This is a genomic window from Bacteroidota bacterium (assembly GCA_018816945.1).
Taxonomy (GTDB): domain Bacteria; phylum Bacteroidota; class Bacteroidia; order Bacteroidales.
The window spans coordinates 57,672-173,014 of the sequence record JAHIVC010000099.1; the positions used below are offsets into that span (position 1 = coordinate 57,672).

Consider the following 115,343-nt stretch of genomic DNA (forward strand, 5'->3'; position numbering starts at 1 on the left):
GCATATAACCAATAATATTGCGGATTTTTTTGTAATCTTTAACTACATCAAATCCTTCTACGGTAGCATAACCGGAGTTGGGGATCAAGAGCGTTGTCAGTATTCGAAATAAGGAAGTTTTGCCTGCCCCATCGGGTCCGATAAATCCAAACAATTCACCCTTTTTTACCGAGACATTTATTCCTTCGAGTGCGACTACTTTATCATACTTCCGAACTAAATTTTCTACAACTACTGACAACGCGCTCATTTAATCAATCAATATTTTGGTAATGTTATTTTACCCTCGTCCAATAGGTCGTTTTTCCTAAAAGAGTTACACCTATAAATCCCCTGATTTTTAATTTATCTTTTTCGACAAATTTCATATAACAGCTGTATGTTTTACCGGTTTTTGGATCGTAAATTTTACCATCTTCCCAACTCTCTTTACCATCAAAAACAAAATTTGTCAGTATTTCCAGTCCTAAACGTGGTCTGCTTCTCAGGCTTTCATCAGGGTTAAGTTTATCCAACTTCTCCATACCGGTTTCAGGATCAATATTGTCTTTGATCCAAATAACTTTGCCGAAAAATTTATTATCCACTTTTGTAACTTCAATATGTGCATCTTCATCTTCATTAAGCCAAGTTCCAATTACTGCATCAGCACTTACATTTTGAGCAACAACATTTGATATTGCAAACAAAACAGTTGCAAATAACATTAAGATAATTCTCGTTTTTTTCATGATTAGGTTTTTATTGATTAATAATAGTTTTAAACCTGATTTCTCCAGGCATCCCAATTTTTAAAGTGCCGTCGTTTGCGACGTTCACCTTCATTGCATACACTAAATTAACTCTTTCTTCTTTAGTTTGAATGGTTTTGGGTGTAAACTCAGCTTTTGATGAAATCCAGCTCACCTTTCCATTCAATTGTTTGTAATCATTACCATCGTCGATAAGTACCAGGACCTCTTGTCCTAATTTAACTTCTGCTAATTGGTTACCACTAATATAAACTTTTAATTGCAATTCATTCAAATCAGCAATTTTATATAATGGTTTTCCGAAGGAAGTAATTTCTCCCTCTTCAGCAATTTTAGTCAATACCGTTCCACTTATTGGATTAATTATTTGACAATTGGAAATACTCTCCGAAACCTGGTCGCGTTGCTTTTTCAATGATTCAATTTCGCTCATCACACTTTTACGTTGTGATCGAATGGACAGTATTTGCTTGTCCAAAACTTTCAGGTTTCCGTTAATATCATCCAATTGCTTTTGAGTAGCTGCCGATTCTTTGAACATTTGTTCAATTCTGACCTGATCCTTAAGTGCATTTAGTTTTAATTGCTCCTGAACATTAATTTGAGCATCAAAATTATTAAGCTTTGAGGCCACGGTATTTATTGTTTCGTCAATTTGTTCTTTCTTTAGTACCAAACCTATTGAATCAATAAATCCAACAACAGTATTGGAAATAATCGATTGTCCTTCCTCTAAATTTAATTGCAAGAGCCTGCCATTGGCCTGAGCGGATATGATCACCTCAGTAACTTCAAAATTACCGAAAGCATCTGATTGATCCTTATCTGTAGCGCAGGAAATGAGGAATGAGAGTGTGGCGATAATTATTAATTTATTTTTCATGTGTTTATTTTTTATAATATTAAATCGGTCACATAGCTTGTCCCGATTAATCGGGAGAATACGCCATGAAATAAACATTCACGTTTTATGTGCAATTTTATTTCTCATGGCTATTTCATCCTTAATTATTTTATATTCTGATAAGAAATATATTTTAAGCTAATTGAGTTTACCCATTGTGTATTCATAATCGATTTTCGCATAACTTAATTGAACCTGATGTAGCTGAAGGCTCATGATTGCTTTGGTTTCAGCATTTTTTTCCAATAAATATTCGGTTGATGTTATTAAACCATTGTCAAATTGCGATGACGATGCTCTGGCAACATTTCTTTTCAAATTTACAATTTGATTGTCTTTCAATATCAAGCTTTCCAATCGTTGTATTTCACTTTGCTTTTTGATCAACAACAATTCCAGATTGGTATCAAAAACTTCTTTATTACTGTTAACCATTTGCGACTGGATATCCAGTGTTTTAAGCTCATTTTTTGTTTTTCCCCAATCCAATATTTTCCAGCTCAATTTAGCACCCACAACAAAATAGGGCTCAAAATCATTTGATAACATATTCAAAGCCGGACGCCCAAATCCTGCTTGCCCAAACCCTAAAACCATTGGTTTTCTTCTTAAACTTGTCATTTCTTTAAGCAGACTGATTTTTGATATTTGCAGGTCGAAAAGTGCCAATTCCGGGCGTATTTTATCCTCATCTGAAACAATTTTGGTTTCAGGAATTATAAATTCGTCATTTACCGTTAACTGAAGTCCGGTTAAAATATTCAGGTTTTTTATTGACGACTCAATACCCAAGTCCAGCTCAAAAATATTTTGTTCAATTTTAAGCAACTCTGCCATTAAATTATCCCTGTTTGAAGCCAACATTACCCCATTCTCGACAGCAGATATGATGGTGTTTAATTTCTCTCCCAATTCGTTTTGCAGCAGCAAAATGGCCTTTTTGTTTTCGTTAAGCAGAATGATATTAAAATAGGCAGTTTGAACCAGCTCCTTAACCTTATACAATGCTATTTCGATGTTTTGAACTTCAATGTCAGTATTGGCTTGTTCAAATTCTTTTTGTTTGTTTAAAGCACCGCCATCATAGATTAGTTGCGAAATATCAACATTTAATTTATACCAATCTTTACTTGTTTCAGGGATATTCATACCCGGTATACTAATTGGTAAGCTGGTTACATCTGATTGATATGAAACCTGCCCGTTTAGCATAAATTGCGGCAAAAATCCTGTTTTAATATTTTGAAGTTTAAGATTGTTAGCCGCGATCAATAATTGCTTTTGATTCGCTAAAGGATAATTTACTGAAGCATTGGTTAAACATTGATTCAGGTTCACACTTGGCGTATTCTGAGATAACAAAAATCCTGGCCAAATTACGATGAACCATATCATTATTTTCTTTATCATACTGATATTGCATTAATTATAAACTGACTAACTGCACTTTTTCTTTCCTCAATAAACGCTTTATATTTTATTTCGTTATTTTCCAGCAATATTCCTTTAATTATTGGTTTGGCAACAAAGGGAAAAATACATAATGCAAGAATATTTACGATCAATTGCCTGGCGTCAATTGAAATGATTTTACCTTTTTCCACTTCTACTTGTATTTGCCTGTTTAATTCATCAAACATCAGGTCAACCTCCAAATTATTTTCCTGAAAAATAGATTTAAATACTTCTGTTACATTCGCAGAGTTTCGATTTAATTCATGGATCACAAAGGCAGGAATGTATGGATTCTTTTGAAGGATGGTGTAATAAGTTTCTACAAAGATTTTAATTTTCTCAAATAAAGGAATATCGGCTATTATATTTGCCTGGACGATGGGAAAGAAGTGTTTAAATGCTGCCTTAAATACCTTCTCAAATAATTTTTGCTTTGTTCTGTAATAGTAATGTAAAAGGGATTTATTTATTCCAGCTTCATCAGCAATCTCTTGCATCCTTGTTCCATCTAATCCTTTTTTTAAAAAGACCTCGTGAGCCACATTAAGAATATGGCTTTCTGTTGTTTCATTGATATCTTTTTCCATAAACAATACTTAACCAAGTAATTTAACCATGTTGTTTAACCATGTGGTCAAATTTACAATAATATTTTGAAAAAACAAATTTTAAGCAATTTTTAAGTAATAAAAAAACCCCCTCGCTTTTGGCGAGGGGGTTTTTACTTGTAAATTCAATTAACTTTAGTTAGTAAAACCAACGTTTTGAACCATATTGGAGTTAGCTAACATTTCTGCTTGTGGAATAGGGAATGCATATTTATAACTTCCGTATGCAGGTCCGCCATGTTTTTGAAGAGTACTAATCAAAGGAATGCTTGAATGAGTACGAGCAAGATCATCGAATCTAAATCCTTCGAAAACAAATTCTCTTTTTCTCTCAAGCAAAATATTTGCTTTATTTGCTACAGTAAAAGCATTTGCATTTCTCCTTGAAGTCAACATATTTAGGTAAGTTAACGCAGTACCTGCATCACCTGTTTCAAGAGCTGCTTCAGCATAAATTAAAATTACCTCTTCGTAGCGAATTAAAGGAATATTATCTGAATAATCAGCTGATGGATATTTACCCATGTTCCTTAATTTGAAAGCTTTTGTTGGATCCGGATCCCAGTCGATCATGGCTTTTCCGCCAACTCTGCCACCTCTAACATCATTGTCATCAAAAATGTCAAGGAGTTCAGGTAAAGCACGGATGTCACCATAAGCATTACCACGGAAAATTTGTGATAAACCATTGATGTTATTGTTATCTGTACCACTGTAAGCTAATTCAAAAATTGAATTAACACCACCATCTGTTCTCCAGAAAGCAGCATATTGATTTGCCGGGCAAATTGAATAGGCACCAGAAGTAATAACTTCGTTGGCTAGGGTTTTTGCAGTTGCCCAATCTTCAAAATATAATGCTACTCGGGCTGCCAAAGCTTTGGCTCCATAAGTTGTCATATATTGTTTTGAAGGATTGTTTAAACTATTAGTCATCATAGATGCGGCAGTAGCCAAATCCTCCATAATAAACTGTTTACATTCTACTACAGTATTTCTGGTTGGAAGTAAAGATTCAGGGCCTCCTTTATAGGTTTTGATATAAGGAATACCTACGCCATTACCACCTGTAACATGCTGCTGACCATAAATCCTCAAAAGATCAAAATGACCTAGTGCCCTTAAGGCATAAGCTTGTCCGATGATGTGGTTGATTTTGGCTGCATCGCCTGTAATATTAGCTACGTCTATACCAATTATAATATTTGCGGATGCAATTACCCTATAAATTTGCGCCCATGTATCACCAACAGTTGCGCTTGTAATAAGCATATCCATTTCGGTTTCAGGTTGAAATCTACCGGAGTTTGCATCAGAGAATGATTCGTCTGCACGAATTGTACCAATAATAATCACATCTCTGCCATAGTAAGCAGTAGTGGTGATTCGGTTATATGCACCAAGTAAAATACCCTGTAAATCATCAGCAGTATTTATACTGGTAGCAACGTCTTTTTCCTGTGCTAAAGTAGGATCAAGTGCATCTTTGCCACAAGATGACAGACTGCCCAGAAAGGCAATCGCTATTATTGTATATATAAATTTTTTCATCATCTTTTAAAATTTTACGTTTAAACCAAAAACAATAGATTTAATAGGAGGAGTGGTCAATCCTGTGAAACCAGAAGCCTGAACTTCAGGGTCATATTTTAAATCTTTATCTTTTACCCAGGTCCATAAATTGGTTCCTCTAACATAGGCCCTCAATCCTGAAATCTTGAACTTAGAGATTATTGTTTCCGGGAAATCATACCCAAAAACGATATCTTTTAACCTCATATAATCTCCATCATATAAGAATCGGGTTGATGTATTTGAAGCAAGTTTTCCGTTATCCCACGACATTCTTGGAACATTAGTGATGTCACCTGGTTTTTGCCATCTTTCCATCAAATCCTGAACACCATTATAATTGTAGGTAACTAAAGTTCCTGCATTGTGCATATAACGTGACCAGTCTTCAAAAACCTGGTTTCCTCCCGAGAATGACATATTTGCATCTAAGAAGAATCCTTTATAATCAACATGGGCACCAAAACCTCCTGAATGAGTTGGAATTGCACTCTTACCTTGCCATGTAGCCAGAGCCTCTGCGTAAACACTGGTAGTAGCACCGTCAACACCATTCAGGTACCAAAGCGGAAAACCATTAGCAGGATCAACTCCGGCCCATTTTTTCATGTACCATTCGTTCATAACATGACCCGTAGCAATTCTTCGGGTAGCAGTTGAAATATTAATTTCTTCACCATTTCCATCCAAAGCCAACTCAGTAACCTCATTATCAACGGTACCAATATTAAAGGTAGCACTAACATTTAAATCAGTTGAACGAACAAGTTCCACATTAACAATGAATTCGACTCCTTTGTTAATCATGGCACCAATATTTTGTGTTATTGAATTGTGACCGGTTGTACGCGACAATGGTACATTTTGCAATAAGTCATAAGTTTTCTTGTGGAAGTAAGCAAAAGATCCATTAACCTTATTATCGAAGAATCCAAAATCAATACCTAAATCATAGTTTTTATTTTTCTCCCATGTTAGATTAATGTTTCCGTACTGGCTCGGGTAAACGGCTCCATTATCATCATAGTTAGCATCATACGCTAATAAAGCCTGGTATCCGTTAATTCCAATCGCAGAACTACCGCTTACACCATAAGATGCCCTAATTCTTAAATTGCTGATCCAATCCATATCAGAAAGGAAGTTTTCCTGACTCATATTCCATGCGGCACCTGCTGACCAGAAACTACCAAAACGTAAATCCGGAGAAAATCTTGATGAACCCTCACGTCTGAATGTAAAGTCGGCAATATATCGGCCTAAATAGTTATAGTTAACCATGCCTAAATAAGATAAGTTCATCCAGTCGTCAAAACTAGATCCGGCATCTTTGTTGGCACTGGTATTGTCGATATTGGTCAATCCATCGGTAGGTACGTTTTCACCGTATCCCCACAACCAATGGCTTTTATTCTTTTGATACTCCATTAACGCTTTAAATGAAAAGCGATGGTTGTCCTTATATATCCATTGATAATCGAATGAATTTTGTATTACCGAATTAAAGTTTCTTTCGATAGAAGCATAAGAGGTACCATTTTCCGGCTCTGAATCTCCATAGTTTTTGTTTTGATAGTTTTTATGATGAGCAAGGTTATAGTCCATGCTGACTCGGGAAGAGAATTTCAAATCTTTGATGATTTCCCATTCAAGAGTTGTGTTTGAAATCGCACGTGTTAAATCATTATAGGTTACGTCATGTTCTGCTAAATACAGAAAATTATAGTTTGAACCGGCTGTATTTAAGTTGGGTTCACCGTTTTCATCATAAGGCTGAATCCATGGTGAAAAGAAGAATGCTCCGGCACGAGGATTGGCAAAATATGCACTACCTTCAAGGAATCCGGTTTGATGTGTGTTTGAAACATTCACATTTGTAGAGAATTTAACGTTTTTTCTGAAGTTTCTGTTAAAATTTAAAGTACCGGTCATTCTTTCAAATTCCTGATTGATAACAGTTGCTTCTTGTTTCAAATAACTAAAAGAAGTGTAGAAAGACGATACATCATCTCCACCTGTTGCAGATAATGAAAGGTTCAATACCGGTGCATCTTTATTATCGGTTACGTCGTTCCAATTAGCTACAGGTCTCCCTGCATCGATCCATGCTTTTAGTTTACCATTATCCCTGCCGGTATTGGCCAGGTAATAATTAAGCGCACCATCTCTGGTAAAACCGGCAGTTGGGCCGTAAGTATTAAAAAGTGCATCCAGCATTAATTCTTCACGCTGAGCACCTGTTAAAGCCAACCTACCATCAACTGCTTCATTTTGAAAACCGTAAGTAGAATTAAAAGCAAATTGTGTTTTACCTGACTTACCTCTTTTGGTGGTAATTACAATTACCCCATTAGATCCACGGGCTCCATAAGCTGAAGTTGCAGAAGCATCTTTCAAAACGGTTAAAGATTCAATATCTGAACTGTTCAAAGAAGCAAGCGCACTTAATGAAGTTCTTGCAGATGATCCGGAAAAGTTATCATTTACAACAGGAACCCCATCAATAACAAATAAAGGTTCATTACCTGCCGTAAGTGAACCAACCCCCCTGATCCGGATATCCTGGGTAGATCCGGGAGTACCTGAAGTAGTAGAAATGGTTAAACCGGCCACTTTACCTTGTAGGGCTTGGTCAACTGAAGTTACAGGAATTTGCGCAAGTTGATCTCCGGCAATCTGAACGGTTGAACCGGTGATTTCGTTTTTACCTTTGGTTCCATAACCAACTACAATAACTTCACCCAGAAGAAACAAATCATCCTCCATTACAACATTAATTGTTGTTTGATTGCCGATGGTTATTTCTCGTTTTACCATCCCAATGAATGAAAATTCAAGAATGGTTGCAGATTGGGGAACATTTAAGCTATATGTTCCGTTTATGTCGGTTGTTACACCAATGGTGGTTCCTTTAACAACGACCTGAACACCAGGTATTGTAGAACCATCCGCTGCACTAGTCACCTTACCGGTGATAGTTCTACCCTGAGCAAATGCGAAATGCATACCCAGGAACAGGAATAATACAATAATTGTAAATCGTTTCATAAATATAAATTTTTATTAATTAAAAGGTTTCGTAGTTAAACATTCTTTTAAAGAGTTCTCGAAAAGAATTCAACTTCTTAAACTTAAGAAATTGATTATTCGAAATGGGTTTCATCATAGGCATTAATTTTTGTTATTAATTGATTTGTGTTAAATATATCTTAGCAAATATGGCATAAATATACGAGAATTTTGCACGTACAAATAACTGCAAAATTTTCCAATTTTCTTTATACTCTAATCGAAATATGCTTATGTTCAGAATTGACGGGAAATTAGCAAGTATCTAATACTTGGGAAACCTTATTTATTACTAATTGTCACCCTTATAAATAATGATTGTTACAACATATCCCGAATTTTTGTTAATAATCCATCATTATTTTAAGCCAAAACCAAATAAGGTTTCAATTATTAAATAACAAAAAAAATTTATTTGCCCATAAATATATAAAAATATGCGAAACAAAAACAAAAAGGGATAAAATGACTGAAAAAAAGCGATGAACTGTCTGACAGCAAGCTATCGAGGTGTCAATTTGGAAATTCTTTTTATTGATGACGCAAGCATCGGAGTACCTACCTACGGCAGGCAGATTTCGCCAACTTTATTTCAGCAAAAAGCTGAAAACAGAATTTTCATTATTTCACCCCTCTGTCAGTCATTCGACTGACATCCCTTCCTGCGGCAAGCTACCGTGTACCCACAAGTTTTGAGTTGTACATTTAATAAGATTATGGAGCGTAGGCCTGAAAAAACGGCGGGCGTGGGGTGGCATCGTGGGGAGATAGCATCGTTTTTTCTGTCTTTTTCTTTTGTTCGTCCCGACTAGTCGGGATGAACAAAATGAAATTTTAACAGCATGGAAAAAGGGATATGATTCACAAGAATAGACTTGGAGTCATAGTATTAAAGCTGGGATTAGAAAGATTAAGTTATATAATAAAAGGAGCCGAACTTATAAAAGATGTGTCCACACAGTAGCTGCGGCAAGGCAGGTCCCCTATAAATAGGGGAGAAAATTTGCAAACCCCGAAGCAAGCATCAAAGCACCTAACTGCGCAAGCAGGCGTTCATCTTAAAGATTTCAAGGCACTATCCCCCCATAAAATGCTTTTTCTTGTTTTATTGCCAATAAGTTTAAAATTCTCATAATTCATTTCGTTATACGATGGCCATTATAAAAAAAGGCTGCCTTTTGAGGGGCAGCCTTTACAAAATTAAATTCTAATGTTACTAATTGTCAACCATTAACTTATTAATATTCAGTTCGGTTTCGGGAATAGGCCAAATATAGGTTGGGCTTGTTGAAGCCACGGCTGCCACACCGGTTTTTGCAGGAATGGTAGATAGTGTTCTTAACAAATCCATATTGCGTATTCCTTCACCCAAAAATTCCATACTTCGTTCGAGCATTATTGCATTCTGGAATGCCTGTGCATTCGCAAAACTAGCTAATGTATAAGCACCTCCCGGATAAGAGCGGGTTCGAACGGCATTTAGCAGGTCAACTGCTTTTTGCGATACGGCATTATTTCCTCTTACAATAGCTTCGGCATAGTTCAACAAAACCTCTGCATATCTGATAACAGGGGCATAATCTGATTTAGTTGTAAAGTCTAACCATTTTCCGGGGAAATAACGAAGTGTTCCACTTACAGTAGCTGTTTGAAATATCGCTTTACGGGCATCATTTGCATTTGCGGCTAAGGCAGTATATGCTTCTCCGGTCACTTCTAAATAATGCGATTCACTGGATGACGGATGATAATAATGCCCTAATGCGTTTTGGGTACCGGGTTGATTCGTTGCAGTAAAGGGCATTGAAAAAATGGATTCCTTAGTTGTATAAGGACTTGCCCAGATTCCGGCAAAAGTTGGGTTCAGCCCATTGGCTACTCCTGCAGATGCAACAAACGGAGCACTTGCGGAAACCATTTTTGCAGCTTCGGTTTGAACCTTGGCAAAATCGTTCATATGTAAATAAACTCGGGTTTTATAGGCTATGATGGTATTTTTATGAACCCGTGTAGTATTCAATAGCGGTGTTGAATAATTGGCGACAGCAGAAGCTTCAGCAGCATTAAGATCAGCCAAAATTTGAGTATACACTTCAGCTACAGAACTACGTGCCATATCATTACCATCACCGGTTTTATAAGCAGTGATTCGTAATGGAAGCCCAAGACTGCTACCAGCGTTTTTATTGTATGGCTGAGCATACAACTGTAACATCGAGAAGTAGGAAATTGCTCTTAAAGTCAATGCTTCAGCTTTATATCCTTTATACTCAGCCTCGGTAATGATCCCGGTAAGTTTTCCTGAATCCCAATTTGCATCTAAACCTTCAATGAAAATATTAATGGCATTTACGGCAGCATATACTGCACCCCATAAATTTTGAACTTCATTGGTCGAGTTTACTACGGTATGACTAAAAGTTGCAAAACCTGTAACCCCATTTGTACTTTTAGGAATAAAATTATCGGCCCTGATATCATTGTAAACAAAATATCGTCCGCCCATAAAGTTTCCTACTTTCATCATTGCATACATCCCGTTCACCTGGCCAACAATGCGGTCCTTTGTATCAAAAGCCTGCAATTCGCCTAAGGCTGTTTTTGGTGCCGGATCGAGCCTGTCTTTTGAACAACTCACAACCAGAACCATAATCAATAATATAATTGATCCTTTCAATATATTTTTCATAATTTCTATCGTTTAATAGTGACTAAAATGAAACATTTACACCAAATGAGTAAGTTCTGGCCTGAGGTACCGTATTTCTGTCGATACCTGGTGTAAGGTTGCTATTTCCGTTGGCTGAAACTTCGGGATCTGAACCTGTATAACCGGATATTACCAAGGCGTTGAAAACCTGTGCATAGAACCTTACTCTTTCAATTCCCCATGAACTAGGAATATTCTTTAATGTATAGCCAACAGTTATATTGCGAACTTTTAAGTAATCACCTTTTTCAACGTTTTCAGATAGTACCATTGTAGAACCATTTGAGGTGTTATCGTTAAAAATTGGTTTCGGTATATTGGTGATGTCGCCCGGTTGTGACCAAGCTGTTTCATATACCTCAACCGTGTTGTTCCACCATCTTTGATCTCTCAAACCTGCCTTTGAACCGTTGTATAATTCGAAACCAAGCGCATAAGTTAAATTTAAAGAGAAATCAAAATTCTTATAGGTAAGGGTATTGTCTAAACCACCATAAACTGTTGGAAGAGGAGAGCCCAATATTTTCCCATCTGCATTAAGGGAAATTGCAGGGGCATTTCCACTACCATCCCTGTATTGCCATTGGGTAGCTGCGGAATTTTCACGATAAAAAAGAACTTCTTTACCGGCTGCGTTAACAAAAACCCTTCTACCTGTTGCAGGATCAACCCCTCTTGTTTCGATACCAAAAATATTTCCTACAGGAGATCCGATCATTGTACGGCTGGTTGTTTCCAAACCTGACGTCCTCCCGACAATTTCAGTTACACCGGGTGCCAATTCGGTAACTTCATTTTTAAGGGTACTGATATTAAAATTGGTTGTCCAGGTGAAATCTTTTTTAGCCACATTATAACTTGTTAGCGAAAGTTCGAGACCTGTATTGTACATAGCTCCTATATTCATTGGAATAGTATTGCCAGGTACCCCTTTTGAAGGAGACTGGGGAACATTGAGTATAAGGTCGTTCACATCATTATAGTACCAGTTCAGATCAACCTGAATTTTATCTTTAAGCAAGCCAAAGCTTAGGCCTATGTCATATTTATCACTCTTTTCCCATTTTAAATCAGGGTTACCTGCTTGATTGAATATCCATGTTGGTGCAGCACCATAAACACCTGAACCATATAGGAATAAAGATGCGTATGAATCGATACCCGACATATTACCAACTTGTCCGTAACTGGCTTTAAATCGTAAATCAGAAAATAACTCGCCTAATTTTCCGTCTTTCACAAAACTTTCATTTGAAAGGTTCCACATTAAAGATGCACCACCGAAAAGTCCATATTTATTATCTTTTGCTAAACCTGAATATCCATCCTGACGCACACTGGCTTCGAAAAAATATCTTTTATCGTAGTTGGCATTAAAACGTCCGAAATAGGAAATGAAATAATTTTCATATTGGGCTCCACCGCCCATTCCTGCAGTAACCCACGAACCCTGATAGGTTTCAAAAAATGGGTCAGCCACATTTGTTTTGTTGCCACTCCATCTATTTCCGGCAGTATATTGCTCCTCTGTACCGGCAAGAATACTTAAATTTGTTTTTTCTTTGAGGGTATACGAATAATTCACGGTATTGGTCCAGGTCCATCGGTTCAAACGTTCGAAATTGTTTGTAGCATTCCCATTTGCAGAATAACCGTCACCGGTGATTCCGGATTGGAATGTAATGGATTCAACAGAAAGGTTATCGATACCATAAACGGTTTTAAACACCAAATCTTTAATTGGTTCATAAGAAACTGAGAAATTGGCCAATACCCTGTCGGTTTGTGCTGTAAATGTATTGAGTTCGAATGCAGCAACAGGATTATAATAGCCATAATTTGCTACAGGTTGTCCCATATTTCCGATTGCCGAACCATTGATGTTATAGGTTCCATCGTTTTTAAAAGGTGCTATGTTTGGAGGAAGCACAAAAGCCAATCGGCCTGCACCTGCAGTATTAAATCCCTGACCAGGCAATGATCCTGTATTTGGCGCTTCATTCATTGAATTGGTAACCGTAATATTAGCACCTAAATTAATATACTTGTTCAATTTATGATCAAGATTGAACCTGACATTTTTTCTTGAATAAGTATTATTAATAACCATACCTTCCTGATCGGTAAAGCCGGCTGAAAGATAATAAGTTGTTGAAGGAGAGGCTCCGGAAATGGTCACTGCATGATTATGTTGGAACCCAGTTCGATATACCAGGTCTGCCCAATCCGTGTCGATAGGTTTGCCATCTGCATCGGTTGGAATAAAGAATTGGAATGCCAGTTGAGAAGGAAAATTTGCCAGTGCTTTGTTTTTATGCTCAACATATTGTGTGGCATTCATCATGTCAAAAATATTAAACGGTTGGGTATAACCAAAAGATCCATCGTAAGTAACTTTTGTTTTAGCAGTATTTCCACGTCGTGTAGAAATTAAAATTACACCATTGGCAGCTCTGGATCCATAAATGGCTGTTGCTGATGCATCTTTTAAAATTTCCATTGATTGGATATCTGAGGGGTTAATATCGCCAAGGGGGTTTGATGCGGCACTATTTTGTGATACATCACCAGTAAAAACAGGTACTCCATCTACGACGATAAGTGGATAAGAAGAGGATGAAATTGAGTTAAAACCCCTAACCCTGATTACAGGAGGGTTATTCAATACCCCATTGGGCATGGTGATCATTACACCGGCAGCTTTCCCTTGTAATGCCTGGTCGAAACTTTGAACAGGAACTAATTTAAGGTCATCGCCCTTTACGGATGATATGGCACCGGCAACATCTCGCTTCTTTTGTACACCATAACCAACAACCACTACTTCATCAAGTGAGGTTGAAGACATGTTCATTTGAACATTAATTACGGATTGGCTTCCTATCTCAATCTCTTGAGTAACCATACCAATATAAGTAAAGCGAAGAATTTGAGCAGATGCAGGTAATGTAAAAGCATACTTGCCATCTATGTCAGTTGTTGTACCTATAGTAGTTCCTTTAACAACCACCTGTACACCAGGTATTGTAGAACCGTCTGAAGCACTTGTCACTGTACCAGTGATAGTTCTTCCTTGGGCAAAGGCAAAACTAATGCCCAGAAACATGAATAATACAATAATTGCAATTCGTTTCATAAAATAATTTTTAGATTAAATAATGGTTTAGATTGTAGGCTGTTCACTAAGAGAGTCAAATCCCTTTAACTTCTCATTCAAGGAAGGATTTTTTGTCACTTTATTTCATAGGCATTAATTTTTGTTATTAATAGATTTTGGTTAAAATTTTTATTGCTAAATTTTCTTTAAAGTCTAATCTATATATGCTTATGTTCAGAATTGTCGGGAAATTAGCAAGTATCTAATACTTGGGAAACCTTATTTGTTACCAATTATCACCCTTATAAATGATGATTGTTACAATATATCCCGACTTTTGTTAATAATCCATCATTATTTTAAGCCAAAACCAAATAATGTATAAATTATTAAATAACAAAAAAATTTAATTTGCGATAAATATATAAAAATAAGCGAAACAAAACAAAAAAATTAAGTGGCTGAAAAACAGCACTTAAATTATTAACTTATTTACTATAGAAATAATGAAAATTCTTATATAGAAATAATGAAAATTCTTAAAGCTGACTATCACTTTGGCAAGTTATTACCCAAATAATCCTTCGACATACTCAAGATTCCCAGCCTACATCTGGCAGGAGTTCGACTAAATAATTTTGCTTTTCAAAATTATTGTCTTACTGATTTATTTTTTGAAATCAATCCCTACGATCTTATAACTCAATTCGGAGAAGTTTTTTGAATCTGTCTTTAGTAAAATGTTCTGGCGGTGTGAATCTATCGTAGCCTTACTAATAAATAGAAGGTTTGCTATTTCGCGGCTTGTTTGGCCTTTCATTGCTAAAATCAGTACTTCTTTTTCCCGATCGCTTAAAGATGCACAAATTGGATTTTGATTTAAATCGATCGATTTTGCAAATGAATGCCTTGATTTAAAATGATCAATGGCAACTTTCAATTCTTCAATATCAATAGGTTTAAGCAAATAATCAAGCGCTTCCTGCTTTATTGCCTTAATCGCATACTGATCGTAAGCAGTAATAAAAATAAAGCCCGGAAAAAATCCGGCGTCGTGAACATCACTTAAAACATTAAACCCATTTTTTACAGGCATTTCAACATCTACAAATACCAAGGAAGGGCGTTCCTCAATAATAAGCTGAACGGCTTTCACCGGATCCCTGGTATATTGAATTACTTCAATTTCAGGAAACATAGAAAGAACATATTGCATTCTTTCAAGTGACGCGGGTTCGTCGTCAATAACAACTGTGCGGATTTTTTCGATTTCTTCCATAATAAAACTAAATTGTAAATATATTAAAGTAAATTTCAGTGTACAAATTTTAAATGTCTGAAAAATTCATTCCTTTAAATTTTGAATAATTTAGGATGAACCGTTATTGTAACCCTTGTGCCTGCCGGATCTTCACTGTTCGTTAATTCATTCAACTTAAACAAATCTTCAATCTTATAGCTCACCTTTACATTTCGAAGTTGCTGATAAAGTTGGCAAATACTATTAGATATACCAACACCTTTGCCACTACTTAATGATCTATCTTGTGATGCAGCCTTTCGACCAACTCCATTATCTTCAATAATTATAAATATATGTTTGTCTTTTTCATTCATGGTTATTTTTAAGAATCCACCTTCCTTTTTTAGTCTTAATCCATGCTTAATTGCATTTTCAGTAAATGTATGAATGAGCATACGCGGTATTTCTCTTTCACCAAGCCGTTTTTCATCCCAATAAATTTTATAATCAAATACATCCTTAAACCGAATCATTTGCAACTCGATGTAATTTTTTATCATTTCGACTTCGGCCCTGAGTGTTGAACTAATTTGATCCGATTCATTCAACACCAGTAACATCAAACGCGATAACTTAGTCATGTATTTATAAGCCTCTTGATTTTCTCCCTTGCCATAAAGAGAGCTTATTGAGTTAAGGGTGTTTAAAGTAAAGTGTGGATCAATTTGGTTTTTAATTGCCAATAACTGAAGTCTGGCCAATTCTTTTTCTTTCAGTGTATTATTTTGAGTTTTTATTCGTTGAGCCCATTGCATAATAGCAATAAAAAAAACAATTAGAGCATAAGTAAATATCCAAACCAAATACTTAAACTTATAGTTTGGATTTCCAGAATAAGAACATAGGTAGGCATCTTCGTTGCTCAACTGAAGAACGAATGATTTATTATCTTTCAACTCACTTCGATGGGTTATTGAAAATCCCGAAACCCCAAAAACCTTTCCCTCAAGCTTAATGTTGACAGGACATGACAAATCGTTCTGTATAATTACAAATTCATTTGAGAAGATTGAATTGGGAACCTGCTTGAAGAAAAATTCATTCTGCCCATCATTGTCCAAATCAATCGGTCTAATGGGAAATCCTTCAATGGGTTTTATTTGCAACGATTGTATTAGGTTTAAACTTGCATCATAGCATTCAACTAATCCTTTTACATGTGCAATATATAACAAATCATCAATGCTGTTGTTTTTCGTAAATATCCAATCATTGGAATATCCGTAATCATTTGCAATACTTTTAGTTTTAAACAATTTGCCATTCAAATCATAAAGTTGAATTTTTTGTTCAACCCTACCTTCTTTTTCTGTTCCAATGATTGCAGCTATTTTTACACCATTCTCTGTTTTCAGTGGAGCAATATAAGAATGCTGACAGGATACCGGAATGGGATCGAAACGTAAGCTCAAATCATGATTCAAAACCATAATATAACTTGAAGAGTCCGGGTATTGTAAATCTTTATTTGAATTATCCCGACTATTGTAAAAAGTATTAGTGTAGGTACTTAGCAATATCTCATCGAACCCATCCTGATCAATATCGCACAGATAATGTTGAACTAGATCCAAAGAAATCCCAAATGGCGCAGATCGTATAACACTATTTTTTTGGAGATCCCATGCAAAAATACCTTTAGGTTGTTGACCATAGCCGGTCATGATCATAAAAACAAAATCTTTAAATCCATCTCCGTTTAAATCGGAATTTCCAATATGATTGATCCATAGGTCGTAGTTAATATCCAAATTATTCAAAGCTTCAACTTGAACTGATTGGGAAATTATTGAGTCGGAAGAATAATGTTCAAACATATTCAAATAAATTGAATCCGCACTTCTGGTAAAAACAAAAAGCTCATTTTTTTTATTGCCATTAAGATCAGCCGAATACAAATTGTTTCCCTTAACCCATGGGTGATCAAGAAGTATATCATATTTCGGGGCATCGGTAGCACTATAAATTGATATATGTGGTAATGTAGGAATTGGTTTTGAAATAGAATGTAAAATTACCTTTTCACTAAGGCCATCTCCATCAAGTTCAATAAATTTTTGAATAAACTTGTCAGTAGAATTATAGCTTTGATCAATATTAAACTCATATTTTTGATAAATATCGGGTAAAAAATATATTGCAAGAATAGCAAAGGGCAATGCCAGTACAAATGGATTGAATAATGAACCTTGGTCGTTAAATATGCGATACATGACAATAAAAGCTATAACTTATTACCTACTAATTATAATTTACTACACTTAGTGCAATAATGTTAGTCAATAATATGGTTTCGTGAGGAGTTTATTATATGATCATAAAAATCATATATCCTCGGTTAAGTTCCTTTGTTAATCCGCCATTTTAAATGAATATAAAATTGCTTCTAATTGTTTTAACAAATCTCGCTTATTTTGGCTTGGTGCATATACATATGAGTCGAGTGTAATCACTCTGTTATTTGCTTCATCAACCAAGGTATAACTCAAGAATGGGCCTCCCATATAATCGCCTTCAGTTTCCCAAAGTCCCCTGGTTTCGATAGCATACAAATTATTAAAATTTACTGTTTTTGTTATAGGAAAAATGACCTGATCGGCAACTTTCATAAATGATCCATCTGCCGGACCTGGAATATAGCGCTTGGTCATCATATTTCTTACATTGATGATGATGTCTTTTTCAAATGCATTTTCGTGTAAATAGGGATAGGAATAAATTATAATCCCCTGGCTATCTTCTAAAGTTTCCTTTCTGATCCACATAAAATTACTGTCTTGCTTTGCAATTTTATAGGCACTTGGAAGAATCAGGCTAAAATTAAATTTTTCTGATAAAGCATTTGATATGCCTACATTCTGAGCAGTTTTAAACGCATTAATCATTCTTTCCCTTTCTACCTGATTAAATAATTCCAGTATTCCCTCTTTATTTTCATCAAATATTTTAAAGAATGATTCGTTGTTAGGGGCAGAAATTTTTATAACCCTTTGTGGGCTTGCCCAGAAGTCTTTTTTGTTTTCAATCTGAGCATTTGTTATTTTTTCGCTGATGTCAATGATGAGTATATCGCGATTTGATTGGTACATTTTAATGAAGGCTTCTTCCGGTAAATTAACCATAGAATAAAGTGCCTCAGATTGAGGCAGTCCGATTTGCTCTTGTCCAAAAAATGATTTAATGGCTTGCCCAACACTGCTGTTCCATTGTTCTTTATTATTTGTAACTACAATCATTTCTAATGTTTTTCCTGTTGAATGAGGAAGTCCATTTGGTTTTGAACATGATTGAAATAGAAATGCACTAAGACATAAAATGAAGACTGACCATAAAATGTTTTTCATGCTTGTAGATTTAATGATACATTCTAATCGTTGATTAACCAATAATTGCAATCTTAATTTTCTTTCCCGGTTCTAAGCGTTTGGTGTTTTGAATATTATTAAGTGCTTTTATTTTTTCAACAGTTACGCCATCATACATTTTAGCAATATCCCACAAAGTATCTCCTGATTTTATGGTATGATATAGATATTTTCCGGAAGTATTTGCAGCTATTGCATTCCCCGCTTCTGGTTTGAATACAATTAGTTTTTGCTTTGGCTGAATAGTAGAACTTTTTAGGTTATTCCATTCTTTCAAATCAGTAATGCTGCATTTATATTTCGTGGCAATTAGTCCAAGGTTCTCTCCGGATTTCACTTCATGAACTGATTGCTCATTTGAGCGAACAACGGTTTGCTTATTACTGGCCAATACAGCTCCACTTCCGTAAAGAATAAGTTTTTGTCCGGGGAAAATATTACTATTTTTTAGACTATTCCATTGCATAAGCTGATTTACGTTGCAACGATATTGTTTAGCAATGGAGCCTAAGTTTTCGCCACTGCGAACGATGTGAATATTTCTATCCGCGACAGATGCTATTTGGGTCATGAGTTTTTCACGCTCGACCCCTTTTTCAGTTTTAAAATTATAAAGTGAATCTTCATTTTCCAAATAAGTATAGATATAATCTTTGGGCAAACGAAGAACATATTTTTCGCCATTTGTTGCCGGGATAATGCCCAATTTAAACTGTGGGTTTAAAAATTGAATGTCTTCCATTGGGACCTTTAAAAACTCCGATATCTGGTCGAATGATAAAACATCTTTAACTGTGACCGTATCAATCCCTTGATATAAGATTCCGGGATCAATCGGATAAAGATTGTGTTCGGCAGCAAAATTCATGATATAATTAACTGCTATAAAAGCGGGGACATAATCCCTGGTTTCCCTAGGCAAAAATGGCCATATGGCCCAATAATTTTTAATCCCCCCAGCTCTGCGAATAGCTCTGTTAACATTTCCTGCTCCGGAATTATAAGCAGCCAATACCAGCGACCAATCTCCATAAATATCATAAAGATCTTCCAGGTGCTCACAAGCAGCAATAGTCGATTTCATAGGATCGAACCGATCATCTACATATGAACTTACGGTTAGGCCATAAACTTTTCCGGTACCATACATGAATTGCCACAATCCTTTGGCACCAGCTCTCGAACCGGCATTTGGGATTAAAGCAGATTCTACAATGGCCAGATATTTCAATTCTAACGGAATATTATACAAATCAAGCTTTTCCTCAAAATATGGAAAATAAATTTTGGCGAGACCAAGCAATCGCTGTGTCAAATTCCTTTTTCTTTCTCCGTATAGCTGAATATAATTCTTTACGTTTTTATTGTAAGTAAGTTCAATAGGGGTTTGGGCATTTAAATAAGCTATTCTTGCTTCATAAATTGAATCGGAATAACTTGGAACAAATTCAGGAGCGTAATTATAAACATTTAAAACTTCAGAGTTTTCGTTTAAGAAATTATTGGTAAAATATTTAACATTGATCAGGCTGTCCAGCATGATTACAAGGGTAGAGTCTTCAACAAGTTCTTCCTCTATAAGATCAACCTTTGTTGTGTCGATCACTTGGCTATAACAACTGATGGATGTAAAAAGAAAAAATGATATTGCAAATAAGCTTATGGTTATATTTCTATATGGATGTTTCATAAAAATGTTTGAATCAATAATTATTTAATGACGAAGCTAAAGTTAAATTATAAACAAATTTTGTAATAAAATATTGTTTATCTCTACGAACAAATGGTAAAATGCGCATTTACAAATATATTATTGAATATTTATGAGGATACCATCGATGCGAATTACCCTATTTTATATCGAAAATAAGTATAAATTTGAATATAATCCTTAAATGAATTTATTAAAATTAAGATGGGAATACCCAATTAAAATCCAAGGTAACCGGGATTTGATTATTTTTTATTTTCTTCTTTTTCCTTTTTTTCCTCATCTGGATTCATTCCCTCTTTAAATTCCCTTATTCCACGTCCCAGTCCTTTCATCAATTCCGGAATTTTTTTCCCACCAAAAAGTAACAAAACTATTGCAACGATTATTATTGCCTGCCATGGACCAACAACGCCCAAAAGTACGAGTAAATTCATTTTTTACATTTTTTAAAGTGACAACAAATATATGAAATAACAAGAATAATAAAACAAAGAACAAATATAGTACTAAAGATATGGTGCTGCTAACTTTTAAGAGCTTTAATTAACTCTTCCGACCTAAATGGTTTGGTCATAAAATAATCCATCCCAACTTCAAAACACTTATTTTTGTCCTCAGTAAGTACATTGGCAGTTATCGCAATAATTTTTATAGGGTTTGTTACCTTATTTTCGCGTTCAAATTTCCTAATCTCAATCGTGGCACTAATTCCATCCAAAACCGGCATCTGCAAATCCATAAGAATTAAATCGTATTTCCCGGATTTATACATTTCAACAGCCATTCTACCATTGATGGCAATTTCCACATCATGACCCATTTGTTTTAGGTTCATCATGGCCACTTTTTGGTTAATCAGGTTATCTTCTGCAACCAAAATGTTTAGCTTTCGTTCTGATGGGTTTATTACAGGCATGATTGAAATTTGGTCAAATTTATTTTAACAAATAATTACAGCACCACGAGCGATAAAATAATTGTGACAATAATTGTAACAATCAGCACAATTACCCTTTCATTAGGTCGAAGTTTTTCCATGTGTTAATGTAATTTTTATTATTCTTTGTTGTAAAGCTATTAAATTTTGAAATAAGAGTTTCATTTTAATAAAGAAAATTCTTAAAGTTGACTATCCCCGTGGCAAGCCAAGGGGTACTTGCCTGCGGCAGGCAGGTTTTGCCAACTTTATTTCAGCAAAAAGCTGAAAACCGAATTTTCATTATTTCACCCCTCTGTCAGTCATTCGACTGACATCCCTGCCTGCGGCAAGGCAGGTCCCCTGAAAATCAGGGGAGAGTATTAGGAAACCTCGCGGCAAGCCACGAGGAATTGTTTGATTCAAAAATTATATCAATGCATAAAAAAAAGAGGGAGAACGAATGTTCCTCCTCTTTTATCAAGATAACTTAACTTTTTATTAATTACACTTTAATTCGTTTTTGATTTTATGTTGGGCTGCAGCAACATTTGGTCCGCTTGTTACTTTTTTATAAGCACTACAGGCCTCATTCTTATTATTTATTCCTTCGTAAGCTCTGCCTAATTCAAAATAAACTTTTGATTTGTCTTTTGTTTCAAGCTCAACAGCTTTTTTACCAAAGTCAACTGCTTTTTGCCAATTTGATAATCCATTATTTGCAATCGTTGCAAAATATAAAATTTGAGCATCACCATCTTCATAATTTAAGGCGATATCAATATATTCCATAGATTTAGTAAAATTTCCTGCCTGAAGCGCTTTTCCTGCATCTGCCCTGAAACTTCTGAATACTGTCAATTTTGCAGCTTCAACAGTTTTATCATCAGCCGGACCAAGTTCGATAACCTTATCCATGGCTGCTTTAAACTCTGCTGCTTTATCCTGTTTATTATAAACCAAACCTATGCTATAATATGCCTTAGAATAGGTTTCATCAGCTTGTATTGCTTTCTCAAAAGATACGATTGCATTATCGTATTCTTCATCTTTATACTGAGCAGATCCTTTTGTTGTATAAACCCTGGCTATATAGTTTAGCGCTTTATCAGAATTTTCTTTATCATTTATTTTAAGGGCAAATTCGCTTGATTTTTGAAAATCAATAACCGCTTCATCAAATTTTTGGGCCTGATATGCCCCAATACCCATTTTAAAATATGCGTCAGGAATTTGTGATTCGGCCTTCATTTTCATTTCTTCCCCTTCCTCGCCAAGTTTACTGCAAATATCAATACATTCGGAATAAGCTTTAATTGCTGCTGCATAGTCATTTGCTTTAACTGCTGCAATACCATTATTGAAAGCTTCACCGGCTTCATTCATGGTTTGGGAAAATAAGAAAGATGAGAGGCTTAAAAATGCCACACTAAGAATCAGTTTAATTTTGTTCATAATTATCGTCGTTTTTAGTGATTAATTAAAGATTAGCCTGCAAATATATAAAAACTAACAAAAAATGAAAATTTCATTTTCTTAAAGTTTCTTAAATCAAAATAATTGCAAAACTAAATCGCAATGTTATATTGAGGGTTTTATATACAATTACCCTACCAAAGAATGATCATGTCGATCTGTTAACCTGTTCAGATTAATTTGAAGCTTACTTTAACCTTTGTAACTAATCAGTCTACAGCAAGTCGATAAAATTAAGTATTTGATTGAAATCTTTCTTTGCTTTGTGTCTCTTTGAGCTACTTTGGGTAACTTTGTGTAATAGCTGTGTCACAAAGAACCACAAAGAAGACACTAAGTATCACAAAGAAGACATCTTCACAACCGCTAATTTTTGACAATAATTAGTTACTAACCTTTTATCCATGATTCCAAATCTTCCGATTTAAGACCGGGCGTATCTAATTTCATTTTTTTACGCAGTCCGCCTAAATCATTCATAAGTTTGTTAGCATCAGCTTGCTTGAAGGCTTCAACGGTATTAAAACCTGCTTTACGAATGGCAGGAATCCAAACTTCAGGGATTCCTAAATTTTTAAAATCAGCATCAGAAGAAATATTGACCTTTTGTTGAGGGCGCATTTGCGGGAAAAATAAAACATCCTGAATTGAATCGGAATTTGTCATGATCATAGATAGCCGGTCAATACCTATTCCAATTCCTGCCGTAGGAGGCATTCCATATTCAAGCGCATTTAAGAAATCTTCGTCCAATACCATACTTTCGTCATCACCGCGTTTTCCCAATTCAAGCTGAGATTCAAATCGCTGACGTTGATCAATAGGATCATTCAATTCAGAAAAAGCATTGCATAATTCCTTACCATTACAAACGGCTTCAAACCGCTCAACAAGTCCTTCAACTTTGCGGTGTTTTTTTGCCAAGGGCGACATTTCAACAGGATAATCGGTAATAAACGTTGGCTGAATCAATTGTGCTTCGCAGCATTCACCAAATATCTCATCAATCAATTTTCCTTTACCCATACTTGGGTCAATCGGAACTTGAAGTTTAGCGGCCGTTTCTCTCAATTGACCTTCGTCCATTTCCGAAATGTCTATTCCGGTAAAATGAGTGATAGCCTCAAACATGGTGAATCGTTTCCAAGGTCTTTTAAAATCGATGATGTTTTTTCCAACCTGAACTTTGGTTGTTCCATGTAAATCCATGGCAACTTTTTCGATCATTTCCTCAGCCAAATTCATCATCCATTCGTAGTCTTTGTAAGCTACATATAATTCAATTTGGGTAAATTCAGGATTATGGAAACGATCCATCCCTTCGTTACGGAAATCTTTTGAAAATTCATAAACACCATCAAATCCACCCACAATCAGTCTTTTTAAATACAATTCATTGGCGATTCTCAGATAAAGCGTCATGTCCAAAGAGTTGTGATGGGTTTTGAAAGGACGTGCAGCAGCACCACCGTACAAAGGCTGAAGAATGGGTGTTTCAACTTCCAAATATCCTTTTTCGTTCAGAAAAGTTCTCATTGTATTCATCAACTGTGAGCGCTTTTCAAAAATCTTTTTTACTGATGGATTTACGATTAAATCAAGATAACGTTGGCGATAACGTTGCTCAGGATCGGTAAATGCATCATATTTTTTATCGTCTTTCTCTTTAACTACAGGCAGCGGTTTTAAGGCTTTACACAGAATTTTATATTCGGTAACATGGATGGTTATTTCACCCATCTGGGTGATAAAAACATAACCTTTCACCCCAATGATATCACCGATATCGAGCAATCTCTTAAAAACAGTATTATAGAGTGTTTTATCTTCACCGGGGCAAATGTCATCGCGTTTAAAATATAATTGAATACGAGAAGTTGAATCCTGAAACTCGACAAAGGAAGCTGCTCCCATAATCCTACGACTCATAATCCGTCCCGAAATTTGAACATCATGATACAAAGACTTATCTTCAGGGAAATTCTTTAAAATATCTTGAATGGCTACATTTGATTTATACTCTTCTGCAGGATAAGGATCAATCCCTAAACTAATTAGTTCTTTTAAAGAATTCCTTCTGACTATTTCATGTTCACTCAATTCTCGACTCATGTTTTTAAAATTTTTGCAAAGATAAGAAAGTACATTAATTGTTTTTAATAAAATTTGAACTCCATAGTACTCAAACTATCTGTGTTTTATAGCTGGGAAGTGCCTAAAGGTTTAAGTGACTAAAATGCCTAAATCAAATTTCACAAATCAACTTTAGTTACTCCAAACTTTAGCTCACTTCAAGTACTTTTTTAATTAATTTTGCCAAATATTGAACGATTAGAATGAAAGCAGAAAAACAAACGAGAAGGATAAAACCGGATTGGCTCAAAACCCAAATTCCCACCGGTAAAACATATCTTGGAGTTAGAGAAATTGTTGAAAAAAACAAACTTCATACGATTTGCACGAGCGGAAATTGCCCAAACATGAACGAATGCTGGGGTTTAGGAACTGCTACCTTAATGATATTGGGAGATATTTGTACCCGTTCATGTAAGTTCTGTAATGTAAAAACAGGTAAGCCCGATGCTGTTGATTGCGATGAACCCAAAAGAGTTGCAGATTCTGTTAAGCTAATGAAACTTAAACATGTGGTTTTAACTTCTGTCGACCGTGATGATTTAGAAGATGGAGGTGCGGGTATATGGGCCGAAACAATCAAAGAAATTAAGAACACATCACCCGAAACCACACAAGAAACCCTTATCCCTGATTTTCAAGGTAAAAAAAATCTGATTGAAATGGTGATCGATGCTGCACCCGAAGTAATTTCCCACAATCTGGAAACCGTTGAACGATTAACACCCCAAGTTCGAAGTATTGCCAATTATAGAAGAAGCCTTGAAGTAATCCGTCAAATTGCACTTTCAGGAATTGTTGCAAAATCAGGGATTATGGTTGGCATAGGCGAAACCGAAGAAGAAGTATTACAATGCATGGACGATTTGCTGGAGGTTGGATGCAAGGTTTTCACCATTGGGCAATATTTGCAACCTACCACGAAACATTTACCCGTTCTGGAATATGTTCATCCCGATACTTTTGAAATGTATAAAGAAATTGGATTGGAAAAAGGGTTTACTCATGTGGAGAGCAGTCCACTGGTACGCTCATCCTATCATGCCGAAAAACATGTTTATTAAAAAGAAAAATGATCAAAACCATTTATAAAAACTTGGGGATAATCGATTATAAAGAAGCCTGGGATTATCAGGAAGAATTATTTGCCCAAAAATTACAAGAAAAACGTAACGCTCAAATCCCCGAAAATCATTTATTGCTTTGTGAGCATCCCCCTGTGTTTACCCTTGGTAAAAGCGGGGATGATTCGAACTTGTTGATAACTCAAAACCTTTTGGATCAAAAAGGAATTCAATATTATAAAATTAATAGGGGGGGGGACATTACTTTTCATGGACCGGGTCAAATTGTAGGTTACCCCATACTCGATTTGGAACAATTTAAACTTGGGGTTAAAGAGTATATTCATGCAATGGAAGAGGTGATTATTAAAACCCTCGCCGATTACCATATTAAAAGCGAACGTCTGGAAGGTGCCACCGGGGTTTGGATGGATACCAATAAAATCTCTGCCCGTAAAATTTGTGCCATCGGCGTAAAAGCCAGCCGGCACATTACCATGCATGGTTTTGCTTTTAATGTAAATACCGATTTAAGTTATTACAGCCTCATCAATCCTTGTGGTTTCACCGATAAAGGCGTGACTTCATTAGCCAAAGAATTAGGTCACGGTCTTAAAATGGCAGAAGTACAGCAACAAGTTAAGCACTACTTTTCTGAGGTTTTCGGGATGGAAATGGAATAGAAGTAATACGATTGTAATACAATGGTAATACGTTGTGATACGATATAGTTAGCGTTTATGATTAAAAGAAAGGAACGATGATAGAATATCGTGGAATTTTGACAAATTTAAAATTAAACAATTAAAAGAGGTGAACAAATTCGAAGAAATTAATCGTAAAAGAAAAGAATCAAATGCTAGATTCGAGAAGCTAGACTCAAAAGTTTATAAACTTTTTTTAGAAATGGGTGATGCAACATTCTGCGATGGGGCTTTACCGAAAAAAACAAAGGAACTGATTGTCATAGCAATCGGAGCAATTACAAATTGTGAGTCATGCATGCAATGGCATATTGAGCAAGCCTATAAAGATGGTGCTACTATTCATGAAGTCATGGAAGCTCTTGAAGTTGCAATTGATATGGGTGTTGGGCCAGTTACTGTAAATGCGAGGTTTGCACTTGATGTAATGGAGAATACTTTTGGTAAAATAAAATAAAACCCACAAACCCTAATATCCGCTAAATTCCATTTGGGCGGAAATGCAGAAACCAAAGTTTTTTGTACTTTAGTTTTTGTATTAACGAGGGATAAAAAAACGGTTCTTTGCTCCCAACCGCAATTTAGCGTGGGAACGTTATACCTAGTTTTATCTATTCACAATCAGTGGACATTCGGTTATCATTCTATTGTAATTCGTTGGTCAATATTTTGACTTTCTGTTGCTAAGTGTCAATCCAAAAACTCATTAATCACCCAATTATATATTAATATCATTCCGGCTCAAGCAAAGCGGAAGGCCGGAATCTCATAATTCTTCCTTGAAAAGTTTTTTCTTAACGATACCCAACATTAATCAGGCAAAATTTATAATTGCTTGAGACAAATTTCTTTAATCTGTATAAATCATAAAAATAATTTGAGGTTGCAAATTGTGAACTTAAACAAAATATTATACAAATGAAAAACGAATTGGTAAAAGAAAATTTCGAATCTCTAATTTATGAGTTCAGAGGTGTTAAAATTATGCTGGACTATGATTTAGCCTTATTGTATGATATTGAAACAAGAGCGTTAAAGCAAGCAGTCCGTAGAAATATAAAGCGATTTCCAAAAGATTTTATGTTCGAGCTCAGCCATGAAGAACATAATTCTTTAAGATCACAAATTGTGATCTTAAAGAGAGGACAACACTCAAAATATCCTCCGTTTGCATTCACAGAACATGGCGTTTCTATGTTATCATCAGTCTTAAACTCGGATCGGGCAATTCAAATTAATATTGAGATTATGCGAGCATTCTCAAAATACAGAGCCTTACTTCTCGAAAGCAAAGAGTTAAATTCAGAAATAAAACGATTAGATAGTAAAATCGATAAAGTGCTCAAATACTTGCTCAGTAAAATTGATGCACTTCAACAAAAAAAACTTGATGTACCATGTAAGAAAATTGGTTACAAAAGTCATGAAAAATAGATGAAATTTAAAATTCAATTGTAATCCTGTGGACATTCAATAGAGATCCGTTAACTTTTGTATCCAACCTGAACATGTAAACACGCAAACACTCAAACACGTAAACACATCTTCAAATTAACTCAATACTTCTTTCAAAACCTTCAACGACTTCGGTGTTCCTAAATTTGGTACATGCAACTGGTAGTATTCAATGATATTATTGAGTAAATTATTTCTGGCCGTGCTATTTAAAGGAACATCCAACATGTTTTCAAAAGAAACCTGAACTAACAAGCTAAATTGATAAGCAGCTTTTTCGTTGAAATAATTTGGATGATTCGGAATAACCGATTCAAAACAACCGCTGTTCATATTAAAAATATTGTAAGTATCTGAGTAAAGTCCCTTAGGAAAAAATCCCAAATATTTACTAAGCTGAAGTAAAAATACCAGATGAAAATTAGCAAAGCCTGATGCTCTTAAATCAAGCCATTGAAGAGAATTTGAAATAAAATCAAATAGTTCAGTGTTGACTTCTTCTTCCTTAATTGAGCGATAAAGAATTTCGTTTATAAGCAATAAAATTGAGCTTTTATGAATATCGTAAGGGATGCTCGAATACTGATAAGTAAGGCGAACATCCTGCAAAAAATGAATATTACTTTTTTCTTTATGATTAGCTGTAAGCTCAACCAGTGAAAGATGCTGAAATACCACGGGGGATATTTTTGATTTTTTCCTCCTCGCACCTTTTATAATATAGGATTGCAAGCCAAATTTTTCGGTAAATATCTTTGCAATAATACTGGTTTCGGAGTATTTTAATTGATGAAAAACGATGCCCCGGCTTGACGAAATCATTGGTTTAATACAATCAATTAATGAACAAAATTTTTGTGATCATGGTCGACGAACCATCACGATTGCTAACAAAAACCAGGTAAACGCCTGTTTTAGGTTTTTGTCCGTTTAATGTTTTTCCATCCCAAATTGCCTGTCCACCCAATGATCGGGTTTCAAAAACCAAATCACCACTGATATCAGTAATTTTAACGATGGCTTCGTAAGGAACATTCTTAATGGTAATCGGACCCGAATAATCTTCCCTTACCGGATTTGGAAAGGCATAAATTTCTTCTTTTATGTTTGAAGCATCCGAAGCATCTGATCGATAGGAAATAATCCCATTGCTTGTCCCGAAAAACACTTCTCCTTCCTTATTAATGGCGATCGATAGAATGTTGTTCGAAAGCAGTGGTGAATTTTCGGCCATGAAATGAAAAATCTGTTCTTTGCCATCTTCCGAAAATAAAAATACCCCTGAGTTTTCAGTTCCTACCCATTTTCGATTTGCACCATCTACCGCAATACTCGTGATCCGTTCAGTTTCGAGCAGATACTGAGTTCTGTTATCCCATTCAACAGTGATCCGTTGTACATCAAAACTACCTCCTCCAAAAACATTTTCCGGAGCGTAAATCAATCCGATACCTTCATTGGTTCCAAGCCAGATTTCTCCATTTAAATCCTCGGCCATGCAAACAATTTCTGAAGCGAAAATATTTCCGTTTCCCGGATTCGAGGTCAATACTTTTTTCTTATCATCCGATAAATCGCTGATTGAATTGTTATCATTAAAAACCAGCAATGAATGGGCGTTTCGTAAGATGATCCACTTTTGATTGTAGGAATCGATCAACATGGTTCCGATATCGACCCCGCTGTAAGACGATCCCATATTAAACGAAAACCAGTTTCCGTCGATGGTTTGTACTGATAGAATGTCATTGGCACCTGAATTGGCAATCCATAGATTCCCGGCTTCATCAAATGCAAGATCACTTACCAATATTCTTGAAGGATCAGCATTCCAGGTTCCTAAACTAGAATTTTCGGTGTTATAAATTTCAGTTAAACTTCCATCATTAAACTCAAGCAAACCGGTTTGCCAGGTGCCTGCAAAAACCTGTTTATGATTAAAAGGGTTAACAGCCAGGCTCAGCATATCTTGTACGTTTTCAAGTTCAGCAGATGTGCAATTTTCAGATAAACAATTGATGGAATTCCAGCTTTCATTGATGAACGAATAAATTCCTTCGCGTTTGAATAAGGGTGCCCATACCGAACTTCTTCCACCTGAAGCAACCCATAAATCATTACCGGCGGTTTTCATCGAAAAGACATCAATAAAGTCAGGGCCATTTAAACTAATGAATTCTCCTTGCCAACCATCACTTGAGGTTTTAACAAGGCCCTTTTTACTATCGGCAATCCAAATTTGATTTTCACTATCTATCAAAGCACTTTTTGGGAAAATACTCTTTTGGTTGGGCGACCAGATTTTGGTTTCCAATCCGAATTGTTGATTATAAACCAATACATCCATATTCCGGCAGAATAGCAATTTATTATCTTCAGCTACAATATCAATAATATCCGATTGATCAGCATGGGAAAATAGCTGCCACCCTAATCCATTCTGAATGTAAAGGACATCATCATTATATCCGGCATTGTATTTATTAACAATTATTTTCCCACCAAAAAACTCCACTAAATTGAAAGGTGAAGCAAAATCAGGAATGGTTGTTATCCTTTGCCAGAATGCAAAATCAGCTAGATTAGGAGCATTAATTGAAGCTGTGTAAATCCCATTTTCTGTGGCAGCATAAAAATTTGTTTCATTTGCAGAAAGATCAAAAATATTCAGATAGCTACCATTTAGCCCTATGTAATAAGTGTCTTTGATTTCTTCTCTGATAAAATCCAAAACAACAATTCCAAACCCACAAGAAAGGTATGCCAGATTATTACGAATAAATATATTGTGGATGGTTTTATTCCCCAGAATCTGCTTCCGTTTGATATCAGAAATATTGATGATTTGGTTGTTCTTGACTAAATCAACATTAGAATTTGTGTAAGCTATGATCAAAATACCTGAATTTTTATCATAGCTAATTTTACTAATTCCAACATCCGATAACCCATTTACTTTTGAAAGTTTTTCGATGCTGTTATCCGTTTTTTCATAATAAAACAAACTATAGGGTGTGGCACAATAAATTTTCGATCCGGCCTCAGCAACAGAAATACCACTTTTATAGGGTAAATGATCGCGCCACTGACCAATTCCTATCTGAGAAAAGACCGGGCTAATTAATAAAAAAAGAATGGTTATGAGAATGTATTTCTTCAATGTCTTTATGTTTGCTTACACAATATTAGTAATTTCATTTTTAATGAACGTCTTTTAAAGATCAAATTACTGCGGTGTTCAAACATCTTATATCTTGATATTCTATATCTAATTATGATGAATAAATATGCAGACTGTTTTGAGCAGCCGGTAAATAATTAATTCCAAACCAGCATACCAATAAAATAATAAAAGCGAAGGTAAGAATCCAAAGTGCCTGCGTCGTATTGGTTTTTTTCTTTATTCGAAGATGAATATAGATAAGATAAACCAACCAGGTTAATAAGGCCCAAGTTTCCTTAGGATCCCAGGTCCAATAATGTCCCCAGGCTTCTTTTGCCCATAATGCACCAAACAATAATCCAAATGTTAAAAAAGCAAAACCCAGATAAACCGAATTATCTGCTAATTTTAAGGTTGGATCAAAATCCATATTTTTCTTCATCAGAACTAAGCCCTTTAATGCCGTTAATGACGAAACGGCCAAAAAGGCATAAGCAATTATGTACACCACAACGTGTGGAATAAACCAAGGCGATTGAAGTGCCGGCATCAATGTTTTATCAAAAGTTTCGGGGTTCATAATGTTTATGAACATAAACAAAACAGCCAACGTAAGGGTATATGCCAACATCCAGAATATTTTCCATCGATAATAAATGAAAATCCCTATTACCGATAAAAATATAGAATACCATAAACGGGTTTCGCCAAGGGTCCGAAATGGCGGACGCTCCAAACTTATCCATAAATTAATGGTAAAACAGGCCAGACCACCAACTCCAAGTATGAGAAATACTGCAGCAAACCAACTGTATGTTTTTGATTTTACGAATATTAAAAAGAGCAATCCCACAATCCATAATGCAGTTGTGAGGTAAGTATATAGCGGAAAACTTGTCCAGGTCATAAATTAGTCTTTAATAGTTTTTGATCTTCCGGTTAGTGCCAGGTAAAGTGATCCTGCCAATATCATAAAAATACTGGTATAAACTGCAGGCAACCATGGGTCCCGAATGAGCTGAATGGCACTCATTTTTGACCATTTTCCCATTTTCTCGTCATATCCAACCTGATAAATTTTATACCCAAATACTTCAATAGGTTTGTTTACTATAATCTCAGCATCTTCGTATTTACTTACAGTTTTGAAAATCCTTAGTTTTGAGCTGAATTTTTTTGGGGCTTGAACTGTCATTGCCAAGGATAGGGTTTCATTTAACGGCATCAACTGCTTATCATACATGAAATTACCTGCAGAAATCCATCCTGTTTTTTCAACGCCGCTATTTACATTTACTGCCTTTATTTCAACTGCCGGAGTTGCACCCATAGTAGATGAGCTATCATATTGCCCATCTTTATATCTTGCTTCGGCAATAGATTGCTCTATTTCGAATTGCCAATCATTCCAATTAAACTTATTACCGATATTTACATCAAACAGCTTTTCTCCTTTTTTTGTCACAATTTTTGAGGTTTCGTTATCAATAATTGCCAGTGAAGGTGGATATTCTTCAATATCGAATTCAAGTAATTTAATAGCAAAAGGAAGTTGCTGTGTTATTCCGTTTTTATCCTCTGCAAAATAAATGGCCCGATCTAACACCAGGTTCATATTAAACATCTTTATATCGGCAGATCCCAGCGAAGCAGATGCTATCAAAATCCATAATCCGGCATGATTTAAGAAAAAACCGATATTTTTAAGATTGAATTTATTCAGTCTTTTAAAAATTGCATGACCAAGAATTGCAAGTAAGTAAATAGCAGAAAACAGGTAAGGCCAGCTATTTTTCAAATGAGTCAATCCCCAGGTTTGTATCCAACCTTCCTGCCTTTGTTGAGGAATAAATGCCATTAAAAGAACCAGGAACATCACAAAACTGATAGCTGTAACTGCTGCCGGAACACCAGACAGAAAAGAAGTAATTCTATTGTTAAGAATTTTACTGCTTATCCAAAAAATGACAATGAGCCCAATGGCTATAACCAAATTAATAGGCCATCCTGGAAGGGTAATCCTGTATTCGGATAGCACAAATTCAAGAACAAAACCCGCGATCAGCAAAGCAAGGTTTATTAGAATGCTTTCCTTGAATCCCCAAGGCTTTTCCCATATTTTTTTGTTGATCTTTTCAGCGTTATCTATATCTGTATGCATAAAGTTATTTTAGTGTACCAAGGATCATATAAATCTAGTGTGGCGAATATACGAGTTTTTCAATCTAAGTAATATTGTTTTAAAGGACAAATTAAGATGAATTGTTTGAATTCAGGATAAAGCATTGAATCTTATATTTACCATTAAGATTTTGAAATATAGGTATATTGCCTATATAATTAGCCTTATTCATTTCTCATCTTTGATTTAAAAGTATCATGGAATTCATGATAAATATCATTCATATTAAAAATTACAGCTATCTTAATTGTATAATTTTGTAAAACATACTAAAATTACTAATATGAAACTTCCAAAAACTGCCTATAACTGGACATCCTTAATTGGGGCGACCATATCAATTATTTCATTATCGATGATCGTATTTCTATTTACGATATCAATCATGTTCGATAAAGGAGGTTCTTATCTTGGTATTTTTATTTACATGGTATTGCCCATGTTTTTAATATTTGGATTAATTCTTATTCCAATTGGGATGTGGAAGCGGCACAGGGCGGAGTTAAAAAATGCTGATCTTAAAGAATTAAAATGGCTTAAAATAGATTTTAACGATCCAAAGCATAGAAATGCAATGTTGATTTTCATAGTTGGATCGGCCATATTTTTGTTTTTATCCTCCATTGGAAGTTATGAGGCCTTTCACTATTCCGAATCTGTAGAATTTTGTGGTACCGTTTGCCATGATGTGATGGAACCTGAATATGTTGCTTATCAAAACTCTCCACATGCAAGGGTTGCTTGTGTTGAATGTCACGTTGGTGAAGGTGCTGATTGGTATGTTCGTTCAAAATTATCAGGAATGTATCAGGTGTATTCAGTACTGTTTAAGAAGTATCCTACTCCAATTCCTACACCGGTTGAAAATTTACGTCCGGCCCGTGAAACATGCGAACGCTGTCATTGGCCCGAAAAATTTTATGCACAACAAAATCGCTTAGAAAAACATTATATTGCTGATGAACAAAATTCAGAATGGGACATCAGTTTGCAAATTAAAACAGGTCCCAATTACAGCGCTCTTGGATTGCAAGAAGGAATTCACTGGCATATAAATCCTGATGTTACCATTGAGTATATTCCCGGTTCATCAAACAGAGAAGAAATCCCCTGGGTTAAATACACCAATAAAAAGACCGGCGAAACTTATATTTATGAAGACACTGAAAATCCATTAAGTGAAGAAGTAATTAATTCTTCGCAGATAAGAACGATGGATTGTATGGATTGCCATAATAGGCCTTCACATAATTATTTATCGCCGTCAAAGTTTGTTGACAATGCAATGATAGCAGGCCTAATGTCATCTTCTATCCCTGAGCTAAAAGTGACTGCCATGGGATTACTATCCATCGAATATCCAACCAAGGACAGTGCTTTAAACGCTATTGCATCTGGAATTAAAGGGTTTTATGAAAATTCTTATCCTGAATTTTTAGCAGAGAATAAAGGTTTAATCGATGATGCAATTACTGCATTGCAGGATGGATTTCAAAAAAACATATTCCCATTCATGAAAGTCAGATGGGATATATATCCTAACCATATTGGTCATATCGAAAGCAATGGGTGCTTCAGGTGTCATAATGATACCCATCAAACCAAGGAACAAAGGGCCATTTCTAAAGATTGTAATTTGTGTCATATTATCAATGCCCAAGGACCTCCTGCCAATTTGGAACGATCATTAACTTTTGATGCACTTGAATTTAAACATCCGGTGGATATTGGTGAGGAGTGGAAAGTTACAAATTGTGCCGAATGTCATTCAGCTTTATTTTAAATCAACATTGATAAACTTAATGGCCAGGTAAAGAATCGCATTCATACATACATAAAAAAAACTCCTTTGGTTTAAAGGAGTTTTTTATTGAGTAACACTTATTGTAAATTACTCGACTATAGTTGGGTGTGCAATTTTAGCAACATACTCTTTATAATTAAAGCCTTTAAAATGTGGGCTTTCTGAATTATGGCATTTAAGGCATACCGCTTCTTTTGGCTCAATCATACCGTTTGCCAATGCTTTTGCCTTATCCTTCATAATAGCATTTGGGAAATATTTACTACCTGGTCCGTGACAAGATTCGCAAGATACACCTTCAGTAATTTTTAAACCAGCCACTAAATCTTTATCTACATGGCCAACCGTAGAATGGCATTTAATACACTTTGGATCTTTAGCTTCTGCAGCACTTAAAGATTCCATTGCTTTAGCATGTAATGATACTTGCCATTTAGCATACTGGGCTCCGGTTGCCGGTTTATTATGGCACATTTTACATTTATTTGCTCCTACATACTCAAAATCTTGAGCCATCAAGTTGCTGCTTCCCAGAAACACAACTAATGAAATTAACATTAAAATTCTCATAATCATCATTTTTATAGTTAGACTGTTGTTTGTTTTTATTATTTATTAAACCTATTACAAATTTAAGACCATTAATTTCTGTTAATACACTCCGGCAATAATCATCAATTCATGATCTTCGCAGCATATCATGTAATCTACATTCAATCGCGAATATAGCTCATTGATTTCCATCAATGCATAAAGCATGGTTATTAGAATTAGTTTTTAAAATAGTTTGTTTAGTATTTCAATCAATTTTGTAGTCAAATTAGTTCAAATCAAATATAAATAATTATCAATGTATTTCGTGATAGCCATTAATCATGCCCTTAAAATTACTAAGCGGTGTATGTCCGATGGTGCAAAAGTAGATATGGACAATTAAAAATAGTGAGACAATAAATCCCATTATAACGTGAATGATATGAGTTATATGTAATGCTTTGTTCCCAAAAAAATCAATAACCAAGAATTCGGGATATAGTATCATGATCCCTGTTAAAACCACAAGTGGGATAGTTACATACATCACAAAAATATAACTGAACTTTTGCAGTGGATTAAATTTATGCTCTTTAGTAATTGGAAATGGAGGATTTTCTCCTTTAAAAATACCAAAAGCATAATATCTGGCTTGCATAATCAAGTTCTTTACGATACCTTTTCTAAGAAAATACTGCCGACCATTTGGTGTAAGGAAATTTCCCAGAAAAAAACAGATATAACTCAGTACCAGAATAATTCCGGCGATATTATGAATTGATACGGACCAATCAAATCGAATCAGAGGAAGTGCCGGATCAGAATATTGCATGCTGATGCCGGTAAAGATCAACAATAAACAAAGGATTGCATTAAACCAATGCCAAAGCCTGATCCAAACGGGGTATAAATATATTTTTTCACTCATGGCGCTTAATGTTTAATGATAATACGTAAGAAAGCATGAATACACAATCCCAGAAAAACTAAAACGAATAATCCAATACTGATAACATTCAGATAGTAATTTCTGTTAGCTCCAATTACATACGATTCTTCAAGCATTGCCTCATTTGAAAAACCGGTAATGCTTCGTTCGTTGGTAAACTGATATTTATAAAGAGAGGCAAGCAATCGCGATTCTTTCGAATGACACTCCACACAAAGCTTAATAGCCTCTTCTTTAGGCCGAACATTATGTGCAACTAAGGTGTTATCATTAATTTGAGTATGACATTCGATGCACCTAACTTTTTTAAAGTGAAGAACTTGGTTGGGCAACCAATTATGTGTTACTAAAACATTCGGGTTTTCCATCGTAGTCAACAACTGGTATTTAGAAATATCAGCATGGCAGGTCAAACAAATTTCATTATCGTATTGTATGAAATCAGCCATATTTTCGTTGGTACGTGCATTAATTTTATAACTATGCGGATTATGACACATCCAGCAGGTAAAGTCTTCGGAATGTTTTGAGGAGTGAACACTTTTGTGAAAATCTTCTTCGATTTGCTCAAAATTGAACTTTGCATATTGTTCATCGCCGGCATGACAATCTAAACATGCAAATTTAGGCTCCATGCGCAATTGCCCTGAGTGGGGAAATTCTCCATAGTCGGCCGAATGACAATCCCTACAACTAAATTTCCAATGATTTGATTGGTAATATTCTACTGAATCCACGATAAAATATGGATTCATTCTTTCTTTCACTTTTTTCCCCATCCAGTCGTTTTGATAGTAATAGTTTGCCTGTCCGTGACAACTGAAGCATAATTGATTGTCTTCGGCATACTCAGCTATTCTTTGAGTTTGATCAGTTTGTGCAAGTATATAATTAGGCTGAAATAAAAACAAAGAGAAGAAGATAAAAACACCTAAAATGCGATATAAATTTCTTTTCATCCTTTTATTGTTATAAAGGGTGCCATTATTGTGATGACACCCTTATAATTATTTAATCAAAAATAAGCAATAATTTAAATTGATTCGATGCTTTTCAACTTGAATTAATGAAGTCAGAAAACCAGTATTCATCTTACAAATTTAGAAACCCCACAATCTTGTAATATTGAAACCTATAAACAAAGCTCCATCTTGCCAATCATTAATGTTGGTCATCATATTGTATTGTGGGCTAAGCGTATTGGCTGTTCCCATGAATATTTGGAAAGCGTGAGTTCCTGTTGCAAATTCAACACCAAAAGCTAAATTAGGTTTTGCTTTAAGATCCAAAACAGTATGTTCTTGAATTCCTTTGATATGCAAAGGAGCATCATAATTAAAAATGAAAGATCCTTGTGGGCTGAATTTTACCCTGCCACTAAAGGAAATCGCAATTTTATCATGTTCCTGTGTCGATTCAACCTTATTAATATGTGAGATACTTGGTGCAACCTGAAAAGAGAATGCATCGCAAAATTTTCGACCAATGATGATTTGGTTGAAAAATGAAAATCGATCTGTTCCACGTGAAGGTTGCCCGGCAGAAACAAATACTTCCTTATTTCTACCATCAATACCAAAATTACTATAATAGGTTATGGCTAGCGGGCTTCCGCCTTCCCGGGCTTGTTTTAAAATACTCCATTTTAATCTAAAATCGGTCATTTTATTGTATTTTATGGCTCCAACACCGATCATGATATTATTGTTTATGCTATAATTCAATCCAAGTCTGATATTTGATGGTGCATAAAGACCATACAAATCGGTAATTCCGTTCTGGACGGTTCCAAAATTATGCTCAATAATCATTTCAAGTGTTCGGGCATCTGGAATTACTCCGGTTTGGGCATTGATTAAAATCCCACTTTCAAATGGTGATCTTACCGGTTTAACTTCAACTTTTTCTTCTTGTGCAAGGAGAACGCCAAAACACATCAAAAAAGCCAGTATTATGCTATATTTTTTCATCTTTTTCTGATTTATAAGTTAATTATTTTTAGCACCCTCTGTAATCCATTTCAGGACCAATGCACTTTGTGAATCTGTAAATTGCTTCCAGGCGTGCGTACCTGCTCCAGGCTTAACGTAAGTGTACAATTTGCTGGAAGCCGGATTAGCTGTATTTACAAGACCCTTGGAAATGATTTCGCTATAGGCTTTTGCAGCAGTCAAATAAGGACGGGTTCCACCGTCTCCATGACAGGATGTACAACGATTACCTGTTGTAAAAATGGGTACAATCATCGTAGAAAAACTAGTTGCATCCGGATCAACAGGATCATCTGGATCTGGTTCCTCAATAGGGGGAGGAGTAGGGCGATATATAAAATCATATTCACAACCCGTAACAACCATCATTCCAACGAAAACCAGTATTAGTATATATATTGATTTTTTCATTGCAGAAATTTTAAATGTCATTTTAATCAAAAAAAGGCACCTTAAATAACCGATGCCTTTTTCTATATGGTTAATTACATAACTTATTTAACTTTCGCAATCGTATTTTTCAGAATGCCAATTACATATTGTGGATTGTGAACTCCAAGGCTCTTGTCTTCAGTAGCTAATTGCCAGTTAATAAAAGCTGCTGCTAAGTTGGCTGGTTGCGAACCTGCAATTGCATAACCTGCATGGCCTTTTGAACCATCATCATAGATACCTTTTGCAGTCAAGATAGCTTGTAACTCATCTAATAAAGTTTGAACTTCTAATTGTAAAGCTTTAACTTGTGCAGTCACTTCGGTGGTGCTAGTATGACAACTGGTACAACCTGCATAAGAAATCGCACCTGTTTCTTCATTAGTTACATTAAAAGTATGACCACCGGTAGAAGTGCCAGTAGCTGCAGCCATATGACAAGCAACACAACCGTCTTCCACATAATTTGCATGGGTGTTGATACCATAAGTTGCGGTTCCGCCCATTTTAATTAAACCTTCGCCTGCTAATACGTTTGCCTGTGGACCATGATGGCCACCATAACGATAAGAAGTTAAAGTTACATTAGCTCCATCAACAACTGGCATTGGGCTAATTGGTCTAGATTGATGACAGGTAGCACATAAATTACCTTTTCCAAAATCAACAGTGGCACCACCAACAAATAATTGAACATTTGCCGTTTGTGTTAAGCCTAAATCAGCAGGAGTGAATGTTTTGTGAATGTTATGACAAGTATAACAGTTAATTGGGTTGGGATTGTTGATAATTATACCATCATAAGTTCCGGCTAGGTTAGCAAGGAATCCTTGACTGGTATGACAAGTTGCACATGCACCGGTATTTCTTGCAAAAGCTTCACCAGTTGCATGAAGTGAATGTTCCCATTGGTTTACTTGTGCAAACATACCCTGAGATTGACCCCCGTCGTGACATAGGATACAACCTGCTGTTCCGTCTATTCCGTCAACACCTGCTTCGCCTCTTGGTCCGGCTGGTCCTACTGCTCCATCAATTCCGTCTTTTCCTGCAGCACCTTCCTTGGTACAACTTGTAATCATTAACACAGAAAACAGAAATGCAACTGTTAAAAAAGTTAAAAATGTAAATCTTTTCATTTGTCGTAGTTTTAAGTTAATATTTTTAGCGCTTGTTTATTCTTTAACAATATTAAACATTTTATAAAATCCACGTCTTTAAAGGGAAATGAGATATTTCAAACCGAAAATTGAAATAAACTATCCTTTTGCTTGACATTTATCAACCAAAGTTGGATATTTGTCACCTTTTGTGTTTGTTAAGATTCTTGAGACATGCTGTTTTTTCTATTAAATATTTGATTTTTAATACTATATAACTTTTACTACTTGCTTATTTAATTACATTATAAATAATGTACTATAAATCAGTTAACTAAACAACTTAACTATGCCTACCTATATTAACAATGCATTATGCAAAGATTGTTCTAAAAGGCTTAACATTTTTCATTTTTTAACCGACGATGAAATGGACTATATCAACGAGCATCGTCATGAGGTAAAATTCAATCCCGGCGAAACAATTTTCAAGCAAGGAGGAGCATTCACTCATGTTGCGTGTTTGACATCAGGTTATGGAAAAGTTTATATAGAAGGCATCAATAAAAAGAATCTGGTTCTTAATATTTTACGACCTACAGAAATGATTGGTGGACCCGGATTGTTCAACGATTTTCGTCATCATTATTCGGTTTCCGCAATTGATGATGTTGTTGCTTGTTTTATTGAAGTTGAGTCTTTTATGGAAGTTGCGAAACAAAACAAGGAGTTTGCTTCGGAACTATTCAAATGGATCAACCAAAAAGGGGTCCGTAATTTTGAAAAGCTGATTAATCTTACCCAAAAACAAATGCCCGGAAGAATAGCAGATGCCTTACTCTATCTTTCAAACTCTGTTTACGAAAATGATAAATTTACGGTCAATATTTCACGTCAGGATATTGCAGATCTGGCAGCCATGTCGAAAGAAAGTGCCATCCGAATTATTAAAGAATTCAAAGAATCGGGCTTTATTACCTGTGAGGGGAACGATTTTAATATTCTCGATCCAAAGGCACTGCATAAAATTAGTCAGACCGGTTAAAGAACCCAATTGGACATTTATTTTCTAACTTTGTATAAATAAGTTAAAAATAAATGACTGATTTACTGCAAAAATTTCCTTCTTTCATTTCCCGAACCATTCATATTGGCAACGTTGCTTTGGGCGGATTAAATCCAGTAAGGATTCAATCAATGACTTCGACCAATACTTTAAATACCAAAGAAACAGTTAGCCAGTCTATTCGCATGATTGATGCCGGCTGTGAAATGGTTCGAATAACCTGTCCCGGAATAAAAGAGGCTGAAAATTTAAGGCTCATCAAAAAAAAATTGCAACAAGCCGGTTACAATGCACCTCTTATTGCCGACATTCATTTTAATCCAAATGTGGCTGAACGTGCCGCCCGAATCGTTGAAAAAATCAGAATAAATCCAGGGAATTACACAGGAACTATTTCTAAAAACTTATCAGTATTAAGTGAGTTTGAATATCAGCTGGAACTCGAAAAAGTGGCCGATAAACTTCTACCTTTACTTAAGGTTTGTAAAGAATACGGAACGGTAATAAGGGTTGGGGTTAATCATGGTTCCTTATCCGAACGCATAATTCATAAATACGGAAACACACCCTTGGGAATGGTGGCTTCTGCAATGGAGTTCGTACAAATCTGTCAGGCATTTCAATTTTGCGATTTGGTGTTATCAATGAAATCGAGCAATCTAAAAATCATGGTGCAAGCCTATCGGTTATTGGTAAGTAAAATGCTTGAAAATAATATGGATTATCCTCTTCACTTGGGAGTTACAGAAGCAGGAAACGGATTGGACGGGCGAATTAAATCAACTTTAGGCATTGGCACTTTGATTCGGGAAGGAATAGGGGATACCATCAGGGTTTCGCTAACTGAGGCTCCGGAAAATGAAATTATTTTCGCAAAATCAATTATTAAAATATTGGGCAGGTCAACTCAACAAAATAATAAACACACTGATTATTTTTCGCATATAAATCCTTTTGAATATAATCGCAGAGGCAGCAATCTGACGGCTCAAATTGGAGGAGGAAAACCACCGATTGTAATTTCATCGTCACAGAACGAAGAAGCTGATTTGTTTTTTGACAAAGCACAAAATCTACTTGTTGGAAAACAAAATAATTTCAAAATCATCAGGATTGAAGAAAAGGTTAAAAATCGGATTTCTGAAAATCAAAATAAATTTGTTGAATTGCATTTGCTACTTGACCAAAAAGAGTTTGATTTGATTTTGGGACGAATCGTTAATGATGATATTTTATTGTTTTCCCTCGGCAACGATCAGGAGATTATTGAGGTTCGAAAACTGATTTCATCCTTACTCAGTCGGGAAATTAAAAACCCGGTTGTAATTAAAAAAACCTATGAGGATGAAAATTATGACGAGTTAATCGTACATGCCTCTACCGATTTTGGATCATTGCTTATTGATGGACTCATAGATGGGGTTTGGATAGAAAGTCTTAAACACGAAAGCAAAAGCACTTTATTAAGTTTTCGAATATTACAAGCGAGTGGTTCGCGAATCAGTAGCACCGAATTTATTGCCTGTCCCTCATGCGGCAGAACCAAATATAATATTGAACAAGCATTTGACGAAGTTAAAAAAGCAACAAATCACCTCTGCGGTTTAAAAATAGCGGTGATGGGTTGCATCGTAAATGGTCCGGGCGAAATGGCCGATGCGGATTATGGTTATATCGGCGCAGGCAATGGAAAAGTAAATTTGTATAAATCACGGGAATTAATCAAACAAGGAATTGACGAAAAGCAAGCCGTTGCAGAACTAATTGCACTGATAAAAAAGTACGGTGACTGGAAAGAAAAAAATTAGTTTCCCCTTATCAACTGAATGCTTTTAGGGATAATCGTGAACTCAAAAGGAGAGTGCCCAAGCGATTCACCATCCGTTTCAAGAAATAGGGAAGCCGCAGGATTTGAAGTAATCTCAATTCGTTTTCCGGTAAAGGTTTGTACTTCCGGAATTTTAACAAATGAACCATCGTATAAATTTTTAATGTTTGAGATGACTTTAAATTTTGAAGCTTTACGAATGAGGGTAATATCAAACAATCCGTTATCCGGGATTGCATAAGGAAGTTGCATCATTCCACCTCCGTTATATTTACATATTCCAATACTTAAGCTAAATATTTTTCCTGCAAAAACCTTATCATCATCAATGCGCAAATTAATTTCAGTATGTTGGTATTGTAATAATCCCAGGAATAAATTGATGAGATAAGCAAATGGCCCTCCGCCTCCTTTTTCTTTCATCAAATTGGTTTTTTTTGCAACAAGAGCATCATAACCCATCCCTGCCATGTTTACAAAATGCCTTGAAATAATTTTTTCTTTAGATGAGTATTTTACGATTCCGGCATCCTGTATAAAGGTCTTATCTTTTTGAATAATATCAATGGCACTTTCATAATCGTTAGGAATTTGGTACATTCTACCCCAATCATTACCTGTGCCAATCGGAATCATCCCAATTTTTATATCTTTCGTTCCGACAATCTTTTGTTGAAATATACCGTTTACAACTTCGTTAAATGTGCCATCACCTCCCACGACTATAATATTACGATAGCCATCGCTTATATATTGAGTAGTTATTTCGATGGCATCGTTTTTATGTTTTGTGAAAACATTCTTGAAAGAGAATCCTTTTTTTTCCAAAAGCGATTGAATCTTACTCCAATCCTTTTCACCTTTTCTTTTACCGGAATTCGGGTTGACAATTACCAACCAATCCTTTATGAATAAATCTGATTTAGTATCACCCAAAATAATCGTTGTTAAGTAAGTTTGAATGGGATCAAATTTAGGATAAATTTTTATATAACCGAAGTTCGATCCAATGCACATCAAATAAAACATGCTTCAATAGGTCTAATATTAAGTACTTTGGGCTAATAAGACATTAGATACCAGATGTTAGATCATAGATGAAACTTCTTTTTTGTCTAATATCTAAACTCTAACGTCTTTTATCTTAATTTATTAAAACGCAAATAACATAGCAGCGAGTATTTCAATGCTTTTTCTGTAGAATTAATGTAATATTGATTCTAAATGATCTATTTTTTCCAAAACGCAGGTGCAAAAATGATGAGTACGGTGAACAATTCCAAACGACCTAAAAGCATTATAAAAGATAAAACCCATTGGCCGGCCAAAGGAATATGGGAATAATTTTCGATCGGACCTACCGACCCAATACCGGGGCCAATATTGCCAAGTGAGGCAGCAACAGAGCCGGCAGCTGACTCAAAATCCAATCCTAAAGCCGACATGATAAGTGTGCCAAAAACAAAAATGAGGATGTAGATTAAAAAGAAAGCCATTACTTTATAAATAATATCTCCATCAACTGATTTCTTATTAAGTTTTACAGGAATAACTGCTTGTCGATGTATCAATCGCTTTAATTCTTGTCCACTATTTTTTAATAATAAAAGTTGTCTGATGACTTTCATACCACCACCAGTTGAGCCCGCGCTTCCACCAACAAACATCAATAAAAAGATGATGAGCCAAAGTGTACCTGGCCAGAGTAAATAATTGTCAGTAACAAAGCCTGTAGTTGTAATAATTGAAACAACTGTGAATAAGGTGTCCCTGAAAGCCTTTTCCATTTCTACTGTTCCTAAGCTAGTAATAGCAATGGTTATAGCAATTGTTGCAAGCCCGATTAGTGCAAGGTAGTTTCTGTATTCTTCGTTGTCCCAAACTTTTCGCAATCGACCTTGTAAGGCAAAATAATGCAAAGTGAAATTTGTTCCCGCCAAAATCATAAAAAAGATGATGATGTATTGTATGTAAGACGAATAGCCTGCTATGCTGTCATTTTGAGTTGAAAAACCTCCGGTAGCCATGGTACCAAAAGCGTGACATAAGCCGTCAAACAAATTCATCCCTCCGGTCATTAACATGATTGTTTCTGCAAAGGTGAGCAAAACATAAATTGCCCATAGACGTTTTGCAGTGTGTGTGATCCGAGGATGGAGTTTATCGTGAGTTGGGCCCGGCATTTCGGCAACAAATAATTGCATACCCCCAATTCCCAAAACCGGTAATATGGCAACTGATAAAACGATGATCCCCATTCCGCCTATCCAATGAGTTAAGCTGCGCCAAAATAAAATTCCTTTTGGAACAGCTTCAATATCACTTAAAATAGTTGCTCCGGTGGTTGTAAAACCAGACATGGTTTCAAAAAAAGCATTTGTAAAACCGGGAATTGCTCCACTAAATAAAAAGGGTAAGGTGCCAAAAAAAGAAGTAGTAATCCATGTAAAAGTGACAATCAAATAGCCTTCGCGTTTACCTATGATATTGCTGGTATATTTGCGCAAAGCGATGAATAAAGTGGCTCCAACTGCAGAGGTAATCAGTCCCGAATAAAGTAATGCCAAATAACTTGTTTCATGATAGTACAAAGAAAATGGGATACCCAGAAACATAAAAAAACCTTCAATCATCAGTAAAAAACCAATAATCTTTAGGACTAATTTGAAATTTATATCCGCATTTTTAAACATGCATAAAATTATTTATTTACTAATAATGCGAATTTAGGGATAAGAAATAAAATCAGTTAAAAAGTTTGTCTACTTTGGTTATGGCATGAGGCAAACAAAAAACAACAACCCTATCACCTTCCTCAATTTGAGAATTACCCATTGCAATAAAACTTTCGTTACCTCTATAAATTCCGCCTATTAATGCGCCATCCGGAACATTTAAGTATTTAATTTGCTTTTTAGTTATCGCTGAAGAAGGTTTGGCAACAAGTTCAATTACCTCTGCATCCACCCCACTTAAGCATTTTAGAGAAGCAACTTCAGAGCCCATCGTAAACCGAACAATATAACTTGCAGTAATTAGTTTTTTATTGATAATAGTATCAATACCAATGTTTTGTGAAATGTCGATATAATCAATGTTTTCGACCAATGCTATAGTTTTCTTAACACCGAATTTGCGTGCATGTAAACAAGTAAGGATATTTGTTTCCGAATTATCGGTCACCGCAATAAAAGCATCAACTCCACGAATGCCCTCCTCTTCCAAAAGTTGAATATCACGCGCATCTCCATGAATAACCAAAGTATCTTCCAAATAATCCGTTAGACTTAAACATCTTTCTTTATCAACTTCAAACAATTTGATATTTACCTCTTTTTCCAATCGCTTACATGCAGTTCGTCCAACACGACCTCCTCCAACTACCATGATATTCTTTATCTCAAAACGTGATTTTCCACAAAATTCCATCAGGTCATCAATACCTTCGGGTTTAGTAATCACATAAATCAGGTCGTTTGGAAGAAATTTATCATTTCCTTTTGGAATAATTGTTTGACCGCTTCTGTGTATTGCTACAGCTCTGAAATTCAGGTGTGGGTTTTCCTTTGCAATTTGATACAGACTTTGGTACATAATCGGGGCATTTTCTTCCAACCTTATCAAAAATAAAGAAAGCTTTTTATTGGTAAAATCGAAAATTTCTGTTGCTCCTGTTTGATGCAAAAGGTCCGTAATTTCGTGTGCGGCAATCTCTTCCGGACAAATCATGGCGTCGATACCAAGGCTTTCATAAATCTTTTTATTTTCCTCACTTACATTTTCCAGGTTATTAACACGGGCAATTGTTTTTTTTGCTCCTAATTTTTTACCAAGAATAGCTGTAATAATATTTACCTGCTCATTATGAACTACCGAAATTAATAAATCCGTATTATGAATATTAGCACTCTTAAGGATCGGAATGTTGGTTGAATCGCCAGTGATTGTCATCAAATCAGTATGTGATTCAACCATTTTTAATAATTCTTCGTTGGGATCAACTATGGTAATGTTATGGTTTTCACTGGCTAATTGTTTCGCCAGATGCAATCCCACTTCTCCATCTCCTGCAATAAGTATATTCATAAAAATATTTTCTTTGCGGCTGCGAAATTAATGCAATCTGATCAAATATAGCAAATTATCAATTAAAAATGCTGCTTTTTATTTTAATCGGGAGGAAAATAGAAGATGAAATTATTTCTCTAATCGAACGTAAATTTATCCCAGTCAGGGCCTACATTAAATTTTCGTCTTAAATCAGTTAAGGTAGTCAGGGATAATTCAACGATGGCAATTTCTTCAATTTTCGGATTAAGGGAAAGCAATATTTCACCTTTTGGATCAATAAGCAATGAGTCTCCCGAATATTTATTTCCGCTTCCATCAATGCCAATTCGGTTCAAGCCAATCACATAGGCCTGATTTTCAATCGCACGGGCAATGAGTAATTGTTTCCATGGATAACTTCTGGAAGCCGGCCAATTGGCTACATAAATCAATAAATCATATTCAAATTTATCGTCAGTATAGGTATTTTTACTCCATACAGGGAAACGTAAATCATAGCAAATCAAAGGACGGATTTTCCAATTATTCAAATTAAATATCAATCTTTCATTACCGGGCCTGATCGTATCAGCTTCATCACCTAAATGAAAAACATGTCGTTTTGAATATTGATCAAAAGTTCCATCCGGTTTCATTGAAATAAAAGTATTGAAATAGGCATTTTGATTTTTCAGCAGCAAACTTCCGGCAATGCTACAATTAAGTTGGGATGCTTTTTTATGCATCCATTTCATGGTTGAACCATCCATATTTTCTGCGAACCTGTCGGGATCAACAGGAAATCCGGTATTAAAAACCTCCGGTAATGCAATTAAATCAACCGGTTCGTCTATTTGAGGTAAAAGAGAATCAAAATGATTTAAATTACCTTGAATATCTTCCCATAAAATATCGGACTGGATTAGTGCTATTTTTAAATTTTGCATAAAATTTCTGCGGCTTTGTTTAATGTTTCTTTTTGTTTGGCAAAACAAAATCTGAGTCTTTTTGATTCCATTCCATCATGATAAAATGAAGAAACGGGTATCGATGCAATTCCAAATTTTTTAATCAATTCCTTTGCAAATTCCATTTCGGGCTTATCCGAAATATCGCGATAATCCAACAACTGAAAATAAGTTCCAAAACATGGGACTATCCGAAAACGTGAAGTCCTGATTTTATCTGCAAAATAATCTCTCTTTTGTTCGTAAAACGAATGAAGTTTATTGTAGTTTTTCTTCTTGCTTATAAAATCGGCAATGGCGTATTGAATTGGAGTATTCACGGTAAACACATTAAATTGGTGAACCTTGCGGAACTCATTCATTAGTTTTTCAGGTGCCAAAACATAACCCATTTTCCAACCTGTAGCATGAAAAGTTTTCCCAAACGAAGCGATGACAAAACTTCGGCGAGCCAGCTCAGGATATTTACAAACACTTTCATGTTGCAAATTGTCAAAAATCAGATGCTCATATACCTCATCACTAATTACAATAATATCCGTTTCTTTAGTCAAAGCTTCCAATTGTAAAATATCGGAAGATTTTAATACACTTCCGGTGGGATTGTGCGGGGTATTAATGATTATTAGTTTTGTACGATGGGTGATCAATCGGGGTAATTCGTCCCAATCTATTGAATAATCGGGCAAAAGAAGTCTGGCATATTTTACCGTTCCTCCATTCAAACGAATTGATGGAGCATAGCTGTCATAAGCCGGTTCAAAAATAATCGCCTCGTCTTCATCTCTTATTATTGCAGAAATGGCAGTATAAATTGCCTGCGTGGCTCCTGCCGTAACCGTAATTTCAGAATCGGCATTGTATTCTGCGCCATATATATCTTTAACCTTTTTCACAATCTGCGCCCTTAGAGCCGGAACACCCGGCATAGGTGCATACTGATTATATCCATTTTTCATATAATGATGAATCAATTCGATCAGTTCGGCAGAAACCGGAAAATCTGGGAAACCTTGAGACAAATTAATCGCATTATGCTCATTTGCCATTTTACTCATTACAGCAAAGATGGAAGTCCCAACATTAGGCAACTTTGTACTCAGTCTTCCTTCAAAATCTAACATTAATATATTATTTAAAAGCAAATTTAATTAATTTAAACAGAAATTGTATTTTTGAATTTCATTGACACCTAAAAATAATCGGATGAAAACAATCAATCAGTTCAGCTTTAAAAACAAAAAAGCATTAATCAGGGTTGATTTTAATGTTCCCTTGGATGAAAATTTTGAAATTACTGACACCTCAAGAATTGATGCTACAATTCCAACGATAAAAAAGGTTTTGAAAGATGGGGGATCTGTCATTTTAATGTCACATTTAGGGCGACCTAAAGGTGGTCCCGAAGATAAATTTTCACTTAAACATCTGTTAAAGTATTTATCATCTGCGTTAAAACTTGAAGTACAATTTGTCAACGATTGTATTGGTGAGGAAGCTAAACAAAAAGCAGTAAACCTGAAAAACAGAGAAGTGCTGCTTCTTGAAAATTTAAGGTTTTATAAAGAAGAAACCGCAGGGGACGAGGACTTTTCAAAAAAGCTCGCTTCACTTGGGGATGCTTATATCAATGATGCTTTTGGAACAGCGCACCGCGCTCATGCATCAACAGCAATAATTGCCAAATATTTCCCTGAAAATAAAATGTTTGGTTACATTATGAACGATGAAATTACCAATATCAATAAGGTGATGGTTGATCCACGGCGACCATTTACTGCAATATTGGGAGGTGCCAAAGTATCGGGTAAAGTTGAGGTGATCACAAATCTTTTGGATAAGGTTGACAACCTTATTATTGGGGGAGGAATGATGTTCACGTTTATTAAAGCCCTTGGAGGAAATATCGGGAATTCGCTCGTTGAAGAATCACTTTTTGCATTGGCAGTTGACACCATCAATTTTGCCAAGGACGAAAATGTGAATCTCTACTTACCAACTGACGCAATTATTGCAGATGGATTTTCAAATGATGCAAAAACAACCGTTTCCTCATCTTATAATATTCCGGATGGATGGATGGGTTTGGACATCGGCCCGGAAACAATTAAAAAATACAAATCGATTATTGAGGATTCAACAACCATTCTTTGGAATGGGCCCATGGGTGTTTTCGAAATGTCGAATTTTGAAAATGGCACAAAAGATATTGCTCTGGCGGTTGCAAAGGCTACTAAAAAAGGAGCTTACTCATTAATTGGTGGTGGTGATTCAGTGGCCGCCATAAATAAATATCACTTAAAGGATCAGGTAAGTTATATTTCTACCGGTGGTGGCGCCATGCTTGAATATATTGAAGGAAAAATCCTACCCGGAATCCAGGCAATAGAAGAATAAATATGGGGCAATCGATCGAATCATTTGTAGCTGACAGGGTACAAGAATACGCATGGAAACAAGATTTGAATTGCGCTCAAACCACACTTTTGGTTTTATCCGAAAAATTTAATATTGAACTTAGCCCTCAGATTATTGATGGCTCTTCGGGCTTAAACGGTGCCGGACAATATCAGGCTCAATGTGGTTTGGTTGAAGGGGCATTAATTTTTATAGGTATTTATTTGCGCTCACAACGGAAGGAGAAGCAGGAAATTCAAACCATGTGCAAAACATATGCCCAAAGTTTTGAAAACAAATTCGGAAGTTTGAGTTGCAGCCGGCTAAGACCAAACGGTTTTAATTTGACAGATCCTCCGCATCTTTGCAGTGATTTAACGGAACAAACTCTGTTGTTTGCCATTGATTTTATTTCAACCTATTGATCTTAATAACGTAATATTCAATAATAAAAAAATATTTGTATAAGTATTCATTTTTAACCTACTAAGCCGAACAGCAATGCTCAAAAAATTCTTCATTTTTCTATTCGTGGTTGGACTCTCTTTTAGTGCTTTTACACAAGAAGAAGAAAACCCGGAAGCCTTCAACCTTACTAAAATTGGTCAGGATGTCCCTAACTTTTCGTTTACCACTATCGACGGTAAAACTTATCAGATGTCCGATCTGAAAGGCAAAACCGTACTTCTTAATTTTTTCGCAACCTGGTGCGGCCCCTGCATGAAGGAAATGCCTCATCTGGAAGCTGAAATCTGGAAAGAATTTCAAACACGTAAATTTTTGATTCTAGCCTTAGGCAGAGAACATTCGATGGATGAAATTGTAAAATTCAACGAGAAAAAAGGATTTACTTTTCCAATAGGCCCCGATCCGGAGCGAAAAGTTTACAACCTTTTCTTTACAAAGTATATTCCTCGCAATGTTTTGATAAATAAAGAAGGGAAAATTATTCTTCAGGAACAAGGTTATACCGAAGAAGGATTTAAAAAATTGATCGAACTGATTGATCGGGAAACAAAATAACGATTAAATACAACGCGATATTTCAATCCGCTAAACTCGTAATTCTGAAGTTTGGCGGATTATATTTTTTTCAGATCTTCTTTATCAATAAAAGGATTTTTAATGTTCCTTATTTTGTCAAGACTAAGTTTGGGAACGATCATCGGTGCAAATTTTTCAATAGGGCCATAAAGCATTGACTTTTGTATTGTATTTTCCTTGATGATGGATTTGCTATAATCAAAACTATTGATGATCCACAAAATAACACTTAACAAAAATAACGCTTTTATTATTCCGAAAACAGCCCCAACTATTTTATTAACAAAGCCCAACAATATAATATCAACAAATTTTTCGAGTATTTTCCCAATGAGAAATACCATAAAAACAACCACCATAAATGTAAAAACAAAGGCAAAAATTGATAAATATTTATCTCCAATATCGAAATTACGGGACAGAAAATCTGCAGCAAAGTAAGAGAAATTGATCGCGAAATAAATTCCAAGTATTAAGGCGACCAGCGAACTAAGTTCAATAATAAATCCTTTTTGAAAACCACGGTAAGTCAGCCAAACTATGGGGATAATCAATATAATATCTAAAATATTCATCGTGTTTTTAATCTTCTGGTCAATTCGTTGGAAAAAATAAAATCATTCAATTCAGCATTTTGGGTGTGTAAAATATCTTTGTTATCACCGGTCCACGAAAGTTTTCCATTAAAAATATAAGCGATACTATCACCAATCTCTAATACTGAATTCATATCGTGCGTATTAATGATGGTGGTAATATTATATTCTATCGTAATTTCTTTAATCAGATTATCGATAACACCAGCTGTACGTGGATCCAGACCTGAATTGGGCTCATCACAAAATAAATATTTGGGGTTCATTGAAATTGCTCTGGCAATCGCGACCCGCTTAACCATTCCACCACTTAACTCGGAAGGCAATAATTTATTAACATTTTCAAGATTGACCCGCTTTAAACAAAAATTAACCCGTTCACGCTTTTCTTCAAGAGTCATTTGTGTAAACATCGAAAGCGGAAACATCACGTTTTCTTCAACACTTTTTGAATCGAACAGTGCCCCTCCCTGAAAAAGCATACCCACCTCCTGCCGAATTTCCATTTGCTGTTTGTTGCTCATATTCGTAAATGAGCGGCCATCATAAATTACCTGCCCCTCATCAGCATTATAAAGACCCACAAGGCATTTCATCAGAACAGTTTTACCCGAACCACTTTGTCCAATAATCAGGTTTGTTTGTCCCTGTTTGAACGACACAGAAACATTGTCCAAAACTTTTTTATCGGCAAAACTCTTTGATATTTCCCTGGCCTCAATCATACCAATAACAGTTGGGTTAAAATCAAATCGAAAATAATAATGATGATACTACTTGAAACTACGGCCTTTGTACTGGATTTACCAACATCAAGGGCACCGCCGGTAGTCGTATATCCAAAATATCCGGATACGGATGCAATAATAAAAGCAAACACGATGGTTTTAATTATTGCATATAATATCGTAAAGGCTTCGAAATCCCATCTTAATCCTGTTATAAAATCCTGAGTGGTTACAATCCCTGATAAGGAACAAGCCAGCCATCCCCCAAATAAACTGACAAAAATGCTTAAGATAATCAAGAAGGGATTGATAATCATGGAGGCTGTTATTTTGGGTAAAATCAAATAATTGGCAGGATTTACACCCATTATTTTTAGCGCGTCAATTTGTTCGGTAACTTTCATGGTTCCGATTTCCGAAGCAATGCGTGATCCAACTTTTCCGGCCAAAATCAAGCTAATGATAGTTGGAGAAAACTCTAAAACAATAGATTGCCTAACTGCAAACCCAACGGTAGTAAGTGGGATAAATGGGCTATCAATATTATAAGCTGTTTGTAAGGCTACAATTCCACCTGTAAAGGCAGAAATAAATAGGACAATTCCTAAGGATTCTATTCCCAAACCCTGAAATTCAAACATTAATTGTTTACGAAAAACACTTCCCTTATCAGGCCGTCTAAAGGTCTCTAACATTAAGAGTACATATCTTCCAAGGGTGCTAATCAGCATAAGTTTAGAAACTTTTGGCTAAGTTAATCAATATTTAAGAATTTATGTTTGTGACCTAAACCAAATTCCTAATTTTGCAACAAAACGAATCTGCTTATAATTTAATTGTTCAAACTTCGTTAAGATGAATACCGTTTATGAAAATTACAAAAATGAACAAGATTTTATTGTGTACTTTCGGCTTAATTTTAATATTCATATTAGCTTCCTGTAGTTCGACAAAACATGCTTTTCCTAAAAAAACCAGAAAAACTAATAAATGTAACTGTCCAACCTGGGGTTATCAAATTAAACAAAAAGAACTTTCCGGCTGTTATTATGGATGATTCTCAAATAATACTAAAAAAATATTTACCTGAAAATTCGCCTGATCTGATTTTTGAATGGATTAAACAATATAAAATTCATTTACGAATTACACGTACCAGAAGAAGCAAGCTTGGCGATTACCGCCAGGCGCATAATGGTTCACCTCATCGTATTTCAATAAACAACAGCCTTAATAAATATGCTTTCCTAATTACACTTGTTCATGAAATAGCTCATCTTGTGGTGTTTGAAAAATATGGAAACCGAGCTAAGCCTCATGGAAAAGAATGGAAGCTTGCTTTTCGTAATTTAATGAACCCCTTCATTATTGAAAGGGTTTTCCCCGATGATTTATCGGCTATCATTTATCAATATTTACAAAATGCAGCTGCATCAAGCAATACCAATATACTGCTGGCTCGAGCTCTCAAAAAATATGACGAAAATGAGGTAATGGGTGTACATATTGAAGAACTAAGTGAAAACACGGTTTTTAAACTTTCGAATGGCAAAATGTTCAAGAAACTGGAAAAAAGGCGCAAACGATTTAAATGTGTAAACCTTGAAAACGGTAAGTATTATCTTTTCGATCCTTTGGCACGTGTTATTCCTTTAGAACATGAGCTAGCATAAGGATATTTTATATCTTTATATCCTAATTTTTTCTGAAAAACCCAACTAATGGAAGTTAACCAAAACAACTATTGTGTTATCATGGCCGGAGGCATAGGAAGTCGATTCTGGCCAATGAGCAAAACTTCAAATCCCAAACAATTTATCGACATACTCGGTTCAGGGTCAACCCTTATTCAACAAACCTTTAGCCGTTTTTTAAAAATTTGCCCATCAGAGAATATTCTTATTGTTACAAATCAGATATATAAAAACCTGGTGATGGAGCAGCTTCCAAATATTTCTGAAAATCAGGTACTATGCGAACCCATTGGACGAAATACCGCACCATGTATTGCTTATGCAAATTATAAAATACTGCAAACAAATCCGGATGCAAAAATTATTGTAGCTCCTTCAGATCATATTATTTTAAAAGAGAATGAATTTATTAACACCCTGCTTTCTGCACTCAAGGCTTCGACTGATAATGACTGGCTCATCACTTTAGGAATCAGGCCAAGCAGGCCCGATACAGGCTATGGGTATATCCAATACCTGGATAAAGAAATTTATAAACCTGATAACCGATTAAAAAAAGTAAAAACTTTTACGGAAAAGCCCGCTCTTGAAAAAGCAAAAATGTTTTTAGAAAGCGGCGACTATCTTTGGAATGCCGGTATTTTTATCTGGTCGCTGGCAAGCATCAATAAAGCTTTTGAAATGTATCTCCCAAACGTTAATTCTCTTTTTAAAAAAGGAATTGGATTATACAACACTGCCAACGAAACCTCATTCATTAATGAAACTTATACTTCCTGCCAAAACATTTCAATCGATTACGGGGTAATGGAAAAAGCAGATAATGTATATGTACTTGCTTCAGATTTTGGATGGTCGGATTTAGGAACCTGGGGTTCACTATATGATGTCCGGGAGAAAGATCAAAACGAAAATTCCATCATCGGTAACAATGTAATGACTTACGATACCAAAAACTGTATTGTTCATGTGCCAAAAGACAAACTTGTTGTTTTACAAGGGCTCGATAATTTTATTGTTGTTGAAAATGATGGCGTTTTACTCATCTGCAAAAAAAATGAAGAACAACAAATAAAACAGTTTGTTACCGATGTAAAAGAACAAAAAGGTAACCAATATATTTAATCATTAACCATTTATTTAATTAAAAACATGAAAAAACTAATTTTACTATTATTTATTGCATTACTTGGTATTCAACCGGTAGTAAATGCAAATGAAGGCATGTGGATTCCTTCATTAATAGCACGACTCAATATTGCCGAAATGCAAAAAATGGGTTTCAATTTATCTGCTGAAGAACTTTTCAGTATTAAAAATTCAAGCATTAAAGATGCGATTGTAATTTTTGGAGGCGGTTGTACGGGTGAAATTATTTCGTCCGAAGGTTTGGTAATTACTAACCATCACTGTGGTTATGGCTCGATCCAAAAAGTGAGTACCGTTGAAAATGATTATTTGACCAATGGATTTTGGGCGTATAGCAAAAAAGAGGAAATTCCGATATCAGGTTTGTCTGTTCGTTTTTTGATAGACATGAAAGATGTAACCAGCGAAGCTTTGAAAGGGGTTAATGCAAATATGACCGAAACGGAAAGAAAGGAATTGATTGCCCTCAATTCAAATACCATCCGAAAAGCTGCTATCGAAGGCAATCATTATGACGCATTGGTAAGAAGTTATTTTGAAGGAAACGAATATTACCTGCTGGTTTATGAGCGTTTTGACGATGTTCGATTGGTTGGAACCCCTCCTGAAAGTATTGGGAAATTTGGAGCCGACACTGATAATTGGATGTGGCCGCGTCATACCGGTGATTTCTCGATGTTCAGAGTGTATATGTCGCCCGACGGAAAACCGGCTCAGTTCTCAGATAAGAATATCCCTCTTAAACCAAAGCATTTTTTACCAATCTCATTAAAGGGCGTTAAAAAAGATGACTTTGCAATGGTAATGGGTTATCCCGGAAGCACTGATCGTTATTTGTCATCTTGGGGCGTTGAACAGGTTATTGACCAAAAAGCACCAATGACCGTAGCAATTAGAGATCGCGTCTTAAATATTATGAAAGAAGACATGGATGCTTCTGAAAAAATCAGACTACAATATGCTTCAAAATTTGCTGGTATTGCCAATTATTGGAAATTTTATATCGGACAAAAAAAAGGGTTAACCCGATTAAAAATTGCTGATAAAAAAAGAGCTTTGGAAGCTGATTTTGCTAAGTGGGCAAAAGGCAAACCTGAATTCGAACCAGCTTTAGGATTAATGAAAGAAGGAATTAAGGAAGTGTCAAAAAATTATCCTGCCAGTTTATATTTTAGTGAAGCAATTCAACGGGGCAATGAAATTATCAGATATTCAAATACTTTTAAATCGCTCTATACCGAACTTTCAAAAAAAGAACAGGATACTAAAAAAATTGAAAGTATAATCAGCAGACTAAAAAGTGGTATTGAAGGTCATTTTAAAGATTATAATGCACCTACTGATCTTAAATTATTGGCAAACTCTTTGAATCACTATTATACAGATATTCCTAAAGAAGTATCTCCTAAATATTTTGTTGAAATAGCTGCCAAATACAAGACAGATTTTAACAAAATAGCTGATGATATGTTCAAAAATTCAATCTTTGGCGATGAGCAAAAAGTGGCCAAATTTCTTGATAACCCAAGCCTAAAATCATTAGAAAAAGACCCTGTTTTTAAACTAATGCAGGCCTTTTATGATAATCAGGAAATAATTTCGGCAAAAATGGTGCTTCCTTATGAAAATTTAGCAAAAGGAAATCGATTATTTGTTGCAGGTTTGCAGCAAATGAACCCCGACCAAAGATATTCTCCTAATGCAAACTCAACCATGCGTGTAACCTATGGAAGCGTTCAGGATTATTACCCTGCAGATGCTGTTCACTATAACTACATTACAACCCTTGATGGCGTAATGGATAAAGAAGATCCAAATGTCAGGGAGTTTAACGTTCCTAAAAAATTAAAACAAATTTACGAAGCCAAAGACTACGGTGACTATGCAGAAAATGGAACCGTTGTTACCTGTTTTTTAACCAATTTGGATATCACAGGTGGTAACTCCGGAAGTCCTGTTATTAATGGCGATGGACAATTAATTGGACTTGCTTTTGACGGCAACTGGGAAGCCATGAGTGGCGACATCGCTTTTGAGGAAAAACTACAAAGATGCATTGCGGTTGATATTCGTTATGTGATGCTTATCATTGATAAAATGGCAGGTGCTCAAAATTTATTAGATGAGATGACCATTGTTAAAAAGTAATTTTTACATAAATACTATAAAAAAAAGAGGCCGGTTGGCCTCTTTTTTTTGGTGCGATTGAAAAGTTTGATTAAAAGACAACTAAGGGCTCCCCTTCCGATAGGTTCTTTTGTTAGAGATCTTTTTTCAATGCAATGTTAACCAGAAACAGACATGACACATTATTTCACAGCCAACATGGATATATACCACAGATTTAAAAATGTCGCACCTTAAAAAGAATTTTTTTATGATTTAAATTTAAATATTAGCTTAAAATTTTGTCTATCATTCCATTACGCGATTTAAATTTTACAAATAATTTTAAGCTTCAATTAACAACATAAACACTATTTTTGATTTATAATATAAATAACTGCCCAATGGGAGTTGAAATTGAAAGAAAATTTTTAGTCGATAAAAATCTTTTTAAGCCTTCCGTAAAAGGGGAATTGGTGCATCAGGTTTATTTGAAAAGGAATAATGGTCGTTCTGTTCGTGTAAGAATAATTGGGACAAATGCTTTTATAACAATTAAAAATACCATTACTGCAATGGTTAAAAATGAATTTGAATATGCAATTCCTTTACAGGATGCACAGGAAATGATCGAAATATTTAAAGATCTGCCGGCTATTAAAAAAATCAGATATCAGCAGGTAATTGATGGGAACGAATGGGTAGTCGATGAATTTTTAGGAGAAAATGAAGGTCTTTTAATGGCAGAAATTGAGCTTCCCTCTACCTCAACTTCATTTTCCAAACCGGCTTGGTTGCTAAAAGAAGTTACTGATGACTTCAGGTTTCATAACTCCAGCCTTGCAGCTCTTCCTTTCAAAGGTTGGACAGAGAAACCTTAACATTTTTTAATATCTGCAAGTTGGCATAATGTTTAATTTTGATTTCAAATATTCATTTATGATTCCTCCTTTGCCTTTTTATCAAAAACGCTTTGATCGATTTTCAGAAGAACTTAAAAAAACTTCCCAACTTGTTGAACGCTATTCCGTAATTCGCATCCTTGTTTTTATTGCCGGATTGATTCTTCTTTATTTTTCAACAACCTTTAGCCTGAATATAGCCTTGGCCTATTCTGCATGTTTCGCAATTGTTTTTGGATTTATTGTTTATCATCATGGCATACTGCATAAACTTAAAAAAAACCTGACCATTCTGAAGGATATTAACAAGAATGAAATAGCAGCAATAAATGGAGAGTTTGGGCATTTTAATAAGGGAGAGGAATTTATAAGCAACGAAAATCATTATGCTGATGATTTGGATATTTTTGGAACAGGCTCCCTATTTCAATATTTAGACAGAAGTACCACCTTTAGCGGAAAGGAAAAATTAGCCCATTGGCTGGCAAATCAGGAATTAAATACCGAACAAATTTTACTTAAACAAGAAGCGGTTAAAGAACTTGCAGATAAACCTGAATGGAGACAAAACCTGCAACTGATTGGCAAAAATACCGATGAGAAAAAACAAGATGTACTTGATATCTTGAAATGGCTTGAAGAAGAACCTCTCATTAAAAACAAGAAGTTTATATATTTTATTATTCTGGTTAATCTGATCACTTTTACATTATTAACCTTGAGTATTTTAGCCATAATTCCATCCGTAATTTTTATTCTTCACATAATGATAATCCCTTTTCTTATAATAGGACCTTTCGTTAAACGTATAAATCTAATTCATGCCCAATTGGGCAAAAAAACCGACTTGCTTTTAAAATATTCGACCATTATTAAACTGATAGAAGGAGAAAAATTTACAAGCAATTATTTATTCAACCTTAAAAAAAACAGTGCAATCATTGATAATAACGCAAGTCGAATTATTAAGAATTTATCGAAAATTTCATCGGCTTTTAACCAACGCCTGAACATGATAGCAGGAGTGTTATTGAACATTTTTTTATTGTGGGATTTGATTCAAACGATACGTCTTGAAAATTGGAAGAAAAGACACAAGGAACAATTGGTAAAATGGTTTGATGTAATCGGTGAATTTGATGCCCTTTCAAGCTTGGCTTGCTTTGCTTTTAACAATCCGGGTTATCAGATACCAAAAATTAGCGAGAAGAAATTTCTAATTCAGGCTGAGGAAATGGGTCATCCGCTTATTCATCATAAAAACAGAATAAATAATAGTATTGCGATTTCCGGACAACAACAGTTTGTGATTATAACAGGCGCAAACATGGCAGGTAAAAGTACTTTTTTACGAACCCTTGGAGTGAACATGATTTTGGCATCAGTAGGAGCTCCGGTTTGTGCACAGGCATTTGAATGGAGCCCGATTCAAATCTTCACCAGTATCCGCACCAAAGATTCCTTGTATAAAAACGAATCGTATTTTTTTGCAGAACTCAAGCAATTAAAAGTACTGATCGATCAGTTGCAATCCGGAAAACGATTATTCATCATTCTGGACGAAATTTTAAAAGGCACTAACTCAAAAGACAAACAAACAGGTTCAATGCACTTAATTGAGCAGCTTATCCGTTTAAATTCTTCCGGCATTATTGCCACGCACGATCTTGCTTTGGGCGATCTGGTCAAAACTTACCCAAATAATATCAGCAACATGCGATTTGAGGTAGAATTTAATAATGATGAACTGGTTTTTGATTATAAACTTAAATCGGGAATTTCGCAAAACATGAACGCTACCTTTCTTATGAAAAAGATGGGAATCACGGTCTAGTTAAATAACTATTTCATGGTTTTCAACAGTTTATTGTATCTTCTTTAGTTATAGGAATAACAAATTCCTAAAATATGTTTAATTTCGTGGTTACGAATCAAAAACCTCAAAATCATGAAATGTCCATTAAAAAATTTAATCATAAATAAAATGTTTAGTTATTTATGGACATTCCATCTGACCTATTTATAAACTTTAAAAAAATAAACAGATGAAATCAAAACTATTTATCCTTTTTTTTATGAGTATCATTTTAATTACCTCTGGATGTTCTTCTATTAAAAATGGCAAGAATGAATCAGTTAGTATCATTCCACCTAATATTGCCCTAAATCCTACATCGGTGGAAGAAGTAGATAGTCGTTTGCAAATTTATGCTCCTTTTGAATTAAAAAGCGATGTAAGCCATTTGTCCGACAACGAAAAAGAAATTCTTCCCCTCTTGTTCCAGATTGCTGATATTATGGAAGAAATATATTGGGAGCAAACCATTGGAAACAGAGAAGATTTTTTAAATCGCATAAAAGATCCTGGTTCAGCTTTATTTTCCTTAATCAATTATGGCCCCTGGGACAGATTAAATGGAAACCAATCATTTATTGCAGAAATTGGTGACAAACCGGCAGGAGCTAATTTTTATCCTGTTGATATGACCAAAGAAGAATTTGAAGCATTCACGGACCCAAATAAAACCAGTCAATATACCCTTATCAGAAGGGACAAGAATGGCTCGTTGAAATCAGTATGGTATCACGAGGCTTATAAAGATGAAACTGAAAAGGCGGTGAGCCTGTTAAAAAAAGCAGCTAAACTCGCCGAAGATCCGGGATTTAAAAAATATTTAACCCTCCGTGCTGAAGCGTTGGCAACCGACAATTATCAAGCGAGCGATTTTGCCTGGATGGATATGCAAAACTCTAATATTGATTTCGTGGTTGGTCCTATCGAAAATTACGAAGATGCACTTTATGGTTATAAAGCCGCTCATGAATCTTTCATTTTAATTAAAGATATTGATTGGAGCAAAAAGCTGGCAAAATTCGGAGCAATGCTTCCTGATTTACAAACCAAATTACCTGTTGAACCTGAATACAAAAAAGAAGTACCCGGTTCAAATGCCGATATTTTTGCTTACGATGTGGTTTATTATGCTGGCGATTGCAATGCCGGAAGCAAAACCATCGCAATCAATCTTCCAAACGATGAAGAGGTACATTTAAAAATGGGCTCACGTAAGCTGCAATTAAAAAATGCAATGCGAGCTAAATTTGAACAAATAGTGGTTCCGATTTCCAAAATGCTCATCGACGAAAGTCAACAAAAATATGTCAAATTTGATGCGTTTTTTGAAAACACCATGTTTCATGAAGTAGGACATGCCATGGGAATAAAAAACACCCTCGACGGCACCCAAACCGTTCGTGCAGCACTTAAAGAAAAATATTCATCAATGGAAGAAGCTAAAGCCGATATTATGGGGCTTTACCTTGTAACCCAATTATACGAAATGGGAGAACTTACTCAGGGCGAAGTGATGGATAATTATGTTACCTTTTTTGCCGGAATATTCCGATCAAGTCGTTTTGGAGCAGCCAGTGCGCACGGCAAAGCAAATATGATGCGATTTAATTATTTTGCAGATAAAGGTGTTTTCACACGAAGCGAAGAAGGAACCTATACCATTCATTTCGAAGAAATGAAAAAAGCAATGATCAGTTCGCTACAAGATATTCTTACGATTCAAGGTAATGGCGATTACGAAACAGCCTCAAAACTGATTGAAGAAAAAGGAATTGTTATGCCTACTCTTCAAGCTGATCTTGATCGACTTGGCAATGCTAGTATCCCTGTTGATATTGTCTTTTCACAAGGACTTTCAAGACTTGGATTATAATCATTAACCTATAACTAAACTTAAAAATAATGAAAAAGATGATCATCATGCTTTGTTTTACATGTCTTGGAATCATTTCATGTAAGCAGAAGGCAGAACAAACTGAAACCGTAAATCCATTCTTTAGTGAATATAATACACCTTTTCAGGTACCTCCTTTCGAACAAATAAAACTTGGACATTATATTCCTGCTTTTGAAAAAGGAATGCTTGAACACAAAAAAGAAGTTGATGCAATAATTAATAGTAAAGAGGAAGCTACTTTTGACAACACGATTGCAGCTATAGATAAAGCAGGAGAGTTGCTTGGAAAAGTATCAATGGTATTTTATAGCATTGTCGGTGCAAATACAAATAAAGAGCTGGATTCTATCCAAATGGTGATTGCTCCTGTTTTGGCTGCTCATGGTGACGATATCAGATTAAACCCCAAATATTTTGAAAGAATAAAAGCCGTTTATGATAATCGTGAACAATTCAATTTAACTGCCGAGCAATTATTTATTCTCGAAAACCAGTATAAGGGCCTGGTGAGAAATGGTGCTGAATTAACCTCTGAGAAGAAAGAAGAGTTAAAAGCCATCAACCAAAAACTTTCTACACTTGCTGTTCAATTTGATCAAAATGTATTGAGCGAAACCAACAGTTTTAAATTGGTTATTGATAATGAAGCTGATTTAGCCGGCTTGCCTGAATCTGTTAGGGCGGCAGGTGCTGATGATGCCAAAGCAGCAGAAATGGAAGGAAAATGGGTATTCACAACTCAACGCCCAAGTATGTATCCTTTTTTACAATATTCCGAAAAAAGGGACTTAAGGGAAAAATTGTACATGGCCTATACAAATCGTTCAAATCACGATGACGATAAAGACAATAAAGCCATTGTTGCACAAATTATGAAACTTCGTGTTGAAAGAGCTAATTTGTTGGGATATAAAACACATGCCCACCTTACTTTAGAACCACGAATGGCAGGTACTCCCGATAGGGCCATTGCATTGTTAGATCAACTCTGGAATGCTGCATTGCCTATTGCTAAAAGCGAAGCTAAACAAATGCAAGCCGTGATCGATAAAGAAGGTGGTAATTTTAAACTTGCATCGTGGGATTGGTGGTATTATGCTGAAAAAATACGGATGGCAAAATATAATTTGGACGAGAATGAAGTTCGTCCTTATTTCAAATTAGAAAACGTTAGGGATGGTGCTTTTTGGGTTGCCAATCAATTGTATGGAATTACATTCACCCCCATTGAAAACATTCCCTTACCTCATCCAGATGCACAGGCTTTCGAAGTGAAGGAAGCTGATGGAAGTCATTTATCAGTTTTATACATGGATTTTTATCCAAGAGAAAGTAAGAGTGGAGGTGCATGGTGTGGCAGTTATCGGGATCATCATTTTTTAGATGGAAAAGAAATTAAGCCTATTGTAACTGTTGTATGTAATCTAACAAAACCTGCAGGTGACACTCCATCACTTTTAAGCATGGATGACGTTTCTACTTTATTCCACGAATTTGGTCATGCCCTGGATGGTATGTTTGCAAAAACAACTTATAATTCAAATTATATTGCTTGGGATTTTGTTGAATTACCCTCACAAATTATGGAACATTGGGTAACTGAGCCAGAAGTTTTAAAACAATATGCAAAGCATTATCAAACGGGAGATGTAATTCCAAATGAATTGGTTAAAAAAATGGATGCCGCCAGTAAATTTAACCAGGGTTTCGTTAATGTTGAAATTATAGCCGCTTCATTGCTCGATCTTGCTTATCACACGATTGAAAAACCTGTTGATATTGATGTTGCCAAATTCGAAAAAGATTATTTGAACAGCATTGGTTTAATTCCTGAAATTGAATCGAGATACAGAACTACTTATTTCGGACACATCATTGGTGGATACGATGCAGGTTACTATAGTTATACCTGGGCCGCTGTTTTGGATAATGATGCTTATGAAGCATTTACCGAAAATGGCATCTTTGATAAAGCAACTGCCGATAAATTCAGAAAATGCATTTTAGAAAAAAATGGTATTGAAAATGCCATGGAAATGTATGTTAATTTCAGAGGCAGAGAACCGAAAATAGAACCTTTATTAAAAAACAGGGGCCTAAATTAAAAGCCTTCTGTACAATTTTAAAGGCGGGAAATTCTCCCGCTTTTTTTATATTATGCCATTTTGTGGATATCTATGGAATCCTAACTTTCATCCCCATCAATTTAAAGAAGGTCTAAATAAACATGACAAAGTAAATAGTGTCGTGCTTATTCCTTATTTTTATCCTTCTTAACCAATTGTTTAATTAAAAAATTAGCTGTGAAAAAATTAATAATGTTTGTTTGTATAGCAGGCTTAGGACTAGCTGCATGCAACACTCAGGAAAAACAGGTAGCCGATAATGGCAATCCGTTCTTCTCTGAATTCGATACCCCTTTTCATGTTCCTCCTTTCGATAAAATTAAAGCTGAGCATTATATGCCTGCATTTTTAGAAGGGATGAAACTTGAAAAAGCCGAAATTGAGGCAATTGTAAATAATCCGGAAGCCCCAACATTTGAAAATACAATAATTCCTTATACGCGAGCCGGTAGATTTTTAGGTAGAGTAAGTTCTGTATTTGGCGGATTAAGCAGTGCAAATACAACTGATGAATTAAAAGCCATTGCGAAAGAACTTTCACCTATTCGTTCAGCCCATAGCAATGAAATCAGTTTAAACCCTGCATTGTTCCAAAGGATTAAAACTGTTTACGAACAAAGAGATTCTTATAACTTAGAACCGGATGCACTTTTTATGCTGGAAAATTTATATGGCAGTTTCGTCAGGAATGGTGCCAATTTAGATGATGATGCAAAAGAAAAACTCAAAGAAATTAATGTGGAACTTTCCGGTTTAAGCGTTCAATTTGGTCAGAATCTATTAGGAGAAACCAATGCTTATCAATTAATTATTGAGAATGAAGCAGATTTAGATGGTTTACCTGAAAACATTAAGGCTCTGGGTGCTGAAGAAGCTACTCGTGCTGGTCTTGATGGTAAATGGGTTTATACAACACAACGTGCCAGCATGTATCCTTTTTTGACTTATGCCAAAAACCGAGATTTACGTAAGCAAATTTACACCGCTTATACCATGAGGGGTGATAACGATAATGAGCGTGATAATAAAAAAATTGCATCAGACATTTATAAATTAAGATTACGACGAGCCAATTTGTTAGGTTATAAAACCCATGCAGACTTAATTCTTTCAACACGGATGGCTAAAACTTCCGAACGTGTTTATGATTTATTGGATCAGGTATGGTGGCCGGCATTAGAAGTTGCCAAAAAAGAAGTAAAAGACATGCAGGCCATTGCTGATGCCGAAGGCGGTAAATTCAAAATTGCTGCCTGGGATTGGTGGTATTATGCCGAAAAAGTTAGAGCCGATAAATACAATTTTGAAGACAGCGAAATTCGCCCTTATTTTTCCCGAAAAAATGTACAGGATGCCATATTTTATGTAGCTAATCAACTTTATGGGATAACCTTTACAGAAGTAAAGGATGCTCCAAAACCTCATCCTGATGCATTTCTTTTTGAAGTAAAAGAAGCAGATGGAAGTCACCTGGGTGTATTGTATCAGGATTTTTACCCGCGTGCCAGTAAAAATGGCGGCGCATGGTGTGGCGGCTATGAGCGTTACAAAATTGTTGACGGAGTAGTAACTCCACCTATCATAACGATGGTTACTAATGTTGCAGCTCCTGTCGGAGACTTGCCAGCATTGCTAAGTATTGATGATGTCACTACTGTATTTCATGAATTTGGTCATGCATTGGACGGATTGTTCTCTAATGTTCGTTATGAGCAAACTTTCAGATCGACTGATTTTACAGAATTGCCTTCTCAAATTATGGAACATTGGGCTATGGAACCTGATGTATTAAAAGTATATGCAAAACATTATAAAACAGGTGAAGTAATTCCTGATGATCTGATCGAAAAAATTCAAAAATCCAGCTTGTTCAATCAGGGATTTATTACCGTTGAATTTGTTGCGGCTGCACTAATCGATATGGAATATTATACACAAACGGTAGAAAAGGATTTAGATATCAGGGCTTTCGAAAAAGATTTTTTTGCAAAACGAAAATTAATACCTGAAATTGCGCCACGATACAGAACCACTTATTTCTCTCACATCATTGGTGGGTACTCAGCCGGATATTACAGCTATTTGTGGTCTGGAGTACTTGATAATGATGCCTTCGAAGCATTTAAAGAAACCAGTTTGTTCGACCAGGAAACAGCACAAAAATTCAGAAGAGAAATTCTTGAACCTAATGGTTTAAAAGATCCGGATGAAATGTATTTTAATTTCCGGGGACGTGCACCAATCATTGAACCTTTGTTAAAGAGCAGGGGATTGAAATAGTTCCTAAATAGCATATAAAAAACCCATTGGAATATTTCTGATGGGTTTTTTATTGTTATTATATTTCAGTTAAAGAATTTCCCTTAATTGAATATTTAAAATTAAGGATTCATTATTTCTTTGAATTGTCAATTTTATAGATTCCGACCTCTTAATAATCTCCTGTTGTTGTTCATGGCTTATTTCCTTAATCGACTGGCCGTTTATATGAGTGATTTTATCGTCAATTTTTAAACCTGATTTTTCAGCAGAAGAATTTTTATATAAACCTGTTATATTCCAAGCATCCATTGTGACTGCTCTGTCAACAAATGCGAATCCCAGACGAGGGATTTCAAAAGAATTATTAAAATCACCATTGGGTTTTAGGTAAAGAATACTATTTCTGAAATCAATGATAATGTCAAACTTTTCTAATATCCGATTACCAAGTAAGCCTAAGTTTTTGTTTGACGAAAGTGCCCCATATTTATCCTCACTATAATCCATCACAAAATCATTGAGTTCGTAATCCCCAATAAACAAAGACTTGGCAATAAAATCATTTCTTGAAGTCTCGCCACCAACACCTCCGTATTTCGAATAGTAGTTTCTTTTTTTATTAACATTATTTCCCAGATCAAATTGTTTGGCTGTCGGGCTTGTTAATGATATACTTCCACCACTACCCAAATCAAGGGTACACTTTCCTATAATTTCTAACGAATCATTAATGTTTAATTTAATGGGAACATAAAGCCTATTATTTACATTTTCACACCTAATTTTTGTATATCCATTTGTGATAGCAACATTAATGCTATCATGGATTTTCATGTACTGATAATTGTAATTGATTTCTAATATTTTTACGTTAAAATAATTCCTCCCTAAAATGCCATCCGCAAAATCGCCAAGAATGTTTTTCAGTCCTAAAATTGGAACATTGCTGGTTCTATAATTATTATTGGCAAATTGAAAGCTAACTGTATCCAATATCAATTTTGTTTTTTGTGGTTTTGATCCCACCCCGGGTAAAAAAGCTACAACAATTTTATCATAAGCAAATTTATTATCCCCGAAAAATAAGGAGTCAATATATAAATTATCAGCCCCGGTATCAAATACAAAAACGCTTTTAGCTTTATCAACAATTCCTTCTATATAAATATGCTTCCGATAAATAATTGGAATGGCACCTGATGGTAATTGAAATTCAGTTTTTGTGATAGTTTTTTGAACAGGTTCTTGAAAACTACAAGACAACAAACAAATAGCCACTAAGGTCAGTTTAAACATATTTCTCATAATCCTTTATTGGTTAATTGATTTTTGTTTGTTCTTCTATTCTCTTTACTTTCTATAAAAACTCCATCTTTGTAAATAGAAATCCCTGTTAAATGGTGGTTTTCTGCATAAAACTTCCAATGGCCATGCCAGTAAAATCTTATTTTATCTGTATGAAATTCTAAAATACCATAGCCTTTTTGTTGAATTTTTCCATGTTCATTGTAATTTTTGACCTTAATTCTTTTTTTAAGATGACGTTCTTTCATCATCAATTTTCCTTCGGAGTTATACATTTTGCAAACCCCACTTTCTCGGTCATTTTTATAATGAAACCTTCTGGCTGGTATATGTTTTTCCTTATCCCAATACATCAACCAAAGGCCTGTTTTTTTTCCATCCGCATTTATTTTGTTGTAATATTTGCATTGCGATTTTACCGATAGGGTAATTATCATAATGATGAAAATGGAGATTGCTTTTTTTATCATACTTAATCTATTATGGGATGGCGTTCTTATGAGAGGAAACCATCGGCTTTAATTTATATCAACTTATTTATGGTATCACGAATCTCTTTATCTGTTGTTCCCTTTCCATAACCATTAATTACTTTCCTTATAATTCTGTTTTCATCTAAAATAAAAAATATAGGAGCGCTATTAATTTTATAATCACTCTTTACCTTCTCGGTTGCCTGAAGATACATATAATCAATCTTATGTTTATCCCGATATTTTTTAATCCCATCTAAGCTTGATACCCAGGTTTCAATACTGACCAATTCAAAGTCCTTATCCTTGTTTTCTGTGAACAACTGTTTTAAAAAAGGAATGGCCATCTGACAATGTCCACAACCAATCCCTGTAAATTGAATAAGTACTACTTTACTTTTTAAATCCTTAAAATCTATGAGGGTGTTATCCGCATCTTTTAATAACCATTCGGGGGCTGTTTTTCCTTCAAATTCATTTTTTGTGACACTTTTTGCAATTTTATATTCTCTTAGCTTATAATCGGGCATAAAATAATCCGAGACCTTAAAATTTTCAATTTTATGCTCATTTAGTATAATAAATTCAACAACTTCAACAGTTTTTTCATGGAGCATATCCTGTACAATTTTAAAAGGCAAGCCGTTCGACTTATTTACCCAAATTTCATATAATGAATTTTCGCCTATTTTCGATCCATAAGGTGTTTCATAAACTGGTATCTTACCAACAAAATGAACTTGATGATCAAATATTGATACAATAAATTGAATCTGTTGACCAAAATCTTTTGATTCAATCAAAACACTATCTTTTGTTTCATTGACAAACTTGATAATATTTTTTGCCATTGTTATGAAAGGCGGATAAACAATCCGAAACGGCCAATAGTTATATTCAAAATTATCAATAACCAAGGTTTTGTCTTCATCATAAACCAGAACCCGAACGTTTCCATCATAAGCAAATTGCATTCTCGTTGTATCATCCTGATATAGTTTCACAAAACTTGCCCCAACAGAAGTATCAGCAGGATTGTCGAACCACTTAAAATAAAAATGTTTATCTCCAAACATTGAAATGGTGTCGCCCTGCTGATAGGTTGTTTTAGTTGAAAAATATGTAGCAGATTTAATTTTTCCAAGATTATTTAAAACCTCTTTTAAATATTCACTTTTTGATTGACCAACGAGGATGCTTGCAATTAAAACAAATAACAGCAATAAAGATGTTCTTTTCATGATGAAATATTAGGGTTTTTGTATGATATTAAATTGCAAATATCGTTTTCAATTTTTCATCCAGTTGACCCGTTCCCAGAAATTTATCAATAATTATTCCATTAGGATCAATTAAAAAATAGGTCGGCATAAAATAAACCTTATAGGACATAATAACATCACCATCACTGCCTTTAAAGTCGCAAACTGTGCTCCAAATCATGTTATATTGTTTTGTGGCATTCTCCCAGTCTTCTCTTTTCTTATCGAAAGAGATGCTTATGATTTCAAATCCCCTATCACGATAGGCTTGGTAGTTCTTTAACATGTTAGGCAATTCAAGGGTACACGGATTACAATTTGAACTCCAAAAATCAAGCAAAATATATTTGCCTTCAAAATTACTTAATCCAATTAAATTACCATCGAGGTCGGGTAATTGAAAATCGGGTGCTTTATCTCCAATTTTTAAATCTAAGCTTAAATCTAAATATTTCTTGATCGAGATTCCATAGCTGCTTGCTTTCATTCGATCACTTAAGTTTTCAAATAATTCTTTGGTCTTATCTTTAGGAATTGTATATGTCATTAATCGTTTTAGGGTGAAAGCACTGTAGAGCTGATCCGGATTATCTTTTATATAATTAGTTTCTACATCCTTTATTGCTTGTGATATTTCTCTTCTTTGAGCACTTAATGCCAATCTTTTTTCTGTTTCTTCTTTTGGCAAAGCGCTGTATTCTTTTATGAGACTATCGTAATTCTGCTTTAATTGAAATTGTCTTAACTCAACAATATCTGCTTGTTTTTGAATAACCGAACCTTCTATTTTTGCATTTTTCAAATTTCCTTTTTCGGCTTTAATGGTTAGTGAATTATTTTCTTTCCAAAAAAGCTTATTTTCAAATTCCTCTCTTTTTTTATGATTGAAAACTGTACGTATTGAAAACAATGTTGGTTCATTCACTTCTGCTGAAAAAACAAGATGGTTATTAATAATATAGCCTGAGTCTTGTTTTTCAGTTTCATGATTGAAAAGAAAGATTTTTGTACTATCTGAAAAACCAGAGGTTTCTAAAATTATTTTTGAATAATCTTCTTTTTGACTACAGCTTGTTAAAATAAGGAAAAGCGAAATAGATAAATAAAAGAATTTTTTCATGTTTTTTATTATTTGGATGAAGAAACAAGGCCGTTATCAAGAACGATGCGATGACAGCCTTGTTATATTTAACTAACACACACGTTGCAAAACTAATCTTTTAGTTTATAAAAACAAAAAAAATTGAAACAAATATTTATTGTAATCTGAAATTAATAGGTAAATTAAATTCTGATGCAATCGGTTGTCCATCAACCTGGCTCGCTTTAAATTTCATTAATTTAACAACCCTTATAGCTTCTTCATCGCAACCGCCACCTATACCCTTGATCACTTTTACTCCTGTTATTGAACCATATTTTTCAACCATAAAATTTACATAAACCAGTCCTTGTATTCTATTTTTTCGTGCTTCTTCAGGGTATTTGATGTTTTCATTCAGAAAGGCTAATAACGCTTCGTTCCCACCCTCGTATTTCGGCATATCATCAACAATGCTAACATAGGTTATCTGTTTCGGTGTTTCTTTTTTGGTAGATTTAGAATCCAACGTAAAAACTATAGGCAAATTAAATTGGACCCTTACAGGTTCACCTCTTTGTTTTCCGGGTATCCAGTTGGGCATTAGTTTAATAACCCTTACTGCTTCTTCATCGCATCCGTAACCAATGCCCTTTGCTATTCTGACATTAGTTATCGAACCGTCTTTTTCAACAACAAAAGTTACATGAACCCTTCCCTGTATCCCGTTTTTTCTTGCTTCCTCAGGGTATTTAATGTTTTTTGACAGGAATGCAACTCGAGCCTTCTCGCCACCCACATATTCAGCATCAACCTCTACAACCGTAAATATGTTCTCCTGTTGTTGTTCTTTTTTAACATCTTGTGGTAGGTCTACAACTGATTCTGTCTTTATTAATTCTGTTGTTTCGGTAGATGACTGTCCTATTAAATTTTTGTTAAAATTAAAGGTAAAGCACAAAATTAATAAGGCAGTCATGGGTATCACTAGCAGCATTTTAAGCCGAGCGAATTTTTTTGATTGCATTTTTGTCATCATAATAAATCGCTTTTTAATTAATGATTGATTGAAATTATTAGTAAGATCGTTTATTTGCAATCCAACGGTATGGCTTAACAATAAATTTTGATAATTCGTTTTGTTCATACCACCGGCTAATAAGCCTTCGTCAGCCAAGTATTCGTGAATTCCTTTTAGGGATGTTTTGTATAGCCAAATAAAGGGATTAAACCATTGGATTATGGTTAGTGCTTCAAGAATGATCAAATCCACACTATGTTTTTGTCGGATATGGATTTTTTCGTGATCAAGAATATTTTTCAGGTTTTTATCATTAAAATTTTGTTCATTTAAAAAGATAAAATTGAAATACGAGAATGGTGAGTATTTGGAGTTTATCTTAACGATTTTGAGTCCATCCAATTTGGTCACCCCAAATTTTCGGATCAAAAATGCCAATTGCAATAGTTGAAAAATAAAGCGCAATAAAAAAATGGAAGCACCGGTAAGATAAACGATTAAGACAGATTGGTACAAGGTTAAATTTTGAGCTATTCCACTCTCAATTTTATCGGCTGTAACGGTAATGGCCTCAAGGGCTACAACATAAACCACATCTGAATTATCGTAAAAAACCGGTACCTTAAACATGGGTAAAACAAAGGAAAGAATAATTGAACTTATCAGATAAAACCTATTAGCCGTAAAAAAAGTATCCTTCTTTAAAAAGAACCAGTAAATAAGATAAAGCGAACCCAAACATAAGGCCGATTGTATCAAATAAATTACAAATGCATCCATTGCTATTGCTTATTGATTTTCCTTTTGCTTTCTAATTTCAGCATCCATCAGGCTTTTTATTTCTTCCAGTTCTGCAATACTTAAATTGTTTTCTTTGGTGAAAAATGAGGCCAATGCCTGATACGAATTCCCAAAATAGTTAGTCATAAATCCCTTAAAATATCCTTTGGTATATTCCCGTTTACTCAATAAAGGATAGTATTCATGGGTTTTTCCATAGGCTTTATACCCAACAAATCCTTTACGTTCCAATATTCGAACGATGGTGGAGACCGTATTGTATGCAGGTTTGGGCAATGGCAATTTTTCTAAAATATCATTCACAAATCCTTTTTTCATTTCCCACAGGATTTGCATGATTTGTTCTTCGGCTTTTGTAAGTTCCTTCATTCTTTATGGTTTTAAACTTTAACCAATTCATTAGTTTGAAACAACAATATTAACTAATATTTTAGTTCAAAGCAAGTTTTTCTTAAAAAAAGAAGCCGGACAAATGAATTATTTGTCCGACTGAGGATATGATAGAATTTAGTTAAATAGATAAAATCCATGCTCATTGCCTAATCACCAATGGGTATTTTAATTTTATCTTCCTTTGTTATCCCACTTTTAACTTCAATGTTTATACCATCTGAAATACCCGTAACAAGATATTTTTTTTCAAATAACTGTTGGGCCACTTCAACTTCAACATAGACACTATCACCTTCAAAATTGAGCAGGCTTTCCTGAATTGCCAATACTTCACCCAAGGTTTGATCCAGAACAACAGAAGCATTTGCACTATATCCCGCCCGGATAAATTGTCCTTCAAGCAATTGTACATCTGCCTTAATTTCAAACTGAATAGCTCCATTTTCTTCTACTCCTTTTGGGGCAATGTGCTGGAGGATGGCATTGAACTTAACATTATCGATGGCGCCAACGGTAAGAATCAAAGACATTCCTTCTTTAATTTTCCCGACTTCGGTCTCATCTATTTTCCCAACAAATACCATGTCGTTCATATCAGCCACAGTTGCAATGGTCGTACCCGGATTAAAGGTATTTGATTCGATGACTGAATTTCCCACTTCAACCGGTACATTCAAAACCATGCCATCAACCGTAGATCGAACGATGGTATTGGTTTCGGTTTTTGAATCTTTTACCTGACCCTCTTTAATTAAAGCCAAATTGTTTTCTGCCGATTTAACTTCAGCTTTGGCTGTTTTATAGGCTAATTCGACAGTTTCAAATTCACTTTGCGAAATCACCCCTTGTTCCAATAATTGTTTTTGACGCTCATAATTAATGTTTGCGTTTCGCAAATTAATTTCTGCCTGATTTAAACGCGATTCCGCGTTGTTCATATTGATCATATTGGGGATGATCCTGATTTTGGCGATAAGGTCACCTTTTTTAATTTTTTCGCCTGCCTGAACGTATAATTCTTCGATAATACCTGAAACCTGGGGAACCAGATCTATTTCTTTGCGAGGAACCACCGAACCTGTCGCAACTGTTTGTTTGGTTATCAACATAGCCTCAGCAGATGTTGTTTTATAAACAACAGGCTCTTCTTTCGATTTATTGTACAGGAAGTAAATGGTATATCCGAACACCCCTAAAAGTGCGATTCCTAATATTATTTTTAAAACAGTTTTCATTCTTATATGGTTTTAAATGTTAGTATTTTATTCATCATGTAAAGCTTCAATTGGTTTTATTTTAACGGCTCTTTTTGCCGGAATGAGGCCTGCAAAAATGCCCGAAATAATCAATAATATGAGTGCTGTAATGGCTTTATTAAAGTCAATTGACGGGTTGGAGAACATTTCAGTATCTGCGCCCGATTTGGTAATTGCATAACTTATCAATTCGAGTAACCCCACCCCAAGGCTAAGACCAACATAACCGGCAATGGTTGTCAAAAAAACAGATTCCTGAACCACCTGAATTATGATTTTTATTGGAGTTGCCCCAACAGCACGTTTAATCCCAAATTCTTTGGTTCTCTCTTTTACAACAATAACCATGATATTGCTCACGCCAATTACTCCGGCGAATAAAGTCCCGATGCCTACAATCCAGATTAATCCATCGATACCATTAAAAAGCAGCTCAAATTGTTTAAATTCCCTTTCCAGGTTAAACCCATCGAAAGCACGTTCGTCATCCGGATGAATGTTGTGGCGATCGCGCAAAATTGCCTTCACCTTTGTTTCAACTAATGAAGCAGATATTCCATCTTGGGCCGTGATGGCATATCCGGCACTTACTTCATTGCCCAAATTAAAAGTTTTCTGGGTAGTAGTGAGCGGCAAGTAGATTACCTGATTGTCAAATTCACCCCCATTATTACTGGCACGGTATGATTTAAATACACCCACCACCTTAAAATATACCCCATTAATCCTCAAATATTGACCTATGGGATCTTCATCTTTATTGAACATTTCCTCATAAACCCTGTAGCCAATTGTGGCCACTTTTCTGTTTTCTTCTATGTCGGTGTCATTGATAAATCGTCCATACACAAATTGCATGGGGTTTATAAAGTTTGTGGCCGGATAGTCGCCCATCACATTGAATGATCCAACCTTTTCGTCCCTAACTACATTGTTAACCGGATTACCAAAACCCATAGTCCTGGGTGCCAGATATTTAATCTCTTTTACCCGTTCAAGCAATACTTTTGTATCCTCGTTATTAAAACTGTACAGCCTTCCTTTTGGAAAGCCTTTATAAGAAATAGAAGTGCGGGCCGGGTTAATAAAAACACTGTTTGTTGCCAGTTTTCCTAAACCAGAGTAAGCGGCATCTTTCAATCCTTTGCCTGATCCAAGCATAACCACCAGCATAAAAATTCCCCAAAAAACCCCGAAAGCAGTAAAAAAGGTTCTAAGCTTATTTTTCTTAAGAGTTAAGAAAATTTCCTGCCATTTATCAATGTCTATTAACTTCATGTTATATGGTTTTATTCATCTTTTAAGGCGATCACGGGTTTAACGCTTGCGGCTTTTCGAGCCGGTACAAATCCTGCCAAGGCCCCGGCAAAAATTAATATGACTGTAGCCCCTATGGCTACATTAAAGTTTATTTCCGGGTGAGAAAAAAATTGAATATCTGGCAAAGTGTTTGAAATCAACTCCAACAAGCCTACACCAAGCACCAATCCAATATATCCAGCAAACGTTGTGATCAAAACCGATTCCTGTAAAACCAGACTTACGATCGACCAAGGAGTTGCCCCAAGTGCTTTTCTTACCCCAATTTCCTTTGTTCGGTCCTTCACAACAATCATCATAATATTGCTCACTCCTACAATTCCGGCGATGATGGTTCCCATTCCAATGATCCAAATAAACAATCGGATATTTTTAAACAGATCCAGAAATCGTTTAAAATTTAAAACTGAATTGTCAACATTAAGCGCCCTGCGATCATCAACTGAAAACCGATGTTTATTCGCTAAATAGGTTCTGGCTTCATCCGCTACTTTTATACTTTCAGCTATATTTGCATCATCAAATACCAGATAAATAGAGGTCATCTGGTTGGCACTGCTAAAAACCCCTTGTGCCGTTGACAAAGGAATGTAAACCCTGTTCAGTACCCGATCACCACTTTTATCATCAAAAACACCAATAACCCTGAAAGTAAAATTGTTTATCGTGAGATATTCGCCTATCGGATCCTTACCATCTTTAAAAAGGGCTTCTTTAACCAGTCGGCCAATGCAAATGACTTTTCTTTTTTGATCGACATCGGCTTTATTGATAAAACGGCCAGATGTTACAATGGCAGCTGCAACATATTCGTAAGGAGGATGAATGGCATAAATGTTAAAGTTACCATATTCGTTTTTGTAAGAAACAGGAAGGGAGCCAGCGATGGTAAAACGTCCCGTACTTTCGTCAACATCCTGAAGTTTGCTCAAATATTCATAATCTTCGTTCGTAAAAGTTATTGTCCGGCCTGCTTGCATTCCCTTATAGGCAGTTGACGTCACACCTTGATGTATTCCGATGATATTGGTACCATCGTCTTCAAATTGTCGGCGAACCCCATTCTCCAAACCATAACCCGAACCTAGCAAAACAATCAACATAAAAATACCCCAGGCCACACTAAACCCGGTTAAGAAGGTACGTAGTTTGTTTTTCTTAATCGTACTGAAGATTTCCTGCCATTTGTCGATATCGAACATCGGTGTTGTTGTTAAATTGTGAATTAACTAATCTGCTGTTTCGTTCATTTTTAATAAATAATTAATAGCCCCCGATGCATCAACAACATGCATTACCGTATAACCATTATATGCGATTTCATTGCTGGTTTCGATCAAAATCCTTTTGTAATCCGCAGCCGTTAATTCATTATTGATTTCTTTCATCATGGCAACAATACCAGCCAATACAGGCGACATGGACGAATTAGAAAAATAAGGATGGGCTCCTATATTGTTACCAACATTTCGTCCTGATTTTACGTAGTTTTCATACTGAAAAAGCAATAATAGGTTATAGTCGAAATGAAATACATTTACGTCAATTTCCCTCGAATATGAATCAGGACATCTCGGGAATAGGCCACAGGGCAATATATTTTCTTCTAAATCGTAATGAATAAAGGTAGTTACAATCCCATGATCAATTGCTTTTTGAACTGCCTTATCAATTTGTTGTCTTTCCTCTTTTCTGAATGCTTCCGCCGAATAGGTAAGGATATCAAGATCGTTTTCGATGGCCCAGTCAATGGCTTCTGTAATTGCCTTCGCTTCGTTAGCGCGATTTTTATCCCTCGCGCAAAGCGCATAGATTTGTACATCAGGTGCAATTTCTTTTAAGGTTGTAGCCATCCAAAGGCCATGCTCTGCGATATCCTCAAATGCATCTATGTTTCCTGTAAAATCTTTTCCTCCGTTAAATAAATCTTTATTGGTTGAATAACCAAAGTATTTATCGATAATCCCAACTTTAATTCCTTTTCCTGTAGCCAATTTCTGGGCTTGTTTGATGTGATGAAAAGAATCATAGGTTTCCCTGGTATTTGCATCTGCAAAACTTACAAACCAAGCATTACTTCTTTCGGGCTTAAGGTTATAAAACACTGATACCGACAGAAGAAGAATAAGAAATACGATAAAAAGTTTTATTTTCATTTTGATCTTATTTGGTTTCAACACTTATAAGCTGTCTTTCCTTATAAGCCTTTAATTCTCCATTAAAAATGTCTTTTTCAACAATTCCGTCCTTGAGCCAAATGATACGGTCCGTTCTATTGGCAATATCCCTTTCGTGTGTCACAATAAGCATTGTGATCCCATCCTTGTTTACTTCTTTCAATATATCCATAACCTCCATTGATGTTTGTGAATCAAGCGCACCGGTTGGTTCATCTGCCAAAATAACCTTGGGTTTAGAAATTAGTGCACGTGCAATGGCGAGCCGTTGTTTTTGTCCTCCGGATAGTTCACTGGGCAGATGATCAGCCCATTCAAGTAAAGCCATCCTTTCAAGGTATTCAAGAGCGATACGGTTTCTTTTTTTCCGACTTACATTTTGGTAATACAATGGAAGGGCTACATTTTCCATGGCATTTTTAAACGGAATCAGGTTAAACGATTGAAAAACGAATCCTAAGAGTTTATTTCGGTATTGGGCCGCCCTGGTCTCGTTCATGTCCTTTATCAGCATTCCATCCAAAAAATAATCTCCTTCATCATGGGCGTCAAGTAATCCTATAATATTTAATAAAGTTGATTTCCCAGAACCTGATGAGCCCATTACCGATACCATTTCCCCTTTATTAATATTTACTTCAATCCCTTTTAACACATGTAATTTGTTGCTTCCGGTTGAATAGGTTTTGTGGATATTTCCAAGTCTTATCATCATAAAAATTGTTAGATGTATAGCGAATCATCATTTGTTTATAAACAAATGCAATTTCAGGTGAGTTAGTTTATCGATGGTGCAAACCGATAAAATTGCTGCTATTTTGATATATTAGACAGCTCAACCATATAAAAGGTTACAATATTAATTGCTTCTCAAAAAAGAATATTTAACTTGTAGCTGCGTTTACATAATGGCAAAAGATTGTATGCCGATATCATCCTGAACAATACTACAAATTGATTTGATAAGTCTGCTGTGCAGCAATTTATGGCTATTTGAACTTAAAATGCTTAAAATAAATAACAGGCAACTCAATACAATTCAATTGTTTATGCCTGAACCAAACGTTTAGCAAACGCTCGGCAATAAAACCAAATATTCTTTGCTGATAACCAGTGTATTTAACAATATCTACTCGTCGTTCAAATTCAAAAAGAACATCAAACCACCAGGTCATGAATTCCTGAAAATGTTCCTGCTTCAATATAAACATGTTATTGGCATACAGCCTTTTGCCATTAAGTATTTCATAAAAAGCTTCAATATATTCTGAATGTTTTTCCTTTATTATAGATTCTATCAGGTTCAAATCATTGATACTGTGATATCTTTTAAAATGATTCTTCACTGAATATTTCAATTTACGTGCTTGCGGTAAGATAGCATCGTATTTTTGCAGCAAATGTTCTATTTCAGTTTGATTGATAATTCTTGGAACAAAAAGTTTTGTGTTTTTTGTATAAATCAAACCAACCCGTTTTTTATACAATCCTGCCGGAAAGTAGAGCAGTCGCTTCAATCGATATAATAAAGGCTCGGGTTGTGACGTAAAATAGCGACGATAATGACATGAGCCGGTAATATCCTGCCGGGTATTTTTCCAAACCCAGTAAATACCTGTTAATTCGCTGTAGTATTTGTTTTTGTGTGAGATGTTTTCGCCTGTTTCATCACCGCGAAATTCAGTTCCTACCCCGGGTAGAGAATTGCCTGCCATAATTGGTTGATAAATCTGGTCTAATTCTAAAACCGAACCCCTTTTATAATAAAAAACATATATTTTAAGTTTTGGATCAGGCATTGACAAATATATTTAGGCGCAAATATAATGGTTTTCAACTGGTTTGTTAATCCAGGCTGAACAAATATCTGTTTAGATCTGAACACACACATAAACGACTGATACTATCATAAGATCTTATAACTTTGCAGCTTTTAAATCGGTTTGCGATATGAATCCATTTGTTTTTCAGATTTACAGAATTGTTGTTCCAAAATTTATCCGTAAAAGAATTCTTGCCCAAAGACTTCCCAAGGCTATTCAGAATTATTACAGAGGTCTTTCTGAGGCTCCGACAGAAGAAATTGCATCAGTCCTCAATTACTTAAGCAGAAAATCAATTGCCATATTTCCGTATGATTTTCAGGATCAATATATTGCGGATAAAATTGAGGTTTTCAATGATCAGGTAAAAGGATTACGTTACGTTTTACTTGATGGAAAAAGGCTGTATTTCAAAAAGAGATGGGGCAAGAAAAAGATTCAATATCTTTATAATCTGTTATCAAAAGAACAGGACATCCGAAGTCCACACCGTTACCTAACCGAACAATTCGGATTTAATTATGGTGAAGTACTTGTTGATGTTGGCGCTGCCGAAGGTAATTTTGCTTTAAGCATTGTGGAAAAAGCATCGCGGATTATTCTTTTTGAAGCAGACAAAGAATGGATTGAACCATTAAACGCTACTTTTGAACCCTGGAAAGAAAAAGTTGAGATAATAAATAAATTTGTAAGTAACATTACCGATTCGCAGAACACCAAGCTCGATGATTATATTTCAATTGATGGTGCTGGAACATTCCTGAAGATTGATGTGGAAGGAGCTGAGTCAAAATTATTAAATGGCTGTAAACGAATTCTTTCGGAACAAAAACCACTAAAGGTTGCGATTTGTAGCTATCACAAACAAAACGACGAGAAAGAGTTTTCTTCACTTCTGACTCAGAATGGCTTTAAAATTTCACATTCTGATGGTTATATGCTTTTCTATTATGATAAAAAGATGAAAGCCCCATATTTAAGAAGAGGATTGATTAGGGCAGAAAAGTCTTGAATCCTGACGAATTGAGGTGTCATGATCTGCTTCGAGTAAAACTATCTTTTTCACATACTTTGTTATTTTTGCCCAAAGTAAGTGATTAATTTATTGGTATTTGTAGCGATACAAATTACAAAAATGCTAATGGGTTTATTAAAGATCGGATTGAAAATCCATATTTTATTTTTTTCTCCGCCAGTTTTGGTCGCCAAGGCTTATCATTATAATAATTATGAGATGTATAGCAAATTTTCATTTGTTTAAAAATATATACAACTTCAGGTAAGTTAGTTTATCGATGGCGCAAACCGATAAAATTGCTGCTCTTTTGATATATAAGACAACTTAACCATATAAAAGATTACAATATTAATTGCTTCTCAAAAAGAATATTTAACTTGTAGCTTCGTTTACATAATGGCAAATGATAAAAAACAAGCACACTTGAATATCTATTTAAAAAAAAGAAGGTGGAAGGTATTATTGCTCACCATGGCAATCATTATCGTGGGTGGTTCGCTTTGGTATACCAATACGCTTGTTGCTAAATTTGCTCAAAATGAGCGAACAAACGTCAGCATTTGGGCAAATGCCATTCAGCGCAAAGCCGACCTTGTAAATTATACCGATGAGTTTTTTGAAGGCATTCGTAAGGAAGAACAAAAGCGGGCCGAATTATTAGCTGAAACCTACAAAAGAATTGCCAACGAGAGCAGTTCAAACGATATTACTTTTTATGCAAATATCATCCTGAATAATACAACAATTCCGGTGATACTAACCAATCAAAACGACAGCATACTTGGAAGCCTAAATGTTGATTTTAATACAGACAGTATTTTATTTTTAAGCGGTAATTTAAAAAATGAATTTCTCATATTTGATCCGATTTATGCCGAATATGCTCCTAATGAAATAAGAATTCTGTATTACAAAGAATCCACCATTTTTACGGAATTACGCTTGGTTTTAGATGATTTGATCGAAACCTTTTTTTCGGAAGTGGTAACAAATTCTGTTTCGGTTCCGGTAATTGTTACTGATAGCACACTTGAAAATATTTATGCATACGGCAATATTGATTCTGTTAAAATGCAGGACAAATTATTTATCAGTAACAAGATTGCCCATATGTCGAAAGAAATTAAACCCATACAATTACACCTTCCGAAAAGCGGTACCACCTATATTTTTTATGAGGATTCTGAATTGTTAACACGAATCCGGTATTACCCATTTATACAATTTATCATTGTTGGATTATTTTTTTTCATAGCATATTTATTATTTAGCACCGCCCGAAAATCAGAACAAAATCAGGTTTGGGTTGGGATGTCAAAAGAAACAGCTCATCAACTGGGTACACCTATTTCATCAATGATGGCTTGGATTGAGTTATTAAAATTGAAGGGGGTCGACGATGAATTGGTTTCTGAAATTGAAAAGGATATAGAACGATTGCAAAACATCACCGAGCGTTTCTCTAAAATTGGTTCACCACCGAAACTTGAAGATGAAAATATTGTGCAACTATTATATGATGGAGTTGATTATCTTAACAAAAGGACCTCAAAAAAAATCAGTTATAAGATTAATCAATCGGCCGATCTTGCTATAATTGCACCTATTAATAAAAACTTGTTTGGCTGGGTAATTGAAAATTTGTGTAAGAATGCGATTGATGCAATGAATGGTTCAGGTCAAATCATCATTAACATTCAAGAAGAAAAACAGGGTGTGGTCATTGATATTTCCGACACTGGAAAAGGAATTGCGTTGTCGAATTTTAAAACTGTTTTTGACCCTGGTTTTACAAGTAAACAAAGAGGGTGGGGGCTTGGTTTATCACTTTCAAAAAGAATTATTAAAAACTACCATAAAGGTAAAATCTTTGTGCAATCATCCATAGTTGGCCAGGGAACAACTTTTCGTATTGTATTAAATAAGTAAATTTGCATTTCCCTCAACCCTAAAAAACAATTATGGCCGGCATTTATATTCACATTCCTTTTTGTAAACAAAAATGCCATTATTGTAATTTCTTTTCCAGTGTTTCGAATAATCAGAAAGATGAATTCTTAAAATCATTGCAACTTGAAATAGGCCAACAGAAAGATTATTTATTGGGTGAGGAAATCTTGACCGTTTATTTTGGTGGTGGTACCCCTTCTTTATTAAAAAGAGCAGAAATTGAGCATATTATTCAAAAGTTAAAGAACACTTTTTATATCAGTAAAAATGCCGAATACACCCTTGAGGTAAATCCGGATGACTTAAGCGAAGACAAAAGTAAAGAGTTGATAGATGCGGGAATTAACAGATTAAGTATCGGGGTTCAATCTTTTCATGATGAGGATTTAAAGTATTTGAATCGGGTACACAGTGCAACGCAAGCCCATCGGGCAATTGAAGGAGCTTTAAAAAGCGGGTTTACAAACTTAACCATCGACCTGATTTATGGAATCCCAACTTTAAACTCAGAAAATTGGATAAAGAACCTTAATCTTTTTTTTGATTATAGACTTCCGCATTTGTCGGCGTATGCGTTAACCGTTGAGCCGAATACACCTTTGCATGTTTTAATTACAAAAAATAAAATTGCTGGAATAGATGAGCAAAATATGGTCGATCATTTCCGTATTTTACTTGAACTAACAAAAACCCATGATTTTACTCAATATGAAATTTCAAATTTCAGCAAAGTCGGGTATAATTCAAAACATAACAGTCTCTATTGGTCGGGGGGAAACTATTTAGGGTTGGGCCCTTCGGCACATTCGTACAATGGCATATCACGCCAATGGAATTATTCTTCACTAAGTAAGTACCTTAAACTGGACGATTTGAAAACCGTAGTTTATGAAAAAGAAATTTTAACTACACAGCAGAAATACAATGAGTATGTAATGACCTCAATCAGGACATCATGGGGCTGCAACCTGGACTATATTTCAACTGTTTTCGGTGAAGAGTTTCAACAACACTGCAAAAATTCGGCAAAACCTCATCTGGATTCCAAAAAACTTAAAATGATCGGAAACATATTACTGTTAACTGACAATGGTAAATTATTTGCCGACGGAATTACCGCTGATCTGTTTTATGAATATAAAGGTCATTTAATCTAAATTTAAGATAAACTGGATTATGGTCAGAATTTTCAAATTTCAGGTTAAACACAAAATTTTCAACAACCTCAACATTGGGCGATACAATAAAATAATCAATACTCGATTTTTTAGTTTCGAGCTCATCGTAAGGGAAATTTAATTCACGATTTGTAAATTGCAACCTGTCGTAGGCCCAAACCCATTCTTCAGGTAGGAAGTCGTCCGTAAAAGAAGGCATAGATACTTGAAGCTTCGCCAAATCTCCATGAAAATCATTATTAAATCGGGCAGGAAGCCGATTCCAATCTCCTCCAGCAATCACATAATTTCCAGCACTGAATTCTTCCAACATTTTCTCGCGAATAACATCCAATTCTATTTTCCTAAGGGAATCATTGGTGACATAATAAGAATTATGGGTATTTAGAAGTACCAGATGTTTATCATTCGGGAGCAAAAATCTGGTCAAGATAAAACAGCGATCTAATAAAAATAAATTATCGGGCCAGGATGCGATATTGGGATAAGCATATCTGCAAGCTTCAATGAGTGCATACTTCGAAAAACTCATCATTCCTGCTTCAACTTTTCCCATTGGATTAAGTAATGGGACCGGAACCCAACTTACCGAATAATTGATTGCCCTTGCACTATTGTATGCGCCCAACGATTCAGTAAGTTTTTGCATTTGATCCACAAAATAACTTCTCTTCGAATGCAGATCAACTTCCTGAAAAAACCAAAAATCGACTGAGTCGATCTTTTCAATGAACGAAAAATTATTTTTCAAATATTTTAGACTTAATTTTTCGCTGGTCCTTACTTGTTGTCCACCATCATAAAAGAAATCCATTTCCTTGCCTAAACCATTATAACCAATATTCCAAGAGATAACTGAAAAAGTTGTATCGTTTTCAATTTGAGAAACATTGATTTGATTAAATATCAAAGGCATAAAATCAGGCGGACTGTAATCTTTCAGGCTGATAAAGATCAGAAAAGAGCCAAAAAGAATAATTAAAATTCCAAAAAAGAGGCCTGTTTTTTTAATAAGTTTTTTAAATCTTGCAACCATTGTTAAACGAAGATATAAAATATGGTAAATTTTTCTAATTTTACTCAACAATTTATTATTAGATACATATGCCAATACTGGGAGCCATTATTAAGAAAGCTTACGAGCTTCGTAATATCCCTTTCGAAATGAAGGGTAAAACTGATGCGCAGACTTCTCAAAAGAAGGTGTTGTATAAACTATTAAAAAAAGCTCAACATACCGCTTTTGGAGAGCATTACAAATTTCGAGAGATATTAAAGCAGGATGATATCATAAAAGCATACAAAGAACGGGTTCCTGTTTTCGATTATAATGCAATGTTTCGCAAGTGGTGGTATCGTTCTCTAAACGGCGAATCATATGTTAGTTGGCCTGGCAGGGTGAAGTATTTTGCTTTGACATCAGGAACATCAGAGGCTTCAAGTAAGCAAATCCCTGTTACCTCCGACATGATCCGTGCCATCAAAACTACCAGTATTCGTCAACTTGTATCAATGGTTCATTACAATTTCCCGATCGACTTTTATGAAAAAGGAATGTTGGCCATTGGCGGAAGCACCCATTTAAATTATAACGGCACTTATTACGAGGGAGATCTTTCGGGAATTCAGGCTGGAAATATTCCGTTTTGGTTTCAGCATTTTTACAAACCGGGGAAGCGAATTTCAAAAGAACATGACTGGGCCACTAAACTTGAAGAAATTGTAAAAAAAGCCAAAGACTGGGATATTGGGATCATTGTTGGCGTTCCGGCATGGATTCAAATAATTTTAGAAAGAATTATTTCTCGCTATAATCTGAAAACCATCCATGACATATGGCCAAATTTATCAGTTTATGCACATAGTGGCGTTTCTTTTGAACCTTACACAAAAAGCTTCGAAAAACTTTTTTCAAAACCGATCATTTATATTGAATCTTATCTGGCATCGGAAGGATATGTTGCCTATCAAAACAGATTGGACTCAAAGGGCATGCATATGGTATTAGACCGTGGTTTGTTTTTTGAATTTGTTCCGTTTAATGATAAAAATTTCGATTACGAAGGGAATATTAAGGAAAACCCACAAGCGCTAACCATTAATGAGGTTGAAGAAGGAAAAGAATATGCGCTTTTATTAAGTACTTGCGCAGGATCGTGGAGATATTTAATTGGTGACACAATTAGGTTTAATTCAATCGAAAATCAAGAAATTGTTATAACAGGCCGAACAAAACACTTCCTTAGTATTTGTGGAGAACATTTATCTCAGGAAAATATGAACCGCGCAATTAAAATGCTTCAGGACGAATTAAATGTTGAGATCAACGAATTTACTGTTGCCGGAATTCGCTACGGTTCACTTTTTGCACATAAATGGTTTCTTGGAACTAACGATGCGCTAGATCCTATGATTGCTAAAGAGAAAATTGATTGTTATTTAAAAAAACTGAATGATGATTACAGGGTAGAACGAATTGAAGCCATAAAAGAAGTATATATAGAAATTTACCCGCTTGAATACTTTCAAAATTGGATGAAAATTCACGGAAAAGAAGGGGGTGCACACAAATTTCCTCGTGTTCTTAAAAACGACAAACTTAAGGCATGGGAAGAATATTTACTAACTCAAGCCAAAGCGATATAAATGGGTCCATTAATTGACGGAGTAATATTAGGATTAACATTAGCTATTTTTTTTGGTTTTGGACCTGCATTATTTGCATTGCTACAGACTACCATTCATCGTGGATTTTTATCGGGATTATTGCTTGCAATTGGTATTTTTTTGAGCGATCTTGTATTGGTGGCACTTTGTTTTTTGGGAGCCATTCAGATCATCTCAAAACCGGAAAACGGCCTTGCCTTCGGGATTGTAAGCGGTATTGTGCTTATCATTTTTGGTATTGTTACCTATACCCGTCAGTCACAACTTAAAAATGGTGTGGATTTTAATACCAAAACACCCTGGATCGGGACTTACATTTTTAAAGGGTTTTTTCTAAATATTGCCAATCCTTTTGTTTGGATATTTTGGATGGGTGTAGTAGTGGGAATAACTGCTAATTACGAGGCAAATGTCCGCTCTTTGTATATTTTCTTTACTGCGACCCTGTTAACCGTTTTATCAACTGATATTCTCAAATGTTTTGCTTCCTACAAAATTAAGCGGTTCCTTACCCCAAACATTATGGTATGGATTAATCGGATGGCAGGTATAGGTTTGGTATTGTTTGGATTATTTTTGATAATCAAAGCAATTATTGTTTTTTAGTCTAAGCCGATCAATGATTACTCCCTTACTTTAATATCCTTAATGTTTAACTGAAGCTTAACATTTCCGTTCCATTCATTTTCCTCAATGTGATAACAAATATCAAACGGAAGTCCACTTCGGATGTGGTCGAAATATTCAGCTTGCTGAAATGCAATGGCAGGAAATGGGAGTCCCGAAATCAATTGATGGATCACATTTAATTTTAAATGATTTACCCCAACTATTTTAGAAAAGCCCGCATCCACAACTTCATCTGCTTTAAATGTTGGAGACATATTTCCCGGGCCAAATGGAGCAAACTGTTTCAATATTCGGTAAAACTTAGTATCAATTTTATTTAAGCTGAGCAAAGCATCAATTTCAATTTCAGGAACCTGCATTTCTTCGCTGATATTATCGCTTACGTATTTTTCAAAACGCACCGTAAATAATTCAAGGTTTTCAGGCTGCAAGGATAAGCCGGCAGCATACTTATGGCCCCCAAAATGCTCCAATAAATCACTACAATGATCAATGGCATCGTATACATCAAAATCCTTAATAGAACGTGCTGATCCGGTAATTAAACCTTTCGATTTTGTAAATACGATGGTTGGCCTGTAATAATATTCAGTTAGTCGTGAAGCAACAATACCAATAATTCCCTTATGCCATTCAGGATAATAAACAACTGTACTTTTTAAATTCGGATTGTTTTTATTCGAAGCTATTAATTCAAGTGCATGTTGGGTTGCCGACGAATCCAGGTTTCTTCTTTCGGTATTTAATGAATTTATTTTTTCGGCCAATTCAGTCGCATAAGCTCCATTGTCCGAAATTAATAATTCAACGGAATTTCGGGCATTTTTAATTCGCCCTGCCGCATTGATCCGAGGACCAACCAAAAAAACCAAATCACTTATGGTTAATTCTCTGTTAAAAAACTGATCCGAATCGACCTCACTCTGTTTTTTAACATTACTGTATTTTAATATTGCCTCAATACCATGCCGGGGAAACGAATTTATTTGCTTCAAACCATAGTATGCAAGGGTTCTGTTTTCGCCGGTTACGGGTACAATATCTGCGGCAATACTCACTGCAACAAGATCCAGCAGATCGAAAATATCCAATGGAGTAACATTGTTTTTTTTCTCAAAAGCCTGTACGAGTTTAAACCCAACCCCACACCCTGATAATTCATTAAACGGATAATTACAATCCGATCTTTTAGGATCTAAAATTGCACAGGCGGCCGGAAGTTCATCACCCGGACGATGATGATCACAAATCACAAAATCAATATTTTTTGAGGTGGCGTAAGCAACTTTTTCGATTTCCTTAATACCGCAATCTAAAGCAATTATTAATGAAAATCCATTTTTATCAGCATAATCAATTCCCTGAAAAGAGATTCCATAACCTTCTGAATACCGATCTGGAATATAAAAATCGATGCGATTATAAAATGATTTAAAATAGGTATAAACCAATGCAACCGCTGTTGTACCATCCACATCATAGTCGCCATAAATTAAAATGTTTTCATCATTTGCAAGGGCTTTTTCTATTCGTTCAATGGCCCTATCCATATCTTTCATTAAAAAGGGGTCGTGTAAATGGGCTAGCTGAGGACGAAAAAAATATTTGGATTGCTCGTAAGTATAAATTCCTCTTTGAACAAGCAGGTTAGCAATATCGTCAGTAATACTTAATACCTGAGCCAGTTTTTTGATTTTTTCTTCATCACCTCTTTCTTTTATAACCCAGCGTTTTTCCATAGTATTAAATCTTGATATAAAGATAGGGATTATGACTGCATTATTAATGTCGGGTTTTAAACAATTGATATCCTTTCTTCCACAAATATCAATGATATATACGATCTATCAGTAATTCGGTTTTATCCGGAACAATTCCTAAACCTTCAGAAATTGAAGTGGTTAAACCTAAAAGGTTGAACGCATAGCATCTACCGGATTAAGTTTAGAAGCATTATATGCGGGTATTGAACCTGATACCAAACCTATAACACCGGAAACGCCAACACCTAAAAGTATATTATTTAGAGTAAGAACAAGCTGAAATGATAGACTCTGTGTGTTCACCAAAATAGTCATAAGAAAAATGATGAGCAAACCTGCCATCCCACCAAGAATTGACAAGAAAATAGCTTCGAATAAAAACTGCAATAATATAAAGTAGTTTTTAGCTCCCAATGATTTTTGAATTCCTATTTGACTGGTCCGCTCTTTAACCGATACAAACATGATATTGGCAATTCCAAAGCCCCCGACCAGTAGTGAAAAGCCACCAATAATCCAGCCAACTGCTGAAATTACAGCAAATAAACTATCAAATTGTTTAGATATTAAATCGGTTTCGTTTATAGAAAAGTCATCTTCTTCTAAAGGCTTTAATTTATGCAAGGATCTTAATATGCCGGTTAATTCATCGCGCATTTCATCATTGCTGATATTTGGTTTACCCTTTACGATAATATTTGATGAAACACTGCGTAAATCAATCACTGTTCTAATAAAATTTAATGGTATAAGGCTCTGATCATCCGGGGTGGTTCCAAAAATATTTTCCCCTTCTTTAACGGTAACTCCAACTACTTCAACATTTCTACCAAATATTTTTAATGTTTTACCAATAGGATCTTGATTTTCAAACATCTGTTCGGCAATATCACTGCCGATTATAACAACCGGTTTACCCCCAGCCGATTCAATGGGGGTGAAATACCTACCTTCTTGCAAGTCTAAGCTCATTACTTTTTCATAATCGTGAGATCCGGCAATGATTGTAGCGTTTTCAATGCTTCTGGTTCCATATTTCAAAGTACGGTTTACAGCAGTCATAAATGCTGCAGATTGAATGGTGTTGCTTCTTTTTTGAATTTCTTCCAATTCGCTTATTTTGGGTTCAGGTCTTTGAATATATTTCCACCAGGGGAAATTTCCATCCATAACCCAAGGCCATTTTTGAACAAATAATACATTATCACCCAATGAATCGATGGTTTTATGAACAGATCTTTCCATCGAATCAAAAACCGTAAAAATTGAAATAATGGAAAAAATTCCAATGGTAATGCCTAATAGCGATAAAAAAGTACGGGTTTTGTTTACTATGATAGCCTGTAGTGCGAATAAATAACTTTCCCGAATAAGTCTAAATAATATCATTGTTCCTAAATTTTAGGTTTTATCGAACGATTAACAATTTATAAAATAAATCAAATCTCAAAGATAATATAAAAACCTAAAGCTTGGGGGTCACTGAAACGATTCTGCCGTGTAACTGTTTCTGATGAATTCACGTTAAAATTATCTATCACAGTCACAAAATAAATGGCAAACTAAGAACCTAAAATAAACTTAAATTAAATTGTTTATTGCGCTGATTTTTAATAACATTGCAATTCATCTTTAAAATAGCTAATACATTGAAAAAGATACAGAACGCATTAATTTCCGTATACAGTAAGGACGGATTAAAAGAGATTGTTGACAAATTAAACGGGCTTGGAATAAATATTTATTCAACGGGGGGTACTTTCGACTTTATCCGGGAGCAGGGTATAAATGTAACAAGCGTCGAATCATTAACCGGATATCCCTCTATACTTGGTGGTCGTGTTAAAACACTTCACCCAAAAGTGTTTGGTGGAATATTGGGTAGGCGCGAGCAGGATGGGGATAGACAACAACTACTTGAATATGAAATTCCCGAAATTGATTTGGTCATTGTAGATCTTTATCCTTTTGAGAAAACAGTTGCATCGGGAGCCGACGAGCAAGAGATTATTGAAAAAATTGACATAGGGGGTATTTCGTTAATTCGCGCCGCAGCGAAAAACTTTAACGATGTATTGATTATTTCAAATGTCGGACAATACAAAAACTTACTTAATCTTTTAATTGAAAAAGGTGGCGAAAGCTCTTTGCAGGACAGAAAAGAATTTGCCGTTCATGCATTTAATGTTTCTTCGCATTACGATACGGCTATTTTTAAATATTTTAATAAAAGTCAAAAACTATCGGTTTTTAAACAAAGCATTACAGAAAATCGTAAACTTAGGTATGGTGAAAACCCGCATCAGAAAGCATTGTTTTTTGGAAACCTTTCTGAGGTTTTTGAACAATTACATGGTAAAGAAGTTTCTTATAACAATTTGATAGACCTTGATGCAGCGATAAATCTTATTGCTGAGTTTTCAGAACCCTCCTTTGCGATATTAAAACACAACAATGCTTGCGGTTTGGCAAGCCGAAATTCATTGGTTAATGCCTGGAATGATACACTTGCTGCAGACCCCATTTCTGCCTTCGGCGGTGTTTTAATTACCAATCAGATTATTGATATAGAAAGTGCCGAAGAAATCAACAAATTATTTTTTGAAATAATTCTTGCTCCCGGCTATGAAAATAATGCACTTGAAGTACTAAAATCTAAGAAAAATAGAATAATTTTACAGAAGAAAGCGTTTGATTTTCCTGTAAAACAATTTAAATCGGCATTAAATGGCGTTTTGGTTCAAGATAAAGACTTGAAAACCGAAATTGCCGATAATTTTGAGGCTGTTACCTCAACTCGTCCATCTACCTCTGAGGTAGAAGATTTAGTATTTGCCAATAAAATTGTTAAGCATACAAAATCAAATACCATTGTTTTGGTGAAAAATAAACAGCTTATTGCAAGTGGTGTTGGGCAAACATCCAGGGTAGATGCATTAAAGCAGGCAATTTTAAAAGCCGAAACTTTTGGATTTGATTTAAAAGGTGCCGTGATGGCTTCGGACGCATTTTTTCCTTTTGCTGATTCTGTTGAAATTGCTCATAAAGCAGGGATCACAGCTGTTGTGCAACCGGGCGGCTCAGTAAGGGATAAAGATTCTGTTGACTTTTGTAACGAACACAAAATGTCGATGGTTTTTACAGGAATACGGCATTTTAAACACTAACAAAACTGATTGATTTTTCACCATTCTAAAATTACAAAATATGGGCCTGTTCTCATTTTTAACAAAAGAAATCGCCATCGACCTTGGTACTGCGAATACTATTATTATTTATAACGACAAGGTAGTGGTTGATGAACCTTCGATAGTGGCGATTGAAAGAAATACGGGAAAGATTATTGCAGTAGGCAAAAAGGCAATGATGATGCACGGGAAAACACACGAGAACATTAAAACCATTAGACCATTGCGTGATGGTGTTATTGCCGATTTCCAGTCAGCCGAATTTATGATTAGGGAATTTATCAAAATGATTAACACCAAGAAAACCTGGTTCCCTCCTGCATTGAAGATGGTTATTTGTATTCCTTCGGGAATTACCGAAGTTGAAGAGCGTGCAGTTAAAGATTCGGCAGAACAAGCCGGTGCAAAAGATGTAAAACTTATACATGAGCCAATGGCCGCTGCCATAGGTATAGGAATTGACGTATTAGAACCTACCGGAAATATGGTCATTGATATTGGTGGTGGAACTAGTGAAATTGCGGTTATTGCCCTTGGAGGAATTGTAAACAATAAATCGATTAGAATTGCCGGTGATGATTTTAATGCAGATATTGAAGAATACATGCGAAAGCAACATAACATCATCATTGGAGAACGAACTGCTGAAAGAATAAAAATTGAAGTAGGGGCAGCAATGCCTGATATCGAAAATCCACCGGATGATTATGCGGTTCACGGACGGGACATGTTAACCGGGATACCCAAAGAAATTAAAGTTAATTCAGCAGAAATTGCAAGGGCACTTGATAAATCTATTTCAAAAATTGAGGCGGCCGTATTAAATGCCCTGGAAATGACCCCACCTGAATTATCAGCAGATATTTACAGAACCGGCATTTATCTTGCCGGAGGAGGTTCTATGTTAAGGGGGCTTGATAAACGCCTGCACCTAAAAACCAAATTACCCGTTCACGTTGCCGAAGATCCTTTGAGGGCGGTTGCTCGTGGAACAGGAATAGCTTTGAAAAATTTTGATAAATTTACTTTCTTGATTAGGTAATCAAAGAGCTGTGCTTTTAACAGTTTTACATTAATGAACTAGCTAAAAATGCGATATTTATTTGCTTTTCTTAGGAAGAACAATATCTTTTTTCTGTTTTTATTTCTGGAAATCATCGCGATTGTTTTAATGACTAAAAACAGAACATTTAGCGGTTCTGTTATTCTCAATAGTACCAGCCAATTTTCAGGTTCTCTTAATAAAAGCTATTCCGGCATAATTGATTATTTTGATTTGAAAAAACAAAATGAATTCTTGGTTCAGGAAAACGCTTATCTTAAAAATTCGATTATTCAGATCAATAATACACACTATACAATAATACCTCCCGATACGATTTATCAATATATTGTAGCAAAAGTTATTTCTAATTCGATCCATAAGGCTGATAATTATCTGATGCTTGATAAAGGGAAGAGGCATGGGATTAAAATAGATATGCCTATCATATCAGATCAGGGAATTGTTGGTTCAGTTGTTGCTGTTTCCGAAAACTTCTGCTCTGTAATGTCGGTGCTGCATAAAGACAGTAAGATTAGCGCTAAAATTAAAAAAAACAATCAACTGGCCAATATTCTTTGGGACAACATGGACTACCAAAGAGGCACCCTGGCAGATATTCCGTCTCATATTGATCTTCGCGTTGGGGACACCATAATAACTTCCGGACATTCTTTAATCTACCCCGAAGGAATTATGATTGGAGTCGCAGAAAATTACAATACTCTTACCGGATCCGGTTTAAATTCAGCAGTAATTAAGTTTTCTACTGATTTTAACAGCTTAAAATATGTTTATGCAGTGCAAAATTCCCATCTGGAAGAAATGCTTTTATTAAAAAAGGAGGTGGAAAATGACTAGGCATATTGTTACCAATCTATTCCGCTTCATCATTCTTGTATTATTACAAATATTTGTATTTAATCAATTTCAACTTATGGGTTTTATCAATCCATATGTGTATATCTTGTTCATTTTATTACTTCCGATTGAAACACCAAGGTGGTTATTATTGGTTTTAGGATTTGTTCTTGGTTATGTGATCGATTATTTTTCACATTCGATTGGGATAAATATTTTTTCGACAGTATTGGTAGCTTACTTAAGACCGGTATTTATCAGGTATGTCATCCCAAAACTAGAACCTGGGCCCGATGTAAAAATTAGTATTAAACAAATCGGATTCAATTCATTTTTAACCTATACCGGTATTTTAGTGTTCATTCATCATTTTACCTTGTTTTTTCTTGAAATATTTAGATTCTCTTATTTTTTTAATACCCTGACACATGCAATTTTAAGTTCTGTTTTTACCATTATTCTGATTTTGATAAGTCAATATCTTTTTTATTCGCGCAAAAAATAATAGTTCGATTTTGATATATTTATGCTTTTATTAGCTTTGCATACTATATTTCAATTTATCAAGCTGCATACAATCAATTAAAACTAAATAAAAGTCCTATGAAAAAATTATTCTATTTATTACTTATTATTCTGGCAGTAGCCTCTTGTACAATGCAACCAACTAAAAAAACAGCCTATTCAATCAGTGTAAATTTACAAGGATTGAATGAAGGAACTGTATATTTACAAAAACGCGTTAGCGGTGAAACGATAAAACTTGATTCTGCTGATGCTGCTACTCCAATTTTGTTTAATGGAAATATCGAAATGGCCGAAATGTATTCTATAGGCATTAAAGATAAGCGCGGAAGCATTCCGGTTTTTGTTGAAGCAGCAGATATTAATATTATCGGTCATATAGATAGCCTGAGACAAGCAATAATTACCGGATCTCCGGCACATGATGAATATGATGCTTTTAATAAGCAGTTCAATATCTTTGATGAACGTCTTCGAAAAATATATGGTGATTACCGAACGGCCGATCAAGAACAAAATGAAGAATTAAAAGGACAACTTGAAAAACAAATGGAAGCGATTCAGGTTGAACAAGTTGAATTTACTTATAAATATGTTTCAGAGAATAAAGCAAGTATTGTTTCTTCTTTTATAGCTTATCAAAACAATTATGATTTTGAACTTACTCAGCTCGATTCTATTGCTTCCGGATTTGATCCCTCAATCAATTCATCGGTATATGTTCAACTTTTAAAAGAAAGAGTAGCCACACTTCAATCGGTAGCCATTGGTAAAAAATACATTGATTTTACAATGAATAATACCGAGGATGTACCTGTTCAGTTTTCATCGCTCATCAAAGGAAAATATACCCTGATTGATTTCTGGGCTGCATGGTGTGGACCTTGCAGGGGAGAAAATCCAAATGTTGTTGCCGTTTATAATGATTATAAAGACAAAGGCTTCGACGTTATCGGGATATCACTTGATCAAAGCAAAGACAAATGGCTTGAGGCTATTGAGGCTGATAAATTAACATGGAACCATTTATCCGATTTAAAATATTGGAACAGTGCTGCCGCTAAATTATATGGTGTTAATTCAATTCCTCACAGTATTTTAATCGATGGCGAAGGGATTATTATTGCCAAAAATTTAAGAGCTGAAGAATTAAGGAAAAAAATATCGGAATTGTTGGATTAGCCTCTAATCGCATAATAAATAAAAAAAGCCGAAATGTATCGGCTTTTTTTTATTCTGTTTCGTGGTCCTTTGATTCTTTCCACATTTTATTGAATGATTTTTCTTTAATTTTAGGTAATTCGCGATGCGTACCCCATGTCTTTTTAAAGAAATTTTTAATAAATAAGTTTTTTCTATTTCCGCTAAACATATCCATCCGCTTACGGGTTGACATGGTTCTTTTCCAAACTTTGATAAAAAACTTATCCTTACCACTGTAAAATTTACTTTTTACAGAGTCATTTCTATTTACCAATAATAATTCGTGAAGCGGTATTTTTACCGGACAAACTTCTGTACATTTTCCACATAATGAAGAAGCAAAACTTTGATGTTTGTATTCTTCCATATCAAGTAAAAAAGGATTGCTCACAGCTCCAATAGGGCCGCTATAAGTTGTATTATAAGTATGGCCCCCAATATTCTTATACACAGGGCAGGCATTTAAACAAGCACCACATTTAATACACGACAATGCCCTTCGCTGACGATCCTGGGCCAATAAATTTGTTCGGTTATTATCGAGTAAAATGACGTACATTTTTTTGGGGCCATCAACTTCACCTGTTTTACGAGGCCCGGTTACAATTGAATTATAAACTGAAATGTTTTGTCCGGTACCATGTGTTGATAATAATGGCCAAAACAAATCCAAATCTGTAAAACGAGGTATAAATTTTTCAATTCCTGCAATTACAATATGTATTTTAGGAAAAGACATAGTCATCATTCCGTTACCTTCATTTTCGGTCAGAGCAATTCCGCCAATATCAGGTATTAAAAAATTTGCACCGCTCACGCCAAGGTCGGCTTCAATAAACTTTTCCTTTAATAAATTCCTTACAAAAGCCGTTAATTCCTCAGGGCTTGAATTCAAATCAGTATTAAATTTTTCATTGAAAAGTTGGGCAATATCTTCCTTCGATTTATGCATCGCAGGTGTTACAATATGGTATGGCTTTTCACCGGCAAGCTGAACAATATATTCTCCTAAGTCAGTTTCAAGTGCATTTATTTTTTTCTTTTCAAGGGCTTCATTCAAATCAATTTCTTCGGTAGTCATTGATTTGGTTTTCACAACAGTTTTAATCTTGTTTTCTTTAACAATATCCAGAATTTCTTTAAGTGCTTCTTTTTTATCCTGTGCCCAAATTACCTTCCCTCCATTGGCCGTAAATTTATCTTCAAACTGAATTAAATATTTATCCAGATCGTTGATTACTTTATATTTTAAGAACCCGGCACGGTTTTTTGCTTTTTCAATGTTTTTATATTGATTTTTTCCATTACTAACAGCAAAATCATACTTTGAAATATTGAAATTAATCTTTCTTCTGTGTTCCAGATCGAAAGCTTTAATTCCTGATTCTTTAATAAAAAGATTATATGCGTCCAATTTAATTTGTTTTTGAAATTTTTTCTACCCTGATAAGATGTCGTCCTCCTTCAAAGTCGGTTGTAAGAAATTTAATCACCATTTCAAGTGCTAATTTTTCCTCAACAAAACGACCTGGTATAGAAATGATATTAGCGTTGTTATGCTGTCGAATTAAACTTGCCTGCTCTACTGTCCAGCATAAACCTGCTCTTACGTTTGCATATTTATTAGCGGTCATTTGAGCACCGTTTCCACTACCACATAATATAATACCTAACCTAAATTCTCCGGCATTAATTGATTTAGCAAGTGGATGAATCATATCAGGATAATCCACACTATAATTTGAGTACGTACCCATATCCTTTATATTATAACCCGCTTCTATTAATTTCTTTTTTAAATATTCTTTCATTTCAAATCCACCATGATCTGAAGCAATAGGTATCGTACTTGTCTTATTTATCATTGTTAATAACAATTATCTACAAATGTACTTAAAAAATCAGGCATGAATATTATTAGCTTCATAATTAGCCTATTAATTAATTGATAAATTTAGTTTGATTTTCTACTATTCTAATTTTCAATTTGATGTCATTTATGAACAAAAAAAAGTTCATTTCTATGGTTTGTTGTTATTAAATAACTAACAAAAAACCAGTAATTAACAATTCAAAAATCAAATCATATAAAACTAACAGATATGGTAAAATTTTGAAAATTTATTATACTATTATCAACCTAAAATATTACTAAAATTAAACTCATTTTATTAACAATATTAAAAATTAACAACTGTTAATATCTATTATAAGTTTTTATTTATCAATTAACTGAATTAAACATACATCATTATAATATGTTAATTAAACTGTAAAAATATATTTGTCAAGTTATAGTTAAAAAACTTTTTAGTCTTATTAACAAATCTATATAATTACCATAAAAATTATTTTAAAATTTATATAATATATTATAAAGACTTATAAATATAAAACACTGTTCATTAAAAAATATATTTTTGCATTGTTATGAAACGATCATGTTCGATTAAGTAAAAAAAAATGAAATTAATTGAAGAAATAAATAGGTTAAAAGAAGAAAAAAATGCGATAATTTTGGCTCATTATTATCAAATTCCGGAAATACAAGATATCGCCGATTTTGTGGGTGATAGTCTTGGCCTTGCACAAAAAGCAACAACAACTGATGCAAAGTTAATTGTTTTTGCCGGAGTACATTTTATGGCAGAAACAGCAAAAATATTAAATCCATACACAAAAGTTGTTTTACCCGATTTAAATGCCGGATGTTCTTTAGCTGATTCTTGTCCACCAGGGGATTTTGAATTTTTTAAAAAAAAATATCCTGAGCATATGGTAATTTCTTATATAAATTGTTCAGCTGAAATAAAAACAATGTCCGACATAATTTGCACATCGGGCAACGCGGTTCAAATTGTAAATTCGTTACCAAAAGATCAAAAAATTATTTTTGCACCGGATAAAAATTTAGGAGGATATATTAACAATATTTCGGGTAGAAAGATGATATTATGGAATGGTACCTGTGAGGTACATGATATTTTATCTACCGAAGCTATTATTAATTTGAAAATTCAACATCCGGATGCTAAATTAATTGCTCATCCTGAATGTAAAGGTCAGGTCTTGGCATTGGCCGATTTTATTGGTTCTACAAATGCTATGCTTAATTTTACAAAATCAGACACAAATAAAAAGTATATTGTAGCAACAGAAAGTGGCATTTTACATCAAATGCAGAAAGATTCGCCTGATAAAGAATTTATTATTGTGCCAACAGATGAAACCTGCTCTTGTAATAATTGCCCTTATATGAAGTTAAATACAATGGAAAAACTGTATTTATGTTTAAAAAATGAAAAACCAGAAATATTATTATCAGAAGAACTTATTAATAAAGCAAAGTTACCTATTTTAAAAATGCTGGATATATCTAAGAAACTGAACATTATTTAATAATATTCGTACTAAAGATTTTATATAAATCAATCATTGGAAAAGATGAAAAAGTATTTTATAAACTTTGTGTCTATAGGTGTAATTGTTTTTTTATTTACTTCATGTTCGAATAAAATATATTTTACCAATGAAATGAGAATTAAACTGGATGAGTATGATCTTGAAATTGGTAAAGTGCAATTTTATAATTCGAATAAAATAGTTTTTAAGAGAGTATTACCTTATGATTCGGCCGCTATAGCAAATGGTGCCATTAAATTTGAAAATGGAAAATTGATTAACAGTATTATAATTAAAAAAAACACACCCGGCACTTGCGAATTTGTTGAAGACGGTTTGTTAAATATGACTTTTGAAGACGGGGATAATAAATATCTTATTTTTAAAACCGGTTTTAATGGCAAATATTATGAGTTGCTTGTAAATCGGGATTTAAAAAATTTTGGCCAAATAGTTTATGATAACGAGAATTATACGATTCAACGGGGAAGTGAAAAAGCCAAATTGCTGGTTAAAAAAGATCAGGATTATATTTTAAGAGCTCAACAAAGAGTAGTAAAAGGAAAAAAAGTAGCAAAATAATAGTTCTAAATATTACATAAAACAATTAACAAAGGAGGAGTAATGATTAAGAAGTTTATGATTGTATTTTTTATATCAGCATTATTTGTTTCATGCGCAAATCAAACACAAAAGGCAGAAAGCGAAACCGATGAGCTTGCTGCGATAACAGAATTACATGTAGATGATTTTGATATTATGGCCGCTGATTTAGTGGGCAAGGAAATTGCATTAACCGGAACGGTTAATCATGTTTGTGAACATGGAGGTAAAAAAATGTTTTTAGTTGAAGAAAGATCTGAAGCTTCAGTAAAAATTACACCCGATGAATCAATGGCTGCATTTAATACAAATTTGGTTGGAAGTGTTATAAAAGTTGAGGGCACAATTGAGGAATTTATTATTGACGAAGAATATTTGTTAAAATGGGAAAGCGAATTGAAGTCGGCTAACGCTGAAGGTGCCGGTGACGGACATGGAGTTGGCAAGGGTGAAGCCGCAGATATGGGAGAGCATGTTGCTGCTGCCGAAAGCATCGCTAACTACAGAAAACAAATAGCAGAAAACGAAAAAGGTTATTTGGCTTTCTATTCAATTGTTTGTAAAAATTATGAAATGATTAAAGCTAAAGAAAAAGAAGAATAAAAAATGGTTATTCCTAAAGCCGGAAAATCTTCCGGCTTTTTATTTTAAATTACGTTAAGTTTTTGAATATGAATTTTAATTGGAGAAAATGGAATCGGGTGATTCACCGGGATTTTGGCTATTTCTTTTTTGGAATGACCATTATTTATTGCCTGTCGGGGATAGCAATTAATCACATGCGCGATTGGAACCCTAATTATGTAATTATAACGAAAGAAATTCAAGTTGAGCCAAGCGAAAATATAGATAAGACCTTTATAAAAAATATATTGGCTGAGAATGAAATTGAAAATGATTACTTAAACCATTATTTTCCTTCAAAAAGCAATTTAAAAGTTTTTTTAAAAGACGGAACCCTTTATGTTGATTTAGAAACCGGAAAAGGGTTGTTTGAAAACATAAAACGCAGGATGTTTTTTAAGCCCATGAATTATCTGCATTATAATCCCATTAAATATTGGACCTGGTATTCGGATATTTTTTCCGGAGCGCTCATACTTATTGCCATTACCGGATTATTTATTGTGAGAGGACCTAAGGGAATAACCCGACGAGGCGCCTGGATGACCATTCTTGGAATTTTGATCCCGGTTGTTTATTTGCTTATTTTTTATTTCTAAAGAAACCCGTAATGAATGAATTAATTTTCATTGTTATATTTATCCTTTGGTATATTGGCTCTTTAATTGTTTCTGAAAATATTTCTAAAGATAGTAAGTTGGGAACAGAATGGGTATTTTTTATCAGTATGCTTTTTAGTCCGATTGTAGGAATATTGATAAAATTAATATTCATCAAATATTACCGAAGCATTAATAGTTTATCATAATTGAATGGATTAAATTTTTCATTGAAATTTTGATTGTTTTTCGTGTTTAGGTAGAATGATAATTTGAACATAAATGCACTTGGTTTTTACGGCACATCGACTACGCTCTATGTCCGTAAAAACCAAGTGCCCATTGTATGTCAATCAAATGACAACCGTATTACAATTGTAAATCCAATGTTTTAACTCCCCAACGTGGCAACCATCACCGCTTTAATGGTGTGCAATCGGTTTTCTGCTTCATCAAATACAATCGAACGTTCTGATTCGAAAACATCGTCGGTTACTTCCATACCATCAACGCCGAATTTTTGATAAATTTCTTCACCAACGGTAGTTTCACGATTGTGGAATGCCGGTAAACAATGCAGAAATTTTACATTTGGATTACCTGTTTTTTCAATCATTTGTTTATTAACCTGGTAAGGAATCATCGATTTAATGCGTTCTGCCCAAACTTCATCGGGTTCACCCATTGATACCCAAACATCGGTATAAATAAAATCAACACCTTTAACCGCTTCATTAACATTTTCGGTAATGGTTATTTTTGCTCCGGTTTCTTTTGCGATTTCGAGGCATTGTTTTACCAAATCTTCGGCAGGATGGCAAGATTTTGGGGCAGCGGCCCTGAAATCCATTCCCATTTTTGCAGCACCAACCATCAACGAATTTCCCATGTTGTTTTTGGCATCGCCAACATAACAAAATGAAATTTGAGATAGTGGCTTGTCAGAATGCTCCATCATCGTTAAGAAATCAGCTAAAATTTGGGTTGGGTGAAATTCGTTCGTTAATCCGTTCCAAACAGGTACACCTGCATATTTTCCCAATTCTTCAACAATTTCCTGACCATAGCCCCTATATTCGATTCCATCATACATTCTCCCAAGTACGCGGGCCGTATCTTTCATGCTTTCTTTTTTCCCGATCTGTGAACCGGAAGGCCCCAAATAAGTAACTTTCGCACCCTGATCATAAGCAGCTACTTCAAAAGCACAGCGGGTGCGGGTTGAAGCTTTTTCAAATATCAATGCGATATTCTTACCTTTTAACCGCTCTACTTCAGTTCCTGCATATTTCGCTTTTTTCAAATCGGCTGAAAGGTCGAGTAAAAACTTAATTTCCTTTGGTGTGAAATCCAATAATTTCAAAAAATTTCGGTTCCTTAAATTGAAAGCCATGTTGTCCTCCTGTGGTTTTAATTGTTAATTATTCTTCTGTTAATTTATCGTGCAAAGTTAGATAATTTGATGATGTGCTAATTTGAAAATTTGAAAATTAGTTTATTAGTAAGCTGGGATGGTTTCCCAACGAAGTTGCTAATTTGAAAACCTGCTTGCAGCAAGCAAGTGTGCTAATTTGAAAATTTGAAAATGGAATGCCGCATCTAATTTCTTTGTCATTTCGAACGAAGAGAGAAATCTCAGAATAAAAAATTTGAAAATGTAAAGTTTTTTCGTGTTAAGGTGGATTAGGAACAGAAAAATATATGAATTTAAAAATTCGTTAATCGGGACGCCATCCCAATTCACCAATCAACCAATTTACTTACTTTTGCCAAATGATACTTATTGATGATACCATTATATCGGACGACCTGATTCTGGTTAAGTTTTGTTGTAACCTGGCAGCCTGCAAAGGTGGGTGTTGTGTTGAAGGAGATGCAGGTGCGCCGCTTGAAGAAGAAGAAATTTCCATCATTGAAGATTATATCGACCATATCAAACCATACATGGTTGAAAAGGGACGTGAAGTAGTTGAAGCTAACGGAATTTTCGATTATGATGCCGAAGGTAATTTTGTTACCCCTTTGGTAAACGATCGTGAATGCGCGTTTGTTTATTTCAATAATAATATTTCCTATTGCGCCATTGAAAAGGCCTGGTCCGAAAAAAAGATTGATTTCCAGAAACCGATTTCCTGTCATTTATATCCCGTCAGAATTAATCGGTTAAATGACCTGACGGCCGTAAATTACCATCATTGGTCGATTTGCAATCCTGCCCTTAAAAAGGGCAGGGATATTGGATTACCTCTTTATATATTTTTAAAAGATCCTTTGATCAGGAAATTTGGTGAGGAATGGTTCCGGAAATTAGAGAAAGAAGCTATAAACGTGAGTTCTTTATAAGACGTTAGACGTTAGATATTAGACGTAAGACGTTAGAATTTTAACACTTTTTATAGCTAACAGCCAATAGCTAATAGCCAATAGCTAATAGCCAATAGCTTTAGATTCCTATTTCAAATATCCGAACAACAGACTATGATTGTTATTTTTTGGCAAAACGGCAATTCCTTTTGTCGATTTTAAAGGATCATTAAAAATGTAAGTACCTTCCCATTCTAATGAAGTTTCATGATATTCTTTAACTCTTACCACAAACTGAACTGAATCCAGATTGGTTTCCTTTAGGCTTTCCAAATTGAAAGAAACAACTCCGTTCATTAAATAATTTGAATAATCGGAATGCGAATTGTGCCTGAATTCAAGAATCAATCTTCCATTTGCAGTATGGGTATTTTCATATAATTTTACAAGGTTTATCAGATGAATTTTATAGGCACCATAATAGCTAAAAATAAAATTTATATAATTATTGGAAATCCAAATATTTTCCTTGTTCATATAAACAGGGTCGTTCCCAATGCTATCATTAATGTTCGCAGTAAGCTGTATAATATTTTTGGTCAATATTCTATCGATATCGTAGAGGTCGACCTCATAATTATTCGCGTCCACGGTTTTTGTAATGGAATATTTAACAAAAATACGATCCCCATTCTTATAATCATTATTTACAATTACTTTATTGGGAACCAATTTTTGTCCTCCATCCAGTATAATCACAAATTCATCCGCAGAAGCAATTAATTTCTCGATCGTTCCAATACCTGACCATTGTGGAAATTTATCATTTTTATTACATGCAGGTAAAATAAATAAGATTATTACGACTGCTAAAACTAATTTTTTCATTTCAATATTTTTTTATTTATAAATTTTAAAAACGTATAACAATATGATGTATAAAAGTGTCGAAGCGTTGCGTATGCTATACAATTTTAGTTTAAAAATTAGATTCTTCACGCGTTCTTATTTAAACGCTTTTAGCCATTAGCAATTGGCCTTCTGGAAAGGCTAAAAGCTAAAAGCCAACAACCAACAGCTTTAATTTTAGGTAGATTAAAACAGTAATATTATCCAAAATATATCATAAACCTCAATTAGAGCCCCACTTACTAAAAAAGCCGACCCGTAAAATTCGAGCTGGCTTAAAAATTGTAAAAAGAACGAAATCTTAAACTGCAGTTGGCGCAGGTCGGGCGGCTGCCATTGCCTCAAGTTCTTTATCAATATGAAAATATCCGGCCTTATCATTGCCTACCAATCGAATTTTATCCAAAATATTACTCATGGTACTTTCTTCTTCAATTTGCTCATTGATGAACCATTGCAGGAAACTTCCTGAAGTATAATCTTTTTCGTTTAGGGTGACTTCATAAACTTCGTTTATGGAAGCTGTAATAAATTCTTCGTGCTTCATCACTTGTTCAAAGATATCAGAGATATTTTTATACTCAAATGGAGGTTGTTCCATCGACATCATTTTGGCATGTCCGCCCCTGTCATTTAAATAATGAACAAATTTGAGCATGTGAAGGCGCTCCTCTTCTGCCTGTGCATATAAAAAGTCGGCTGCCCCTTTAAACCCGTTTACCTCGCACCAAGAGGCCATTTGCAAATATAATCTGGAAGAATATTCCTCTTTTTTTATTTGTTCGTTTACTGCTTTTTCAACATTATTTTTAATCATGGCTATCGTTTTTTATAGATTAACTGATAACAAATTTACGAAAAAACGACGATGATAAGTAATATCACCGAAAAGCTTTAAAAAGAAAAGAGGCATGAATTAAATAAATCCTGGCCTCTTTTTACAAAATTAAATATTTTTAGCCTTTTAATGCTTCTGCTCCGCTTACAATTTCGAGTATTTCATTCGTAATTGAAGCTTGTCGTGCTTTGTTATATTTTAATTTCAAATCTTTTAATAATTCGATTGCGTTATCGGTAGCTTTATGCATAGCGGTCATCCGGGCTCCATGTTCTGAAGCATAAGAATCCAATAAGGCTTTATAAAATTGAATTTTCAAAGATTTAGGGATTAACTCCTTTACGACCGTTTCCTTATCCGGCTCAAAAATATAATCGGTAGCCAAATCTTTTACCTTATTTTCTGTATCAGAAGCTACAATAGGTAAAAATTGCTCGGTAGATAACTGATAAACGGCAGCATTTTTAAACTGGTTGTACACCAAAATAATTTTATCGTAATTTTTTGCTGCAAAATCTGCCATCATATTTTTTGCAATGGCCACAACATTTTCGAAACTTAAATCCGTGAACAAATCGATTTCTTTACCAACAACATTATACGTGCTATTGTTATAAAAATCAACTATTTTTTTGCCGAAACAATGCACGAAAACATTTCCTTCGTCAAATTGTTTTTTATAATCTGTTTGGATTATTCTGTTTGCTTCTTTTATAACATTGGCATTAAAAGCCCCGCACAATCCACGGTTTGAAGCAATAACCACAAACAATATTTTTTGAATGGGTCTTACCTGAGAATAAACATCATCATCGCTGTTCTCAATGCTTTTACTCAGGTTCTGAAGAATTTCGTTTAATTTCAGGGCATAGGGCCTCAATTTAAGAATTGCATTCTGCGCCCTTCTCAATTTTGAAGCAGATACCATTTTCATGGCACTGGTAATTTGCTTGGTTGAATTAACCGATTCTATTCTTGTTCGAACTTCCTTTAAACTTGGCATCTACCTTAACGATTTTATTGAATTATTTTTTCTCGTATTTGTGCGAAATTTCAGCAGCAACTTTTTCTAAAACCCCGATATCTTCATCCAACAATTTACCTGCTTTTAAATTGTCGAGCACCTCCTGATGTTTTGTTTCGAGAAAATGTAAAAATTCGGTCTCAAAATCAATTACACTTTTAACCGGAACTTTCTTCAATAATCCTTTGGTCCCACAATAGATGATAGCAACTTGCTTTTCAACGGCTAATGGTGAATATTGGGGTTGTTTCAGAATTTGGACATTTCGTTGTCCTTTTTCCAAAACAGCCATTGTACTTGCATCCAATTCAGATCCAAATTTTGCAAAAGCCTCTAGTTCGCGGTATTGCGCCTGATCAAGTTTGAGCGTACCCGCAATTTTTTTCATCGATTTAATCTGGGCATTTCCACCTACTCGCGATACGGAAATCCCGACATTAATAGCCGGTCGGATACCCGCGTTAAATAAGTTTGTTTCCAGAAAAATCTGCCCATCGGTAATTGAAATAACATTGGTTGGGATATATGCAGATACGTCACCTGCTTGTGTTTCGATAATCGGAAGCGCGGTTAACGAACCTCCACCTTTTACAATACCTTTAAGACTTTCTGGCAAATCGTTCATTTGCTTTGCCACTTCATCCGAATTGATGATTTTAGCAGCCCGCTCGAGTAATCTTGAGTGTAAATAAAATACATCTCCGGGATAAGCTTCCCGTCCGGGAGGTCTTCTTAACAATAATGAAACTTCACGATAAGCCACCGCTTGTTTTGAAAGGTCGTCATAAATTACGAGTGCCGGTCGGCCGGTATCCCTGAAATACTCGCCAATGGCAGCACCGGTAAACGGGGCATAAAATTGCATGGCTGCCGGATCGGATGCAGTAGCGGATACAATTACGGTATAAGGCAATGCACCATGATCGTCAAGGGTTTTATAAATATTGGCCACCGTTGAACCTTTTTGACCAATTGCAACATAAATACAGTAAACAGGTTCGCCTTTTTCGTAGAACTCTTTTTGATTGATGATGGTATCAATGCCAATAGCTGTTTTCCCTGTTTGACGGTCGCCAATGATCAATTCACGCTGCCCTCTTCCAATTGGAATCATCGCATCAATTGCCTTGATTCCTGTTTGCAATGGTTCGTTTACGGGTTGTCGGTAGATTACGCCCGGAGCTTTTCTTTCCAACGGCATATTATAAAGCTTTCCTTTAATCTCACCCTTACCGTCAATTGGTTTACCAAGCGTATTAATTACCCTGCCCAACATACCTTCTCCAACGTCGATGGAAGCGATTTTTCCGGTTCGTTTTACTTTGTCGCCTTCGTTAATATCCCTTGTTTCACCCAATAAAACAGCTCCTACATTATCTTCTTCCAGATTAAGAACGATACCTCTTAGGCCCCCTTTTTCAAATTCAATCAACTCCCCGGATCCAACATTATTTAATCCATAAATGCGAGCGATCCCATCGCCAATTTGCAGTACGGTACCAACTTCTTCCAATTCTGCTTCACTTTTAAATCCAGCGAGTTGCTGACGTAAAATAGCGGATACTTCTGCAGGTTTAATTTCGGCCATATTATTTTTCTTTATTAAAATCCTCGAATGTATAGATTGGTGCCAAACTCTTTTCTCAATTCTTTAATTTGTTTTCGAATACTTGCATCGTACTGAAAATCTTTAAAAGAAAGGACGAATCCACCGATCATTTCTTTTTTTATTTCTTCTATTAATTCAATTTCACCCTGGGTTTGTTCCTTAAGCAATGCAATCACGTTTTCCTTTACGTTCGGATCAAGATGCACAGCCGTAGTAAGCTTGGCAGTGGTGATATTTTTAAATTCTTTATACTGCTCAATAAACTGTGTGGCAATACCTTCAATTAATGGTTCCCTCTTCTTTCGGGTGATAATTAAAAGAAAGTGATAAGACATTTTTTGAATATGATTCTTAAAGATTTCAGTAATAATTGATTCCTTTTTTTTTGTAAAAATAATCGGACTATTTAGCATCAACCTGAAATCCCTGTTTTGCTTGCAAACGGAAATAACTAATCGCATATCATCCTTAACCTGTTCCAGAACATTTTGTTCCAGGGCAAAGTCAAACAATGCTTTGGCGTATCTGCTTGCTAACTTAATTTCTTTCATTTATATAAATTTGATGCTGATTAATTAAAATTAATCTCATCCATTAATTTTTTAACATAATCCTTCTGCTTTTTGCCATCCGAAAGCTCTTCCCTCAGGATTTTTTCAGCAATTTCAATCGATAAAGTAGCCAGTTGGTTTTTTAAATCGGTAATGGCAGCCATTTTTTCGTTTTGGATGTTTTCCTTGGCACTTTCAACGATGCGATTGGCCTCTTCATTTGCCCTCAATTTTGATTTTTCAATGATTGAGTCTCGAACTTTTCTGGCATCATTTAAAATTGCATCTCGCTCTTCTTTTGCATCACTCAATAATTTTTCATTATCAAAATGCAAGGTTTTCATTTCCTCACGTGCTTTATTGGCCTCATTTAATGCTTCATCAATGGTATTTTCCCTTTCTTTAAGAGATTTCATGATGGGTTTCCATGCAAATTTGCCGAGTATGAATAAAACAATACCGAAAGACAAGGTCATCCAAAAAATCAGACCAATTCCGGGAGTTACTAATTCCATAGTATTATTTTTAAAATTAATTTAAAACTTCTGCACCTCAACCAACCGTTGAGGTGCAGAAGTAATTTTTGTTGTCTATAAGAAAACGATCAATAGACAAACAACAATAGCAAAGAAAGCTGCACCTTCGATCAAAGCCGCAGACACGATCATGTTTGATCGGATATCATCCGCAGCTTCGGGTTGACGAGCAATGGATTCAACAGCAGCACGACCAATTTGGCCAATACCCATAGCGGCAGCAATTGCTGCAATACTTGCTCCGATACCTGCTGCCATTTTTGCAAATGGTGCATATACAGAAACTTCATTTACTACTTGTAATAATGTTGGTAATTCCATGATTTTATTTATTTAATTGTGATTGATAATTTTTGTTTAACTATTAATGACGCTCTTCTGTTGCCATTCCAAAATAAAGTGCCGATAGCAAGGTAAATACGTATGCTTGTATGAAGGCAACCAAAAACTCAAGCAGTCCGATGAAAATTACAAATGCAACTGTAAAAATTGAAACGCCATATCCAAGGGCAACGTTCATATTTCCGAAAATGAAAATCAAACTAATGAATCCAAATACGATAATATGGCCAGCCGTAATGTTGGCGAAAAGCCTAACCATGAGCACAAATGGCTTTGTAAAAACACCAAGAAGTTCAACTACTGGCATCAAAGGTACCGGAAATTTAAGCCACCAAGGCACTCCCGGTGTGTTTACAATATGCGTCCAGTAGTGTTTATTTGCGCTAAAAGTGGTAATTAAAAATGTAAATAAGGCCAATACCCCTGTAACGGCAATATTACCTGTAACATTTGCCCCTCCCGGGAAAAATGGAATTAATCCCAGAACATTGTTAATTAAAATAAAGAAGAATATGGTCAATAAAAAAGGCACGTATTTCTCATAATTTTTCCCGATCGAAGCTTTTGCAACATCATCTCGGATAAAAAGAATAAGAGGTTCAACAAAAGACTGGAGGCCCTTAGGTGCTTTTCCGACTCGTTTTTTATAGGAATTTGCTACAGAAATAAAAATGAAGCAAATGATAAGCAGACTGATAAAAATAGCCGTTACATTTTTTGTGATTGAAAAATCTAATGGGGTCTGTTGTTCGGCATGTTCGTCGTGGTTGACTTTAATAATTTTGCCTTTGTTTTTGCCTGTATGTGCTATTTCGAATCCTTTATAACTGGCATGGCCATGTTCAAATTTGGCTGATGAAAAAATATAAAAATTACCCTCATCAATTAAAATAACAGGCAATGGAATTGCGATGGTATGTTCTCCATAATCCAAAATGTGCCAACTGTAAGAATCAATAATATGCTCGATGATGGCCTCGCCTGCATTGTATTCTTTTTTTATACTTTCGTGTTGTATCGATTCTGTTTCGGTTGCCTGAAGGCTTAAACCTGCAACCATTAAAAGGGAAAGAATAATACTCCTAATCAATTTTGATTCCTTGAATCTATATCTGTCGACCATCTATAAAACACTCCATTTCTAGTAGCGTGCAATTTTACGAATAATTCACGAAATACTAATGGTTTTTTAATTTATTTTATCAGATTACTAATGAATTATGAGTGCCTTGATCTAAAAGTTGCTAATAAATATGCTCAATACAAATAAAGGAATTGATTTGGTCCGAAATATTCGTATATTTAGAAATGACTTTATGTTTCACCAATAAGAAAAACAATGAAAAAGCCAATTTTATTCCTGATTCTCTTTACAATGCTGATGAGCTGCAAAGAGAAGGAAACAGAATCCATCGATTTTAAGGCTGAAATCCTTAGTGTGGAATCCGTTTTGCAACAATATGTGCTGGCAAATGAAACCCAGGATTTTGAATTAATAGAAAAAATTTGGGCTCCCAGTGAAAATATTGTAATGATTGGAACAGATTCGGATGAAAGATTAGTGGGTTGGAAAATGATAGAAAAAGCCATAAAACAACAATTTAGTGAGTTTCAGGAAACCAAAATTACCGTAAGTAATCAATTGATCAGGATAAATGAAACAGCTAATTCTGCCTGGTTTAGCGAACTTCTGGCTTATAACTTCATTTATAAAGATGGGGCTAAAAGATTCAATGGTATGCGATTTACAGGTGTTTTGGAAAAAATTAATGATCGATGGTTGTTGGTACAGGGCCATTTATCGATCCCTGCCGAAGTTGAGATGAATGAAGTTTACTAAAATTTCATGCATCTTTGCATTTTGATAGAACCTGAATTTTTAAGGATTCTTTACTTTTTATTTTAATAATTTCATAAAACTAAACAATGTCAAAACCAAATATAGCAGCTAAATTCCCAAAAGCAATTGAAATGGAACCGGGCGACTATTATTGGTGCGCCTGTGGAAAAAGTGCCAATCAACCATTTTGCGACGGATCACATAAAGGATCAGAATTCAGTCCGAAACTGATTAAAATTGAAGAAAAAAAGACCATTTACTGGTGTATGTGCAAACAAACCAAAAATCCACCTTTTTGCGATGGAACGCATAAAATTCTTTAAATGCAATATTCCTTTTTCTTTCATTTTTTTGATTAAATGGTTTTATTTTCATGAAAATTTTACGTTTTACTTTTGAGAACAAAAAGTTACTTGATCAAGCTTTTTTATTACGTACAAAAGTGTTCATTGAAGAACAAAAGGTTGATTCAGCGCTGGAATTTGAAAATGAAGAAGAAGCCATCCATTATTTGCTTTTCGTTGGGAAAAAGGCTGTAGCTACAGGGAGGTGGAGGCAAACTCCGAACGGAATCAAACTTGAACGATTTGTCACTTTAAAAAATTACAGAGCCAAAGGATATGGGCTTATGCTTTTGCAGCACATTTTAACCGAAGTGATTCCATTAAACCAACCCATTTATTTACATGCTCAAATCTCGGCTCTTGGTTTTTATAAAAGAAATGGATTTTCCGAATCGGGTAAGCCATTCGATGAAGCTGGTATTGCGCATTATTTGATGTTTTTTAGGCCTTAAAAAAATCAACTCTTTTTTAAACAAGTGGTATTTCAACCCACTCTTTATCGAAATTCATCACCTTATTAAAACCCAAATTTTTTAAATCTGAAATCGTTTCGGAGATGAACAACAAAAGTTCTTTTGGATTGTGAGCATCCGAACTGATGGTAATTGGAATATGGAGTGATTTTATTTTTTTCAGGACTTCAACACCGGGAAAAAGAGAATCGCTTCTTTTTTTATATAAGCCCCTTGTGTTTACCTCAACGATACATCCTTTTGATTTTATCAAGTCGAGGGTCTGATCAATTTCTTGCTGATACCAACCTTCATCTTCAGTAAAAAATCGATTTTGATTGTGCATCTTTACCTTATCCAGATGCCCGATAATGTCCGGGTTTTGGGTAAGAATCATTTGGTTAATCTGATTATAATATGCTTTTACCGCCAACCGGATATCTCCATGATAATTTTTTTGTAACCCTTCATCGTAAGGAATGGCACTGCCCCCATCGGTAAACCAAAATTGTTCGGTATTTTGATTACCGACCAAATGCACTGATCCGATGGTGTAATCCAATTGATATTTTTTAGTGAGAATTTCAAAATCTTCGGTTACACCCGGGATATAATCAAACTCTAAAGACTTTAGAACTTTAATTTGTCCTTGGTATTTTTTCTTTAGACGCCCAATTTCATCAATATATTCGGAAAGTTTTTCAGCTGGGATTGCATATTTATTTTCAAAAGGCATGGGTGCATGTCCCGAAAAACCAAGAGTTGATAAATTCAAATCTATCGCTGCTTTTACATAGGCTTCAGGGGCGTCTGATCCATCACAAAAATGAGTGTGGGTATGCAAGTTAAAAAATCTCATAACCTCATGATTAATTAAATACGCATTGTTGTCTTTATTAAATTCTATTATTTTATTAAAGGCTCTTAGCGGTTAGCTTTTAGTTATTGGAAAGAACCAGTAGCCAACAGCGAACAGCATGTCAATATTGGTAATCGAACTTCTTATAATCAATTACCAAAATTCTAATCCTAAATTTTTTTTGGAATATTTCAAGCTTCAAATTCAACATCAATTACTTTATAAACCTTATCCATTCTGCGAACAAGTGATTTTACGGGAATGGAACAAAGCTCTCCTTTTATTGTTTTTTGTTTTTTGTTTTCATCTACCCTGATTTCCGATAATTTATCCTCATAAACTCCGGTTGTCGGACCAATGATCATGATATCATCCTCCAGATTTAAGTCGTGGCTTTCCATTTTAATTTCTGCTACGCCGATATTTGAGAAATAATTGGTTACCATGCCAACATAAACTTTTCTTTTTGTGGCCTGCGACCCGTATCTTTCAGTCCATTCACCTGTTTTACGACCCAAATAATAGCCATCCCAAAAACCACGATTGTAAACAGAACCAAGTTTTTGGTTCCATCGGCCAATATTTTCTTTGGTATAATTTCCATCGAAATAAGCCTGAGCCGCTTCTTTATAACATTCAACAACCGTTTTAACATATTCGGGCGAACGCCCCCTGCCTTCCAATTTTAAAACCTTTACACCTGCACCTAAAATCAAATCCAAAAATTCGATGGTGTTCAAATCTTTGGGCGACATGATGTACTCATTGTCAACCTCCAGCTCAATTCCACCATCTTTATCCATCACTTTGTAAGGCCTGCGACAAATTTGTAAACAAGCTCCCCTGTTTGCCGATGAATTCAAATTATCAAGGCTTAAATAACACTTGCCCGATACGGCCATACACAATGCTCCATGAGCAAAAATTTCAATTTGGATCAGGTTTCCCGAAGGGCCACAAATATTTTGTTTACTGATCGCTTCGGTAATGGCTTTTACTTGTTTAAGGTTTAATTCCCTAGCAGTAACCATCACATCCGCGTATTGGGCATAATATTTAACCGCTTCGATATTGGTAATATTGGTTTGTGTCGACATGTGGATTTCCATTCCAACTGATTTGGAGTATTGAATCACACTTTGATCGGATGCGATGATAGCAGAAATCCCGTTCAATTTCGCGGCATCCACAATACTTTTCATCAGCATCAGCTCCTCGTCATAAATGACCGTATTCAGCGTAATGTAGGTCCGCACATTTTCCTTCTTGCAAATGGACGCGATATTTGCCAAATCATCGAGGGTAAAATTATTGGATGATTTGGAGCGCATGTTTAATTGTTCCACCCCGAAATAAACCGAGTCCGTTCCGGCCTGCAGAGCAGCAGATAATGATTCGTAAGAACCAACAGGGGCCATTATTTCAACTTGTGCAGCATTCATCATTATTATTTTTTGCAAAAGTACGAGTTTAATAACAATTCATTCATGCTCAAATTTAATATGTTAATTTTGCACTCCAAGCTAAGGTTGAAGTACTGTAAAGAATGCATGGTTTTTTAATCTTAGTAATATTTTTTACCTTAAATCTTGTTAAACAAAACATAAAATGAATATAAATCCTTTATTAACAAATTGGAACTTTCCCCATCAAACAGCTCCATTTAATGAAATCAAAGTGGAACATTACTTGCCTGCAATAGAAATTAGTATTCGGGATGCAAAAAAGGAAATTGATGCCATTATTACAAATTCAGAAAAGCCAACTTTTCAAAATACGCTTGAAGCTTTAGAACTAGCGGGAGCTAAATTGAGTGAAATCGCCAGTTTGCTTTACAATCAAAATTCCGCTGAAACTTGTGATGAATTGCAGGCGGTGGCAAGAGATGCCTCTCCAAAACTGACCGAATATTCAAATTATATTTCACTGAATGAACAACTTTTCAAGAAGATAAAAACGGTTTACGATGAAAGGGAAAATCTGACCCTCACCCCTGAACAAATCTATTTGCTTGAACATACTTACAAAAATTTCGTTCGCAGAGGAGCTGCTTTAACAGGTAACGACAAAAAAAAATATGCTGAAATCAGTACCGAACTGGCCAAATTATCGCTCAAATTCGGAGAAAATGTTTTGGCCGAAACCAATGCTTTTTCACTTTTAGTAACAGATGAAAAAAATTTATCGGGATTACCGGAGGGAGTTATTGAAGCAGCCGCTCAATTGGCTAAATCGAAAGAGAAAGAAGGCTGGATGTTCAACCTTCAATTCCCCAGTTATTACCCTTTTTTACAATTTGCAGACAATCGCAAACTGCGCGAAGAAATTTATCGTGCTTCGGGTAGTCGTGCATTTAAAAATAATGAATTTAACAATGAAGAAATTATAAAACAAATCGTTTCTTTGCGTTTGGAAATGGCAAAATTGCTAGGTTTTGTGAATTATGCTCA

101 protein-coding genes (2 of these 101 cut by a window edge) are annotated in these 115,343 nt (G+C 35.0%); 38 read left to right on the plus strand and 63 right to left on the minus strand.

The window, feature by feature from the left end:
- The 17 genes from KKG99_14570 to lysS all read right to left on the minus strand — a co-directional run.
- Window positions 1-250: the 5' end (the start) of an ABC transporter ATP-binding protein gene (locus tag KKG99_14570; GenBank protein ID MBU1014219.1), read on the minus strand. It extends 683 nt beyond the left edge of the window; the window shows 250 of its 933 coding nt (coding positions 1-250); it begins with the start codon at window positions 248-250; the stop codon falls past the left edge of the window.
- A gap of 25 nt (window positions 251-275) precedes the next feature.
- Window positions 276-731 (minus strand): DUF2147 domain-containing protein, encoded by a 456-nt coding sequence (locus KKG99_14575; protein MBU1014220.1) that lies wholly within the window; start codon window positions 729-731, stop codon window positions 276-278.
- A 10-nt stretch (window positions 732-741) separates the two neighbouring features.
- Window positions 742-1,635: an HlyD family efflux transporter periplasmic adaptor subunit gene (locus tag KKG99_14580; GenBank protein MBU1014221.1), complete on the minus strand. Its 894-nt coding sequence runs from the start codon at window positions 1,633-1,635 to the stop codon at window positions 742-744.
- A gap of 159 nt (window positions 1,636-1,794) precedes the next feature.
- A complete protein-coding gene (locus KKG99_14585; GenBank protein MBU1014222.1) occupies window positions 1,795-3,066 on the minus strand; it encodes a TolC family protein in 1,272 nt (423 codons plus the stop codon).
- A complete protein-coding gene (locus KKG99_14590; protein ID MBU1014223.1) occupies window positions 3,063-3,698 on the minus strand; it encodes a TetR/AcrR family transcriptional regulator in 636 nt (211 codons plus the stop codon). The genes KKG99_14585 and KKG99_14590 overlap by 4 nt, the downstream gene beginning before the upstream one ends.
- A 156-nt stretch (window positions 3,699-3,854) precedes the next feature.
- A complete protein-coding gene (locus KKG99_14595) occupies window positions 3,855-5,273 on the minus strand; it encodes a RagB/SusD family nutrient uptake outer membrane protein (GenBank protein ID MBU1014224.1) in 1,419 nt (472 codons plus the stop codon).
- 3 nt (window positions 5,274-5,276) lie between these two features.
- Window positions 5,277-8,339: a TonB-dependent receptor gene (locus KKG99_14600; GenBank protein MBU1014225.1), complete on the minus strand. Its 3,063-nt coding sequence runs from the start codon at window positions 8,337-8,339 to the stop codon at window positions 5,277-5,279.
- Window positions 8,340-9,576: 1,237 nt separating this feature from the next.
- Window positions 9,577-11,049 (minus strand): RagB/SusD family nutrient uptake outer membrane protein, encoded by a 1,473-nt coding sequence (locus KKG99_14605; protein MBU1014226.1) that lies wholly within the window; start codon window positions 11,047-11,049, stop codon window positions 9,577-9,579.
- Window positions 11,050-11,071: 22 nt separating this feature from the next.
- A complete protein-coding gene (locus tag KKG99_14610; GenBank protein ID MBU1014227.1) occupies window positions 11,072-14,206 on the minus strand; it encodes a SusC/RagA family TonB-linked outer membrane protein in 3,135 nt (1,044 codons plus the stop codon).
- Between the two features lie 628 nt (window positions 14,207-14,834).
- Entirely contained in the window at window positions 14,835-15,446 is a 612-nt protein-coding gene (locus KKG99_14615; GenBank protein ID MBU1014228.1) for a response regulator transcription factor, read from the minus strand.
- A 74-nt stretch (window positions 15,447-15,520) separates the two neighbouring features.
- Window positions 15,521-17,683 carry a histidine kinase gene (locus tag KKG99_14620; GenBank protein MBU1014229.1) on the minus strand — a complete coding sequence of 721 codons (2,163 nt, stop codon included), beginning with the start codon at window positions 17,681-17,683 and terminating at the stop codon, window positions 15,521-15,523.
- A 138-nt stretch (window positions 17,684-17,821) separates the two neighbouring features.
- Complete coding sequence (locus tag KKG99_14625) at window positions 17,822-18,814, minus strand: DUF4837 family protein (GenBank protein MBU1014230.1); 993 nt, start codon at window positions 18,812-18,814, stop codon at window positions 17,822-17,824.
- Window positions 18,815-18,848: 34 nt separating this feature from the next.
- Window positions 18,849-20,525: a LysM peptidoglycan-binding domain-containing protein gene (locus KKG99_14630; protein MBU1014231.1), complete on the minus strand. Its 1,677-nt coding sequence runs from the start codon at window positions 20,523-20,525 to the stop codon at window positions 18,849-18,851.
- 266 nt (window positions 20,526-20,791) lie between these two features.
- Window positions 20,792-20,983 carry a twin-arginine translocase TatA/TatE family subunit gene (locus tag KKG99_14635; GenBank protein ID MBU1014232.1) on the minus strand — a complete coding sequence of 64 codons (192 nt, stop codon included), beginning with the start codon at window positions 20,981-20,983 and terminating at the stop codon, window positions 20,792-20,794.
- Between the two features lie 89 nt (window positions 20,984-21,072).
- Window positions 21,073-21,465: a response regulator gene (locus KKG99_14640; GenBank protein MBU1014233.1), complete on the minus strand. Its 393-nt coding sequence runs from the start codon at window positions 21,463-21,465 to the stop codon at window positions 21,073-21,075.
- A 501-nt stretch (window positions 21,466-21,966) separates the two neighbouring features.
- Window positions 21,967-22,920: a tetratricopeptide repeat protein gene (locus KKG99_14645; protein MBU1014234.1), complete on the minus strand. Its 954-nt coding sequence runs from the start codon at window positions 22,918-22,920 to the stop codon at window positions 21,967-21,969.
- 411 nt (window positions 22,921-23,331) lie between these two features.
- Window positions 23,332-25,053, minus strand: a complete 1,722-nt coding sequence (gene lysS / locus KKG99_14650) for a lysine--tRNA ligase (GenBank protein ID MBU1014235.1) — start codon at window positions 25,051-25,053, stop codon at window positions 23,332-23,334.
- 224 nt (window positions 25,054-25,277) lie between these two features.
- Between lysS and lipA the strand changes: the two genes are divergently transcribed.
- The 4 genes from lipA to KKG99_14670 all read left to right on the plus strand — a co-directional run bounded on the left by lipA (window position 25,278) and on the right by KKG99_14670 (window position 28,276).
- Window positions 25,278-26,138 (plus strand): lipoyl synthase, encoded by an 861-nt coding sequence (lipA, locus tag KKG99_14655; GenBank protein ID MBU1014236.1) that lies wholly within the window; start codon window positions 25,278-25,280, stop codon window positions 26,136-26,138.
- An 8-nt stretch (window positions 26,139-26,146) separates the two neighbouring features.
- Window positions 26,147-26,821, plus strand: a complete 675-nt coding sequence (gene lipB / locus KKG99_14660; GenBank protein MBU1014237.1) for a lipoyl(octanoyl) transferase LipB — start codon at window positions 26,147-26,149, stop codon at window positions 26,819-26,821.
- A 130-nt stretch (window positions 26,822-26,951) separates the two neighbouring features.
- Window positions 26,952-27,299 (plus strand): carboxymuconolactone decarboxylase family protein, encoded by a 348-nt coding sequence (locus KKG99_14665; protein ID MBU1014238.1) that lies wholly within the window; start codon window positions 26,952-26,954, stop codon window positions 27,297-27,299.
- 461 nt (window positions 27,300-27,760) lie between these two features.
- The gene (locus tag KKG99_14670; protein ID MBU1014239.1) at window positions 27,761-28,276 is read left to right on the plus strand and encodes an ORF6N domain-containing protein; all 516 of its coding nucleotides are present in this window, start codon (window positions 27,761-27,763) and stop codon (window positions 28,274-28,276) included.
- Between the two features lie 117 nt (window positions 28,277-28,393).
- Here KKG99_14670 and recO read toward each other — a convergent pair whose 3' ends face one another.
- The 4 genes from recO to KKG99_14690 form a co-directional block, all read right to left on the minus strand.
- Window positions 28,394-29,119 (minus strand): DNA repair protein RecO, encoded by a 726-nt coding sequence (gene recO / locus KKG99_14675; GenBank protein ID MBU1014240.1) that lies wholly within the window; start codon window positions 29,117-29,119, stop codon window positions 28,394-28,396.
- A 13-nt stretch (window positions 29,120-29,132) separates the two neighbouring features.
- Window positions 29,133-31,457 carry a hypothetical protein gene (locus KKG99_14680; protein MBU1014241.1) on the minus strand — a complete coding sequence of 775 codons (2,325 nt, stop codon included), beginning with the start codon at window positions 31,455-31,457 and terminating at the stop codon, window positions 29,133-29,135.
- A 112-nt stretch (window positions 31,458-31,569) separates the two neighbouring features.
- On the minus strand, window positions 31,570-32,367 hold the full coding sequence (gene ccsA / locus KKG99_14685) for a cytochrome c biogenesis protein CcsA (GenBank protein ID MBU1014242.1): 798 nt from the start codon (window positions 32,365-32,367) through the stop codon (window positions 31,570-31,572).
- A gap of 3 nt (window positions 32,368-32,370) precedes the next feature.
- Window positions 32,371-33,621, minus strand: coding sequence for a cytochrome c biogenesis protein ResB (locus tag KKG99_14690; protein MBU1014243.1), 1,251 nt, complete (start codon window positions 33,619-33,621; stop codon window positions 32,371-32,373).
- A gap of 304 nt (window positions 33,622-33,925) precedes the next feature.
- Between KKG99_14690 and KKG99_14695 the strand changes: the two genes are divergently transcribed.
- On the plus strand, window positions 33,926-35,425 hold the full coding sequence (locus KKG99_14695; GenBank protein ID MBU1014244.1) for a NapC/NirT family cytochrome c: 1,500 nt from the start codon (window positions 33,926-33,928) through the stop codon (window positions 35,423-35,425).
- A gap of 108 nt (window positions 35,426-35,533) precedes the next feature.
- Here KKG99_14695 and KKG99_14700 read toward each other — a convergent pair whose 3' ends face one another.
- The 6 genes from KKG99_14700 to KKG99_14725 form a co-directional block, all read right to left on the minus strand.
- Window positions 35,534-36,016, minus strand: a complete 483-nt coding sequence (locus tag KKG99_14700) for a cytochrome c family protein (protein MBU1014245.1) — start codon at window positions 36,014-36,016, stop codon at window positions 35,534-35,536.
- 277 nt (window positions 36,017-36,293) lie between these two features.
- A complete protein-coding gene (locus tag KKG99_14705; GenBank protein MBU1014246.1) occupies window positions 36,294-36,908 on the minus strand; it encodes a cytochrome b/b6 domain-containing protein in 615 nt (204 codons plus the stop codon).
- Between the two features lie 5 nt (window positions 36,909-36,913).
- Window positions 36,914-37,888 (minus strand): cytochrome c3 family protein, encoded by a 975-nt coding sequence (locus tag KKG99_14710; protein MBU1014247.1) that lies wholly within the window; start codon window positions 37,886-37,888, stop codon window positions 36,914-36,916.
- 141 nt (window positions 37,889-38,029) lie between these two features.
- Window positions 38,030-38,899 carry a hypothetical protein gene (locus KKG99_14715; protein MBU1014248.1) on the minus strand — a complete coding sequence of 290 codons (870 nt, stop codon included), beginning with the start codon at window positions 38,897-38,899 and terminating at the stop codon, window positions 38,030-38,032.
- 18 nt (window positions 38,900-38,917) lie between these two features.
- On the minus strand, window positions 38,918-39,331 hold the full coding sequence (locus tag KKG99_14720) for a hypothetical protein (protein ID MBU1014249.1): 414 nt from the start codon (window positions 39,329-39,331) through the stop codon (window positions 38,918-38,920).
- Window positions 39,332-39,414: 83 nt separating this feature from the next.
- Entirely contained in the window at window positions 39,415-40,491 is a 1,077-nt protein-coding gene (locus KKG99_14725; protein MBU1014250.1) for an ammonia-forming cytochrome c nitrite reductase subunit c552, read from the minus strand.
- A gap of 310 nt (window positions 40,492-40,801) precedes the next feature.
- Here KKG99_14725 and KKG99_14730 point away from each other — a divergent pair, with 310 nt between their 5' ends.
- Together KKG99_14730 and ispG are read left to right on the plus strand one after the other, a co-directional pair.
- Window positions 40,802-41,497: a Crp/Fnr family transcriptional regulator gene (locus KKG99_14730; protein ID MBU1014251.1), complete on the plus strand. Its 696-nt coding sequence runs from the start codon at window positions 40,802-40,804 to the stop codon at window positions 41,495-41,497.
- Between the two features lie 53 nt (window positions 41,498-41,550).
- Window positions 41,551-43,326, plus strand: a complete 1,776-nt coding sequence (gene ispG / locus KKG99_14735; protein ID MBU1014252.1) for a (E)-4-hydroxy-3-methylbut-2-enyl-diphosphate synthase — start codon at window positions 41,551-41,553, stop codon at window positions 43,324-43,326.
- Here ispG and KKG99_14740 read toward each other — a convergent pair.
- The 5 genes from KKG99_14740 to KKG99_14760 form a co-directional block, all read right to left on the minus strand.
- Entirely contained in the window at window positions 43,323-44,282 is a 960-nt protein-coding gene (locus KKG99_14740) for a diacylglycerol kinase family lipid kinase (protein MBU1014253.1), read from the minus strand. The two genes, ispG and KKG99_14740, sit on opposite strands and share 4 nt — an antisense overlap.
- A gap of 293 nt (window positions 44,283-44,575) precedes the next feature.
- A complete protein-coding gene (locus tag KKG99_14745; protein MBU1014254.1) occupies window positions 44,576-45,961 on the minus strand; it encodes a TrkH family potassium uptake protein in 1,386 nt (461 codons plus the stop codon).
- A gap of 130 nt (window positions 45,962-46,091) precedes the next feature.
- Window positions 46,092-47,432 (minus strand): Trk system potassium transporter TrkA, encoded by a 1,341-nt coding sequence (gene trkA, locus KKG99_14750; protein ID MBU1014255.1) that lies wholly within the window; start codon window positions 47,430-47,432, stop codon window positions 46,092-46,094.
- 119 nt (window positions 47,433-47,551) lie between these two features.
- Window positions 47,552-48,343 carry an amidohydrolase gene (locus tag KKG99_14755; GenBank protein ID MBU1014256.1) on the minus strand — a complete coding sequence of 264 codons (792 nt, stop codon included), beginning with the start codon at window positions 48,341-48,343 and terminating at the stop codon, window positions 47,552-47,554.
- Entirely contained in the window at window positions 48,331-49,488 is a 1,158-nt protein-coding gene (locus tag KKG99_14760; protein MBU1014257.1) for an aminotransferase class I/II-fold pyridoxal phosphate-dependent enzyme, read from the minus strand. Before KKG99_14760 ends, KKG99_14755 begins: the two co-directional genes overlap by 13 nt.
- 82 nt (window positions 49,489-49,570) lie before the next feature.
- On the opposite strand from KKG99_14760, the gene KKG99_14765 reads away from it, so the two are divergent.
- The 3 genes from KKG99_14765 (at window position 49,571) to KKG99_14775 (ending at window position 51,784) form a co-directional block, all read left to right on the plus strand.
- Complete coding sequence (locus tag KKG99_14765) at window positions 49,571-50,761, plus strand: phosphoglycerate kinase (protein MBU1014258.1); 1,191 nt, start codon at window positions 49,571-49,573, stop codon at window positions 50,759-50,761.
- A 14-nt stretch (window positions 50,762-50,775) separates the two neighbouring features.
- The gene (locus tag KKG99_14770) at window positions 50,776-51,186 is read left to right on the plus strand and encodes a C-GCAxxG-C-C family protein (protein ID MBU1014259.1); all 411 of its coding nucleotides are present in this window, start codon (window positions 50,776-50,778) and stop codon (window positions 51,184-51,186) included.
- A 76-nt stretch (window positions 51,187-51,262) separates the two neighbouring features.
- Window positions 51,263-51,784, plus strand: coding sequence for a TlpA family protein disulfide reductase (locus tag KKG99_14775; GenBank protein ID MBU1014260.1), 522 nt, complete (start codon window positions 51,263-51,265; stop codon window positions 51,782-51,784).
- 59 nt (window positions 51,785-51,843) lie between these two features.
- Here the strand turns inward: KKG99_14775 and KKG99_14780 are convergent, their stop codons facing one another.
- The 3 genes from KKG99_14780 to KKG99_14790 are packed head-to-tail and all read right to left on the minus strand — an operon-like array spanning window position 51,844 to window position 53,860.
- A complete protein-coding gene (locus KKG99_14780) occupies window positions 51,844-52,380 on the minus strand; it encodes a CvpA family protein (protein MBU1014261.1) in 537 nt (178 codons plus the stop codon).
- Window positions 52,377-53,126, minus strand: a complete 750-nt coding sequence (locus KKG99_14785) for an ATP-binding cassette domain-containing protein (protein MBU1014262.1) — start codon at window positions 53,124-53,126, stop codon at window positions 52,377-52,379. The genes KKG99_14780 and KKG99_14785 overlap by 4 nt, the downstream gene beginning before the upstream one ends.
- Complete coding sequence (locus tag KKG99_14790; protein ID MBU1014263.1) at window positions 53,123-53,860, minus strand: ABC transporter permease; 738 nt, start codon at window positions 53,858-53,860, stop codon at window positions 53,123-53,125. The genes KKG99_14785 and KKG99_14790 overlap by 4 nt, the downstream gene beginning before the upstream one ends.
- Window positions 53,861-54,178: 318 nt before the next feature.
- Here KKG99_14790 and KKG99_14795 point away from each other — a divergent pair, with 318 nt between their 5' ends.
- From KKG99_14795 to KKG99_14830, 8 genes are all read left to right on the plus strand, one after another.
- A complete protein-coding gene (locus tag KKG99_14795) occupies window positions 54,179-54,802 on the plus strand; it encodes a SprT-like domain-containing protein (GenBank protein MBU1014264.1) in 624 nt (207 codons plus the stop codon).
- 48 nt (window positions 54,803-54,850) lie between these two features.
- Window positions 54,851-55,948, plus strand: a complete 1,098-nt coding sequence (locus KKG99_14800; GenBank protein ID MBU1014265.1) for a mannose-1-phosphate guanylyltransferase — start codon at window positions 54,851-54,853, stop codon at window positions 55,946-55,948.
- Between the two features lie 27 nt (window positions 55,949-55,975).
- Window positions 55,976-58,120, plus strand: a complete 2,145-nt coding sequence (locus KKG99_14805) for a S46 family peptidase (GenBank protein ID MBU1014266.1) — start codon at window positions 55,976-55,978, stop codon at window positions 58,118-58,120.
- A gap of 362 nt (window positions 58,121-58,482) precedes the next feature.
- Window positions 58,483-58,959, plus strand: coding sequence for a CYTH domain-containing protein (locus KKG99_14810; protein MBU1014267.1), 477 nt, complete (start codon window positions 58,483-58,485; stop codon window positions 58,957-58,959).
- Window positions 58,960-59,017: 58 nt separating this feature from the next.
- Entirely contained in the window at window positions 59,018-60,814 is a 1,797-nt protein-coding gene (locus KKG99_14815; protein MBU1014268.1) for a hypothetical protein, read from the plus strand.
- A gap of 211 nt (window positions 60,815-61,025) precedes the next feature.
- Complete coding sequence (locus tag KKG99_14820) at window positions 61,026-62,708, plus strand: Zn-dependent hydrolase (GenBank protein ID MBU1014269.1); 1,683 nt, start codon at window positions 61,026-61,028, stop codon at window positions 62,706-62,708.
- A gap of 29 nt (window positions 62,709-62,737) precedes the next feature.
- Window positions 62,738-64,837 carry a M3 family metallopeptidase gene (locus tag KKG99_14825; GenBank protein ID MBU1014270.1) on the plus strand — a complete coding sequence of 700 codons (2,100 nt, stop codon included), beginning with the start codon at window positions 62,738-62,740 and terminating at the stop codon, window positions 64,835-64,837.
- Window positions 64,838-65,035: 198 nt separating this feature from the next.
- Window positions 65,036-67,138: a M3 family metallopeptidase gene (locus KKG99_14830; protein ID MBU1014271.1), complete on the plus strand. Its 2,103-nt coding sequence runs from the start codon at window positions 65,036-65,038 to the stop codon at window positions 67,136-67,138.
- A 69-nt stretch (window positions 67,139-67,207) separates the two neighbouring features.
- Here KKG99_14830 and KKG99_14835 read toward each other — a convergent pair whose 3' ends face one another.
- From KKG99_14835 to KKG99_14890, 12 genes are all read right to left on the minus strand, one after another.
- A complete protein-coding gene (locus KKG99_14835; protein MBU1014272.1) occupies window positions 67,208-68,425 on the minus strand; it encodes a PDZ domain-containing protein in 1,218 nt (405 codons plus the stop codon).
- The gene (locus KKG99_14840; GenBank protein MBU1014273.1) at window positions 68,422-68,895 is read right to left on the minus strand and encodes a hypothetical protein; all 474 of its coding nucleotides are present in this window, start codon (window positions 68,893-68,895) and stop codon (window positions 68,422-68,424) included. Before KKG99_14840 ends, KKG99_14835 begins: the two co-directional genes overlap by 4 nt.
- A gap of 53 nt (window positions 68,896-68,948) precedes the next feature.
- Window positions 68,949-70,139, minus strand: coding sequence for a TlpA family protein disulfide reductase (locus KKG99_14845; protein ID MBU1014274.1), 1,191 nt, complete (start codon window positions 70,137-70,139; stop codon window positions 68,949-68,951).
- Between the two features lie 28 nt (window positions 70,140-70,167).
- Window positions 70,168-71,280 carry a redoxin domain-containing protein gene (locus KKG99_14850; GenBank protein MBU1014275.1) on the minus strand — a complete coding sequence of 371 codons (1,113 nt, stop codon included), beginning with the start codon at window positions 71,278-71,280 and terminating at the stop codon, window positions 70,168-70,170.
- 136 nt (window positions 71,281-71,416) lie between these two features.
- Window positions 71,417-73,042, minus strand: coding sequence for a M56 family metallopeptidase (locus KKG99_14855; protein ID MBU1014276.1), 1,626 nt, complete (start codon window positions 73,040-73,042; stop codon window positions 71,417-71,419).
- A gap of 9 nt (window positions 73,043-73,051) precedes the next feature.
- The gene (locus KKG99_14860) at window positions 73,052-73,432 is read right to left on the minus strand and encodes a BlaI/MecI/CopY family transcriptional regulator (GenBank protein MBU1014277.1); all 381 of its coding nucleotides are present in this window, start codon (window positions 73,430-73,432) and stop codon (window positions 73,052-73,054) included.
- A gap of 170 nt (window positions 73,433-73,602) precedes the next feature.
- Window positions 73,603-74,691, minus strand: a complete 1,089-nt coding sequence (locus KKG99_14865; protein ID MBU1014278.1) for an efflux RND transporter periplasmic adaptor subunit — start codon at window positions 74,689-74,691, stop codon at window positions 73,603-73,605.
- A 27-nt stretch (window positions 74,692-74,718) separates the two neighbouring features.
- Entirely contained in the window at window positions 74,719-75,990 is a 1,272-nt protein-coding gene (locus tag KKG99_14870; protein ID MBU1014279.1) for an ABC transporter permease, read from the minus strand.
- 11 nt (window positions 75,991-76,001) lie between these two features.
- Entirely contained in the window at window positions 76,002-77,234 is a 1,233-nt protein-coding gene (locus tag KKG99_14875) for an ABC transporter permease (GenBank protein ID MBU1014280.1), read from the minus strand.
- Window positions 77,235-77,261: 27 nt separating this feature from the next.
- Window positions 77,262-78,188 (minus strand): peptidase, encoded by a 927-nt coding sequence (locus KKG99_14880; protein MBU1014281.1) that lies wholly within the window; start codon window positions 78,186-78,188, stop codon window positions 77,262-77,264.
- A 7-nt stretch (window positions 78,189-78,195) separates the two neighbouring features.
- A complete protein-coding gene (locus KKG99_14885; GenBank protein MBU1014282.1) occupies window positions 78,196-78,921 on the minus strand; it encodes an ABC transporter ATP-binding protein in 726 nt (241 codons plus the stop codon).
- Window positions 78,922-79,198: 277 nt separating this feature from the next.
- The gene (locus KKG99_14890; GenBank protein MBU1014283.1) at window positions 79,199-80,008 is read right to left on the minus strand and encodes a DUF4422 domain-containing protein; all 810 of its coding nucleotides are present in this window, start codon (window positions 80,006-80,008) and stop codon (window positions 79,199-79,201) included.
- Between the two features lie 151 nt (window positions 80,009-80,159).
- Here KKG99_14890 and KKG99_14895 point away from each other — a divergent pair, with 151 nt between their 5' ends.
- The 3 genes from KKG99_14895 to hemW all read left to right on the plus strand — a co-directional run bounded on the left by KKG99_14895 (window position 80,160) and on the right by hemW (window position 84,157).
- Window positions 80,160-81,044: a dimethyladenosine transferase gene (locus KKG99_14895; protein MBU1014284.1), complete on the plus strand. Its 885-nt coding sequence runs from the start codon at window positions 80,160-80,162 to the stop codon at window positions 81,042-81,044.
- 402 nt (window positions 81,045-81,446) lie between these two features.
- A complete protein-coding gene (locus KKG99_14900) occupies window positions 81,447-82,979 on the plus strand; it encodes a HAMP domain-containing histidine kinase (GenBank protein MBU1014285.1) in 1,533 nt (510 codons plus the stop codon).
- 32 nt (window positions 82,980-83,011) lie between these two features.
- Window positions 83,012-84,157: a radical SAM family heme chaperone HemW gene (hemW, locus tag KKG99_14905; GenBank protein MBU1014286.1), complete on the plus strand. Its 1,146-nt coding sequence runs from the start codon at window positions 83,012-83,014 to the stop codon at window positions 84,155-84,157.
- Here hemW and KKG99_14910 read toward each other — a convergent pair.
- Window positions 84,114-85,262 (minus strand): endonuclease/exonuclease/phosphatase family protein, encoded by a 1,149-nt coding sequence (locus KKG99_14910; protein MBU1014287.1) that lies wholly within the window; start codon window positions 85,260-85,262, stop codon window positions 84,114-84,116. The two genes, hemW and KKG99_14910, sit on opposite strands and share 44 nt — an antisense overlap.
- 20 nt (window positions 85,263-85,282) lie before the next feature.
- Here KKG99_14910 and KKG99_14915 point away from each other — a divergent pair, with 20 nt between their 5' ends.
- Together KKG99_14915 and KKG99_14920 are read left to right on the plus strand one after the other, a co-directional pair.
- Window positions 85,283-86,824: a GH3 auxin-responsive promoter family protein gene (locus tag KKG99_14915; protein ID MBU1014288.1), complete on the plus strand. Its 1,542-nt coding sequence runs from the start codon at window positions 85,283-85,285 to the stop codon at window positions 86,822-86,824.
- On the plus strand, window positions 86,825-87,451 hold the full coding sequence (locus KKG99_14920) for a LysE family translocator (GenBank protein ID MBU1014289.1): 627 nt from the start codon (window positions 86,825-86,827) through the stop codon (window positions 87,449-87,451).
- Window positions 87,452-87,468: 17 nt separating this feature from the next.
- Here the strand turns inward: KKG99_14920 and recJ are convergent, their stop codons facing one another.
- Entirely contained in the window at window positions 87,469-89,214 is a 1,746-nt protein-coding gene (gene recJ / locus KKG99_14925) for a single-stranded-DNA-specific exonuclease RecJ (GenBank protein ID MBU1014290.1), read from the minus strand.
- 168 nt (window positions 89,215-89,382) lie between these two features.
- Window positions 89,383-90,627: an ABC transporter permease gene (locus tag KKG99_14930; GenBank protein ID MBU1014291.1), complete on the minus strand. Its 1,245-nt coding sequence runs from the start codon at window positions 90,625-90,627 to the stop codon at window positions 89,383-89,385.
- A 248-nt stretch (window positions 90,628-90,875) separates the two neighbouring features.
- Between KKG99_14930 and purH the strand changes: the two genes are divergently transcribed.
- The 5 genes from purH to KKG99_14955 all read left to right on the plus strand — a co-directional run bounded on the left by purH (window position 90,876) and on the right by KKG99_14955 (window position 96,036).
- The gene (gene purH, locus KKG99_14935) at window positions 90,876-92,405 is read left to right on the plus strand and encodes a bifunctional phosphoribosylaminoimidazolecarboxamide formyltransferase/IMP cyclohydrolase (GenBank protein ID MBU1014292.1); all 1,530 of its coding nucleotides are present in this window, start codon (window positions 90,876-90,878) and stop codon (window positions 92,403-92,405) included.
- Window positions 92,406-92,445: 40 nt separating this feature from the next.
- Window positions 92,446-93,468 (plus strand): rod shape-determining protein, encoded by a 1,023-nt coding sequence (locus KKG99_14940; protein ID MBU1014293.1) that lies wholly within the window; start codon window positions 92,446-92,448, stop codon window positions 93,466-93,468.
- Window positions 93,469-93,516: 48 nt separating this feature from the next.
- The gene (gene mreC, locus KKG99_14945; protein ID MBU1014294.1) at window positions 93,517-94,329 is read left to right on the plus strand and encodes a rod shape-determining protein MreC; all 813 of its coding nucleotides are present in this window, start codon (window positions 93,517-93,519) and stop codon (window positions 94,327-94,329) included.
- Window positions 94,322-94,834: a rod shape-determining protein MreD gene (gene mreD / locus KKG99_14950; GenBank protein MBU1014295.1), complete on the plus strand. Its 513-nt coding sequence runs from the start codon at window positions 94,322-94,324 to the stop codon at window positions 94,832-94,834. The genes mreC and mreD overlap by 8 nt, the downstream gene beginning before the upstream one ends.
- Before the next feature lie 98 nt (window positions 94,835-94,932).
- Window positions 94,933-96,036, plus strand: coding sequence for an AhpC/TSA family protein (locus KKG99_14955; GenBank protein ID MBU1014296.1), 1,104 nt, complete (start codon window positions 94,933-94,935; stop codon window positions 96,034-96,036).
- 49 nt (window positions 96,037-96,085) lie between these two features.
- Here the strand turns inward: KKG99_14955 and KKG99_14960 are convergent, their stop codons facing one another.
- Window positions 96,086-97,471 (minus strand): iron-sulfur cluster-binding protein, encoded by a 1,386-nt coding sequence (locus KKG99_14960; GenBank protein ID MBU1014297.1) that lies wholly within the window; start codon window positions 97,469-97,471, stop codon window positions 96,086-96,088.
- 1 nt (window position 97,472) lies between these two features.
- Entirely contained in the window at window positions 97,473-97,922 is a 450-nt protein-coding gene (locus KKG99_14965) for an RpiB/LacA/LacB family sugar-phosphate isomerase (GenBank protein ID MBU1014298.1), read from the minus strand.
- A gap of 598 nt (window positions 97,923-98,520) precedes the next feature.
- On the opposite strand from KKG99_14965, the gene nadA reads away from it, so the two are divergent.
- The 5 genes from nadA (at window position 98,521) to KKG99_14990 (ending at window position 101,494) form a co-directional block, all read left to right on the plus strand.
- Window positions 98,521-99,456 carry a quinolinate synthase NadA gene (nadA, locus tag KKG99_14970; GenBank protein MBU1014299.1) on the plus strand — a complete coding sequence of 312 codons (936 nt, stop codon included), beginning with the start codon at window positions 98,521-98,523 and terminating at the stop codon, window positions 99,454-99,456.
- A gap of 45 nt (window positions 99,457-99,501) precedes the next feature.
- A complete protein-coding gene (locus tag KKG99_14975; GenBank protein ID MBU1014300.1) occupies window positions 99,502-100,041 on the plus strand; it encodes a hypothetical protein in 540 nt (179 codons plus the stop codon).
- 42 nt (window positions 100,042-100,083) lie between these two features.
- Entirely contained in the window at window positions 100,084-100,665 is a 582-nt protein-coding gene (locus KKG99_14980) for a hypothetical protein (GenBank protein MBU1014301.1), read from the plus strand.
- 68 nt (window positions 100,666-100,733) lie between these two features.
- The gene (locus KKG99_14985; protein ID MBU1014302.1) at window positions 100,734-101,285 is read left to right on the plus strand and encodes a PepSY-associated TM helix domain-containing protein; all 552 of its coding nucleotides are present in this window, start codon (window positions 100,734-100,736) and stop codon (window positions 101,283-101,285) included.
- An 11-nt stretch (window positions 101,286-101,296) separates the two neighbouring features.
- Window positions 101,297-101,494 carry a hypothetical protein gene (locus KKG99_14990; protein MBU1014303.1) on the plus strand — a complete coding sequence of 66 codons (198 nt, stop codon included), beginning with the start codon at window positions 101,297-101,299 and terminating at the stop codon, window positions 101,492-101,494.
- 182 nt (window positions 101,495-101,676) lie between these two features.
- Here the strand turns inward: KKG99_14990 and KKG99_14995 are convergent, their stop codons facing one another.
- A complete protein-coding gene (locus KKG99_14995) occupies window positions 101,677-102,678 on the minus strand; it encodes an ornithine carbamoyltransferase (protein MBU1014304.1) in 1,002 nt (333 codons plus the stop codon).
- A gap of 380 nt (window positions 102,679-103,058) precedes the next feature.
- Here KKG99_14995 and KKG99_15000 point away from each other — a divergent pair, with 380 nt between their 5' ends.
- Complete coding sequence (locus KKG99_15000; protein MBU1014305.1) at window positions 103,059-103,628, plus strand: DUF3109 family protein; 570 nt, start codon at window positions 103,059-103,061, stop codon at window positions 103,626-103,628.
- A 108-nt stretch (window positions 103,629-103,736) separates the two neighbouring features.
- Here KKG99_15000 and KKG99_15005 read toward each other — a convergent pair whose 3' ends face one another.
- The 8 genes from KKG99_15005 to atpB form a co-directional block, all read right to left on the minus strand.
- On the minus strand, window positions 103,737-104,477 hold the full coding sequence (locus KKG99_15005; GenBank protein MBU1014306.1) for a NigD-like N-terminal domain-containing protein: 741 nt from the start codon (window positions 104,475-104,477) through the stop codon (window positions 103,737-103,739).
- Window positions 104,478-104,799: 322 nt separating this feature from the next.
- Entirely contained in the window at window positions 104,800-105,315 is a 516-nt protein-coding gene (locus tag KKG99_15010; GenBank protein ID MBU1014307.1) for a ferritin, read from the minus strand.
- A gap of 139 nt (window positions 105,316-105,454) precedes the next feature.
- The gene (atpG, locus tag KKG99_15015) at window positions 105,455-106,339 is read right to left on the minus strand and encodes an ATP synthase F1 subunit gamma (protein ID MBU1014308.1); all 885 of its coding nucleotides are present in this window, start codon (window positions 106,337-106,339) and stop codon (window positions 105,455-105,457) included.
- A gap of 22 nt (window positions 106,340-106,361) precedes the next feature.
- The gene (gene atpA, locus KKG99_15020; protein ID MBU1014309.1) at window positions 106,362-107,948 is read right to left on the minus strand and encodes a F0F1 ATP synthase subunit alpha; all 1,587 of its coding nucleotides are present in this window, start codon (window positions 107,946-107,948) and stop codon (window positions 106,362-106,364) included.
- 14 nt (window positions 107,949-107,962) lie between these two features.
- Complete coding sequence (gene atpH / locus KKG99_15025; protein ID MBU1014310.1) at window positions 107,963-108,520, minus strand: ATP synthase F1 subunit delta; 558 nt, start codon at window positions 108,518-108,520, stop codon at window positions 107,963-107,965.
- A 20-nt stretch (window positions 108,521-108,540) separates the two neighbouring features.
- Window positions 108,541-109,035, minus strand: coding sequence for a F0F1 ATP synthase subunit B (atpF, locus tag KKG99_15030; protein ID MBU1014311.1), 495 nt, complete (start codon window positions 109,033-109,035; stop codon window positions 108,541-108,543).
- Between the two features lie 75 nt (window positions 109,036-109,110).
- Complete coding sequence (gene atpE / locus KKG99_15035; protein MBU1014312.1) at window positions 109,111-109,377, minus strand: ATP synthase F0 subunit C; 267 nt, start codon at window positions 109,375-109,377, stop codon at window positions 109,111-109,113.
- Window positions 109,378-109,420: 43 nt separating this feature from the next.
- Window positions 109,421-110,521 (minus strand): F0F1 ATP synthase subunit A, encoded by a 1,101-nt coding sequence (gene atpB / locus KKG99_15040; GenBank protein MBU1014313.1) that lies wholly within the window; start codon window positions 110,519-110,521, stop codon window positions 109,421-109,423.
- Between the two features lie 216 nt (window positions 110,522-110,737).
- Between atpB and KKG99_15045 the strand changes: the two genes are divergently transcribed.
- The 3 genes from KKG99_15045 to KKG99_15055 all read left to right on the plus strand — a co-directional run bounded on the left by KKG99_15045 (window position 110,738) and on the right by KKG99_15055 (window position 112,034).
- Window positions 110,738-111,238 (plus strand): nuclear transport factor 2 family protein, encoded by a 501-nt coding sequence (locus tag KKG99_15045; protein ID MBU1014314.1) that lies wholly within the window; start codon window positions 110,738-110,740, stop codon window positions 111,236-111,238.
- Between the two features lie 86 nt (window positions 111,239-111,324).
- Complete coding sequence (locus tag KKG99_15050; GenBank protein ID MBU1014315.1) at window positions 111,325-111,561, plus strand: CDGSH iron-sulfur domain-containing protein; 237 nt, start codon at window positions 111,325-111,327, stop codon at window positions 111,559-111,561.
- A gap of 50 nt (window positions 111,562-111,611) precedes the next feature.
- Window positions 111,612-112,034 (plus strand): GNAT family N-acetyltransferase, encoded by a 423-nt coding sequence (locus KKG99_15055; protein MBU1014316.1) that lies wholly within the window; start codon window positions 111,612-111,614, stop codon window positions 112,032-112,034.
- 16 nt (window positions 112,035-112,050) lie between these two features.
- Here KKG99_15055 and KKG99_15060 read toward each other — a convergent pair whose 3' ends face one another.
- Complete coding sequence (locus tag KKG99_15060; protein MBU1014317.1) at window positions 112,051-112,893, minus strand: histidinol-phosphatase; 843 nt, start codon at window positions 112,891-112,893, stop codon at window positions 112,051-112,053.
- 191 nt (window positions 112,894-113,084) lie between these two features.
- The gene (locus KKG99_15065; GenBank protein ID MBU1014318.1) at window positions 113,085-114,338 is read right to left on the minus strand and encodes a U32 family peptidase; all 1,254 of its coding nucleotides are present in this window, start codon (window positions 114,336-114,338) and stop codon (window positions 113,085-113,087) included.
- Between the two features lie 163 nt (window positions 114,339-114,501).
- Here KKG99_15065 and KKG99_15070 point away from each other — a divergent pair, with 163 nt between their 5' ends.
- On the plus strand, window positions 114,502-115,343 hold the 5' end (the start) of the coding sequence (locus KKG99_15070) for a M3 family metallopeptidase (GenBank protein MBU1014319.1). Its footprint extends 1,192 nt past the window's final position; 842 of the gene's 2,034 nt are visible here — the first part of the coding sequence; it begins with the start codon at window positions 114,502-114,504; its stop codon lies off the right edge, out of view.

Excerpts from the sequence above, each read along its gene's own strand:
- KKG99_14990 (MBU1014303.1), top strand. The coding sequence starts at position 101,297 with ATGAATGAATTAATTTTCATTGTTATATTTATCCTTTGGTATATTGGC.
- KKG99_14885 (MBU1014282.1), bottom strand. The coding sequence starts at position 78,921 with ATGATAAGACTTGGAAATATCCACAAAACCTATTCAACCGGAAGCAAC.
- KKG99_14780 (MBU1014261.1), bottom strand. The coding sequence starts at position 52,380 with ATGAATATTTTAGATATTATATTGATTATCCCCATAGTTTGGCTGACT.
- lipA (MBU1014236.1), top strand. The coding sequence starts at position 25,278 with ATGAAAGCAGAAAAACAAACGAGAAGGATAAAACCGGATTGGCTCAAA.
- atpF (MBU1014311.1), bottom strand. The coding sequence starts at position 109,035 with ATGGAATTAGTAACTCCCGGAATTGGTCTGATTTTTTGGATGACCTTG.
- KKG99_14785 (MBU1014262.1), bottom strand. The coding sequence starts at position 53,126 with ATGATTGAGGCCAGGGAAATATCAAAGAGTTTTGCCGATAAAAAAGTT.
- KKG99_14640 (MBU1014233.1), bottom strand. The coding sequence starts at position 21,465 with ATGCCTGTAATAAACCCATCAGAACGAAAGCTAAACATTTTGGTTGCA.
- KKG99_14815 (MBU1014268.1), top strand. The coding sequence starts at position 59,018 with ATGATTCCTCCTTTGCCTTTTTATCAAAAACGCTTTGATCGATTTTCA.
- KKG99_14850 (MBU1014275.1), bottom strand. The coding sequence starts at position 71,280 with ATGAAAAAATTCTTTTATTTATCTATTTCGCTTTTCCTTATTTTAACA.
- KKG99_14610 (MBU1014227.1), bottom strand. The coding sequence starts at position 14,206 with ATGAAACGAATTGCAATTATTGTATTATTCATGTTTCTGGGCATTAGT.
- KKG99_14705 (MBU1014246.1), bottom strand. The coding sequence starts at position 36,908 with ATGAGTGAAAAAATATATTTATACCCCGTTTGGATCAGGCTTTGGCAT.
- KKG99_14795 (MBU1014264.1), top strand. The coding sequence starts at position 54,179 with ATGGATGATTCTCAAATAATACTAAAAAAATATTTACCTGAAAATTCG.
- KKG99_15060 (MBU1014317.1), bottom strand. The coding sequence starts at position 112,893 with ATGAGATTTTTTAACTTGCATACCCACACTCATTTTTGTGATGGATCA.
- KKG99_14995 (MBU1014304.1), bottom strand. The coding sequence starts at position 102,678 with ATGGCTTTCAATTTAAGGAACCGAAATTTTTTGAAATTATTGGATTTC.
- KKG99_14670 (MBU1014239.1), top strand. The coding sequence starts at position 27,761 with ATGAAAAACGAATTGGTAAAAGAAAATTTCGAATCTCTAATTTATGAG.
- KKG99_14620 (MBU1014229.1), bottom strand. The coding sequence starts at position 17,683 with ATGTATCGCATATTTAACGACCAAGGTTCATTATTCAATCCATTTGTA.
- KKG99_14855 (MBU1014276.1), bottom strand. The coding sequence starts at position 73,042 with ATGGATGCATTTGTAATTTATTTGATACAATCGGCCTTATGTTTGGGT.
- atpH (MBU1014310.1), bottom strand. The coding sequence starts at position 108,520 with ATGAAAGAAATTAAGTTAGCAAGCAGATACGCCAAAGCATTGTTTGAC.
- KKG99_15000 (MBU1014305.1), top strand. The coding sequence starts at position 103,059 with ATGATACTTATTGATGATACCATTATATCGGACGACCTGATTCTGGTT.
- KKG99_14940 (MBU1014293.1), top strand. The coding sequence starts at position 92,446 with ATGGGCCTGTTCTCATTTTTAACAAAAGAAATCGCCATCGACCTTGGT.
- KKG99_14700 (MBU1014245.1), bottom strand. The coding sequence starts at position 36,016 with ATGAGAATTTTAATGTTAATTTCATTAGTTGTGTTTCTGGGAAGCAGC.
- KKG99_14635 (MBU1014232.1), bottom strand. The coding sequence starts at position 20,983 with ATGAATTTACTCGTACTTTTGGGCGTTGTTGGTCCATGGCAGGCAATA.
- atpB (MBU1014313.1), bottom strand. The coding sequence starts at position 110,521 with ATGGTCGACAGATATAGATTCAAGGAATCAAAATTGATTAGGAGTATT.
- KKG99_15050 (MBU1014315.1), top strand. The coding sequence starts at position 111,325 with ATGTCAAAACCAAATATAGCAGCTAAATTCCCAAAAGCAATTGAAATG.
- KKG99_14595 (MBU1014224.1), bottom strand. The coding sequence starts at position 5,273 with ATGATGAAAAAATTTATATATACAATAATAGCGATTGCCTTTCTGGGC.
- KKG99_14820 (MBU1014269.1), top strand. The coding sequence starts at position 61,026 with ATGAAATCAAAACTATTTATCCTTTTTTTTATGAGTATCATTTTAATT.
- KKG99_14690 (MBU1014243.1), bottom strand. The coding sequence starts at position 33,621 with ATGCATACAGATATAGATAACGCTGAAAAGATCAACAAAAAAATATGG.
- KKG99_14605 (MBU1014226.1), bottom strand. The coding sequence starts at position 11,049 with ATGAAAAATATATTGAAAGGATCAATTATATTATTGATTATGGTTCTG.
- KKG99_14760 (MBU1014257.1), bottom strand. The coding sequence starts at position 49,488 with ATGTTAGATTTTGAAGGAAGACTGAGTACAAAGTTGCCTAATGTTGGG.
- nadA (MBU1014299.1), top strand. The coding sequence starts at position 98,521 with ATGAAATTAATTGAAGAAATAAATAGGTTAAAAGAAGAAAAAAATGCG.
- KKG99_14875 (MBU1014280.1), bottom strand. The coding sequence starts at position 77,234 with ATGTTCGATATCGACAAATGGCAGGAAATCTTCAGTACGATTAAGAAA.
- KKG99_14730 (MBU1014251.1), top strand. The coding sequence starts at position 40,802 with ATGCCTACCTATATTAACAATGCATTATGCAAAGATTGTTCTAAAAGG.
- KKG99_14980 (MBU1014301.1), top strand. The coding sequence starts at position 100,084 with ATGATTAAGAAGTTTATGATTGTATTTTTTATATCAGCATTATTTGTT.
- KKG99_14840 (MBU1014273.1), bottom strand. The coding sequence starts at position 68,895 with ATGATAAAAAAAGCAATCTCCATTTTCATCATTATGATAATTACCCTA.
- KKG99_15045 (MBU1014314.1), top strand. The coding sequence starts at position 110,738 with ATGAAAAAGCCAATTTTATTCCTGATTCTCTTTACAATGCTGATGAGC.
- hemW (MBU1014286.1), top strand. The coding sequence starts at position 83,012 with ATGGCCGGCATTTATATTCACATTCCTTTTTGTAAACAAAAATGCCAT.
- KKG99_14890 (MBU1014283.1), bottom strand. The coding sequence starts at position 80,008 with ATGCCTGATCCAAAACTTAAAATATATGTTTTTTATTATAAAAGGGGT.
- KKG99_14975 (MBU1014300.1), top strand. The coding sequence starts at position 99,502 with ATGAAAAAGTATTTTATAAACTTTGTGTCTATAGGTGTAATTGTTTTT.
- KKG99_15010 (MBU1014307.1), bottom strand. The coding sequence starts at position 105,315 with ATGATTAAAAATAATGTTGAAAAAGCAGTAAACGAACAAATAAAAAAA.
- KKG99_14895 (MBU1014284.1), top strand. The coding sequence starts at position 80,160 with ATGAATCCATTTGTTTTTCAGATTTACAGAATTGTTGTTCCAAAATTT.
- ccsA (MBU1014242.1), bottom strand. The coding sequence starts at position 32,367 with ATGACCTGGACAAGTTTTCCGCTATATACTTACCTCACAACTGCATTA.
- KKG99_14585 (MBU1014222.1), bottom strand. The coding sequence starts at position 3,066 with ATGATAAAGAAAATAATGATATGGTTCATCGTAATTTGGCCAGGATTT.
- KKG99_14805 (MBU1014266.1), top strand. The coding sequence starts at position 55,976 with ATGAAAAAACTAATTTTACTATTATTTATTGCATTACTTGGTATTCAA.
- KKG99_14695 (MBU1014244.1), top strand. The coding sequence starts at position 33,926 with ATGAAACTTCCAAAAACTGCCTATAACTGGACATCCTTAATTGGGGCG.
- recO (MBU1014240.1), bottom strand. The coding sequence starts at position 29,119 with ATGATTTCGTCAAGCCGGGGCATCGTTTTTCATCAATTAAAATACTCC.
- KKG99_15055 (MBU1014316.1), top strand. The coding sequence starts at position 111,612 with ATGAAAATTTTACGTTTTACTTTTGAGAACAAAAAGTTACTTGATCAA.
- KKG99_14920 (MBU1014289.1), top strand. The coding sequence starts at position 86,825 with ATGGGTCCATTAATTGACGGAGTAATATTAGGATTAACATTAGCTATT.
- KKG99_14930 (MBU1014291.1), bottom strand. The coding sequence starts at position 90,627 with ATGATATTATTTAGACTTATTCGGGAAAGTTATTTATTCGCACTACAG.
- KKG99_14800 (MBU1014265.1), top strand. The coding sequence starts at position 54,851 with ATGGAAGTTAACCAAAACAACTATTGTGTTATCATGGCCGGAGGCATA.
- lipB (MBU1014237.1), top strand. The coding sequence starts at position 26,147 with ATGATCAAAACCATTTATAAAAACTTGGGGATAATCGATTATAAAGAA.
- KKG99_14845 (MBU1014274.1), bottom strand. The coding sequence starts at position 70,139 with ATGAAAAGAACATCTTTATTGCTGTTATTTGTTTTAATTGCAAGCATC.
- KKG99_14590 (MBU1014223.1), bottom strand. The coding sequence starts at position 3,698 with ATGGAAAAAGATATCAATGAAACAACAGAAAGCCATATTCTTAATGTG.
- KKG99_14810 (MBU1014267.1), top strand. The coding sequence starts at position 58,483 with ATGGGAGTTGAAATTGAAAGAAAATTTTTAGTCGATAAAAATCTTTTT.
- KKG99_15065 (MBU1014318.1), bottom strand. The coding sequence starts at position 114,338 with ATGATGAATGCTGCACAAGTTGAAATAATGGCCCCTGTTGGTTCTTAC.
- mreC (MBU1014294.1), top strand. The coding sequence starts at position 93,517 with ATGCGATATTTATTTGCTTTTCTTAGGAAGAACAATATCTTTTTTCTG.
- KKG99_14835 (MBU1014272.1), bottom strand. The coding sequence starts at position 68,425 with ATGAGAAATATGTTTAAACTGACCTTAGTGGCTATTTGTTTGTTGTCT.
- mreD (MBU1014295.1), top strand. The coding sequence starts at position 94,322 with ATGACTAGGCATATTGTTACCAATCTATTCCGCTTCATCATTCTTGTA.
- KKG99_14915 (MBU1014288.1), top strand. The coding sequence starts at position 85,283 with ATGCCAATACTGGGAGCCATTATTAAGAAAGCTTACGAGCTTCGTAAT.
- KKG99_14870 (MBU1014279.1), bottom strand. The coding sequence starts at position 75,990 with ATGAAGTTAATAGACATTGATAAATGGCAGGAAATTTTCTTAACTCTT.
- trkA (MBU1014255.1), bottom strand. The coding sequence starts at position 47,432 with ATGAATATACTTATTGCAGGAGATGGAGAAGTGGGATTGCATCTGGCG.
- lysS (MBU1014235.1), bottom strand. The coding sequence starts at position 25,053 with ATGAGTCGAGAATTGAGTGAACATGAAATAGTCAGAAGGAATTCTTTA.
- KKG99_14715 (MBU1014248.1), bottom strand. The coding sequence starts at position 38,899 with ATGAAAAAATATAGCATAATACTGGCTTTTTTGATGTGTTTTGGCGTT.
- KKG99_14790 (MBU1014263.1), bottom strand. The coding sequence starts at position 53,860 with ATGCTGATTAGCACCCTTGGAAGATATGTACTCTTAATGTTAGAGACC.
- KKG99_14725 (MBU1014250.1), bottom strand. The coding sequence starts at position 40,491 with ATGAAAAGATTTACATTTTTAACTTTTTTAACAGTTGCATTTCTGTTT.
- atpA (MBU1014309.1), bottom strand. The coding sequence starts at position 107,948 with ATGGCCGAAATTAAACCTGCAGAAGTATCCGCTATTTTACGTCAGCAA.
- KKG99_14825 (MBU1014270.1), top strand. The coding sequence starts at position 62,738 with ATGAAAAAGATGATCATCATGCTTTGTTTTACATGTCTTGGAATCATT.
- KKG99_14600 (MBU1014225.1), bottom strand. The coding sequence starts at position 8,339 with ATGAAACGATTTACAATTATTGTATTATTCCTGTTCCTGGGTATGCAT.
- atpE (MBU1014312.1), bottom strand. The coding sequence starts at position 109,377 with ATGGAATTACCAACATTATTACAAGTAGTAAATGAAGTTTCTGTATAT.
- KKG99_14720 (MBU1014249.1), bottom strand. The coding sequence starts at position 39,331 with ATGAAAAAATCAATATATATACTAATACTGGTTTTCGTTGGAATGATG.
- recJ (MBU1014290.1), bottom strand. The coding sequence starts at position 89,214 with ATGGAAAAACGCTGGGTTATAAAAGAAAGAGGTGATGAAGAAAAAATC.
- KKG99_14755 (MBU1014256.1), bottom strand. The coding sequence starts at position 48,343 with ATGCAAAATTTAAAAATAGCACTAATCCAGTCCGATATTTTATGGGAA.
- KKG99_14880 (MBU1014281.1), bottom strand. The coding sequence starts at position 78,188 with ATGAAAATAAAACTTTTTATCGTATTTCTTATTCTTCTTCTGTCGGTA.
- KKG99_14860 (MBU1014277.1), bottom strand. The coding sequence starts at position 73,432 with ATGAAGGAACTTACAAAAGCCGAAGAACAAATCATGCAAATCCTGTGG.
- KKG99_15005 (MBU1014306.1), bottom strand. The coding sequence starts at position 104,477 with ATGAAAAAATTAGTTTTAGCAGTCGTAATAATCTTATTTATTTTACCT.
- KKG99_14965 (MBU1014298.1), bottom strand. The coding sequence starts at position 97,922 with ATGATAAATAAGACAAGTACGATACCTATTGCTTCAGATCATGGTGGA.
- ispG (MBU1014252.1), top strand. The coding sequence starts at position 41,551 with ATGACTGATTTACTGCAAAAATTTCCTTCTTTCATTTCCCGAACCATT.
- KKG99_14900 (MBU1014285.1), top strand. The coding sequence starts at position 81,447 with ATGGCAAATGATAAAAAACAAGCACACTTGAATATCTATTTAAAAAAA.
- KKG99_14955 (MBU1014296.1), top strand. The coding sequence starts at position 94,933 with ATGAAAAAATTATTCTATTTATTACTTATTATTCTGGCAGTAGCCTCT.
- KKG99_14615 (MBU1014228.1), bottom strand. The coding sequence starts at position 15,446 with ATGGAAGAAATCGAAAAAATCCGCACAGTTGTTATTGACGACGAACCC.
- KKG99_14625 (MBU1014230.1), bottom strand. The coding sequence starts at position 18,814 with ATGAAAAACATTTTATGGTCAGTCTTCATTTTATGTCTTAGTGCATTT.
- KKG99_14775 (MBU1014260.1), top strand. The coding sequence starts at position 51,263 with ATGCTCAAAAAATTCTTCATTTTTCTATTCGTGGTTGGACTCTCTTTT.
- KKG99_14765 (MBU1014258.1), top strand. The coding sequence starts at position 49,571 with ATGAAAACAATCAATCAGTTCAGCTTTAAAAACAAAAAAGCATTAATC.
- KKG99_14580 (MBU1014221.1), bottom strand. The coding sequence starts at position 1,635 with ATGAAAAATAAATTAATAATTATCGCCACACTCTCATTCCTCATTTCC.
- KKG99_14865 (MBU1014278.1), bottom strand. The coding sequence starts at position 74,691 with ATGAAAACTGTTTTAAAAATAATATTAGGAATCGCACTTTTAGGGGTG.
- KKG99_14710 (MBU1014247.1), bottom strand. The coding sequence starts at position 37,888 with ATGAAAAGAAATTTATATCGCATTTTAGGTGTTTTTATCTTCTTCTCT.
- KKG99_14985 (MBU1014302.1), top strand. The coding sequence starts at position 100,734 with ATGAATTTTAATTGGAGAAAATGGAATCGGGTGATTCACCGGGATTTT.
- KKG99_14630 (MBU1014231.1), bottom strand. The coding sequence starts at position 20,525 with ATGAAACATCCATATAGAAATATAACCATAAGCTTATTTGCAATATCA.
- KKG99_14645 (MBU1014234.1), bottom strand. The coding sequence starts at position 22,920 with ATGAACAAAATTAAACTGATTCTTAGTGTGGCATTTTTAAGCCTCTCA.
- atpG (MBU1014308.1), bottom strand. The coding sequence starts at position 106,339 with ATGCCAAGTTTAAAGGAAGTTCGAACAAGAATAGAATCGGTTAATTCA.
- KKG99_14745 (MBU1014254.1), bottom strand. The coding sequence starts at position 45,961 with ATGTTTCTGGGTATCCCATTTTCTTTGTACTATCATGAAACAAGTTAT.
- KKG99_14575 (MBU1014220.1), bottom strand. The coding sequence starts at position 731 with ATGAAAAAAACGAGAATTATCTTAATGTTATTTGCAACTGTTTTGTTT.